The 105,652-nt window shown below is 46.4% G+C and carries 106 protein-coding genes and 3 pseudogenes; 39 read left to right on the forward strand and 70 right to left on the reverse strand.

Annotated elements, in window-relative coordinates; translation table 11 throughout:
- Positions 1 to 259: 259 nt before the first annotated feature.
- Entirely contained in the window at positions 260 to 1,144 is an 885-nt protein-coding gene (locus KY305_RS16465) for a nucleotidyltransferase-like protein (RefSeq protein ID WP_223063463.1), read from the reverse strand.
- A gap of 202 nt (positions 1,145 to 1,346) precedes the next feature.
- Between KY305_RS16465 and KY305_RS16470 the strand changes: the two genes are divergently transcribed.
- The gene (locus tag KY305_RS16470; RefSeq protein ID WP_061520375.1) at positions 1,347 to 1,700 is read left to right on the forward strand and encodes a YgzB family protein; all 354 of its coding nucleotides are present in this window, start codon (positions 1,347 to 1,349) and stop codon (positions 1,698 to 1,700) included.
- 34 nt (positions 1,701 to 1,734) lie between these two features.
- On the opposite strand, the gene perR is transcribed toward KY305_RS16470, so the two are convergent.
- Positions 1,735 to 2,172 (reverse strand): peroxide-responsive transcriptional repressor PerR, encoded by a 438-nt coding sequence (perR, locus tag KY305_RS16475; RefSeq protein ID WP_013351502.1) that lies wholly within the window; start codon positions 2,170 to 2,172, stop codon positions 1,735 to 1,737.
- Positions 2,173 to 2,297: 125 nt separating this feature from the next.
- Positions 2,298 to 2,771 carry a thioredoxin-dependent thiol peroxidase gene (gene bcp / locus KY305_RS16480; protein WP_223063464.1) on the reverse strand — a complete coding sequence of 158 codons (474 nt, stop codon included), beginning with the start codon at positions 2,769 to 2,771 and terminating at the stop codon, positions 2,298 to 2,300.
- Positions 2,772 to 2,938: 167 nt separating this feature from the next.
- On the opposite strand from bcp, the gene KY305_RS16485 reads away from it, so the two are divergent.
- Both KY305_RS16485 and KY305_RS16490 read left to right on the forward strand, forming a co-directional pair.
- Positions 2,939 to 4,228, forward strand: a complete 1,290-nt coding sequence (locus KY305_RS16485) for a glutamate-1-semialdehyde 2,1-aminomutase (protein WP_223063465.1) — start codon at positions 2,939 to 2,941, stop codon at positions 4,226 to 4,228.
- A 209-nt stretch (positions 4,229 to 4,437) separates the two neighbouring features.
- A complete protein-coding gene (locus KY305_RS16490; protein ID WP_223063466.1) occupies positions 4,438 to 5,502 on the forward strand; it encodes an aromatic acid exporter family protein in 1,065 nt (354 codons plus the stop codon).
- Between the two features lie 75 nt (positions 5,503 to 5,577).
- Here the strand turns inward: KY305_RS16490 and KY305_RS16495 are convergent, their stop codons facing one another.
- The 5 genes and pseudogenes from KY305_RS16495 to fabL form a co-directional block, all read right to left on the reverse strand.
- Complete coding sequence (locus KY305_RS16495; protein ID WP_223063467.1) at positions 5,578 to 7,320, reverse strand: ABC transporter ATP-binding protein; 1,743 nt, start codon at positions 7,318 to 7,320, stop codon at positions 5,578 to 5,580.
- An 81-nt stretch (positions 7,321 to 7,401) separates the two neighbouring features.
- Positions 7,402 to 7,932, reverse strand: coding sequence for a nucleoside tri-diphosphate phosphatase (ntdP, locus tag KY305_RS16500; RefSeq protein WP_214800355.1), 531 nt, complete (start codon positions 7,930 to 7,932; stop codon positions 7,402 to 7,404).
- A 136-nt stretch (positions 7,933 to 8,068) separates the two neighbouring features.
- The gene (locus KY305_RS16505; RefSeq protein WP_223063468.1) at positions 8,069 to 8,335 is read right to left on the reverse strand and encodes a YgaB family protein; all 267 of its coding nucleotides are present in this window, start codon (positions 8,333 to 8,335) and stop codon (positions 8,069 to 8,071) included.
- A gap of 160 nt (positions 8,336 to 8,495) precedes the next feature.
- Positions 8,496 to 8,648 (reverse strand): annotated as a pseudogene (locus KY305_RS16510) (gamma-type small acid-soluble spore protein); the annotation flags it as partial.
- Between the two features lie 84 nt (positions 8,649 to 8,732).
- Positions 8,733 to 9,485 carry an enoyl-[acyl-carrier-protein] reductase FabL gene (fabL, locus tag KY305_RS16515; protein ID WP_223063469.1) on the reverse strand — a complete coding sequence of 251 codons (753 nt, stop codon included), beginning with the start codon at positions 9,483 to 9,485 and terminating at the stop codon, positions 8,733 to 8,735.
- Between the two features lie 83 nt (positions 9,486 to 9,568).
- Here fabL and KY305_RS16520 point away from each other — a divergent pair, with 83 nt between their 5' ends.
- Entirely contained in the window at positions 9,569 to 9,793 is a 225-nt protein-coding gene (locus tag KY305_RS16520) for a hypothetical protein (RefSeq protein WP_214800359.1), read from the forward strand.
- Here KY305_RS16520 and mutY read toward each other — a convergent pair.
- The gene (gene mutY, locus KY305_RS16525) at positions 9,784 to 10,878 is read right to left on the reverse strand and encodes an A/G-specific adenine glycosylase (RefSeq protein WP_223063470.1); all 1,095 of its coding nucleotides are present in this window, start codon (positions 10,876 to 10,878) and stop codon (positions 9,784 to 9,786) included. The two genes, KY305_RS16520 and mutY, sit on opposite strands and share 10 nt — an antisense overlap.
- A 226-nt stretch (positions 10,879 to 11,104) precedes the next feature.
- On the opposite strand from mutY, the gene KY305_RS16530 reads away from it, so the two are divergent.
- Complete coding sequence (locus KY305_RS16530; RefSeq protein ID WP_223063471.1) at positions 11,105 to 12,088, forward strand: metal-dependent hydrolase; 984 nt, start codon at positions 11,105 to 11,107, stop codon at positions 12,086 to 12,088.
- Here KY305_RS16530 and KY305_RS16535 read toward each other — a convergent pair.
- The 6 genes from KY305_RS16535 to KY305_RS16560 all read right to left on the reverse strand — a co-directional run bounded on the left by KY305_RS16535 (position 12,085) and on the right by KY305_RS16560 (position 18,101).
- Positions 12,085 to 14,670: a YfhO family protein gene (locus KY305_RS16535; RefSeq protein ID WP_223063472.1), complete on the reverse strand. Its 2,586-nt coding sequence runs from the start codon at positions 14,668 to 14,670 to the stop codon at positions 12,085 to 12,087. The two genes, KY305_RS16530 and KY305_RS16535, sit on opposite strands and share 4 nt — an antisense overlap.
- A 36-nt stretch (positions 14,671 to 14,706) precedes the next feature.
- On the reverse strand, positions 14,707 to 15,687 hold the full coding sequence (locus KY305_RS16540; protein ID WP_061527269.1) for a glycosyltransferase family 2 protein: 981 nt from the start codon (positions 15,685 to 15,687) through the stop codon (positions 14,707 to 14,709).
- Positions 15,688 to 15,902: 215 nt separating this feature from the next.
- The gene (locus tag KY305_RS16545; protein WP_223063473.1) at positions 15,903 to 16,763 is read right to left on the reverse strand and encodes an alpha/beta fold hydrolase; all 861 of its coding nucleotides are present in this window, start codon (positions 16,761 to 16,763) and stop codon (positions 15,903 to 15,905) included.
- Positions 16,756 to 17,091, reverse strand: coding sequence for an SdpI family protein (locus KY305_RS16550; protein ID WP_223063474.1), 336 nt, complete (start codon positions 17,089 to 17,091; stop codon positions 16,756 to 16,758). The genes KY305_RS16545 and KY305_RS16550 overlap by 8 nt, the downstream gene beginning before the upstream one ends.
- Before the next feature lie 76 nt (positions 17,092 to 17,167).
- On the reverse strand, positions 17,168 to 17,701 hold the full coding sequence (locus tag KY305_RS16555) for an SH3 domain-containing protein (protein ID WP_223063475.1): 534 nt from the start codon (positions 17,699 to 17,701) through the stop codon (positions 17,168 to 17,170).
- A 130-nt stretch (positions 17,702 to 17,831) separates the two neighbouring features.
- Positions 17,832 to 18,101 (reverse strand): YfhJ family protein, encoded by a 270-nt coding sequence (locus tag KY305_RS16560; protein WP_223063476.1) that lies wholly within the window; start codon positions 18,099 to 18,101, stop codon positions 17,832 to 17,834.
- A gap of 123 nt (positions 18,102 to 18,224) precedes the next feature.
- Here KY305_RS16560 and KY305_RS16565 point away from each other — a divergent pair, with 123 nt between their 5' ends.
- The 3 genes from KY305_RS16565 to KY305_RS16575 all read left to right on the forward strand — a co-directional run bounded on the left by KY305_RS16565 (position 18,225) and on the right by KY305_RS16575 (position 19,796).
- The gene (locus KY305_RS16565; RefSeq protein ID WP_061520358.1) at positions 18,225 to 18,377 is read left to right on the forward strand and encodes a small, acid-soluble spore protein K; all 153 of its coding nucleotides are present in this window, start codon (positions 18,225 to 18,227) and stop codon (positions 18,375 to 18,377) included.
- A 146-nt stretch (positions 18,378 to 18,523) separates the two neighbouring features.
- On the forward strand, positions 18,524 to 19,435 hold the full coding sequence (locus KY305_RS16570; protein WP_223063477.1) for a trypsin-like serine peptidase: 912 nt from the start codon (positions 18,524 to 18,526) through the stop codon (positions 19,433 to 19,435).
- Positions 19,398 to 19,796: a DUF2606 family protein gene (locus tag KY305_RS16575; RefSeq protein ID WP_223063478.1), complete on the forward strand. Its 399-nt coding sequence runs from the start codon at positions 19,398 to 19,400 to the stop codon at positions 19,794 to 19,796. The genes KY305_RS16570 and KY305_RS16575 overlap by 38 nt, the downstream gene beginning before the upstream one ends.
- A 45-nt stretch (positions 19,797 to 19,841) precedes the next feature.
- Here KY305_RS16575 and KY305_RS16580 read toward each other — a convergent pair whose 3' ends face one another.
- From KY305_RS16580 to recX, 3 genes are all read right to left on the reverse strand, one after another.
- Positions 19,842 to 21,035 carry an MFS transporter gene (locus KY305_RS16580; RefSeq protein WP_223063545.1) on the reverse strand — a complete coding sequence of 398 codons (1,194 nt, stop codon included), beginning with the start codon at positions 21,033 to 21,035 and terminating at the stop codon, positions 19,842 to 19,844.
- A gap of 140 nt (positions 21,036 to 21,175) precedes the next feature.
- Positions 21,176 to 21,490: a YfhH family protein gene (locus KY305_RS16585; protein ID WP_223063479.1), complete on the reverse strand. Its 315-nt coding sequence runs from the start codon at positions 21,488 to 21,490 to the stop codon at positions 21,176 to 21,178.
- Between the two features lie 6 nt (positions 21,491 to 21,496).
- Complete coding sequence (gene recX / locus KY305_RS16590) at positions 21,497 to 22,288, reverse strand: recombination regulator RecX (RefSeq protein WP_223063480.1); 792 nt, start codon at positions 22,286 to 22,288, stop codon at positions 21,497 to 21,499.
- Positions 22,289 to 22,378: 90 nt separating this feature from the next.
- Between recX and KY305_RS16595 the strand changes: the two genes are divergently transcribed.
- The 3 genes from KY305_RS16595 (at position 22,379) to KY305_RS16605 (ending at position 23,704) form a co-directional block, all read left to right on the forward strand.
- On the forward strand, positions 22,379 to 23,278 hold the full coding sequence (locus KY305_RS16595; protein ID WP_223063481.1) for a TIGR01777 family oxidoreductase: 900 nt from the start codon (positions 22,379 to 22,381) through the stop codon (positions 23,276 to 23,278).
- Between the two features lie 55 nt (positions 23,279 to 23,333).
- Positions 23,334 to 23,444, forward strand: coding sequence for a YfhE family protein (locus tag KY305_RS16600; protein WP_003155504.1), 111 nt, complete (start codon positions 23,334 to 23,336; stop codon positions 23,442 to 23,444).
- Positions 23,445 to 23,512: 68 nt separating this feature from the next.
- Positions 23,513 to 23,704: a YfhD family protein gene (locus KY305_RS16605; RefSeq protein WP_003155508.1), complete on the forward strand. Its 192-nt coding sequence runs from the start codon at positions 23,513 to 23,515 to the stop codon at positions 23,702 to 23,704.
- A 37-nt stretch (positions 23,705 to 23,741) separates the two neighbouring features.
- Here KY305_RS16605 and KY305_RS16610 read toward each other — a convergent pair whose 3' ends face one another.
- The 3 genes from KY305_RS16610 to mprF all read right to left on the reverse strand — a co-directional run bounded on the left by KY305_RS16610 (position 23,742) and on the right by mprF (position 27,956).
- Complete coding sequence (locus KY305_RS16610; protein WP_223063482.1) at positions 23,742 to 24,326, reverse strand: nitroreductase family protein; 585 nt, start codon at positions 24,324 to 24,326, stop codon at positions 23,742 to 23,744.
- Positions 24,327 to 24,402: 76 nt separating this feature from the next.
- Positions 24,403 to 25,287 (reverse strand): PhzF family phenazine biosynthesis isomerase, encoded by an 885-nt coding sequence (locus tag KY305_RS16615; protein ID WP_223063483.1) that lies wholly within the window; start codon positions 25,285 to 25,287, stop codon positions 24,403 to 24,405.
- A 95-nt stretch (positions 25,288 to 25,382) separates the two neighbouring features.
- Positions 25,383 to 27,956 carry a bifunctional lysylphosphatidylglycerol flippase/synthetase MprF gene (gene mprF / locus KY305_RS16620; RefSeq protein WP_223063484.1) on the reverse strand — a complete coding sequence of 858 codons (2,574 nt, stop codon included), beginning with the start codon at positions 27,954 to 27,956 and terminating at the stop codon, positions 25,383 to 25,385.
- A 169-nt stretch (positions 27,957 to 28,125) separates the two neighbouring features.
- Between mprF and KY305_RS16625 the strand changes: the two genes are divergently transcribed.
- The gene (locus KY305_RS16625) at positions 28,126 to 28,608 is read left to right on the forward strand and encodes a MarR family transcriptional regulator (protein WP_214800376.1); all 483 of its coding nucleotides are present in this window, start codon (positions 28,126 to 28,128) and stop codon (positions 28,606 to 28,608) included.
- A 103-nt stretch (positions 28,609 to 28,711) separates the two neighbouring features.
- Positions 28,712 to 30,304, forward strand: coding sequence for an MFS transporter (locus KY305_RS16630; RefSeq protein WP_223063485.1), 1,593 nt, complete (start codon positions 28,712 to 28,714; stop codon positions 30,302 to 30,304).
- Here KY305_RS16630 and bstA read toward each other — a convergent pair.
- From bstA to KY305_RS16650, 4 genes are all read right to left on the reverse strand, one after another.
- Positions 30,270 to 30,806: a bacillithiol transferase BstA gene (gene bstA, locus KY305_RS16635; RefSeq protein WP_223063486.1), complete on the reverse strand. Its 537-nt coding sequence runs from the start codon at positions 30,804 to 30,806 to the stop codon at positions 30,270 to 30,272. The two genes, KY305_RS16630 and bstA, sit on opposite strands and share 35 nt — an antisense overlap.
- A 34-nt stretch (positions 30,807 to 30,840) precedes the next feature.
- Positions 30,841 to 31,113: a ribonuclease inhibitor Barstar gene (locus KY305_RS16640; protein WP_223063487.1), complete on the reverse strand. Its 273-nt coding sequence runs from the start codon at positions 31,111 to 31,113 to the stop codon at positions 30,841 to 30,843.
- A gap of 125 nt (positions 31,114 to 31,238) precedes the next feature.
- A complete protein-coding gene (locus KY305_RS16645) occupies positions 31,239 to 32,330 on the reverse strand; it encodes an acyltransferase family protein (RefSeq protein WP_223063488.1) in 1,092 nt (363 codons plus the stop codon).
- The gene (locus tag KY305_RS16650) at positions 32,321 to 32,923 is read right to left on the reverse strand and encodes an NAD(P)H-dependent oxidoreductase (protein ID WP_223063489.1); all 603 of its coding nucleotides are present in this window, start codon (positions 32,921 to 32,923) and stop codon (positions 32,321 to 32,323) included. Before KY305_RS16650 ends, KY305_RS16645 begins: the two co-directional genes overlap by 10 nt.
- Positions 32,924 to 33,112: 189 nt before the next feature.
- Here KY305_RS16650 and KY305_RS16655 point away from each other — a divergent pair, with 189 nt between their 5' ends.
- The gene (locus tag KY305_RS16655) at positions 33,113 to 33,664 is read left to right on the forward strand and encodes a PadR family transcriptional regulator (protein WP_223063490.1); all 552 of its coding nucleotides are present in this window, start codon (positions 33,113 to 33,115) and stop codon (positions 33,662 to 33,664) included.
- 37 nt (positions 33,665 to 33,701) lie between these two features.
- Here KY305_RS16655 and cyoE read toward each other — a convergent pair whose 3' ends face one another.
- The 12 genes from cyoE to KY305_RS16710 all read right to left on the reverse strand — a co-directional run bounded on the left by cyoE (position 33,702) and on the right by KY305_RS16710 (position 48,239).
- Complete coding sequence (cyoE, locus tag KY305_RS16660) at positions 33,702 to 34,649, reverse strand: heme o synthase (protein ID WP_223063491.1); 948 nt, start codon at positions 34,647 to 34,649, stop codon at positions 33,702 to 33,704.
- A gap of 109 nt (positions 34,650 to 34,758) precedes the next feature.
- Positions 34,759 to 35,112, reverse strand: a complete 354-nt coding sequence (locus KY305_RS20270; protein ID WP_316252456.1) for a helix-turn-helix domain-containing protein — start codon at positions 35,110 to 35,112, stop codon at positions 34,759 to 34,761.
- A gap of 100 nt (positions 35,113 to 35,212) precedes the next feature.
- Positions 35,213 to 35,371, reverse strand: coding sequence for a hypothetical protein (locus KY305_RS20135; protein ID WP_262417835.1), 159 nt, complete (start codon positions 35,369 to 35,371; stop codon positions 35,213 to 35,215).
- A 119-nt stretch (positions 35,372 to 35,490) separates the two neighbouring features.
- Positions 35,491 to 36,348 carry a catechol 2,3-dioxygenase gene (catE, locus tag KY305_RS16670; protein WP_223063492.1) on the reverse strand — a complete coding sequence of 286 codons (858 nt, stop codon included), beginning with the start codon at positions 36,346 to 36,348 and terminating at the stop codon, positions 35,491 to 35,493.
- A 16-nt stretch (positions 36,349 to 36,364) separates the two neighbouring features.
- Positions 36,365 to 36,769: a DoxX family oxidoreductase CatD gene (gene catD / locus KY305_RS16675; protein ID WP_223063493.1), complete on the reverse strand. Its 405-nt coding sequence runs from the start codon at positions 36,767 to 36,769 to the stop codon at positions 36,365 to 36,367.
- A 166-nt stretch (positions 36,770 to 36,935) separates the two neighbouring features.
- Entirely contained in the window at positions 36,936 to 38,753 is a 1,818-nt protein-coding gene (locus KY305_RS16680) for an ABC transporter ATP-binding protein (RefSeq protein ID WP_223063494.1), read from the reverse strand.
- Complete coding sequence (locus KY305_RS16685) at positions 38,734 to 40,467, reverse strand: ABC transporter ATP-binding protein (protein ID WP_223063495.1); 1,734 nt, start codon at positions 40,465 to 40,467, stop codon at positions 38,734 to 38,736. Before KY305_RS16685 ends, KY305_RS16680 begins: the two co-directional genes overlap by 20 nt.
- Positions 40,468 to 40,758: 291 nt before the next feature.
- Positions 40,759 to 43,083 carry a peptidase G2 autoproteolytic cleavage domain-containing protein gene (locus KY305_RS16690; RefSeq protein WP_223063496.1) on the reverse strand — a complete coding sequence of 775 codons (2,325 nt, stop codon included), beginning with the start codon at positions 43,081 to 43,083 and terminating at the stop codon, positions 40,759 to 40,761.
- A 204-nt stretch (positions 43,084 to 43,287) separates the two neighbouring features.
- A complete protein-coding gene (locus tag KY305_RS16695; protein ID WP_223063497.1) occupies positions 43,288 to 44,874 on the reverse strand; it encodes an alpha-glucoside-specific PTS transporter subunit IIBC in 1,587 nt (528 codons plus the stop codon).
- Between the two features lie 14 nt (positions 44,875 to 44,888).
- Positions 44,889 to 45,650 carry a MurR/RpiR family transcriptional regulator gene (locus KY305_RS16700; RefSeq protein WP_223063498.1) on the reverse strand — a complete coding sequence of 254 codons (762 nt, stop codon included), beginning with the start codon at positions 45,648 to 45,650 and terminating at the stop codon, positions 44,889 to 44,891.
- A gap of 69 nt (positions 45,651 to 45,719) precedes the next feature.
- Positions 45,720 to 47,069 (reverse strand): maltose-6'-phosphate glucosidase, encoded by a 1,350-nt coding sequence (gene glvA, locus KY305_RS16705; protein WP_223063499.1) that lies wholly within the window; start codon positions 47,067 to 47,069, stop codon positions 45,720 to 45,722.
- 174 nt (positions 47,070 to 47,243) lie between these two features.
- Positions 47,244 to 48,239, reverse strand: coding sequence for a zinc-dependent alcohol dehydrogenase family protein (locus tag KY305_RS16710; protein WP_262417836.1), 996 nt, complete (start codon positions 48,237 to 48,239; stop codon positions 47,244 to 47,246).
- Positions 48,240 to 48,362: 123 nt separating this feature from the next.
- On the opposite strand from KY305_RS16710, the gene KY305_RS16715 reads away from it, so the two are divergent.
- Positions 48,363 to 48,689 carry a YnfA family protein gene (locus KY305_RS16715; RefSeq protein ID WP_223063500.1) on the forward strand — a complete coding sequence of 109 codons (327 nt, stop codon included), beginning with the start codon at positions 48,363 to 48,365 and terminating at the stop codon, positions 48,687 to 48,689.
- A gap of 28 nt (positions 48,690 to 48,717) precedes the next feature.
- On the opposite strand, the gene KY305_RS16720 is transcribed toward KY305_RS16715, so the two are convergent.
- The 10 genes from KY305_RS16720 to KY305_RS16765 all read right to left on the reverse strand — a co-directional run bounded on the left by KY305_RS16720 (position 48,718) and on the right by KY305_RS16765 (position 60,642).
- The gene (locus KY305_RS16720; protein ID WP_061520338.1) at positions 48,718 to 48,900 is read right to left on the reverse strand and encodes an H-type small acid-soluble spore protein; all 183 of its coding nucleotides are present in this window, start codon (positions 48,898 to 48,900) and stop codon (positions 48,718 to 48,720) included.
- A gap of 66 nt (positions 48,901 to 48,966) precedes the next feature.
- Positions 48,967 to 50,772 (reverse strand): sigma-54-dependent Fis family transcriptional regulator, encoded by a 1,806-nt coding sequence (locus tag KY305_RS16725; protein ID WP_223063501.1) that lies wholly within the window; start codon positions 50,770 to 50,772, stop codon positions 48,967 to 48,969.
- Positions 50,773 to 50,877: 105 nt separating this feature from the next.
- Positions 50,878 to 52,257: a dihydrolipoyl dehydrogenase gene (lpdA, locus tag KY305_RS16730; protein WP_223063502.1), complete on the reverse strand. Its 1,380-nt coding sequence runs from the start codon at positions 52,255 to 52,257 to the stop codon at positions 50,878 to 50,880.
- Positions 52,258 to 52,272: 15 nt separating this feature from the next.
- Positions 52,273 to 53,466 (reverse strand): dihydrolipoamide acetyltransferase family protein, encoded by a 1,194-nt coding sequence (locus KY305_RS16735; protein WP_223063503.1) that lies wholly within the window; start codon positions 53,464 to 53,466, stop codon positions 52,273 to 52,275.
- Between the two features lie 15 nt (positions 53,467 to 53,481).
- Positions 53,482 to 54,510: an acetoin:2,6-dichlorophenolindophenol oxidoreductase subunit beta gene (acoB, locus tag KY305_RS16740; RefSeq protein WP_223063504.1), complete on the reverse strand. Its 1,029-nt coding sequence runs from the start codon at positions 54,508 to 54,510 to the stop codon at positions 53,482 to 53,484.
- A gap of 1 nt (position 54,511) precedes the next feature.
- A complete protein-coding gene (gene acoA / locus KY305_RS16745; protein ID WP_223063505.1) occupies positions 54,512 to 55,513 on the reverse strand; it encodes an acetoin:2,6-dichlorophenolindophenol oxidoreductase subunit alpha in 1,002 nt (333 codons plus the stop codon).
- Positions 55,514 to 56,286: 773 nt separating this feature from the next.
- The gene (locus KY305_RS16750; RefSeq protein WP_223063506.1) at positions 56,287 to 56,739 is read right to left on the reverse strand and encodes a DUF6884 domain-containing protein; all 453 of its coding nucleotides are present in this window, start codon (positions 56,737 to 56,739) and stop codon (positions 56,287 to 56,289) included.
- A gap of 135 nt (positions 56,740 to 56,874) precedes the next feature.
- Positions 56,875 to 57,858 carry a tRNA dihydrouridine synthase gene (locus KY305_RS16755; RefSeq protein WP_223063547.1) on the reverse strand — a complete coding sequence of 328 codons (984 nt, stop codon included), beginning with the start codon at positions 57,856 to 57,858 and terminating at the stop codon, positions 56,875 to 56,877.
- A gap of 400 nt (positions 57,859 to 58,258) precedes the next feature.
- Complete coding sequence (rlmD, locus tag KY305_RS16760; protein ID WP_223063507.1) at positions 58,259 to 59,659, reverse strand: 23S rRNA (uracil(1939)-C(5))-methyltransferase RlmD; 1,401 nt, start codon at positions 59,657 to 59,659, stop codon at positions 58,259 to 58,261.
- A 107-nt stretch (positions 59,660 to 59,766) separates the two neighbouring features.
- Entirely contained in the window at positions 59,767 to 60,642 is an 876-nt protein-coding gene (locus KY305_RS16765; protein ID WP_223063508.1) for a DNA-3-methyladenine glycosylase family protein, read from the reverse strand.
- 105 nt (positions 60,643 to 60,747) lie between these two features.
- Between KY305_RS16765 and corA the strand changes: the two genes are divergently transcribed.
- From corA to KY305_RS16780, 3 genes are all read left to right on the forward strand, one after another.
- Positions 60,748 to 61,707, forward strand: coding sequence for a magnesium/cobalt transporter CorA (gene corA, locus KY305_RS16770; protein WP_223063509.1), 960 nt, complete (start codon positions 60,748 to 60,750; stop codon positions 61,705 to 61,707).
- A 61-nt stretch (positions 61,708 to 61,768) separates the two neighbouring features.
- A complete protein-coding gene (locus KY305_RS16775; protein ID WP_223063510.1) occupies positions 61,769 to 62,410 on the forward strand; it encodes a hypothetical protein in 642 nt (213 codons plus the stop codon).
- A 53-nt stretch (positions 62,411 to 62,463) separates the two neighbouring features.
- Positions 62,464 to 63,342 carry an NAD(P)-dependent oxidoreductase gene (locus tag KY305_RS16780; protein WP_316252457.1) on the forward strand — a complete coding sequence of 293 codons (879 nt, stop codon included), beginning with the start codon at positions 62,464 to 62,466 and terminating at the stop codon, positions 63,340 to 63,342.
- A 35-nt stretch (positions 63,343 to 63,377) separates the two neighbouring features.
- Here KY305_RS16780 and pdaA read toward each other — a convergent pair whose 3' ends face one another.
- Entirely contained in the window at positions 63,378 to 64,169 is a 792-nt protein-coding gene (pdaA, locus tag KY305_RS16785; protein ID WP_214812868.1) for a delta-lactam-biosynthetic de-N-acetylase, read from the reverse strand.
- 100 nt (positions 64,170 to 64,269) lie between these two features.
- The gene (locus KY305_RS16790) at positions 64,270 to 64,455 is read right to left on the reverse strand and encodes an SE1561 family protein (protein ID WP_003155558.1); all 186 of its coding nucleotides are present in this window, start codon (positions 64,453 to 64,455) and stop codon (positions 64,270 to 64,272) included.
- A 145-nt stretch (positions 64,456 to 64,600) separates the two neighbouring features.
- Between KY305_RS16790 and yfkAB the strand changes: the two genes are divergently transcribed.
- Both yfkAB and KY305_RS16800 read left to right on the forward strand, forming a co-directional pair.
- Positions 64,601 to 65,722 carry a radical SAM/CxCxxxxC motif protein YfkAB gene (gene yfkAB / locus KY305_RS16795; RefSeq protein ID WP_223063512.1) on the forward strand — a complete coding sequence of 374 codons (1,122 nt, stop codon included), beginning with the start codon at positions 64,601 to 64,603 and terminating at the stop codon, positions 65,720 to 65,722.
- Positions 65,723 to 65,728: 6 nt separating this feature from the next.
- Positions 65,729 to 66,562, forward strand: a complete 834-nt coding sequence (locus KY305_RS16800) for a mechanosensitive ion channel family protein (protein WP_223063513.1) — start codon at positions 65,729 to 65,731, stop codon at positions 66,560 to 66,562.
- 27 nt (positions 66,563 to 66,589) lie between these two features.
- Here KY305_RS16800 and KY305_RS16805 read toward each other — a convergent pair whose 3' ends face one another.
- Together KY305_RS16805 and cax are read right to left on the reverse strand one after the other, a co-directional pair.
- Positions 66,590 to 67,384 carry a YfkD famly protein gene (locus KY305_RS16805; RefSeq protein WP_223063514.1) on the reverse strand — a complete coding sequence of 265 codons (795 nt, stop codon included), beginning with the start codon at positions 67,382 to 67,384 and terminating at the stop codon, positions 66,590 to 66,592.
- A 70-nt stretch (positions 67,385 to 67,454) separates the two neighbouring features.
- The gene (gene cax, locus KY305_RS16810; protein WP_223063515.1) at positions 67,455 to 68,510 is read right to left on the reverse strand and encodes a calcium/proton exchanger; all 1,056 of its coding nucleotides are present in this window, start codon (positions 68,508 to 68,510) and stop codon (positions 67,455 to 67,457) included.
- A gap of 160 nt (positions 68,511 to 68,670) precedes the next feature.
- Between cax and KY305_RS16815 the strand changes: the two genes are divergently transcribed.
- Positions 68,671 to 69,849, forward strand: a complete 1,179-nt coding sequence (locus KY305_RS16815; protein ID WP_223063516.1) for an MFS transporter — start codon at positions 68,671 to 68,673, stop codon at positions 69,847 to 69,849.
- 185 nt (positions 69,850 to 70,034) lie between these two features.
- On the opposite strand, the gene KY305_RS16820 is transcribed toward KY305_RS16815, so the two are convergent.
- The 3 genes from KY305_RS16820 to KY305_RS16830 are packed head-to-tail and all read right to left on the reverse strand — an operon-like array spanning position 70,035 to position 71,703.
- Positions 70,035 to 70,874, reverse strand: a complete 840-nt coding sequence (locus KY305_RS16820; RefSeq protein ID WP_223063517.1) for a YihY family inner membrane protein — start codon at positions 70,872 to 70,874, stop codon at positions 70,035 to 70,037.
- A gap of 11 nt (positions 70,875 to 70,885) precedes the next feature.
- Complete coding sequence (locus tag KY305_RS16825) at positions 70,886 to 71,215, reverse strand: hypothetical protein (protein WP_223063518.1); 330 nt, start codon at positions 71,213 to 71,215, stop codon at positions 70,886 to 70,888.
- A gap of 14 nt (positions 71,216 to 71,229) precedes the next feature.
- A complete protein-coding gene (locus KY305_RS16830) occupies positions 71,230 to 71,703 on the reverse strand; it encodes a low molecular weight protein-tyrosine-phosphatase (RefSeq protein ID WP_223063519.1) in 474 nt (157 codons plus the stop codon).
- 155 nt (positions 71,704 to 71,858) lie between these two features.
- Here KY305_RS16830 and KY305_RS16835 point away from each other — a divergent pair, with 155 nt between their 5' ends.
- The 5 genes and pseudogenes from KY305_RS16835 (at position 71,859) to KY305_RS16855 (ending at position 76,260) form a co-directional block, all read left to right on the forward strand.
- Positions 71,859 to 72,074 carry a DUF1128 domain-containing protein gene (locus KY305_RS16835; RefSeq protein WP_214800413.1) on the forward strand — a complete coding sequence of 72 codons (216 nt, stop codon included), beginning with the start codon at positions 71,859 to 71,861 and terminating at the stop codon, positions 72,072 to 72,074.
- Positions 72,075 to 72,294: 220 nt separating this feature from the next.
- Positions 72,295 to 73,383 (forward strand): annotated as a pseudogene (locus KY305_RS16840) (MFS transporter); the annotation flags it as partial.
- A gap of 27 nt (positions 73,384 to 73,410) precedes the next feature.
- Positions 73,411 to 74,172 carry a type I 3-dehydroquinate dehydratase gene (gene aroD / locus KY305_RS16845; protein ID WP_223063520.1) on the forward strand — a complete coding sequence of 254 codons (762 nt, stop codon included), beginning with the start codon at positions 73,411 to 73,413 and terminating at the stop codon, positions 74,170 to 74,172.
- Positions 74,173 to 74,213: 41 nt separating this feature from the next.
- Positions 74,214 to 75,098, forward strand: coding sequence for a shikimate dehydrogenase (locus tag KY305_RS16850; protein ID WP_223063521.1), 885 nt, complete (start codon positions 74,214 to 74,216; stop codon positions 75,096 to 75,098).
- A 133-nt stretch (positions 75,099 to 75,231) separates the two neighbouring features.
- Entirely contained in the window at positions 75,232 to 76,260 is a 1,029-nt protein-coding gene (locus tag KY305_RS16855; RefSeq protein WP_223063522.1) for a LacI family DNA-binding transcriptional regulator, read from the forward strand.
- Between the two features lie 19 nt (positions 76,261 to 76,279).
- Here the strand turns inward: KY305_RS16855 and KY305_RS16860 are convergent, their stop codons facing one another.
- Complete coding sequence (locus tag KY305_RS16860; RefSeq protein ID WP_214800417.1) at positions 76,280 to 76,795, reverse strand: type 1 glutamine amidotransferase domain-containing protein; 516 nt, start codon at positions 76,793 to 76,795, stop codon at positions 76,280 to 76,282.
- Between the two features lie 224 nt (positions 76,796 to 77,019).
- Here KY305_RS16860 and KY305_RS16865 point away from each other — a divergent pair, with 224 nt between their 5' ends.
- The 3 genes from KY305_RS16865 to KY305_RS16875 all read left to right on the forward strand — a co-directional run bounded on the left by KY305_RS16865 (position 77,020) and on the right by KY305_RS16875 (position 83,618).
- Complete coding sequence (locus tag KY305_RS16865; RefSeq protein WP_223063523.1) at positions 77,020 to 81,297, forward strand: multifunctional 2',3'-cyclic-nucleotide 2'-phosphodiesterase/3'-nucleotidase/5'-nucleotidase; 4,278 nt, start codon at positions 77,020 to 77,022, stop codon at positions 81,295 to 81,297.
- Positions 81,298 to 81,768: 471 nt separating this feature from the next.
- Entirely contained in the window at positions 81,769 to 82,845 is a 1,077-nt protein-coding gene (locus tag KY305_RS16870; protein WP_223063548.1) for a YibE/F family protein, read from the forward strand.
- On the forward strand, positions 82,842 to 83,618 hold the full coding sequence (locus tag KY305_RS16875; RefSeq protein ID WP_223063524.1) for a YibE/F family protein: 777 nt from the start codon (positions 82,842 to 82,844) through the stop codon (positions 83,616 to 83,618). The genes KY305_RS16870 and KY305_RS16875 overlap by 4 nt, the downstream gene beginning before the upstream one ends.
- Positions 83,619 to 83,673: 55 nt before the next feature.
- Here KY305_RS16875 and KY305_RS16880 read toward each other — a convergent pair whose 3' ends face one another.
- From KY305_RS16880 to treP, 4 genes are all read right to left on the reverse strand, one after another.
- The gene (locus KY305_RS16880; RefSeq protein ID WP_223063525.1) at positions 83,674 to 84,339 is read right to left on the reverse strand and encodes an NAD(P)H-dependent oxidoreductase; all 666 of its coding nucleotides are present in this window, start codon (positions 84,337 to 84,339) and stop codon (positions 83,674 to 83,676) included.
- 134 nt (positions 84,340 to 84,473) lie between these two features.
- A complete protein-coding gene (treR, locus tag KY305_RS16885) occupies positions 84,474 to 85,190 on the reverse strand; it encodes a trehalose operon repressor (protein WP_223063526.1) in 717 nt (238 codons plus the stop codon).
- Between the two features lie 23 nt (positions 85,191 to 85,213).
- Entirely contained in the window at positions 85,214 to 86,899 is a 1,686-nt protein-coding gene (gene treC / locus KY305_RS16890) for an alpha,alpha-phosphotrehalase (RefSeq protein WP_223063527.1), read from the reverse strand.
- A 77-nt stretch (positions 86,900 to 86,976) separates the two neighbouring features.
- Entirely contained in the window at positions 86,977 to 88,392 is a 1,416-nt protein-coding gene (gene treP, locus KY305_RS16895; protein ID WP_223063528.1) for a PTS system trehalose-specific EIIBC component, read from the reverse strand.
- 276 nt (positions 88,393 to 88,668) lie between these two features.
- Between treP and KY305_RS16900 the strand changes: the two genes are divergently transcribed.
- From KY305_RS16900 to KY305_RS16910, 3 genes are read left to right on the forward strand one after another with little or no spacing between them, the layout of a single operon-like run.
- Positions 88,669 to 88,929 carry a spore germination protein gene (locus KY305_RS16900; RefSeq protein ID WP_214800423.1) on the forward strand — a complete coding sequence of 87 codons (261 nt, stop codon included), beginning with the start codon at positions 88,669 to 88,671 and terminating at the stop codon, positions 88,927 to 88,929.
- Between the two features lie 13 nt (positions 88,930 to 88,942).
- Positions 88,943 to 89,185, forward strand: coding sequence for a spore germination protein (locus KY305_RS16905; RefSeq protein ID WP_214800424.1), 243 nt, complete (start codon positions 88,943 to 88,945; stop codon positions 89,183 to 89,185).
- A 14-nt stretch (positions 89,186 to 89,199) separates the two neighbouring features.
- Positions 89,200 to 89,631 (forward strand): Hsp20/alpha crystallin family protein, encoded by a 432-nt coding sequence (locus KY305_RS16910; protein ID WP_223063529.1) that lies wholly within the window; start codon positions 89,200 to 89,202, stop codon positions 89,629 to 89,631.
- 10 nt (positions 89,632 to 89,641) lie between these two features.
- Here KY305_RS16910 and KY305_RS16915 read toward each other — a convergent pair whose 3' ends face one another.
- The gene (locus tag KY305_RS16915) at positions 89,642 to 90,019 is read right to left on the reverse strand and encodes a DnaJ family domain-containing protein (RefSeq protein WP_223063530.1); all 378 of its coding nucleotides are present in this window, start codon (positions 90,017 to 90,019) and stop codon (positions 89,642 to 89,644) included.
- 247 nt (positions 90,020 to 90,266) lie between these two features.
- Here KY305_RS16915 and ltaS point away from each other — a divergent pair, with 247 nt between their 5' ends.
- Complete coding sequence (gene ltaS / locus KY305_RS16920; protein WP_223063531.1) at positions 90,267 to 92,204, forward strand: lipoteichoic acid synthase; 1,938 nt, start codon at positions 90,267 to 90,269, stop codon at positions 92,202 to 92,204.
- A 38-nt stretch (positions 92,205 to 92,242) separates the two neighbouring features.
- Here ltaS and KY305_RS16925 read toward each other — a convergent pair whose 3' ends face one another.
- Complete coding sequence (locus KY305_RS16925; protein ID WP_223063532.1) at positions 92,243 to 92,689, reverse strand: YfmQ family protein; 447 nt, start codon at positions 92,687 to 92,689, stop codon at positions 92,243 to 92,245.
- A 131-nt stretch (positions 92,690 to 92,820) separates the two neighbouring features.
- Positions 92,821 to 94,197 carry an N-acetylglucosamine-specific PTS transporter subunit IIBC gene (nagE, locus tag KY305_RS16930; protein WP_223063533.1) on the reverse strand — a complete coding sequence of 459 codons (1,377 nt, stop codon included), beginning with the start codon at positions 94,195 to 94,197 and terminating at the stop codon, positions 92,821 to 92,823.
- A 164-nt stretch (positions 94,198 to 94,361) separates the two neighbouring features.
- Between nagE and map the strand changes: the two genes are divergently transcribed.
- The 4 genes from map (at position 94,362) to KY305_RS16950 (ending at position 96,025) form a co-directional block, all read left to right on the forward strand.
- The gene (gene map, locus KY305_RS16935) at positions 94,362 to 95,111 is read left to right on the forward strand and encodes a type I methionyl aminopeptidase (RefSeq protein WP_223063534.1); all 750 of its coding nucleotides are present in this window, start codon (positions 94,362 to 94,364) and stop codon (positions 95,109 to 95,111) included.
- Positions 95,112 to 95,167: 56 nt separating this feature from the next.
- Positions 95,168 to 95,479, forward strand: coding sequence for a DUF3243 domain-containing protein (locus KY305_RS16940; protein ID WP_214800431.1), 312 nt, complete (start codon positions 95,168 to 95,170; stop codon positions 95,477 to 95,479).
- An 82-nt stretch (positions 95,480 to 95,561) separates the two neighbouring features.
- Complete coding sequence (locus tag KY305_RS16945; protein WP_214800432.1) at positions 95,562 to 95,717, forward strand: hypothetical protein; 156 nt, start codon at positions 95,562 to 95,564, stop codon at positions 95,715 to 95,717.
- Between the two features lie 179 nt (positions 95,718 to 95,896).
- Complete coding sequence (locus KY305_RS16950) at positions 95,897 to 96,025, forward strand: YflJ family protein (RefSeq protein ID WP_223063535.1); 129 nt, start codon at positions 95,897 to 95,899, stop codon at positions 96,023 to 96,025.
- A 48-nt stretch (positions 96,026 to 96,073) separates the two neighbouring features.
- On the opposite strand, the gene KY305_RS16955 is transcribed toward KY305_RS16950, so the two are convergent.
- Positions 96,074 to 96,736 (reverse strand): MOSC domain-containing protein, encoded by a 663-nt coding sequence (locus tag KY305_RS16955; protein ID WP_223063536.1) that lies wholly within the window; start codon positions 96,734 to 96,736, stop codon positions 96,074 to 96,076.
- A gap of 66 nt (positions 96,737 to 96,802) precedes the next feature.
- Here KY305_RS16955 and KY305_RS16960 point away from each other — a divergent pair, with 66 nt between their 5' ends.
- The gene (locus KY305_RS16960; RefSeq protein WP_223063537.1) at positions 96,803 to 97,075 is read left to right on the forward strand and encodes an acylphosphatase; all 273 of its coding nucleotides are present in this window, start codon (positions 96,803 to 96,805) and stop codon (positions 97,073 to 97,075) included.
- Here KY305_RS16960 and nosA read toward each other — a convergent pair.
- The 6 genes from nosA to KY305_RS16990 all read right to left on the reverse strand — a co-directional run bounded on the left by nosA (position 97,069) and on the right by KY305_RS16990 (position 103,881).
- A complete protein-coding gene (gene nosA, locus KY305_RS16965) occupies positions 97,069 to 98,160 on the reverse strand; it encodes a nitric oxide synthase (protein WP_223063538.1) in 1,092 nt (363 codons plus the stop codon). The two genes, KY305_RS16960 and nosA, sit on opposite strands and share 7 nt — an antisense overlap.
- A 124-nt stretch (positions 98,161 to 98,284) precedes the next feature.
- On the reverse strand, positions 98,285 to 99,079 hold the full coding sequence (locus KY305_RS16970) for an MBL fold metallo-hydrolase (protein ID WP_223063539.1): 795 nt from the start codon (positions 99,077 to 99,079) through the stop codon (positions 98,285 to 98,287).
- Between the two features lie 51 nt (positions 99,080 to 99,130).
- Positions 99,131 to 100,429, reverse strand: a complete 1,299-nt coding sequence (citM, locus tag KY305_RS16975) for an Mg(2+)/citrate complex secondary transporter CitM (RefSeq protein ID WP_223063540.1) — start codon at positions 100,427 to 100,429, stop codon at positions 99,131 to 99,133.
- A 195-nt stretch (positions 100,430 to 100,624) separates the two neighbouring features.
- Positions 100,625 to 101,587, reverse strand: a complete 963-nt coding sequence (locus KY305_RS16980) for a tripartite tricarboxylate transporter substrate binding protein (protein WP_223063541.1) — start codon at positions 101,585 to 101,587, stop codon at positions 100,625 to 100,627.
- Between the two features lie 12 nt (positions 101,588 to 101,599).
- Positions 101,600 to 102,280 (reverse strand): response regulator, encoded by a 681-nt coding sequence (locus tag KY305_RS16985; RefSeq protein ID WP_223063542.1) that lies wholly within the window; start codon positions 102,278 to 102,280, stop codon positions 101,600 to 101,602.
- The gene (locus KY305_RS16990; protein WP_223063543.1) at positions 102,277 to 103,881 is read right to left on the reverse strand and encodes a sensor histidine kinase; all 1,605 of its coding nucleotides are present in this window, start codon (positions 103,879 to 103,881) and stop codon (positions 102,277 to 102,279) included. Before KY305_RS16990 ends, KY305_RS16985 begins: the two co-directional genes overlap by 4 nt.
- Before the next feature lie 334 nt (positions 103,882 to 104,215).
- Here KY305_RS16990 and KY305_RS16995 point away from each other — a divergent pair.
- Positions 104,216 to 104,778: pseudogene (locus KY305_RS16995) on the forward strand (response regulator); the annotation flags it as partial.
- A gap of 66 nt (positions 104,779 to 104,844) precedes the next feature.
- Here the strand turns inward: KY305_RS16995 and KY305_RS17000 are convergent.
- The coding region (locus KY305_RS17000) for an exosporium glycoprotein BclB-related protein (RefSeq protein WP_223063544.1) at positions 104,845 to 105,652 on the reverse strand (808 nt) is incomplete at its 5' end.

A 105,652-nucleotide genomic window follows, 5' to 3' on the forward strand; every position in this document is an offset into this window, starting at 1 on the left:
GTCCTGAGCCAGGATCAAACTCTCCGATAAAGTAGTTTGACTGACTACGCACATCACTGTGCGATTTATTTAAAACTTTGAATTAACAGGTATGTTTTGTCTTGTTTAGTTTTCAAAGATCATTTTCACCTCGTCTTGAGGCGACTTTCTCAGTATAACATTTTGACAACCTAGTGTCAAACGTTTTTTTCATTTTATTTCTCCGCCGCCGTGTGCTTTTTGTTAAAGCGCATCAGCGACGTTTAATAATATAACATGGTTATGATTCAGCGTCAACATCTTTTTTAAAAGAATATCCACGATGATAAACCTCTTGCCCTTTGGTCTCTATTTGACAAACTTCAATCAAGCCCTTTTCTGTCAGGTAATCGAGCATGACACCGAGGTCTTGGGTGAAAGGAAGAAGATCGGGATGCTGAAGCAGTTCTCCAAACTGCCACATTTCTTTTTCTTTCATTACTTGATAGAGATGGGCCGAACCGATCTCTGCTTTCGAATGAATCAGAAAATCATTTGCCAAGAATAATAATTCGAGTCTTTTCTCCAAACTTTCACGGCTCTCTACAAGTTCAGAATATAACTTGTATACTTGCGGCTCGATATGACGGACCTGATTCCACACTGTGGTTTCAGGATAAAAACCTCTGTCAATCACTTCTATGCGGGCCAAATGGTGCAGCGCGTGAACAACCGCATAGTATGCATCAAGAAAGTGATTGGCTTCAAAGAAAGCTTTTCCTTCCACATATCTTCTGATCAGCTTGCCGTATTCCATTCCGATTTTTAATTTGCGTTCGGCAAATGGAAATGTATTAAGCCGGTCAATCAGCTCCGCAATATATTCGTTACGGTCAAACAGCACCTTTCCGTTTATGATCCAATCTATGATTCTTCTATTCGTGCCGAGCAAAATCCATTCCTGCAGCAAGGCTTCCGTTACAATATGTAAAGAGGCTGTTTTGTGTTCCAATTCATAATGTTTTATAAAAAGCGGCTCTTCAGCCTGTTTGACAATGACGAGCATGACCGCATCAAAGTTATCTGTGATGGATGATGCTTTGCTCCTTCTCTCAATCATAAGGACGGCCAGCGTATCGGGATGACTTGCTCTTTCTTGGTAAATTGGACGGAGAAGATTGTCCATTACGATTCCTCCAATGCGATTGTTTCACTAGCTTTTGTTTCTACATTTCTATGATAAAACATGAAAGTCCTTTTTCTAAATACATTGCACTATTATAAACAATTTTCCTTCCGGCTTCCATATATATTCTTCCCTTTTCTTATGAAAACATGAAGAATATGCCATTCACTTTATGCTATAGTTAAAGCAGAGGGGGATGGACATGGCGAAATACTCCAGCAAAATTAATAAAATCAGAACGTTTGCGTTAAGTTTGGTTTTCGTTGGGTTTATCATTATGTACATCGGATTGTTCTTTAAGCAGTCTGTTTTACTTGCCAGCTTGTTTATGATTCTTGGCCTGTTATCCATCGGCCTCAGCACCGCCGTTTATTTTTGGATCGGCATGCTGTCGACGAAAGCGGTACGGGTGATATGCCCCGCTTGTGAAAAAGAAACAAAAATTCTGGGCAGGGTCGATATGTGTATGCATTGCAGAGAGCCTCTCACATTGGATAAAGGATTGGAAGGCAAAGCATTTGATGAGGCATATAACAGAAAAAACAGCGTGAAATAAACAAAGCTGACCGTATCAAAGCGGTCAGCTTCGTTTAATGGTTTTCTTTTTTGGAACACTCTTGGCAGACACCGTAAATCTCCAATCGGTGGTGGCTTACCTTAAAGCCTGTTACGTGGGCCGCAAGCTGTTCCACTTCGTCAAGCCCCGGATAATGAAAGTCCACGATTTTTCCGCAATTTTCACAAATGGCGTGATAATGGTCTGAGGTGACAAAGTCAAATCTGCTGGACGCATCACCGTACGTCAGCTCCTTTACAAGTCCCGCTTCCCGGAATACACGCAAATTGTTATAAACTGTCGCAACACTCATATTAGGGAATTTCCCTTCCAAAGCTTTATATATATCGTCCGCTGTCGGATGAGCCATAGAATCCACGAGATATTCCAGAATCGCATGACGTTGAGGAGTAATTCGGACTCCCGTATCCTTCAACGTGTCTAAGGCTTCTTTTAATTCATGTGCAGCCATCCGTCATGCACCTCTCTTCTAAAAAAGATTCTTACTTTATAATGTTTATAATTAGTGTACATCTTTTACCGGTTCCCTGTCAAATGTAATCTGAAGGAAAGCCCGGGATTTCAAACGTTTGTCCATTATTTTGCCGCAATTTGCTCCAATTCGCGAAGAGCCTCTGCGACATGGTCTTTTACTTTTACCTTTCTCCATTCCTTCACAAGACGGCCTTCTTTATCTAATAAGAAAGAGGACCGTTCAATTCCCATGTATTCTTTCCCGAAATTCTTCTTCAGTTTCCACACGTCGAAAGCTTCCGCCAGTTTGTGCTCATCATCTACAAGAAGCTGAAAAGGAAGATCATGCTTCTCTTTGAATTTTTCATGCTTGTCCCGGCTGTCAGGACTTACCCCGATAATAACTGCGTCAAGCCCCGCGAAGCTTTCGTGCTGATCGCGGAAATCGCACGCTTCAGTCGTGCATCCCGGCGTCATGTCTTTCGGGTAAAAATATAGAACAACGTACTTTCCTTTAAAATCAGTCAATGAGACCTCTTCTCCGCTGTCGTTTTGCAATTTCATATCCGGTGCCGTTTGTCCGATTTCAATAGCCATTTCTTGTACCTCCGGGTTTTTTATTAAGCGTATCCAATTCACGGCAAGATTACAACCGTTATCCCCTCGGATTTAGATTGGCCTTTTTTACGGATTTGAACCGTTGTGCTTGTATTGAAGCATGCTACAATAGGAAATGACGTAAGGAGATATTAGGAGGGTCATTTTTGTATACAAAATCAGCTGAACTTCATAACGAAGCGTTAAAACATATCGTCGGAGGGGTGAACAGCCCGTCCAGATCTTATAAAGCAGTAGGCGGCGGTTCACCCGTTGCGATGGAGAAGGCAAAAGGCGCTTATTTTTGGGATGTCGACGGAAATCAGTATATTGATTATTTGGCGGCATACGGTCCTATCATTACAGGCCACGCGCACCCGCATATTACGGAAGCGATCAAGAAAGCCGCTGAAAACGGCGTCCTGTATGGCACACCGACAAAACACGAGGTAACATTCGCCAAAATGCTGAAGGAAGCCATCCCTTCACTCGACAAAGTAAGATTCGTGAACTCAGGAACAGAAGCGGTGATGACAACGATCCGGGTTGCGCGCGCTTATACCGGGCGGACGAAAATCATCAAATTCGCTGGCTGCTATCACGGCCATTCTGATTTGGTGCTGGTGGCTGCGGGTTCAGGTCCGTCTACTCTCGGAACGCCGGATTCCGCCGGTGTACCGAAAAGCATTGCCAATGAGGTCATTACCGTTCCTTTCAATGACATTGAAAGCTATCAGGCAGCATTGGATAAATGGGGTTCAGAAATTGCGGCTGTGCTCGTCGAACCGATTGTCGGCAATTTCGGCATCGTTGAACCTAAAGAGGGCTTTTTAGAAAAAGTGAATGAGTTAACCCATGAAGCGGGCGCGCTTGTCATTTATGATGAAGTCATCACGGCGTTTCGTTTTATGTATGGGGGCGCGCAGGATCTCTTGCAGGTTAAGCCTGATTTAACAGCCCTCGGAAAAATTATCGGAGGCGGATTGCCGATCGGTGCTTACGGCGGCAAAAAAGAAATTATGGAGCAGGTTGCTCCGCTCGGCCCGGCATATCAGGCCGGAACGATGGCCGGAAACCCCGCATCCATTTTGTCAGGGATTGCCTGTCTTGAAGTGCTGAAGGAAAAAGGCGTATATGAGCAGCTTGACAAGCTTGGCGCCAAGCTTGAAAAAGGCATTCTCGCGCACGCCGCGGCACACGGCATTACAATCACCGTCAACCGTTTAAAAGGCGCGCTTACGGTTTACTTTACCGATGAAAAGGTAGTCAATTACGAGCAGGCGGAAAATACGGATGGAGAAGCATTTGCAAAGTTCTTCAAGCTCATGCTGGAGCGCGGCATCAATCTTGCACCATCGAAGTATGAAGCCTGGTTTATTACAACCGCACACACTGAAGAAGATATCGACGCCACTTTAAAAGCGGTCGAAGATGCATTCAGACATATGAAAAAATAACTGTTGAAACAAGCGGGAGCCCGGGGCTTCCGCTTTTTCTTTTTGTCCGATTTGTGAGATAATGGTTTTTTCAAAAAAAGGCCTTGAATAATTGGTATGATCCCTGTATATTACTTTATTGTTTAGCAAATTAACTGACAGGGAAATGTAAGTGTCAGCCGTTCGTTCGGCACATAATTTATTAGAGAAAGGAATGCACGCACAAACCAATGAAACTTGGTGCCCGCATTTTTAAAACAGGGATTGCGATTACGCTTGCTCTCTATTTAGCATCATGGATCGGATTGCCTTCGCCGATCTTTGCAGGGATTGCAGCCATATTTGCCATACAGCCCTCTATTTACAGGTCTTTTCTTATCATTATTGATCAAGTACAGGCAAATATCATCGGCGCTATCATCGCTACGGTGTTCGGGCTGATTTTCGGCCCCAGCCCGATTATGATCGGATTGACCGCGGTGATTGTCATTACGATTATGTTAAAACTGAAAATCGAACATACCATTTCGATCGCACTCGTTACAGTCATCGCGATCTTGGAAACACCCGGAAACAGCTTTCTGACCTTCGCTTTAATACGAACAAGCACCGTTATTTTAGGGGTGCTCTCTTCCTTTATCGTGAATCTTGTGTTTCTTCCGCCGAAATACGAAACGAAGCTCACTCATCATACCGTAGAAAATACGGATGAGATCATGAAGTGGATCAGGCTGACCATGCGGCAGTCGACAGAGCATTCGATTTTGAAAGAGGATATCGAAAAGCTGAAGGAAAAAATGATGAAGCTTGATCAGACGTACCTTCTTTACAAAGAAGAAAGAAGCTACTTTAAGAAAACGACCTATGTGAAGTCACGAAAGCTTGTTTTATTCAGGCAGGCGATTATTACGGCGAATCGGGCGCTTGATATGCTGAAAAAACTGCATCGCTACGAGAACGAAATTTATCATATGCCTGAGGAATTTCAGACGACGCTTACAGAGGAAATCGATTATCTGCTTCACTGGCACGAACGGATTTTGATGCGGACGGTCGGCAAGATCAAACCGCATGATGATTCAGAAGAAGAAGGCATACGATATAAACAGCTGCTGACGAAATCTTTCTTAAAAAACCAGCAGAACTGTGAGGATGAACTGCTCGATTACAATATGCTCAGCATTATGGCGGCTGCGGCGGAATACCGCGAACAGCTGGAGCATTTGGATACATTGATCACAAGTTTTCAAACGTACCATCCGAAAGACAGTGAATTAGAAACAGAAGATGAGTAACCCGGTGTCAGAAAAACCGGGTTTTTTTGTATAAAAAAATCTTATACCGCCGAGCGGCGATATAAGATTTGGGGGTCAATTTAAGTTTTGAATGGTAAATAAGTGTCTGTATTGGCTGTCCTGCCCCATCAATTCCCCGTGTGTGCCGGTTTCAATGATGGCGCCGTTTTCCATGACCACAATTTTATCTGCATGTGTAATGGTGGACAGCCTGTGGGCAACGATAAATGTCGTCCGGTTTTTCGCAAGCTTGTCCATCGCTTCCTGAATGTAGTGTTCACTTTCAAGGTCGAGCGCCGATGTAGCTTCATCAAGAATCAACAGCGGCGGATTTTTCAAGAATACCCGTGCGATGGAGATGCGCTGTTTCTGTCCGCCTGACAATTTAACGCCCCGTTCGCCGACCCGCGTCTCATAGCCTTCCGGAAACCCCATGATAAATTCGTGGGCATTTGCCGCTTTCGCCGCCGCTATCACTTCATCCATAGATGCTTCCGGCTGGCCGATCGCTATATTTTCCCGAATGGTTTCGCTGAATAGGAATGTGTCTTGAAGCACCATCCCCACTTGATTGCGGAGGCTTCTCGCTTCATAGTCGCGAATATCAATGCCGTCAATCAGCAAGCTGCCGCTTGATACGTCGTAAAACCGCGGAATGAGGCTGACGAGCGTCGATTTCCCGCCGCCGCTCATGCCGACGAGCGCTACTGTTTCTCCTTTTTTCACTTGCAAGGATACGTCCCGCAATATGTTTTCATTTCCTTTTTCATAGCTGAACGAAACGTGCTGAAATTCGACTTCGCCCTTGATTCCGTCCGCTTTTACCGCATCGGGTTTATCGGTCAGCTCATACGGTTCATCGATAAATTCAAACACGCGGTCCATGGAAGCGATCGACTGGGTCAAGGTAGTTGAAGAGTTAATCAATCTTCTGACCGGATTGTACATTCTGTCGATATACCCGACGAAGGCAACCATTGTTCCGACTGTCAGCGGCCCGTTGATGACAAAATAGCCGGCAAAGGCGATGACAATAAGGGGCGCCAAATCCGTAATGGTATTCACAACCGCAAACGTTTTTGCGTTCCAATTCGTATGACGGATCGCTTTGTTCAGAAAATGCCCGTTCTTTTCATCAAAGTTTGCTTGCTCATAATCTTCGATCGCAAAGCTTCGTATGACCGGCATCCCCTGAACCCGCTCGTGCAGGTGGCCCTGAACTTGAGCAAGAGCCTGTGACCGCTCTCTTGTGAGCTTTCGCAAACGGCCGTAAAAATACTTAACTGAAATGCCGTATAAAGGGAATAAAATAACGGATATCAGCGTCAGCTTTATATCGAGAGTCAGCATGATGCAGATGACAATCAAAACGGTCATCATATCGAGCCAGATGTTCATCAGCCCCGTAATGACAAAATCTTTAGTCTGCTCGACATCGTTTATCACCCGGGAAATGATTTCGCCCGTTCTTGTATTGGCATAAAACCGCAGGCTCAGCTTTTGAATATGGTCAAACAATGCCGCTCTGATGTCATAGAGCACCCGGCTGCCCGTCCATTGCGCAAAATATTGCCGATAATACTCTACCGGAGGACGCAGGACTAAAAACAGCACGAGCATAATTCCCATAATGGTGAACAAGGACGATGTTTTAGCGCTTGCCGTGCCGCCGCCTTGAATAATGTCATCGACCACATACTTTAACAGCAGCGGAAGCGCAAGCGGGATGGAGAATTTTATGATTCCGATCAATACTGTGATAACGATTTGTTTTTTATAAGGTTTTACAAATTGCATATAGCGTCTGATTACGCCCACACTTTATCCCCCTCTCTCTTTAAGGCGTGTGAGCCCATGTGAAAAACCTGTTGACCCGCCAACAGGTTTTTTTCGTATTCTTTATTTTGTATAGCGCAGATACCGTTCATACCACATATCAACAAATTCCGGAGCAAACGGCCCTTTCCGCTGATGAATCCAATGAAGCAGCGTATTTAAATATTCTTTCAAAATGCTGTCGATTTCCTTAGGATAATTCATTGTTTTGCGGTGATCATCATACTCATCTTCGTCAAGAATGTTGTACGTCATATCCGGAAACACTTTGACATCCAGATCGTAATCAATATATTTAATGGCCTCTTCGTCGCAGGCGAACGGTGAGCTGATGTTGCAATAATAGTGAACCCCGTCATCTCTCAGCATCCCGATGACGTTAAACCACTGCCTCGCATGAAAGTAGCAAATCGCAGGCTCTCTCGTCACCCATGTCCGGCCGTCAGATTCCGTTACCATTGTCCGGTCGTTTGCTCCGATAATGCACATTTCCGTACTTTTTAAAATCGTCGTTTCGTTCCAAATTCGATGAAGCAGCCCGTTATGCTTATAGCTGTGAATTTGAATGGTTTCTCCTTCCTTGGGATATCCCATATTTCTCCCCTACTTTCTGTAAAGCCCTGCAGTCATTTGCAGCCGCAATTGCTTTCCGACAAGTCTTTTCACTATTATACCGTTACGAATAAAAAAATGAAAATAAAAGAACCATCCCGCTTCCGGAATGGCACATTCATCTTTGCACAAAGGAAGACGTCTTTTCTGTGCTGCGATAGGATTGGATGACCTGCTCTGTCTGCCTCTGGAACAACTCCTGTATGCCAGCCAGATCTTTTCGCTTGGTTGCGATTTCGTCCTGAACATTGTCCAGTTTTGCATCTCTTTCCAAACTGATGAGTTCCGCTTCGACTTGCCTGCAGCGGTCAAGTTCTGACTGCAGCTCGAGAAGCTGATCCATGATCTTCATCTGTTCACTTACAAGCTTTTCAAACTCTGACATCGGGTTCCTCCTTGAGCTTTTGAGTTGATACTACATACCATTTCGATTTTCAGGAAGAAATCCCTTTGACTCATTCTGTAGAGGATTCACAAGTTTTGTCGTTTTCATAAAAGAAAAAAGCACTTCCACCCGAAGATGAAGTGCTTTTCTGTTTCAGTGATTAGCTGTTTTGTTGTTTGTTTTGTTCAGCTGATTGGTTTTGCTTTTTAACCTGCTGTACATCAGTTTCACTGCCGAATTCAGTGCCGAATTGACCCTGACTGGAAGCTGATTGTTGGTTTTGTTTTTTCACTTGCTGAACGTCTGTTTTGCTGTTGTTTAAGTTTGCCATTGTTATCACCTCCACGCCCATTAGAATGCGCAGGAGGCAATCCGGCTATTCATCTTTTTTTAAAAATTACACGAGCAGGGAACGGCCGCCGTCAATAATGATGGTCTGTCCGCGGATCATGTCCGCTTTTGAGGAAACTAAAAATTCAACTGTATCGATCATATCTTTAATTTCGACCATTCTGCCGGCAGGTGTATTTTGGCGGGCATCTTCTAACAGTTCGTCTCTGTTCGGGAAATGCTTCAGCGCATCTGTGTCAATCGCTCCGCCGGAAACGGCATTCACAATGATATTTCTCGGAGAAAGCTCTACCGCCAAATAGCGGGTTAATGATTCTAACGCCGCTTTTGAAACCCCCACTGTTGTGTAGTTTTCAAGATAGCGGATGCTGCCTAACGAGCTGATGCTGACGATGTGGCCGCCTCCGGTTTTTTCCATCAGCTTTGCCGCTTCTTGCGCGCAGAAAAGCAATGCTTTTGCGTTAATATTCATCGTCCAGTCCCAATGTGTTTCTTCAAGCTCCATAACAGGTCTCAGCACGCCTGAAGCCGCGTTATTGATGAACACGTCGAGTCTGCCGAAGGCTTCGTCGATCTGGCGGAACATGTCTTTAATTTTTGCCGGCTGTCCGACGTTTGCTTTAATCACCAGCGTTTTCACGCCGAGCTTTTCGATTTCTTCGGCAGTTTCTAATGCCGCTTTTTTGCTCCGGGCATAATTGATGACGATGTTGTATCCTTTTTCCGCCAGTCTGAGCGCGGCGGCTTTTCCGACTCCGCGGCTGCTTCCCGTGATAAGTGCGCATTTATTTTGTTCCATTTTTTCCTCAGCTCCTTGCTGCGTATAGTTCTTTGCATTCAACAAACAATAAAAGCAATAACTGTCGAAAGGGGTCTTCTTTTATGTATGTCGGACGTGATATAGGCGAATTGGCCATGATGTCAAAAAAAGATTGGAAGGACTCGGAACTTGCTTATTTCCATCAGGCCTTCCAGCAAATTATGCCGTATTTAAACGAGGAAGGCCAGTCCAAATATCGGGAACTGGTTCAGGAAATCGAAGCGCGCGGCGGGCTGAAACGGAATGAAGCAGATTACGCCCACGGCACGCGCGTCACCTATGATTGAACGCTGTCCGCCATTTTCCAAATCTTTTGATGGGAAACGGGGAACGCGTATTCCTCGAGTTCTTCTTTTGTGACTTGTTTTAATTCTGTTGGATCCGACACTTGTTTTACTTTACCGAAAAAGACAGAAATATTCCATACAAGATGAGTGAAAACATGTTCAACGATGCCTTCCAGTTCGCCGATTTCTGCTTTTACGCCCATCTCTTTTTCCAGAAAGGCTGCAAGCTGCTCCCTTTCCGTTTTGATTCCTTTTTGGGTTTCTGTGTTCGGGAATTCCCACAGGTTGGCGAGCAGTCCTTTTGACGGCCGTTTATGGATAAAGATCTTACCTTGTTCGTCTGTCAGGACAACGGCTGCCATCGTTTTGATTCCCGGCTTTTTCTTTTTGCTTTTGACTGGCAGCTCCCGCTCTGTCCCTTCTGAAAATGCCGAGCAATGATGCTGCACGGGACACAAAAGGCAGGACGGCGATTTCGGTGTGCAAATGATGGCTCCAAGCTCCATCAGGCCCTGATTAAATTCAGATGGTTTTTCATGTGAAATAAATGCCTTCACAGCCTGCTCAAAAATCGTTCTTGTTTTAGGTTTGGCGATATCGTCCCAAATGGAAAGGATTCTTGACATGACACGCATCACATTGCCGTCTACGGCGGGGAGTGGCTTATTGTATGCGATGCTGAGCACGGCTCCTTTTGTATAAGGGCCGACTCCCTTCAGACCGCCAAATTCCTTTTCTTCAGCGGGAACGACTCCCCCGTATTGCTCGTTGACTTCTTTTACAGCGGTTTGCAGATTTCTGACACGGGAATAATAGCCCAGTCCCTCCCACGCTTTGAGCACTTTTTCTTCATCGGCTTCGGCGAGAGCCCGAACGGTCGGAAATTGCTCAACAAACCGCTGAAAATAAGGAATGACCGTTTCTACGCGCGTTTGCTGCAGCATGACCTCTGACACCCATACCCGATACGGATCCTGGTTTTCTCTCCACGGCAGAATTCTCTGTTCTCTTTCGAACCATGCAATTAAGTCCTCACGAAATTTGTCTATGTCTTTTTGTTTCATTTTTTCTTCAAGTGCGTTCATATCTTCTCCTCAGATGTTCGCGTCCCGCTTTTCTTAAAACTGTTTTTTGGTGTACACTAAGGGCACATCACGATAATATGTTACATTAAATAGAGATAAAGAAAAAGCGGAAACATATGAAAACGGCTGATACACACGCTATGATTGGGCAAACAGAAAATGGGGAATATCTTATAATGCGAAATATGCAGGCTCACTGATTTTTCCACCTGCAAGGAGGTCACCAATGGATACTGGCACTCACGTTGTCATGGGCATCGCGCTTGGCGGACTCGCTACTCTTGATCCTGCCGTCGGCATGCATACCCCCATGTCTCAGGCAGTCATGATCGCCGCGCTTGCGGGCTCTCAGGCACCTGATATTGATACTGTGTTAAAGCTGAAAAATAATGCCGTTTATATACGAAATCACCGAGGCTTCACGCACTCTATTCCCGCTGTTTTGGTTTGGTCGCTTCTGATTCCGGGCATTTTGTTCTTATTTTACCCGGAGGCAAACTTATTGCATTTGTGGCTGTGGACGCTCCTGGCTGTCGTATTGCATGTGTTTGTCGATATTTTCAACGCTTACGGAACGCAGGCCATCCGTCCTTTTTCGAAAAAATGGGTGGCGCTCGGTTTAATTAATACCTTTGATCCGTTTATTTTTATCAGCCATTTGGCTGCGATTGCCGTGTGGTATATAGGCGGATACCCGGGCATTACGTTTTTGATTCTGTATATCATTCTTGCCGGATATTACGTCATCAGGCTTTTGATGCAGCTGCGGATTAAACGAAGGCTGCGCGAGATGATTGAAGAAGATATTGAAACCATCATTATTTCGCCGACGATGAAGTTCAGGCAGTGGCGGATTGCGGTGACGACGGCGCACGCCTTTTATGTCGGCAGAAGCCTTGATGGCCATGTAGTGATTTTAGATACATTCAACCGTGTCCCCGTTCCGGAAACGGATGTGATGAAAGCCGCGAAGCAGGATGAAAACATCGCAGCCTTTCTTTCTTTTTCTCCTGTGTACAGGTGGGAGATTGATACCTTTAAAGATCATTATGAGGTGCGTTTCATCGATTTGCGCTACCGCAGCAAAGGCCACTATCCTTTTGTCGCCATCGTGCATCTCAGCCATGATTTAGAACTTCTCTCCTCTTACACGGGCTGGATCTTCAGCGAGGAAAAACTCCAGAAAAAATTAAAGCTCGGCTCTGTTTAAGAGCCGGGCTTTTTTTGCCGTCTCGCATATATGACAGCAAGAACGAGGCTGATGACAGAAACGGCTGATGACGGTTTGAAATAAGGCGGATAATAGGTTAGTTCAATGTCGTTTTTCCCTTTTTGCGCCTTAAATCCGATAAAGGCATAATCCGCTTTTTCAACCTGCCCTTGTTTGCCGTTAATCGTTAGCTCCCACCCTTTTTCATACGGAACGGGAAGCATGATATACGGCGCGCCTGCCGTATTTTGATACGAAATATGCAGTTTATTTCCGCGCCAGCTGATGTCAGCCTGTTTTTCTTTTCCCGCTTTTTTGTAAGCGCTTTTGAGCGTCTGGTAATTTTCTTCGTACAGCGCCAGGCTGTCAAGCTGATACGTTCCTTTCGGCAGCCGGATATTAATTGTTTTTGTTTTCGGCACTCTGATGGTGAGGTCGTTGACACCTGTTTTGTAAATGGATTTATTTGATTTTCTCGTTGTGGTGTAGTCGTTCACCTTTAATGTGAAGCCTTGGTCTTTCGCCTTGTTTTTCAAATAAAAGCTGACATAGTAATCTCCGGCGGATTTTGATGGCGCGTGCGGGGTGATGTTCAGACCGCCGCCTTCCCCGTTTACCGTCAGTATGCCGTTATGATAATCCGCATCCTCGGCTGTCACGCTTGAATTGTGAATCAAATTCTTTACCGCAGGGGCTTGATTCATTTTTTCTCCTCCAGATTCGGTTATGATTCCGTCAAGCATCGCCTGTTCTCGTGCAAGCGGAGGCGCTTTCTCCAGATCACGCTCCTTATACACATGATCGGCTGTCCGGACAAACGGAAGCGTATATTGATTTTGATAAACCGCGTAGCGGGGGGACTCCATAACTTTTGTAAAGCCGTACGGGACGTTGGCTTCGTTTGTTTTTTCCGTCATATAATATTTCCCGTAAAGCAGGCTGTATAAATTCGACCTGTTCCCTAATGTCGCATAGCGGCTGACGCTTTCTCTGCCCATGTCAATTTGGAGGTCATTCCAATAAAAAGACAGCAGATTGCGGTTTAAAATGCTGGAGTATACACTGAACCCGTTGAATCCGTATATGATCGGCGTGTTATTGAAAACGCCGTTCATCCAATCCACGCGCGCGTAAGGGTCAGGGTCTTTTTTTTGCAGGCGCTGAATGAGTCCCGATTGCTCACTGCCTTTATAGTCAGCACCTGTCAGAAATGCGTTTGACACCGTATACAGCTTTCCGCCTTCTGACAAAGCGTACTTTTCATATGTATTTGCCGTAAGCACAGCCGTCAGGATAACGATGGCGTAAACGGCCGGCATCGCCCGTTTCAGCGCAGTCTTTGCGGCTAAAAGCGCCGCAATGGTCAGCGCCAGAAGCAGAATAATAGATAAATTGGCCGGCTCGGTAATATCCAGGCTGTGACGCCTCACATTATTCCAATAAAGCAGAATGACAAACACGGCCGAAACCAGTATATCCTTTAATCTTACCTCAGAAAGCTTGGAAAGCCCGGCCGCAGCCGCTCCAGCGACCGTAAAGCACAGGACGTATTCAAACCTGTTTTGCGGAGCTGAAAATCCATTAAAGACGCTTGCTGCAAACGGACTGAAATGAAACAGAATATAAAGCAGGCTGATCCCTGCAAACAGACGGAACAAACGATACTTGTATAAAGAGAATGTAAATAAGAAAAGCAAAAAAATGGCCGGCAGTATGATAATCCGGCTTGAGAATAAAATATTATCGGAAAAATCGACCCAATCGATATGCTGTGCATACTTAGGGCGCAGATTATTCAGATAACCGTACACGACAGGAATAAAGGACACCGCGCTTATGCCGAAGCCGAGCAAGCCGGACAAAATAAATATTCTGCATTGGGCAAGCTTGCCCGTCTCCGCTTCCTCAAGGCGGATCATCCATCTGAATAAAATGTAGATGCCGATAAAAATCAGGTTAATATACGCAAAGTAAAAATTGTTGATTAAGGTCAGCGCGCAGGCAAATATAAACCACGCGGGCTTTCGCTCCCTGATAATTTTTTCTGCACCGTAAACGAGCATCGGAAGCCACAGCATGCTGTCTGTGAAAAAGTCCCAATAAACTTCGTGCCGGAAGAAGATAATCGAAACGCCGTACAAAACGGCGCCGATAAACGCAGGCACCTGCTTTTTGACGAGATAACGGAAGACACATGCCGCTGTGAAGATAATAAAACTGAGCTTGGCTATGCTGATAAAGACGGATGCCTGAGCCCAAAACAGCACGTCAGCCTGCCCCGTCAAATGAATAAGCTGTAACATGCGGACAACGGCAGAGATAAAAAGAAAAAGAAAAGAAGTAGAAAAATAATAGCCGAGCTGGCTGTACACTCCCCCGCCCAGTCCGAACGAATAGCTGTAAAACAGCCGGCCATGCATGTATTGTTCAAACAGCAGTTTTTTGAACACGGCCATTTGGGCAATTCCGTCTCCCGAGCCCGTCATGTAGCGCCCGTCCGTCCACTCTTTTAAAAAGAAAACATGGGCAAGCACCGCGATGAGCACACTGGCCGCAAACATGATCATATTCGCTTTTTTCATAAAACCTCTCCAGCCTTGGCACAGAGCGGAGCTGCATCAATGGTTCCACTTGCGCTTTTTTGTATAATTCGTTTCATTTTGATCTCCGTATGTGATATTCGCTTCTTTAATTAAATAGTGCGGGCGTTTTTTTGTTTCATAATAAATCCGTCCGATATATTCCCCGATAATGCCAAGGCTCAAAAGCTGGATGCCTCCCAAAAACAGCACAGCGGAAATAATCGTAAAATACCCCGGAACAGACACACCATTTGTAAGAATGTGAATAAAGGTGGCCACAATGTACACAATCGACAACAGCAAAATCAGAATGCCGGTAAAAAAACAGATTCTCAGCGGTTTGTTATTAAAGGAGACGACGCCGTCCATTCCGTAGTTGAACAGATTGCTGAACGACCATTTGGACGTGCCGTTTTGCCTCTCAACATTTTCATAAAAAACGATTTTCTGATCAAATCCGATCCAGCAAAACAGCCCTTTCGAAAAACGGTTCCCTTCACTCAGCTTCAGGAGGGCGTCTACGGCCTGCCGGCTCAGGAGGCGGAAATCTCCGACCCCGTCACGCAAATCAACCTCAACCGCTTTGTTGATAAATTTATAATAAAGTGAGGAAAGCACAGAACGGACGGGGCTGTCCCCTTTTCGATTGCGCTGGGCGATAACTTGGTCGTATCCTTCTTCATAGCCTTGAATGAAGTCTTTCAGCAGATACGTCGGATGCTGCAGATCCGCATCCATCACGATAACCGCTTCGCCCTGCACATGTTCGAAGCCTGCCAAAATAGCAGCTTCTTTCCCGAAGTTGCGGGAAAAGGATATGTATTTGACTCGATGGTTTCTTGCGGCCAGTTCTTTTATTTGCTGAAGTGTGTCATCCGCGCTACCGTCGTTGATGTAGAAAATTTCATAGTCATAATGAATCGTTTGAAACTCTTTCTTTAATGATTCATGAATGAGTTTGACATTGTTTCCTTCATTGTAAGACGGAATAATAATTGAGATTAACCCTTGTTTCATGAAGGCACCTTCTTTGTATTATTCTTTTTAATATGGCCTTAAAGGAATTGTCCGCAAAACTTCAGTAAGGCTATTCCTTTTTTTAAAGTCGTTTAAACCTTTATTTTGTTACAGGGCATGATAAATTTTTCACTTCATGGTTATATATTTTTATTTTGTCATCTTTTCCTGTATATATGAGAAAAAAAAGAAAAAGTCTGTACGGCATACAGACTCTATCCTTGCAGGTATTCATGAATCAGGCGGTTGACGATGTCAGATTTTTCATGATTTACCCAATGAGAGGCATCATCGATAAAAATTAATTCGCCGTTTGGAATCTGTCTTTTTGTTTCTTTGGCGAGTTTTTTGCTTAAGGCGCGGTCATTCACGCCCCAGATTAACCGGTACGGGATGGGCATTGCAATCGGCACGGCCGGGCCAAGGCCGCCGATTCTGATCGCTCTGTACCAGTTAAGCATGGCCGTGAGCGCGCCTTTTCTGGCCCATGCTTCTTTGTAGTGATGAACATCCTCACAAGAAAAGAGCGACGGGCGCTCGGATAAGCCGATGGCGTGATCCAATACGCGGTAATTGTCTTCTGATAATCTTCGTTCGGGTTTTTCAGAAAGCTGGAAGAAAGCTATGTAGGAGCTTTTTTTCCATTGCGGCGGATAGAAAGGAGTGACCTTCCTCATGACCGCCGGATGCGGAATATTGACTGTAATCAGTTTTTCAACGTATTGCGGTCGGGTGGATGCCAAATGCCAAGCGACGGCTCCTCCCCAATCATGTCCGATGACAATGGCTTTTTCATTAGTAAAATGCGTGATCAGACCGATGATGTCATCTCTTAACGTATCAATCACATAGTGTCCGATGCCCGCCGGCTTGTCACTGAGATTGTAGCCGCGCTGGTCGGGCACAACCACATGATATCCGGCATCCGCAAGCGGTTTGATTTGGTTCTTCCAGCCGTACCAAAATTCCGGAAACCCGTGCAAAAGCACAGCCAAAGGGCCGTCTTTCGGGCCGGAAGAAGCAACGTGAAGCGTAATGCCGTTCGTTTCTATAAATTGAAAAGTGATGTCATTCATTCCGCTCTCCTCCCATGTTTTTCAGTCTTCTTTCTGTCATTGCCATGGTCAGTGCACAAGCTGCGGCCAAATAAGTGATCTGAAGGATCAGACTGAAGGGCTGATTGATTGAAATGAATCTATCACTTGCAACCCCCGCCGCGGCCGCAAAAAGACCGAATATGATCATCAGGCTCGCGCTGAAGTGATTCCCTTCTTTCCATTGTCTTCCGTTGGACATGGAGCGCCTCGTCCGATAGCCGTACACGCTGTTTAACGACTTCGGGGGAAAGCATTTGACCAAGATGCCCGCGGCCGCCATCAGAATGCCTCCGATAAAACCGACCATATGACCACTCTCCTTTTTAAGTCTTACGTAAGGAAAGGGAAAATGTTTCAGAAAAAAAGCAGGCAGATGCGCCTGCCTACTTACTTATTTGGCTTACATCCGCTGTTTTTACGTAGCCTGCTTTTCCTCCGTATGTTACGTACGCCCATTTCCGGTCAAATCCGCCGTCCTTACTGAACCCCCAGCCGAGCAGCGTCACCGTTTTACCGGCTTTAATCGAATCCGTTTTTCCGTTTTCGAGAGTCGGTGAATAAAAAGCGGTTTGTTTCGAAGTCACTGCCTTCGCCGGCTGCTTCATCAGAAAATGAGTTGAGATATAGGCTTCCTGTCCTTTGTATTCAATCTTTGCCCAGTCTGCGCCTTTAAACTGTTTAATCTTTACGGCATCCTCTGAACGGAGCGTTCCTAAAATCTTCCCCTGTGTATTTGGTTCTGTGCGGACGTTGAGTTCTCCTGCTTTGATGATATATGTATCTGCCGCGCTGTCTATTTTTGTTTGCTGACTCTCTGCTGCATTTGCTGCCGGATCAAAAAAGACGGTGCCCGCCGCTAAGAATAAGCAAAGTCCGGCGGCTGGAATAAATGCGGTTAACCCTTTTTTTATGTTCATTTCGGTTCCTCCCCGCTATTTAACAAGTTATTAAACGTTTCCACATTCAGCGAATGATCAAACATGATTTTCCCAATTCTTTTGCAAAAAATAAAAAAAGCCCGCCGGATGTATCCGGCGGACCGATATATTAATGCAGGAGCCCCCTGCTTTGGTCCAAATAATGAGAAACGTCTTCCCGCATGCTTTGGAACATGTGAAGCTTGCTGCCGTAAGATTCAATCCATTCCTTGACGACGCGTTCCGTCATTTGCTCTCCTTGATAAGGGCGTCCCGCTTTTGCATAAGTCGCTTCGAAATCTCCCCATAAAAGCTCAACCCAAGTCCGCGCTTGTAAATAGCTGATCATTTCATTTTTCTCAAGCAGCAAATTCGTCAGTTTATCGATATATGTATTCATGTCTCTGTCTCCTTTCCTTGGGAAAACCTGCTGCTTTTACACAGCATGTCATAGGCATATACTAACTTTACGTCTTCAGTTCAGAAGGCGCAACCTTTTGATATTGGCCGAGGGGGAAAACAAATGGTCCGGAACAAAGCAAAAGGATTTCCTAATCAAAACAATAATAAGTTTGAAGGCGAACCGCGGGCAAAGGATGACTTCGCTTCGAAGCGCGCGGACGGATCGACGAATACGCATCCGCAAGAGCGGATGAGGGCATCCGGCAGACGATAAGAAAGACAGTGAAGAGACTGGGATTGTATCCCGGTCTCTTTTTGTGATAAAAAAACACTCTTCAAGTCATAATGCCGCCTCAATTCCATAATATGTTAAATGTTAAGCCGAAAGTTGGTAGACAAATAAAGGGGGCGTTTTATAAAATGAAGGTAGTTTTTAAACCATTATTGAGCTTTTCCGTTATACTTCTGTCGGTCTTATTATTTACAGCTGCAGCTGAAGCTAAAGGCAATCCGCAAACATCTGTATCCAGCAGCGGCGAGGAGTTTGAAGTTAACCATAACGGACCGTCAAAAACACAGCAGATTTCTCCAGCGTTTGAAGGAACCGGCCGGACAAAAGGACAGCTTACAGAAAACAGCCAAGTAAGCCTGAAATCATTGAAGCCTTCCAGTATTATAGGAACCGACGAGCGAATCAGAATTTCTCCTACGACATCATTTCCTTACAGCGCCACCGTTCAGCTGACAGTCAAATACAGCGGCAGCTCCAGCACCTTCGGATGTACCGGATTCTTCGTCAATCCCAATACAATTGTGACGGCCGGACACTGCGTCTATGATCAGGATAACGGCTGGGCCTCAACGATCACAGCAGCTCCGGGGCGCAACGGGTCGTCATATCCTTACGGCTCATATTCCGGCACGATGTTTTACAGTGTCAAAGGGTGGACAGAAAGCGGAGATACCAACTATGATTACGGCGCGATTAAAGTAAACGGCTCACCGGGAAACAATACCGGCTGGTACGGATACCGGACGACCAACAGCTCCAGTCCCGCAGGGCTTTCCTCATCTGTAACGGGATACCCTTGCGACAAAGTGTCCGGATCGATGTGGTCAGACAGCAAGCCGATTCGTTCTGCTGAGACCTATAAGCTCACCTATACAACAGATACGTTCGGCTGCCAGAGCGGGTCGCCCGTTTATCACAATTACAGCGATACAGGCCAGACTGCAATCGCCATTCATACGAACGGCGGGTCGTCATACAATCAGGGAACAAGGGTGACAAATAATGTATTCGACAACATTAAATATTGGTCAAATCAATAAAAAGGTAATCCTCTTCATCTTTGTGCTGGTTTTATTCGGTTGCAGCAAGGATGATGATTCCGCCTCTGATCAAAAGGCGCTGCCTGTCACTTTCCACTTGGAGGACGCGGACGGTTCACCGGCAGATGGAGTAACGGTCACCGTTGTGAAAGCGCCGAAGTCAGACCAAGAGCCGAATATAGAGCGCGGAGAGATATTAGGCAAAACCGATCAAAACGGCGATATTCAGTGGAAAAGCGGCAGGAAAGGAACATATGCCGTCGCTTTTCAAACAGATGAGATGTCAGAAACCCGTAACGTTACCTTATCAGACCACCATAAAAACACTGTGATTAACTGCAAACTGAAAACATACAAATAAGGCTGAAAAAAAGCTTGCCGGACAGACATCACCGGCAAGCTTTTTTCACCCTTTATGAACTTGGTATTCATATACGTCTTTTTTCTCTGACAAGTGGGCAAAGGTTGAGAGCACGAGGCCGAGCGCCGTCATCAGCGCGCCGCCTGCAAACAGCCATGAGTAAGATCCTGTTCCGCTCAGAATCAATCCCCCGATCCACGCGCCGAGAGCGTTGGCAAGGTTGAATGCGGAAACGCTCACCGCCGCGGCAATGGTTGTGCCGCTTTCAGATGAAGAAATGACCTTTGTCTGTAAAAGCGGCGGCGTGCCGAATGCGCATGCGCCGAATAAAAATGTCGCTGACACGGCTGCGGCAGGAAAGACGGCGACATACGGGAAGATCGCCAATACGCCGATTAAGCCGATCATGACGCCGATCATCGTGCGTGTAAGCAGCTGGAGCGGCACTTTTCCCGCGAAGAAATTACCTGCCACGCCGCCCAGGCCGTAAGCAAAGAGAGCGCCCGTGATGCCGACTGTGCCGAATCCGGCTGAGTTTCTGAGAATCGGTTCAATGAACGTGTAAGCAATAAACACGCCGGAATACCCCAAAATGGTGATGGCAAAGGAATAGATCACTTGCTTATGCTTAAAAACACTCCATTCATTCATCAGCACCGGAATCACTTTCGGTTTTCGATTCGGAACGGTTATCATCAGGCCGATAAATCCGATGATACCCAGAACAGTAATAATGGAAAAGACTGCTCTCCAGTTAAGCGCATCCCCTAAGTAGGAGCCGAACGGAACGCCGAGCATCAGCGCTACGGTTAAACCGCCGTTCATGGAAGCCGCTGCGGCCGCGCGTTTTTCAGGCGGCACCATCTCGCTTGCAAATACCATGGCAATCGCAAAAAATGCCCCGTGGATTGAAGCGGATAAAACTCTGGAAATCGCTAACACAGCAAAGTTAGGCGCGAAAACACTCATCAGATTTGCAAGGACGAAGATGCCCATCAATCCGAGGAGCACCGGTTTTCTAGGCAGTTTGACTGCAAAAATCGTTACGATCGGGCCTGTCAGGCAGACGCTTGCCGCATAGGCTGTGACAAGCATGCCCGCTGAAGATACATGTATATGAAAGTCATCGGCAATCGACGTCAGAATACCCATGACAGCATATTCCGTATACCCGATGGAAAAGGTGCAAATCATTAACACAAAGATGATTAATTTAACAGATGGCTGCTTCTTTTTAATATTCAACGCAAATCGCCTCCTTTTTGATAAAAAACAACGAATTCCATCTTAAAAGATATTTAAAGTGAATTCAATTATTTTTTTACTAAAAACTGAAACGAATGTGCTGAATAGAAAAAGAGGCCGAGCGGCCCCTTATGTTATCTTTTTTCTTGTAAAACGGAAATCGGCAGCGCCTCTTCTTGTTCCGGCGAAGAAGTTCTGTATCCCCAAGCAAAAACACCGTTTAGATATTCGATATGGAATGCGTCATCCGAGCCGTCTATATGATAAACCGTGCCGGGAATGAAATCTTCCGGGTTCAGCATGTAGGCTTTTGCCATCGTGATTTTCCGTTCAAGCACCGCCAGCTCGTTTACAATGCCCATCTGTTCTGCTTTTCTTGCTTGTTCAGTCAGTCCTGCGATTTCTGTTTGTAATTCATGAGGCGTCATATGGCTGTATCGTTTTTCCATGTAGGCTTACTCCTCTTCCTGCAAAAATTGTTCAATGTTATCAAGCGAAAATCCTTTTCTGAATAAGTATTGCTTTACCTTCATTCTGCTTTCATAAGAACCGTCGTAGCGGTATTTACGAATCGCTTTTTCGGCATGCGCCTTCAAGGCTTCCATTTCGGCTTCGTCGTCATTTTCGTATTCGGTCTGCTCCAGAGCTGCATTGATGACGTCGAAGGTAAAGCCCTTTCGCTGCAGCTGCATTTGCGCCCGCTGTTTTATCTCTTTCGTTGACAGCTTTTTATCTTTTTTCAGTACTTTCCCAATATGTTTGAGCGCTTCTTGAATCTGTTCATCGACTGTGAATGCGCTGAGCGTCTCCTTAATGGTATCGTCGTCTATCCCCTTCGTTTTCAGCTCGCGAAACAGAACGTCAGGCCCTTTGCCGTTTGTTTTTTTGTGGGTGCTCGCATAAGCCGCAGCGAACTCTTTGTCATTTAAATAGCTGTAATCGTACAGCTTGCGGATGACTTCGGTAATCACCGTGTCCGGTGTTTCTTTTTTCTTTAAATGGTCTCTCACTTCTTTTTCTGAGCGCATCCTGTACGATAAAAATTCAACGGCGCGGTTAAAGGCTTTTTTTATATCATCTCCGTGCTGAATTTCAAGGATGTCTAGCTCGTCCACTTCTTTTCCTTTTTTCAGATCAAAGCGGACGAGCACATCCGCGTCAACGCTGAATGCATATTTCTCATCAAGAAAGATGTTAAAGCGTTCGGTATTTTTCTTTTGCGTCGATATTTTCGTAATAAACGGCATCCCGGTCTCCTTTCCCGCCAAGTGCTCAGGCGTTTTTCTTTTAATGAAATGAGGTAAAGTATATCTATACATGTGTAAGGAGAGATGGATATGAATATCGCGATGACAGGCGGCACCGGTTTTCTCGGCCGGCATCTGACAGATGTGTTTATCCGGCAGGGACATCATGTCTTTATTTTATCAAGAAAACAGAAAGAAACCGAACAAAAAAATGTGACATATGTTCAATGGCTGGCTGATGGTGCCGCACCTGAGCGTGAGCTTCCCCCTATTGATATATGGGTGAACCTTGCCGGAAAATCCATCTTTGACCGTTGGACGGACAATACGAAAGAACAAATTATCTCGAGCCGCGTTGAAGCGACAAGGGAAGTCAGACGGCTCATTCAGCACCGGCCGGAAAAACCGCAGGCGCTGATTCAGGCGAGCGCGGTCGGCATCTACGGCACGAGCAGGGACAAAACGTTCACTGAGCAATCTTCAACGTCTAATGAAGACTTTCTCAGCCATACGGCTCATATGTGGGAGCGGGAAGGCCAGAAAATAGAGACGCTCGGCATCAGGACGGTGTATGCCAGATTCGGCGTGATGCTCGGTGAAAAAGGAGCTCTTCCGCTGATGGTTCTTCCTTATAAGCTTTTTGCAGGAGGCACGATCGGCTCAGGACGCCAATGGCTCTCATGGATTCATGTGAAGGATGCGGCCCAACTCATCTCCTATGCGGCGGAGCATGACGAGATCTCCGGACCGATGAATGTTACATCACCCAATCCCGTTGAAATGAAACAGTTCGGGCAAATGATTGCAAGCATCTTGCACCGCCCTCACTGGATTCCCGTTCCTGAATTCTTTTTGACTAAAGCATTGGGTGACATGAGCCTGCTGATCGTAAAAGGACAGCGTGCGCTTCCTGAACAGGCGGTGACGGCCGGTTTTCGATTTACGTATGCAGAGCTTGATTTCGCCTTAAAGAAGCTCTTATCTGCATAAAAACGGTAATAAAAGCCAATCCTAAGGGTATTCTGTTTGAAGGAGGTCTTCTTTTATGGAAAAGAAGCGCGAAAAACATCAGCAGGGAGCCAACCTGAAAAAAATGCAGGAAGTTCTTTATTCCGGTGAATTCAAAAAGGCGGAAAGAGCAGCCAAGCGGAAGTAAGCTGCATAAACATCCGGATATGACAAATACTATATTTGTTTGATATCACTTTTTAGGGGGCATTTGATATGGGCAGAAATCATACTCACAAAAACCGTGATAAAAACAAACAAAAGCTTCCGCAAGTTCCTGACGCTCTGAAACGCGAGACTGACGGCACGTATGAGGAATATTCAAGCGAGCTTGCTGATTCCGCCGACCGCGAAGCGCAGGCGCGAATGAAAGCCGCTGACAACAGAGCCAAAAGCAAAACACGCTAATGATAAAATCCCCGCCTCTACAAGAGCGGGGATTTTTTTACATCTCTGTGAACAGACGGCTTGCAGGTGTCCGTTCTTTTGCCTTAGGCTGTTCGTCGGGATAGCCGGTTTGGATGACGGCGGCAAAGCGTTCATTGTCCGCAAGGCCGAAGTCTTGATGGACTTGTTTGTCATAAAGGATTCTGCCGCTTTTCCATACCATTCCGATGCCGTTTTCGTGGGCGAGCAGCTGAAGGTTTTGAATCATGCCGCTTACTGCCGCGAAATCATCGTTTCTTGTAAATTCGTTTTCATCTTCCTTTAAAACGACCAGCAAAAATCCCGGAACGGCGGCGATCGTTTTTCTCATGTTCTGTTCTTTTTCCTCGTTGAAATCATCCTTTATCTTTCTGAAAAATGAGACGTAGCTGTTTGCGAGCTTCACTTTCCCCGCTTCACTTGCCACATAGATAAAACGCCACGGTTCAGTCAGTCTGTGGTTTGGCGCGTAGACTGCGGTTTCCAGCATATCTAATATGACATCAGAAGATACGGTTTCCGGTTTAAATGACCGGATGGATCTTCTGTTTCTGATGGTGTTTTTAAGACTTGAGTTTTGATGCAGTTGTTCGGTTTTCGGCATGCCGATTCACCTTCCTATTCAATTGAAAATGATTATCATTTATAATATAACGGAAAGCACGGCTTTTTGTAAACCTTTACGGCAGCTGAAGATCGATTGATTCGGCATAAACCGCCGTTCCTGTCATCTTAATTTTGATCTTTCCGTTTTCTTCGCCTATATTAATTTCCACTTTTCCGTCTTTACCAATTTCTTGGCCCTGTTCGATCGTCAGCGTCCCGGCATCCGAACCCCCGTATTTTCTCATATATGCCCCCATGACACCCGATGCCGTTCCCGTAACCGGGTCTTCCGTCGTACCGGAAAAAGGGGAAGAAAAATGGCGCCCATGCAGATCACTCTCCGGATGAACCGTTTCAATTGAAAACGGATGAACGCTTGCTTTCGGAAGGTCTTGCAGAATATCCGGAAATTGCTTGTTGTCCGGCACCATGTTTTGTGAGGCTTCAAGTGTTTTTAACGGAACGATCAGCGTCCAAATACCCGTTGAACCATAGACAATCGGAAGCTGATCATGAAAGTCCGCTGCCGTGATACCGAGTGAAGCCGCCAGTTTTTCTTTGTCCCCTGTAAACGGAAGAAATTGCGGGGAAGCCTGTTCGAGCGTGATATACACCCGCCCGTCACGTTCAGAAGCTTCCACGGGAAGAATGCCCGCTTTCGTTTCGATAGTGTACCTTTGATTTGCCTGAAGCCTTCCCTTTTCAATTAATGCATAGAGAGAAGCTACGGTAGCATGGCCGCATAAATTCATTTCGTGCCCGGGCGTAAAGTAGCGGATTTTCACATCGGCTGCCGCACTTTTGCAGAGAAACGAGGTTTCATTGTATCCGGCCTTATGGGCGATCCGCTGCATGTCCTCTTCTGAATAACCGTCTCCGTCTAAGACAACTCCCGCCGGATTTCCCATCTTAGGAACATCGGTAAACGCTTCATATTGTAATACGGTTGCTTGCTTCATACATCAGCCTTCCTTTCTCCTGATCGTCACTTTATTCAGTATAACAAAATAAAATTAGAATTTTTAGTTAATTAAAAACCAAAAAAGACGCCTTGTTAACGGCGTCTTTTTGCTTTATTGTTTCCGATGAGACGGGTGACGAGGATCATTGTGACGGACAGTGATCTGTTTTTGCGGTACGCCAAATACTTTCCGCGCCACTCCGGTTTATATTTTTCTTTAAATGCCCTCAGCCCGCTGAAACTGTACATGTACCGGACATTGTTAAATATCACCGCTGCAATTCTTTCTGACCAGAAGGACGTAAAGGCCGTTCCTACGTTTGATAAGGGCGCCATGCCCATATTGAAGGTGGTATAGCCTCTTTCCTGCGCCCAAAGGAACAGACGGATAAAAAGCGCGTCCATGATGCCGCCAGGGGCGTGTTTCCGATAGCGCATAAGGTCGACTGATATCTCGCCTTCCTGATACATCGGCATAAGATTGGCAAATGCGATGATCTCCCCTTCAGCATCTTTCATATATGCAATCGGGGCCTGTTCCAAATAGTCCCGGTCAAAAAAGCCGAGTGAGAAGCCCTTCTCTTTTTTCCGCCCGAGCCATTCATCTGAAATGTCTTTCAGCTTGGCGATAAACTCGGAGGAAAACGGAGGATCATCCACATGGAACGTATAGCCTTCTCGATCATATTTGTTGTTAATTGCCCTCAGCCCCGCCTTTTTCTTTCCTGACAGGGTGAAGGCATCCATATCGACAAGGGCCTCTTCTCCAAGCTTGAAGAAGTTATAGCCGAAATCGTGGTACAGCCCCATATCTTCCCGCTCGATCTGATAAAACATGACAGTCAGGCCTTGCTTATGGGCCTCGTTCAAAAATTCTTCGATGACAAGCGGAAAAGATTCTTTTTGTCCTGACGGATCACCGAGTACCACAAGCCTTCTGGAAATTTGCCCGAACTGTAAAAGCGCTTTGCCGTCGCTTGAGAAATAAAACCGCTTATCTCCTAAGAAACCAAGATGGCTGAGCGCATTTCCGCCTTCCTCCGCCAGAAATGACTTCAGCCGCTCGGGATCGGCTTCTTCGCCGATCGGCTTCGATCTTTTATGATAAACCATCGTAAATATGAAGAAAAACAGCGGCACGATGACAATGGCCGTAATGGTCGCATATGTAATGTGCGAATTGTTATGGACGAAGTAATCATGGCGCAGCAGCCGGTTCATTCTATCCCAGATAAAACTCGCGATGATGTTGTAGTTAAACAGCGCGACGATAAACAGAGCGGCCGCAAATACCATCTGGCCGAGCGTATAGGATGCCTGCTCCCTGATAAACTGCTTTTTCAGCAGTACAAGCAAGACGATGACGACCGGCAAAATAAAGATGGCGCTGATATTCATTCCTTTTAAGAAACTGAAAACAAATCCGCCGACAAGCGCAGTAACCGCCATTGAATAAGAGCGTTTCGTCCGTTTGTACAATTCAATCGGCAGGATCAAAAGGATCAATGCCGCGCTTAAGGACAAGCCGTTAAATGCAAGCAAAGCCGGACGCGGAATGTGGGGAATGACTGTCTCCCTGTCGATCGGCAATGCGACAGAAGCAAGCACCACAAGCCCTGATACGAATACGATCAGCGATAACGAGCCGTAAAGCATTCTGATTAAAATCGCGCGCTGAAACACTAACAGCACGTTTGTCGTTTCAACAGCCGGAGCCATGCGCGGATTCGTTTCAAGCCGCTTCAGCGTATTTTCCGTCAAGTCACCGGCCGCGAAGAACAGCCCGAACACAAACGGAATAAACGAATACACGATACGATAAATGACGATGGATGTCACCACCGCCTCCTGCGGGTAGCCCATGTTTTGCATGCCGAGCAGAAACAGCAAATCAAACGAGCCCAATCCCCCCGGCACAAGGCTGATGATTCCACCGATGGCGGCGATAGCAAATACACCGAACACATGGCGGACATCAGCCTGGATACCCATAACAAGCAGCGAGTAATACATCACGACAGCGGCCGCAAGCCATTCGGCAAACGAAGCGCCGATGTAAGAAAAAACCGGATGCTTCGGCTTTGCTTCAGCATCTTCTCCCGCCGCTTTTTTATTGTTGATAATTGCGGCAATCAAGGCGGCCGGCACAATAAGCGCCACTCCGGCTACGACGATCCACATCCACGGCTTTTCTCCGGTAATTTCTTCTACCGGCAGCACTCTTGCGAGGGTCAGGATGCTGAAGACGGACAGGCCGAGGAGCGCTGATGATGTGAGCCAGGCGATGCCTGCAACCAAACCTTTTACATCCTTCGTGTGCTCCTTATAAAGCATTGTCCGTAATCCGACACCCGCCAGACCGCCGAACCCAAGCACATTGTTAAAGGAATTGGCGATAAAGGAAACCCTGAACACTTTCCAGTTCGGTATGTCGAGGCGCAGCGTTCGTTTCAGCACAAAATCATAAAAGGACATCGCACTGACCGCAAGCAGGCCGAGCACAACGAGAATAAACAGATCATACCGCTCGATGCCGTTAATGATGTAAAGCGTTCGCTTAAAGGAAAGGTCCGTCAATTCCTTCTTTGATTGATAAATGACTAAAAGCAGAACTGCAATAGGAAATAATACTTTTAATATCGATAAGGCATTTTTTTTAGTCAGCAATGTTCTCTCCAATCATCATAAAATAGCTCTTTTATTATAATTCCCCCAATAATCTCCAACATATTATACACTACCACCTCCTATTCAAACAAAACTCGTCTGTAACTTTCTTTCTCAGCTTAAAATCAGTAATATGATAAGAAGGAGCAAGTGATGAGGAAGTGAGACGATGGAATATAATCTGCATGACACAACGGTTTTAGGCGGCGATATCTTTTCACCTGAGGAACGGGATATTTGGGTGCTTTATATGAAAGTGATGACATCCGCCGGGCTCGGCGATGTTTCGGAATGGATGAAGCTTGATATGAGCATGCCGCAGATGAAGGTGCTGATGCTTTTGAACAATCACGGGACGCTGAAGGTAAGTGAAATCGCAGAAAAAATGGGTGCTTCTCTTTCAAATACGACCGGGCTGCTTGACCGTTTGGAAAAGTCCGGGTTTATCAAACGCGCCCCGTCAGAGAAGGACCGCCGTTCAGTCGTCATTCAATTAACGGAAAATGCGAAAAATATTTTTCGCAGCCTTTATCAAAAAGGACATTTGAAATTAAAGCGTTCACTGGAAACACTGACTGCTGAAGAGAAACAAACGGTTAATCAGGGGCTTGCCATTTTGGCAAAAGCGCTTGAATCCTCCCAGCCAAAATAAATTCCAAGGTCTGCCGATGCCGGCGGGCTTTTTTTGTTTGACATTTAATTCATTCAGAATGAATAATATATTCAAAGTGAATTAAATAGAAAGGATGATCAATATGCCAGAGGCTTTATCAGGACAACAGAGCCAGAAATGGGCCATCAGCCTGTTTACAATCGGCGTGTTTATGGCGGCGCTGGATAATGGAATTATTTCCGCAGCGCTTACGACAATTAACAGCTCTTTTGACGTCTCCCCGTCATGGGGATCGTGGGGAGTCACCCTTTATACATTAGGGCTTAGCGTCAGCGTGCCCATTGTCGGCAAGCTGTCGGATCGTTACGGGCGGAAAAAACTTTTTATGATTGAAGTCGGGCTGTTCGGCCTCGGCTCTTTGCTTGTCGCACTCAGCCAGAGCTTTCCGATGTTTTTAGCGGCAAGGCTGATTCAAGCGCTTGGCGGGGGCGGGATTTTCATTATCGGCAGTTCACATATTCTCGCGGTGCTGCCGAAAGAAAAACAGGGAAAAGCGCTCGGGCTTTTAGGGGCGATGAATGGAATGGCGGCTGTGCTCGGTCCTAATATCGGCAGTTTTTTACTTGATTGGAGCGGGTCGTGGCATTGGCTGTTTTTGATTAATTTACCGATTGCCGCTGCATTGGTTGTGTTCGGCGGATTGTTTATTGCTGAAACGAAAGAGCCTGAAACAAAAAGGCTTGATTTTATCGGCGCGATGATGCTGTCTCTTGCCATTTTGTCCTGTATGATCGGCATTACGAATCTTGACGGGGCTGCTCTTTTGGAAAGCTTGGAGAATGTGAAGGTATTCGGATTTATCGCGGCAGGTGCGCTTCTCTTTTTTGTTATGCTGCGGTACGAAAAGCGAGTCGAAAGCCGGGGAGGTGATCCGATTCTCGCTTACTCGCTTCTTCAGAACAAAGTGTTTCAATGGACGCTTGTGATCGGATTTTTGTCGGGAGGACTGCTCGCTGCGGTCATTTTTATTCCGTCATATGCAGAGCAATATCTGCACGTTTCTGCGGAAAAAGCCGGTTATTGGATGACGCCGCTCGCATTGGCGTCAGGCATCGGCGCATGGCTGGGCGGGGCTCTGACCGATAAAAAAGGCCCGGTTTTTTCAGCCGTTTTATCAGGCTTGATCGCAAGCGCCGGATTCAGTTTATTTCCTTTGTGGGTAACGGAAAAATGGGAGTTTGTCATCGCAAGTGTCATTGCGGGAATAGGATTCGGGTTTTTACTCGGGGCGCCGCTGAATGTACTTGTATCTGAGACTGCCGGCGCGGCTAAAGGAACGGCGCTGGGTACGCTGTCACTGGTCAGGCAGGTCGGCTTGACGCTCGCTCCGACCCTATATGCCGGCTTCATTACAGCCGGCTTTGATCGGATCGGAGATGACATCAGAAACCGTTTAGACAAAAGCGGCTTTCCGGCAGATCAAGCGCACATGCCCGATATTGGAGGCGGGCTTTCATCCATACAGGAACAGGTCAGCCGAATCCCCCTCCCTGCCGTCAAAAAAGCGGTTGCTGATGCCGTTGAAGCAAGCGTCGCAAGCGGCTATCATCATCTCTATGCCGCGGCCGCCGTCATTTCGTTTTGCACAATTGTGTCAGCCTGTATTCTGGCGTTTTTTCGCAAATCGGCTTTATCTAAAACTAACGCCAGTCCATCCGCCGGGAAAGCTCCGTAATATGAGCGATGTGATGCTCAGAATGCCAGACATATAAACCGAGCGCATGCTCAAGTGTTGTCGTCTCCTTCGCTGCTGGATGGAAAAATGTGCGTTTAAATTGGGCATCGGTCATGGAACGCAGCAGATCGGCCCATCTTTTGTGTAAAATCGTCAACAGCTCGATGGAAGCTCCGCAAGCTGCCGTTTTGGAATCATGGAGATCAGCCCAGCCTTTTTCATCGTACGGGCGGATCGCCGGCTCTTCTTCGGTTAAGCTCAATTTAAAACGGATATAACCGTTCATGTGGCTGTCCGCCATATGATGAACCACTTGGCGGACAGTCCATCCCCCTTCACGATACGGTGTATCAAGCTGGCTGTCTGACATTGCGCTGACCGCTTGTTCAAGTTTTGCAGGCGCGTGCTCCAAAGCATAAATCCGCTCCTGTCTCTGTTCAGCCGAAATGGATTCGGCAGGCTTGTATTCTCCTATCGGAAACTTCAGATTCTCTGTTTGCATATTGTTTTCTCCTTCTATAAGCGTTGATAGAGTATTAAGAAAGCGAGATGGTAATGTCACAGCCTTCCGCTTTAGCGTCACGAAAAACCTGCAGCACCGCTTCGGCCCCGGCCCCTGTACTCCGTTTGCTTTGTTCGAATTGCCTCCATTCCAACACGAGCGGGTACTCAACCCATCCGGTCAGACAATCCCATAAGGCGTCAAGGTTCTCACCATAGTAGTCAGGAAGGCTGAGTTCTTGTTTTAACGCCTGGTGAAGGTCGCTCATACTTCTGATCTGTTCACCGTGAATGACTGCTTTGTTCATAGCTGTCTCCTTTCTCTTTTTCTCACCTATCAGTTTACCATCTTTTTCTGGAAGAATGACGGACATGTATGGGGTACCATCCTATCTGTATAAGTGAGAACGGCGGGTCGTCCCGCCGTCCTTTTTCAGCCTGTGTGACCTTGATGCGCCTCCGTATTTTTCCGGGTCTGTTTCGGCTGATAAATTTTTCCGACAAACAGATACCCGTATGTAAACTTGTTCAATGCCCATGACACTAAAATGGGGCCTCCCGTGCAGATCGCAAAAAGCAGGAGGACGGCCGCCGGTAAGGAAATGGATTGAAGATAACCCTCCAGCAGGTAGCCGAGGATTAAAAAGTAAGTGTGAAGCAGATAGATAGAAAAAGAATAGTTGCTGATGAACATCACAATCGCTGGCACTTTTTTCAGTCTTGAAAAGAGGCGGAAGCACAGAAAGATGATACTGACCGCATAAATCATAATGTCCGGCCGTTTTGAGGAAATGGTTCCTTCTGTGTTGCCATATGAAACTGCAACGATTAATATGGCCGAGAGAACCGCACTAAGGTAAACGGCATAGCGGTATTGAGTGATCAGCGCCAAGAAGCGTTTATATTCCTTGCCGCAGTAAAACGCCAGACAAAAGTAGAAAAGCCAGCCCGGAAACGGCACCCAGAAGAACGGAAATATTGAATCCAGCCCGGAGGAAGACGGAGGATTGATGATTGAGAAATAGGTCAGATACACTGCATTGATTATAAAAGAAACCGACAGAACCCATGCAGGAGACGTCTTTTTCAGCCAGCCGTGCAGCAGCATGTGAAGAATATAAAACTGAAAAATCACAAGTATGAAGTAACCGATAAATTGGCCGAGAAATACGTTTTCTAAGAATTTTCCGACAATAGGGATAAAACCGTTATCATCCTCCGCCAATCCTTTCATCATGATGGCATCAAGCGCGGCGATAAACAGAAACGGCACAAAAATGACCTTTCCCCTTTGCTTTAAAAACCCCGCCGGCACGCCTTCCGGATAAGAGCGGGCAAGCAGAAATTCCGAGATAAAGATAAACGCGGGCGTGCTGAACATCAAAAGCGTCCGGAACGAATCTGCGGTGTGAGCGATTTCTGAAACGGCTTCCGCTTGAATCATCAGCACCATTGTAACGACATGGAGCAGGACGACACTTAAACAAGACAGACAGCGAATGACGAAGATTTCTTTTATTTGCATGCTGCGGCTCCTTTTTCACAAGCGCGGCGGACTTTGGCGTATGCTTGGCGCAGCCATTTTTCCCGAAGCTCGGGTGTGCTGTCTTTTACGACTGAGAAGAGGTTGCGCTCCGCTTTTTGAATGCCGCAAAATTGCAAAATGCCTTTTTTTAACGTAATCCAGTCCGCGTTTTTCCGGAACCACTTTAAGTACCAGTTCGGTGAATCCGCCGTATAAAAGATCTGGGCTGTCTGTGCGGGGAGCAATCCTTTTACACGGCCGTTTTCAAATGTGTAGGCTTCTCCGGCGACAAGCACCCTGTCAAAAAAGCCTTTTAAAATCGCCGGCACGCCTCCCCACCACAGCGGGTAAATCAGGATGAGATGGTCCGCCTCTTTCATCAGCTTCCGGTATTCCTTTGTTTCAGCGTCCCGGCTCATGTCAGACCGCCTTTTCTCTCCGCCGTACCGCAGGACGGGATCAAATTGATCGGCATATAAATCAATGACCGTATACTTTTGGCCGCTGTCCTTTAATGCCATTGCGACGTATTTCAGAATAGCGGCATTGAAACTGTTCTGATCCGGATTTGCATAAACAATCACCGTGTTCATAAGCCCCTCCCAGTATTTTTATAATTTTACAATGATTATATCATTATGACATATAAAAGAGGTAAGCACACGGTCTTGAAGATCCCCTGTATCTTAACCTGCTGCTCACTACCGCTTTTCCTGAGTCTTCTGCGTTTCCGAACTTCCTATGGTATACTAACTGTCAAATGAGTTGGCTTGGAGGACATCATGAGAATTTTAAAATACGCGATTTTAGGGCTTTTGCGAAAAGGCGAATTGAGCGGATATGATATAACGAGTTATTTTAAAGAAGAGCTGGGCCAGTTTTGGAGCGCGAAGCACAGCCAGATTTACCCTGAATTAAAAAAGCTGACGGATGAAGGATTTATTACGTTTCGGACGGCGATTCAAGGGACGAAGATGGAGAAAAAAATGTACACGCTGACCGAAAGCGGAGAGCGTGAACTTGCTGCCTGGATGACGAAAAAGGAGCCGATTCCGGAAACGGTCAAGGATGAATTTATGCTGAAGGCTTATTTCATATCGGCTTTAACGAAAGAAGAAGCGGATGATTTATTCGCGGACCAGCTGCAAAAGCGAAAGCTGAAACTGGCTGATCTGGAAAACAGTTATGATGAGCTGATGGCATCCTCTAAGGAGGCCGAGTCATTTACTTCACCAGATTTCGGCCATTATCTCGTACTGACGAAAGCACTTGAACGCGAACGGAATTATATAATCTGGCTTGAGCACATTTTGGCTCTCATCAAAGAAGCATAAACGAAACAGGCGGCTCTTTAAAAATGAGCCGCTTTTTTTACGGAATGAAAAATGCCGTGACCAACGAATCAGCCATCATGATGATAAACAATAAACTGAAATAGACGATCGAATAGATAAACATCCCCTTCGCCCATTGAATATCATCGGCTGATGTAAAGCCGCGGATCCCCTTATACACCCAGATGGCCCCGAGTATCAAAGCAGAAACAGCGTAAAACGGGCTGACATGCATATAAAAAGGCACCAGGAGCGTAACGGCGGCCAGAATCAGAATATAGCGCATCATTTTTATTTTTGTCATGTGATTGCCTTTTATCACCGGCAAAAGCGGTATGCCGGCGGCCCGGTATTCTTCCTTCCGTCTGATCCCGATCGCCCAAAAATGCGGCGGCTGCCACAAAAACATGATGGCATACAAGATCACCGCCGGCATGTCGATATCCCCCGTCAGCGCGCAATACCCGATCAAGGGCGGTGCTGCACCGGGGAAGCTGCCGATGAATGTGCTCCATACCGAGTGTCTCTTAAACCAAAGTGTATAGACGACTGCGTATAACAAAAAAGCGCTCAGCCCGAGAATGGCGGTCAGTATGTTGAGTGAAGCGAGCATGCTTAATCCGGCGGCGCCCAGACAGGTTCCGAATGTAATGATCGCCGCCGGCGGAATTTTTCCGGTAACAGATGCGCGATTTCGTGTGCGCGCCATTTTGGCATCCATGTTTCGGTCAAAGCAGTTGTTAAAGACGGTGCTTGACGCCATGACAAACGCCGTCCCGATCATCGCAATGGCCATGGTAGCGACAATATTGTGCCCTTCGCCTGTTTTTTCTGAATGTAACCACGCCATCCAAAATCCGCTAAATGCGGCGAGTGAATTCGATATGATAATTCCCGGCTTGGCAAGAATGATAAAGTCTTTGACGGTCACCCTGGCCGGTTTGTTATTCATGCGCTGCTCTGTCCCGACTGCATTTGAATTCATATTTTTGGGTTCTCCCTTTTTTTCGCCCATCATAGCAGGAAGAATCAGGAATAACAATTCTTTTTGCGCCCTTTTCACACAATTGTAAATATTAATGCTGCTCTTTTTGCTAGACTTTGACGTTTGCCTTTTTATATAAAGAGCGAAACTGTCCGGGAGAGCTGCCCATTTTCGCCTTGAATACTCTCATAAAATAGTGGATCGTCAAACCGACCTCTTCTGCAATTTGTTTAATGGATAAGTCGGTTGATTTAAGCAGGGAAGCCGCTTGTTTCACCCGTTCATGCCGGACAAATTCGGAATAACTGACGCCTGTTTCTGATACAAACAGCCTGGACAGATGGGTCCCGAGATATGAAAGTGGCTTGAGACGCCGGCCAGCAGCAGCGGCGGCAAAAATTGTCTTTAATATGAAGTTTGACTTGCGTGAGCAGAGCAGAAGATGTTTCGATCGACTCTTGATGCGGCAGGGGAGCCGCGGTTTGCAGCAGTGTCAAAATAAGCGAGCAGGCCATATTTGTTAGAATTTCTTTACAAATACCTGACCGGGGCGGGCCGCTTAATCAAAGGCGACATAAAAAAGGCTTAAGCCCGTTTCGCTTTTGATTTGGTGAATAACGCCGGGGCGGGTGACAAATATCGTATTTTCTTGAAAGGGGATACGTTTTTTTCTCCTTCTGGTTCAACGCGATTTTACCTGAAATAAGCTGGTTCCACTTCAATGATAATCCTCCTTAGGGCATGCATTTTCATCTCAGATTATCCCCTTTCCGGTTCCTTTTTAAGAAAATTTCCAGAAAAACAAAACACCTTGCGCATGTAAGCAGCAAGGTGTTTTCGTTTATAGTGTAAAGGCGATATGCGCCCCGGAAACCGGATCTTTGACGAATATGCCTTCTTGTTTTTCTTCAACCGGATATCCGGCATCAGTCAAAGCAAGCGTCACCCGTGACAGCTCCTTTTGATTCGGCAGCACGATGGTGTAATAGTCCAGTCCGCTGGCGTTCGCCGGTTTCGGCGGTGCGTTTTTTCCGGCCCAAATATTCAGGCCGATATGATGGTGATAGCCTCCTGCCGAGATAAACAGGGCGGACATGCCTGCGTAATTGCCGACAATGTCAAAGCCGAGTACATCGGTGTAAAAGGCTTTGGCTTCCTGTAAATCAGTGACATGCAAATGAATATGGCCGATGACTGTTCCTTCCGGCAGCCTGCTTTTACGCTCAGCTCCGGCCTCTTCCAGCAGTCCTTCGACATCGACAGGCGCTGTCGTCATGACATAGTTGCCGTCAGAATCGCGCCGCCACGTGCTGCGGGGGCGATCGGCGTATATTTCAATGCCGTTTCCGTCCGGGTCAGACAGATAAAGGGCCTCACTCACGGCATGATCACCCTGACCGAGCGCAATGCCGTTTTCGATCAGCCGGGCCAGCGCAATGCCGAGTTCTTTCCTGTCAGGGAGAAGAATCGCAAAATGGTAAAGGCCGGTGACTGTTCGTTCAGGCAGGACGACGGCACTCGGGTTTTCTTCAAGCACCAGCAGCACTTGTTTTCCGTCAGCCGATAATTCTGCGGTATGCTCCGTTTGTGAGACGATCTGAAAGCCAATCACATTTTGGTAAAAGGCGAGCGATCGTTCCAGGCTTTTGATCGTCAGTTTGACATAACCGATTGCTGTATCTTTATGAATGCTGGTCATTTGAATGCCTTCTTTCTTATGCTGAGAAATTTTCTCCCTTTTTTGTTTTGAAAAGGAGCTGGTCAAGTGCAAGCAGACGGCTTCCTGAAAGGGCTAAGTGAATGGAAGCAACTAATAAAATGAAATCAAATTCTGATCCGCCCATAAATGGAGCCGAAAGCTTCGCCGTGAAGATGGCTCCGATTAACGTAATGGCAAACAGAGCGCCGATGACGCGTGTCGCCAAACCGAAAAAGATCAGAACGCCGCCGGCTAGTTCAATCGTTGCGATTACGTAAACCAGAAAGGCAGGAAGTCCGATGCTTTGGAAAAATTGCATAGTCCCTTCTAATCCTTGAAATTTTGATAAGCCGTGAACAAAAAAGATAATACCTGTAACAACCCTTAAAAGTAATGTACCTGCTTCGAATGATTTATTCATAAAATCCTCCTTGAAAATTATTATCACTTACTTTATGTAAGCTAGTATATATACATAACTTGTTTACGTCAAGTAATTTTGTTACATTTTCCGAAAATAACTTAAAAGTACTATAGATTGGCGCAAAAAAAGGCCTCCGCACATTGCCAGGGGCCTTTTTCCCTATTTACGATTGATGAAACTGGCTTTCGTATAACTCATTGTAAAAGCCTTTTTGCTGCAGAAGTTCGGCATGGCTTCCTTTTTCAGCCATTTCTCCGTCCTTTAACACAAGAATCTGATCGGCTCTTTGAATCGTGTTCAGCCTGTGGGCGATGATGACGCTTGTTCTGCCCTCCATTAAACGGCCGAGCGCTTCTTGTATTTTCACTACTGTCACTGTATCAATGTTGCTTGTCGCTTCATCCAATATCAAGAGAACCGGGTCTGCCAAAACGGCCCTCGCAATAGAAATGAGCTGCTTTTGTCCTTGGCTGATGCCGGCTCCGTTTTGGGTAAGAACCGTATCATAGCCTTTCGGCAGCCGTTCAATGAAGCTGTGGGCATTGGCTGCTTTTGCGGCTTCCTCTACCTCTTGGTCAGAGGCGTCCAGACGTCCGTAGCGGATATTCTCCCTGATTGTGCCCTGGAACAGAAATGAATCTTGAAGAACAAACCCCATGTTTTTTCGCAGGCTGGATCTTGTCATCTTTTTTATATCCGTGCCGTCAATGAGAATTTTTCCTTCGTTCGGTTCATAAAAGCGGGCGAGAAGATTGGTAACAGTCGTTTTTCCCGCGCCTGTCGGACCGACAAACGCGATGGATTGTCCCGCTGGCACTGTAAAGCTGAGGTGTTTCAGCGTCTGACTCCCTTCCTCATATCCGAAAGAGACGTGGCGGAATTCAATGGCGCCTGTTTGAATCGGCTGATACAAGGCGTTCTTTTCATCCTCCCGTTCTTCTTTTTCATCGAGCACATCGAAGACACGTTCAGCTCCTGCAATGGCAGACAACATCGTATTAAATTGGTTGGCGAGATCGTTCAAAGGGCGGGTAAACTGTCTTGAATACTCTGCGAACACCACGATTGAGCCAATCGTAATCCAGCCCTTTAACGCAAACCAACCGCCGATGGCCGCAATAATCGTAAAACTTAGGTTGTTCAACGTATTCATCACCTTCGGGATAAAGCCGGAAATTGTCTGCGCCCAAAAGCCAGATGCCTTCAGGCTGTCGTTTTTTTCTAAAAACTCAGCGGTCACCTGTTCTTCCCGTGAATACGCTTTGATGACCTTTGCGCCTGAAATAGATTCTTCAATATAGCCATTTAGCTCGCCAAGGTTTTTTTGCTGCTCTTTAAAAAGCTTTCCCGTACGGTTGGTGATCCATTTGATGCTGACCGCCATAATCGGTACGATAATCAGCGTAATGAGCGTCAGCAGCGGGTTCATGTACAGCATCACTGAGATTGTTCCTGCAAAGGTGATGACGCTTGATAAAATTTGGATGACCGACGTGTTTAAGGTTGAACTGACATTTTCAATATCATTCGTCACCCGGCTCATCAGCTCGCCGTGCCGCTGTTTATCGAAGAACGGAATCGGCAGCTCGTGCAAGTGGGTGAACAGCTCACTCCGCATTCTGAATACAGTGCTTTGGGAAATATTAATCATCCAATAGTTTTGAAACCATAAAGACAGGGACTGGATGACGTAGATCCCTAACAAGCCAAGCAATACCGGAAAAAGCCCGCTTGCCGTCCGGCCGACAATAAAATGATCGATGGCGCGGCCGATCACAATAGGTCCAAGCAGGCCAAACACGGCACTGACCACAACCATGATCATGACAAGTGTGAGCATGCCTTTTTTCTCGGCCAAGTAAGACCACATTCTGCCTAGCGTCCCTTTGGCATCCTTTGCTTTCGTTCTTTTTTTGGAGCGGTCTTTTTGATCAATAGGTATTTTCTTATATTGGAAAGGACTACGAATGTCTTTCAGCATGACCAGCCCCCTCCTTTCCGAATTGAGACTCGTAAATAAGCTGATACAAATGAGACTGTGACAGCAGCTCGTGATGCGTGCCTTTTTCGATCAGTTCGCCGTCTTCAAGAAGCAATATGACATCAGCTTTCATGGCCGTGCTGACTTTTTGGGTGATGATCAGTGTTGTGCACTCATAAGCGCTGATCGCTTCAAGCAGTTTTCCTTCTGTTTGCAGGTCAAGGGCGCTTGTACTGTCATCCAATAAAAGAATGGCAGGCTTTCTGATAAAAGCTCTGGCGATGGAAATTCTTTGTTTCTGACCGCCTGACAAATTGACGCCCTTTTGCCCAAGCACCGTATCATAGCCTTTCGGGAGCTTCATAATCGTGTCATGAATTTGCGCGCTTTTGGCCGCTTCCATTACTTCATCTAGTGAAGCATTTTCTTTGCCCCAGGCGATATTTTCCCTGATCGTTCCCGAGAAGAGCAGCACTTCCTGCGGAACGTAGCCGATCTGCCTCCGAAGCCCTTCAGCCGGAAATTCGCCAATCGGCTTCCGGTCAATCAAAACCCTGCCTGAATCCGGTTTGTATAGCCGCGGAATTAACTGAAAGAGCGTTGATTTTCCAGAGCCTGTCGCTCCTAATAGCGCAATCGTTTCCTTTGGTTTTGCTGTAAAGGTTATGTGCTGAAGCGCTTCTCTTTCCATATCGGGATAGCGGAATGACACATCTTCAAAATCAATACGGCCGTTCAGCGGCGCATCCGTTTTGCCGTGCTCCCGTTCGCCATCTTCTGTCTCAAGCACCTCTCCGATCCTTTCCCCGGAAGCTTTCGCTCGTGAAAAAATCATAATCAAGAACGGAAAAACGGACAAAGCGCCTGTAATGCGTGTGGCGTAGTTAATAATCGCGACAACATCACCGACCTGTGCACCGTTTTTTGTTACGCTATTGGCGCCAAGCCACAAAATAAACAGAATGCATATATTCATTAACAGCATCAAAACAGGCATCGTTGCTTCAACAAGGCGAAAGGCCGAGACCGTTTTTTGCATCAGTATGGTATTTGATTTCAGAAACCGTTTGATCTCGTGGCTCCCGCGAAGCAGCGCCTTGATCAGTTTAATAGCCGCCAGGTTTTCCTGCATGATGGTGTTCACTTGGTCAAGCCGTCTCTGCACAGAGCGGAACAGCGAGCCCCCTTTTTTTAATACCCAAAGTAAAAAAAGAATCAAAATCGGAATCGTCACAAGCAGAAAAAAACCGAGCTTTACATTGACAACCACTGATAAAATAACACCGCCGACAATCATTAAAGGCGCCCGAAGCATAAACCTGAGACTCATGAAAATCATATTTTGAACCTGTGTCACGTCATTGGTCAGCCTCGTAATAAATGATGAGGAGGAAAACTGCGCAAAAGCAGAAAAAGAGAAGGACTGGATTTTTTGAAATATCCCTTTTCTCGTATCGTAAGCATAGCTTTGGCTGACATGAGCCGCATAGAAGGAATTCAGCATTCCCGCCGCAAATGACACCAGAGTAAGCCCGACCATTACAGCTCCCCATACCCAGACTGTCTTAAGGTCTTGTTTCAAAATCCCCTCATCTATAATTTTTGCGATAAGAAGAGGCTGCACAAGCTCTACCGCAAGCTCAGTCAGCATAAGGACAAGAGCTATCCCCGCTATCAAATAGTATGGTTTTAAGTATGATAAAGCCTTTGACATCTGAAAGCCTCCCAAACCTGTTTATCAATATGTATATTTATTTTATTTGTTTGTCTTAAATGAATAAAGGATTAACCCTTGAACCCGCACTTTTATTATGTACTTTGTGTAAAAAAAACGGAAATCATTGAGGATAAAAATTGAAGGATTGAAGCGTGTGAATATATGGAGGCTGACTTATCTTTTCTTTTTACCAGCGCCTGAACCGGAGCCTTTTATTTTAAAATGAACTAGCGGAGCCTTTAAAAGACGTCCGCTATTCAGATGATCATTCATGCCGTGTCATTTCACTTAACGAATAAAAACGAAAGCGACCCCAAATCCTTTATCAGCATCAAACTCTTTGATCACTTTCATGACCTGCCAGTGCTGGTTTGGGGAATCGGATTTTGTTGCAATCCCGTTATGGGCGTGAATAAAATCTCCTGCTTTCACAGTCTCATCGCATCTGACATATACCTGGCCGATAAGCCCGACAATGTTCCACTCGTCTCTCTCTTCTCTTGAAGCATAGTCTTCTTCATGCCGAAAGTCCGGATTTTCTTTTGGAGCCATGACCATATGGCCGTTTGCATCTTTCTGTTCTTCATAGACATAGCCGCCAAACTCATTCTTTACGTATCGTCCCGACCAGTGAAAACTCGACTCACCAAGAATCACTCCAGCAGTCTCGGAAATTACCCCAAGCATAAGATCACCTTTTTCAGCCGGTCTGATCTTATCACCTTCAAGTGTGACAAGTGTTCCTGTCGGAATCTTCTCCCCGCTCAGGCTCTCAAAATACTCGGCGTAGTCAGAGAATGTCGAGGAACCTGTTACGCCTCCCGCAGCCTTAATTGTTCCTTCTTTTGCGTGAAGCTCAATTTTTCTGCTTGCCGATGACGGAGTGCTGCCGCTAGCCCAGCCCCATACAGTTGAGTTCGCATTTGGGTTAATCGTATTATATGAACCGATTACTCCAGACTGAGAACCTCCTGTAGCCTGCCCCCGGACAGAACCGACGACAAAGCCATTAGTTCCTGTTACGTGGGAATCTTTAGATGCCATAACAGAAGATCCTTTATGTTTAAACAACTCATACGGTGTTTTTTTACCGCCTACATTAAATGTTGTTTCATATCCTTGAAAATCAATATTTGATATATTCAGATCCGGACCCGAAGAATAGAGCCCGACCGTTCCGCTGCCGGCTCCCAATCTATGCCCGTATACATTGCTCACTGTGCAATTATCAACGCCTCCGCCAAAAGCAAGTCCCGTCGTACCGCCGTCAACTAGAAAAACGCCATCAATCATGCACTTTCCAACCGCATTTTCTCCGCCAAGAACATAAAGATCATGAGCGGCAGAGCGGAACCCGCGGATCGTAATATTCTTCAGATTGACATACCGCCCTTTGTAATAAATCATAATGATCGTGTCATTGCTGTAATCGTATGAACGATCTTCACAAATAGCTTGGAAATTCACTATATTAACTGAATCATAGCCCGAAACAACCAAAGCACTCGCTCCGACGCCTTTATATATAGAATTTTGTTTAGGATTTGTTGCCTGACAATTTACTAATTGAACATCATGGGCAGTTTTTGATGTCGGCTCAGCCGATAAATGATGGCCAATATGTCTAATGCAAAAACCGATTGCATTTTCGTAAGCACGGCAATTAGCCAGTTGAACCCGTTTAGCCGCCGGTGCATAGTCATGCGCCTTAATTTCAAAACCGCGGGCACCGCCAATTGCAACACAGCTATCTACAAATACATCTTGAGAACCGTCATCGATTTCAAAGCAATTTGAATTTGACGTGCCATTTCCATTTCCCATCGGGTGATAGGAAACACAATGGCTAAAAGTAGTATGGTATCCAAAATGACAAGTAAAGTTATCATCGCCGGACCCTGTTGCTTCACAATGTGAAAATGTTACAAAATTACAGCCGTTGGGCTGATAATAAGTTGGGTCATCTTTTTCTCCATGTCTGTTATAGTTCGGACTCGTAGAATCAAAGCCGTGCAGGCCGGCGTTCTTCGCAAACACATGCTCGACAAAAGAATAGTCAACATTCGCAAAAAGCAAACAGCTTGAAGTGGGACCTTTCGGAATCTTCCAGCCGGCAGGGCGCGTATCCTTGTTCCAGTCCAGCGTGAGATGGCCGACGTAAATATTTTCATTACCGTTCGTGTAATCACTGTTGGTCAGAACAGAATGGCCGACCGGTGTTTCGTCTAATAATTTAATGACCGTTCTTTTCTTGCCTGCTCCGATAAGCATTGTATTTGACGGAACAAACAATCCCGATGTTCTGAATACACCCGCGGGAACTGTTACGACATAACCTCCGTCGGCCATAGCATCATGAAATGCTTGCGTATCATCTGTTACTCCGTCACCTTTAGCCCCAAAATCCATCACGTTTCGCTCTGTCACATGTTCAAACCTATTTTCATACATTTTAAGTCTTTCGTTTAAGTTTTCATAAGTTGACGTGCCATCGCTAAGGGCAGCACCGATTTTGCTGTCAATCGCTTCAAAGTTTTGAGCAATGCTTTCAACTTCAACCCCCTCAGTTTTATCGGGTTTGTAAAGTCCTAAGAAAGTAGTATAGTTTGTCATTGTCTTGCCTCCTATTTTTTAATTGCTATTTAAAACACCGAGCACCATAGAAGTGATTCGCTCCTACATCATCCCCTCACTTTCACTCCTGCATGTACAGGTGGCAAAGGTATGACAAATACATACCTTTTTTTCAAAACATAAAAAGAGCGCTGGATAAACAAGCGCTCTTTCCACTCTGCACTTAGACTTCTGCAGCAGTATTTAACCGTTCAATATTCTCTCCACACGCTCCCGGACCTGCGGAACACTCAGCCCGACAATGACTTGAAGCGCTTTGCCGTTTCTTACGACGCCGTGGGCGCCCAGCTCCCTGAAGGCGCTGTCGTTCTTGACCTTTGAATCGTCTGCGACGCTGACACGGAGGCGGGTGGCGCAATTGGTGACCTCCATAATGTTGTCCTTTCCGCCCAGCGCTTCAATATACAAAGCCGCCGTATCCTGTTCTTGTTCATCTGCCGCGGCTGTTTCATTTGAGGCCTGCTTTCGTTCTTTGTACTCTTTTTTAGAATACAGCTTCGTTTCCTGCCCTTCTTCTTTTTCCCTGCCCGGTGTGGCGATATTAAATTTGAGGATGAGAAATCGGAAGACGAAAAAGTAGATGGCGGTAAAGGATAATCCGATTATAATCTGGTACACATACGTCAAGCCATGGCTGCTTGCCAGCGGTATCCAGTTTAGCGTCACCGCTTCGATCAGGCCCCCGCCCATATTTCCGACGACACCGGCCATAAACATGACGGTTGCCATGCAAGCGGCGAGCAAAGCATGCACTGCGAATAAAAAAGGTGAAATAAACAGGAATGTAAATTCAATCGGCTCTGTAATGCCGGCGACAATCGATGTCAGCGTGACCGGAATCAACAGGCCGGCGACAATTTTTTTCTTCTCCTTTGAGGCGGTGGCGTAAAAGGCGAGCGCGATGCCCGGGATTCCGAAAATCTTTGAGTTGCCGTGAAGCGCGAAACCGCCTTGCGGGAATAATTCTTTCAGCGGTTTGGCAGATTGAGAGTATTCGCCGAGATGCTGCGCCCAATAGGTGACAATGCCGCCTTCAGCCACAGCCGGCCCGTAAACAAACGGGGCATAAATAAAATGATGAAGCCCTGTCGGAATTAAGATCCTCTCTAATAACGTGTAGATCCATACACCAAGCGCCCCTGACGCAACGAGAAAGCCTTGCAGAGATGCGATTCCTGACTGAACCATCGGCCAAACGTATGCCACCGCGAGTGAAATCGGTATCATAATGAAAAAAGAAATGATGACAATGTACGAAGACCCTTGGAAAATCCCCAGAAAATCCGGCAGTTTCTTATCAAAAAAGCGATTGTGCAAATAGACGACAATGGAAGAAATAAAAATCGCTCCGATAATGTTCGTATCAAGTGTTTTAATGCCGGCAATCATCGTCAGCCCGCTCGTTCCGCCGACCTCCTGATTCATATCGACATGAAAAGCCCCGCCCCATACCGTCAGAATCGCGTTGATAAAGTAATTGAATGTCAGATAAACTGTAAGCGCTTCCAAACAAGCCCTCGCCTGTGCTTTTTTTGCTAAAGCCACAGGTATGCCGATCGCAAACAGCAGCGGCATTTGATTAAAGACGGTCCAGCCGCCCTGTTCAATGACGTACCAGCATTGATACCAAAGCCCGTCAGGATCAGCCAGCGGCCCCATCAGTGTTTTATTTTTAAAGAGCGTACTCAGACCGACAATAATACCGGAGAATGCAAATAACAAAACAGGCACAAACATCGCGCTGCCGAAGCGCTGGACTTTTTGCATCATATCGTAACCTCCCGTTATTCATCAAAATTTTCAAGCTCTTTGTAATCAACATATGCGCGGAACAGCGCTTCGCCCACAAGAAAAAAAGGAACGAACGCTACAATTTCCGTTTTATCGCTTAACATCACCGGCTTGCTTGTCGCATAAAGATTATGCGGTGTCGTTTGGGCCAGTACGTTATTTTTCAGGTTGGTGATTGAAATAAACGGAACCCCCTTTGCGGACAGGGCCCTTGCCTGCGGTATCAGTTCAGGCGTTTCGCCGGATAAGGAAATAATAATGAATAAGTCATCCACATTAAAATCATCACTCATAAGTTCAAATTCTGTTTTATCCTGGATTAAAATCAGATACTTCCGCCTGGATACAAACATCCTTTGCAGCTCGCGGGCACATACCCTTTGCGCCGTGCCCGATCCGTAAACGAAAATCCGCTTTGCATCATCTATCAGCCGGCACATTTCTGTCATGTCTTTTGACTTCACGTATTTCACATTAGCTTCAATATCGTCCAGCAGCTTTTCAAAGCTCATACTCTCACCCTCTTCAGGCTGATCCTCCCATTTCAGAAATACGCGGAATTCACTGTAACCGCTGAAGCCGAGTTTTTGGGCAAGCCGCAATATAGAAGAGCGCGAGACATTGCAGGCTTTCGCCATATCATTGATGCCAAGGCGGTAGCACGTATGCTTATGATTCAATATATATTTTAAAATATAAAAATCGTTATCATTTAGTTTGCTGTAATACTGATTGATGAGTTCCTCCAGCCGCATCCCAAAATCCCCCCCATTTTCTTTCTATTATATAGAATAACAGATGGAGAAAACGGGGGAAGATTGACTTTAGGAAATATGAGACGGACTCACATCAAGCTCAGGCCAGTATTCCTTATTGGCCTCCAATAAATCTTCAAGAATCAGCCTTGCCACACGGGCATTCGGCACTGTTTTTGACAAGATCAGCGCCTGCCACAGCTTTTGAAATGACCGTTCTTCCCAAGCTTCAACCGTCAGTTTTTCAACAGATACCTGCTGCTCCATCAGCCCTTTTTGGAACTGCGGAATGTTTCCGACCGTAAGCGGCTCAGGTCCGTTCGAGCCTACGAGACAAGGCACCTCAACCATGGCGGATGGGTCAAAGTTTGAAATCGCGCCGTTGTTTTCAACGATTAACAGCATTCTCTCCCCGGTGTTATAAGCGATCGCACGTGCGAGGTCGACAATATAGGAGGCGTGATCGTCAATTTTAATTTGGCTGTTTTCTGACGATTGCTCCTGTGTAATCATGTCACATTGGCTGAAAATAAAGGCTTCACGCCCTTCCATAACTTCATTTGCCCGTGTATGGTCCGGGTTTGATTTTTTCACCATGTCGTCCGGGAACAAATAATATTGCAAGTACGTGTTCGGCAGTGTATCCGGGTCGGCTTCCTGCACATCACGCGCTTTGCCGAATGTGTCATTCCAGCTTGCTTCAGTCTGTTCAGTTTCCGTCTTCGGAATATAGCCGTATTCGCGGACGTGCTCTTTCAGCTTCGGCATTAAGTCATTGCCCTTTTGATCAGTGATGGATGTCCACCAGCCAAAGTGGTTCAAGCCGTAATATCGGACGTTCATTTCTTTTCTTGAGGACAATCCGAGGATTTGCGCCATCCGGTCTTCAATTCCGACAGGCATGTCGCAGATGTTCAATATTTTCGAATCCGGTCTGAGGCGCCGCGTGGCCTCGGCCACAATCGCCGCAGGGTTGGAGTAATTCAGCATCCATGCATCAGGCGAGTAGGTTTCCATATAATCAAGAATCTCTATAACGCCGCCGATTGAGCGCATGCCGTATGCGATTCCGCCCGGTCCGCATGTCTCCTGCCCGACCACGCCGTACTTCAGCGGAATTTGTTCATCAAGCGCGCGCATTGCATATTTTCCGACTCGGATGTGCGCCATGACAAAGTCAACATCTGTAAAGGCCGTTTCAGGATCAGTTGTCGCCAAAAATTCAATCTCCGGCGCCTTTTCTTTGATAAAGACCTCACAGGCACCCGCAATCCGCTCCTGCCTTTCTTTGTCATTGTCATAAAGCTTCAGCTTTCTGATCGGAAACTCCTTCAGATGATTCAAAAGCATTAATACAATTCCCGGTGTAAATGTACTGCCGCCGCCTGCAATGACGATTGAGAAAGATTTGTTTGTCATATGAAGACCTCCCTTGATAACGTTTACATTTTATTTATATCATGTGAAGAACCTCTTTGTATCGGAATTTGGAGAGTTAGATCATTTGATCAGTTTTAGTTATTTTTCTCAAAGAGCGGGAAAGTTCCCGGGGCGCTCAAATCAAAAAGGCTGCTATGGTCAGCAGCCTTTTTTTCAACTGGATGAGCTGAAATCAAGCAAGATTTTTCCCTTCGTCAGCTCATTGCAGCGTAATGCCTCTTTAAAATGTTCAAAGCGAAATACGGCGGCCGGCGCATTCATGGTCAGGTCTCCCCTGGCAAACAAATCCATTACTTCTGAAAAGCGGCGGCGATATGCTTCGGCGGTGTGATGTTCATTCCAAAGCCGTAAAGCAAACAGCTTTGGAGACAAGCGATACGTTTCGTGCAGTTTCTTCCAATCTGTCGGAATTCCTGAAAGCAAGCCATAGCTGACAAGCATGCCGGTTGGTTTTAATGCGGAAGCCAATATTTCGCTTTCTGCACCGCCCACAGCGTCAATCGCATAATCAGCGCACTTGCCGCTGCAAGCATCAGCGATCATTTCTCTTACATGTCCTTTGGAAGCATTAATAACCTTCCATGCCCCAAACGCCTGAAGCTGTCTTGCGCCGCCGTCATTTCGGGCAATGGCGATTAACCGAAAGCCGAGCACCTTCGAAAGCTGGGCAAAGATCAGGGCAATGGAAGTGCCTCCGCCGTTCATCACCAACAGATCATTCGGTTGTATGTCCAGCATTTCTTTACAAATCAGCCATGCCGTCAGCGGATTAATATACAGACGGCTTGCATCATGATCGCTGATGGCAGATGGCACCTCAATGGCATACTTGGCTTTTGCGATTGCATATTGCTGCCAAGTGCCTTCACCTCTCACAGGCACAACCCGCTTGCCGATCAAATCTTGTGACACATCTGCGCCTGTATCGATAACAGTGCCGACTCCTTCATAACCGGCCGTCGCGGGGAGTTTGATCCGGTGTGAGTATGCGCCGCTGATCGGAATCAAATCAGACGGATTGATTGGGCTTGCAAGCATTTTAACGAGCACTTCATCAGCTTGAAGCGGCGCCTTGTCTTTTTGGCAAAGCTCCAATTGTTCCAATGGGTCTCCAAACGCTTTATATAGTAAAGCAGTATTCTTCAACATTCATCCCTTCCTTATCTGCCATTTTTTTAAGAATGCTCGTTTTTTAAGAGTAAGTCAATCTTTACAATGTGCTCTCGGAATTCTTATGATAAAGGAAAAGGTTACGGAAGCGGGAATGCTGTCATGCTGTTTACGATTGTTTTGTTTATCGCTGCGGGGATTGCTGAAATCGGCGGCGGATATTTGATTTGGCTGTGGCTGAGGGAGATGAAGCCGATTGGATACGGGATTGCGGGAGCGCTCATTCTGATCGCCTACGGCGTGATTCCGACATTTCAGTCATTTCCTTCGTTTGGCCGTGTGTATGCCGCATATGGAGGAGTATTTATTGTGCTTGCCGTTCTTTGGGGATGGCTCGTTGACCGGAAAACGCCTGATGTGTACGACTGGGCCGGAGCGCTGATTTGTCTTCTCGGCGTCGGCATCATGCTGTTTGCACCGAGGGGATAAAAGGCCCGCTGTTCTCAGCAGGCCTTTTTCAAAAATGCTCTTGTAAATCTGAAAGAAGCACCTCTTGCTCAAACTGAGGGTTGCCGATAGGGAAAATCCGTGCTGTTTCCTTGTCTTCGTTGACATGCTGAATGTAAATAGGGACTCCTTCGTAGGTCACATACGCCATTGCAGCGGATTCGGCAATGTCTTTTGCGCGTTGAGTATTCATGTCTCAAACCTCCTTTGCGTCTCACACATAAAGTGTCCGGCCGGCAAAGGAAGTATGCTTTTTTTCTTAAAATTGCCCGGCAGACAGCTTGAATCTTTTCAGGCGTTTGTAAAACGTGCTGCGCGGGATACCCGCCATTTTAGCGGCCAGCGTGACATTTCCCTTTGCGGATTCGAGGGCGTTTATGATGATGTTTTTTTGTATTTGCTCCCGAATGGCTGACGGCGGCGCTTCGCCCGGACCAGAGGACTGCTGTGATGGCGCAAGCCCCGATGCTTCAAGCAGTGATGAGAGGGGGCGGCTTGATAACCGGCCGTCCGGGAACATGACGGAAAGACGTTCAAATACATTAAATAATTCCCTGATATTCCCGGGCCATTCCCGGCTCTTTAATATATCTAAAAACTCCTGCGGAAGCTCGCCCGCCCAGTTGTTGGTTTGCTTGAATTCGTAAAAGAGGCCGGGAATATCTTCTGTGCGTTCTCTTAATGGCGGGAGGTGAATCGGGCAGACGTGCAGCCGATAAAATAAATCTTCTCTCAGTTTTTTGCTCTTAACAAGCTGTTTCAGATCGGCATGGGTGGCGGTGATAATTCTGATGTCAACGGGAATCTCTTTTGTCCCGCCGATCGGGGTGATTTTCCGTTCCTGCAGCACCCTTAAAAGGGCAACCTGCATGGCGTGCGTGATTTCTCCGATTTCATCGAGAAAAAGCGTGCCTTTATCTGCTTTCAGTAAAGCGCCTTTATGGCCTTTCCGTTTTGCTCCGGTGAACGCGCCTTCCGAGTAGCCGAACAGTTCGCTTTCAATCAATTTTTCAGGTATCGCTCCGCAATTGACGGCAACAAACGGGCCGTTTTTTCTGGGACTGTTGTCATGGATCGCCCTGGCGGCGACTTCCTTCCCCGTCCCGGTTTCTCCGGTCAGGCAAACCGTTGCGTCCGTTTGGGCGACAAGCTCCAGCTGCTTCAGCATGCTTCGGGATGAACGGCTTTTTCCCGCCGCTCCTTTGAAAATAAAGGGCTTTTTTTCATTCTTGGATAAATAAAAACATGTGCAGCCGTTCTCTTCTTGTACGGCCTGTTTGATGTGAAAGCCTCGTTCCTCAAGCTCAGACAGCTGCTCTCCGATAAAGCGATGGACCGGCCGGCTTGCCCCGATAATTCTGCCGCGCTCATTACAAAGCACAATAGGGTCGCGGGACTGGGCGAGTCCGGCAAATTGATTGATCATCTCAAGCTCCTTCATTTTGGTCTTGAGGGCGAGTTCCCGTTCCGCCGTATAAGCGATGGAAGAGGCGATTCCCAGCATAAAAGGCTGAGCGCGGGCGGCGGGACAGGAAATGTCAATAACGCCGGCAAGCCTTCCGTCTTCATAACGGATCGGCGCGGCGGAACAGCTCCATTGGTGGGAAGCGAGCGAATAGTGTTCAGAGCCGTGAATAACGACCGGCTCCTTTGTATAAAGGGCCGTGCCGATTGCGTTCGTGCCGACTGCGGTTTCTGTCCAGCGGGCGCCTTTTAAGAAATTAATGCGTTTCGCTTCATTGATTGTACGGAGATGGCCGTCGACTGAGTGGACAACGCCGTCGGCATCAATTAACAGAACCATCATTTCCATTTCCTGCATCGCCATTTTTATCTTTTCCGCATAAGGCATTGAGGCCGCTAAGAATAACGCGTGCTTTTCGGCCTGCCTTTCAAGATTTTCTGCCGGCAGCACGTTAGGCCCCTTTTCAAGATAAGGATTAACGTCCGCTTTTTTGCAGCGGTGCCACGAAGCCGCGACCCGCTTTTGAATGCGGGCTTCGTCAAGGACGCCCTCGCTCACAAATCGCTTCCAGGTTTGCAAATCATTCCGGATGACATTCATTTTATTCGCTCCCCCCTGTTCAATCATATCTTTTCATTTATTGTAGGGGAAAAATAAAGCGCTTTCAATAAAAATAAACCTTCTGAATCTCAGAAGGTTTATTCGCTATACTGAATGCACCGCAAGCCCGGTTACGTTTAAGAGCGCTTCTTGAAGAGTTTCCGAAAGGGTCGGATGTGCGGCGATAAAGTGTTCTGACATATCAGCCGTCATTTCGCCGTTCATCAGCATCGCCGCCTGCCCGATCAATTCAGTGACGTCAGGACCGATCATTGAAACACCGACAATTTCTCCGAATTCCGGTTCGGCAATGATTTTCATTTTGCCGCCATGCTGATTTTTAATTAAGGCCTTTCCGTTAGCGGAAAACGAACATTCTCCAATGTGCACGTCTCCGTATCGTTCTCTGGCCTGTTTTTCTGTCAGCCCGATGGCGGCCATTTCCGGCGAAGTGTAAATACAGCGGGGCACGGCCCGCGCATTCACTGCGGCATCGCGGCCGGAAGCATGTAAAGCGGCAGCCATTCCTTCATGTATGGCGGCGTGCGCGAGCTGAATTCCGCCCGCCGCATCACCGCAAGCGTAAATATGCGGAAGATTTGTCTGCATGTGCTCATTTACTTCAATTCCGCGCGGGGAAAAGCGGACGCCGGCCTGTTCCAGATGCAGCCCTTGTAAGCGCGGTTTTCTGCCGATCGCGATAAGAATGTGATCGGCACTTGCCTCGATTTCTTTCCCGTCTTTCGTCCATACCGCGGTTTTGCTTGCCTGATCCACCCGCTGCAATGCGGCTCCCGTCTGAATATCAACTCCGCTTTCTCTTAATGTTTCCTCAAAAATTGCGGCGATTTCCCCGTCTTCGGCCGGAAGCAGCTGATCGGCCATTTCAATGACCGTCACTTTTGTTTTGAGCCTGCTGAATAAAGAAGCAAACTCACAGCCGATCACCCCCCCTCCGACAATGAGAAGCGAGGAAGGGATTTGTTTAAGAGAGAGCGCACCTTGGCTGTCAATCACCCAGCCGCCGTCAAAAGGGGCACACGGCAGTGACATCGGTTCTGAGCCTGAGGCAATCAGGACTTTGTCGGCTTCAATGATTTCTTTTGCGCCTCCGGCGTCTTCTACCAATAATGTTTTGTCAGAGAGAAAGGAAGCCGTTCCGCTGACGACTTTGATTTGATTTGCCTTCATTAAATATTGAATGCCCTGTACGAGCTGATTGACGATTTGCCGCTTGCGCCCCTGCATGCGGGCCCAATTGATGGTGATGTTCTGCGGGATTTCAATGCCGAATGTATTCGCGTGTTTGATTTTATCAAGGATATTTGCGCTTTCCAGCAGCGACTTGGTCGGGATGCAGCCCTCGTTGAGACACGTGCCCCCAAGCGGGCCTTTGTCTATGAGAACGACTTGCATCCCTCTCCTTGCAGCTGTCACGGCAGCTGCATACCCGGCCGGACCGCCGCCGATAATGGCTAGTGTCAATGTCTTCACCTCTCTTTATAAAATCAATCCTGCCGGCTCTTCAAGAAGCTCTTTCACCGTTTTCAAAAAAGCCGCAGCGGGTGCTCCGTCACATGCTCTATGATCGAAAGTAAGGCTCAGCGGCAGAATGGTGCTTTTTACAAGCTCTTCCCCGCGGTACACGGGTGCTTCATAACTCGCCCCGACTCCGAGAATGCCGGTTTCCGGCGGGTTTAAAATCGGGGTGAAATGTTCGATGCCGTAAGCGCCGAGATTCGTGATGGAGAAAGTTGAGCCTTGCAGGTCATCGCCTGAAGCATTGCCTTCCCGCGCCCTGCGTGTGTTTTTCGAGATATGGTCTGCAAGGTCAAGGAAAGAAAGCTTTTCCGCATCGCGGATGACCGGCACGACGAGTCCGTTTTCAAGAGAAACTGCCATTCCGAGATGAACATAGGGATAGGTGATGATCCGCTCCTCGTGATAGGAGCTGTTCAGCTCAGGATGCTGCCGTAACGCCAGCACCGCGGCCCGGGCTGCGAAATGCGTGACAGTCAGCTTGACGCCGGTGCGCTTTTTCGCTGTTTCGGCGAGCTGCTGCTGCAATTTGATCAGCTCTGTAACATCCGCTTTCATCGTCATTGTCAGCTGAGCGCTGCTTTGCAGGCTTTTGTGCATCCGCTCTGCAATCACCTTTCTCATCGCGGTGACCGGTTTCCCCTCAGGTGATACTGGCTGTGCCGGTGTTTGCGGCTTTGATTCAGTCTTTATCGCCTTTATGACGTCTTCTTTGACGATTCTGCCTCCCGGTCCCGTTCCTTTCAGCGTGTCAAGTCGTAATCCGGCCTTCTCCGCCATTTTCCGCGCAACAGGAGACACTTTGACTCGGCTTGCGGGCTTTTGTTTAACGGTGAAATCGTGACTCTTTTCAGATGCCTTTTTCGGCTCTTCACGACTTTCCGGCCGGCCTTCTCCTTTCTCCTGCACCTCTTCCCCGTTTTCCCCGATATAACAGATGGCGGTGCCCGGCGGAACTCCTTCCCCCTCTTTTACTTTAATGTGAAGAAGCGTGCCGCTTTCCGGCGCTTCAATCTCCATCTCGATTTTTTCAGAATTGATGCTGGCGATGCTCTCTCCTTTCTCGACCGCATCGCCTACTTTTTTGTTCCAGACGGATACTTCCCCTTGCTTCATTGCCATTCCCAGCTTTGGCATCACTACTTTTACAGCCATTCATTTGTCCCTCCTTTAATTCATTGCCGGCTCGCCAAGCAATTCAAGCGTGACGCTGACAATTTGATCTGGTGTCGGCAAATATTGATCTTCAAGCACTGGTGAAAACGGCACCGGTGTATGCGGCGCTGTAATCCGTTTAATCGGCGCATCAAGCAAATCAAAGCCCTTGTCGGCGACAATCGCAGCAATATCCGTGGCAATGCTGCAGCGCGGATTGGCTTCATCAATAATGATCAGCCTGTTTGTTTTTTCTAACGATGTGAAAATCGCTTCCTCATCCAAAGGAGACAGACTCCGGGGATCAAGCACCTCGGCCTCGATGCCCTTCTCAGAAAGCTGTGCAGCCGCTTCAAGCGCGGTATTGACCTGCTTGCCGATCGCAAACAGCGTGATGTCGCCGCCTTCACGTTTGATATCCGCTTTTCCGAGCGGGATTGTATAATAATCTTCCGGCACCTCTCCCTTCATGTTGTAGGACGTTTTGTCTTCAAAAAAGAACACCGGATCATTGTCTTCTATTGCCGCCAGCAGCAAACCTTTGGCGTCATATGGATTGGAGGGAACAACCGTCTTCAGACCCGGGATGCTGGTGAACAGGCCATACAGCGTCTGCGAATGCTGGGCAGCTGCCCGGAACCCTGCTCCGTATGTGGTGCGGACGGTAATCGGCACTTGCGCTTTTCCGCCGAACATATAGCGGAATTTCGCCCCTTGGTTGATCACCTGGTCAAAGCACGTGCCGATAAAATCGTTAAACATCAGCTCCGCAATCGGTCTCAGCCCGGTTGATGCCGCTGCCATAGCCGCACCCATGTAGCCCGCCTCAGAAATCGGTGTGTCCAGCACTCGGCTGCGACCAAATTCCTGTACGAGCCCCTTTGTGACCCCTAAAACGCCGCCCCATGCTTCATCATCCTGCAAATGATCGACAGCCGCTCCCCCTGCGACATCCTCACCGATCAAAAGCACATTTTCGTCTCTTCTCATCGCAAGCTTCATTGCTTCATTGATCGCGTCTGACATGCTTATGACTCTCGCCATCTCACATTCCCCCTTTTTCATATGAGACGTAGACGTCTGTCAATAATTCTGACTCTTTCGGATATGGACTCTCTTCACTGAACGAGACGGCTTTTTCAATCGATTCGCTGACACGCTGTTCTATATCTGACAGTTTATTTGCATCTATTTCTTTTAAAAGATAGTTTTTAAAGCCTTGGATGGCATCCTTTTCTTCAAGATGCTCAGTCCTTTCATCCTTTGTTTTATAGGTTTGGGCATCCCCTTCGAAATGGCCGTAGTTTCTGTAAGTCATACATTCAATCAAAGATGGGCCGCCGCCGTTTCTTGCTCTTTCTATCGCTTCCTCGGCTGCCTGATAAACCGCTAAAATATCTTTTCCGTCAACTGTGACCCCCGGCATGTTATAGGCAGCCGCCCGGTCGGCGATTGAATCACAGGCTGATGCGTACTCAAATGTCGTGGCTTCGCCGTAGCCGTTGTTTTCAGCAACAAATACGACAGGAAGGTTCCACACTTTTGCTAAGTTCAGCCCTTCATGGAAGGTGCCTTGGTTATTTGCGCCATCCCCGAAAAAGCAAACGCTTACATTTTTAGTCTGTTTATATTTAGCGGTGAGCGCTGATCCGCATGCGAGCGTGAATCCGCCCCCCACGATTCCATTTGCCCCCAACATACCTTTATTGAGGTCGGCAATGTGCATAGAGCCACCCTTGCCTTTACACAGTCCGGTCGCTTTCCCGAAAATTTCCGCCATCATGCCGTCCAGATCACAGCCTTTGGCGATACAATGGCCATGTCCCCTGTGCGTGCTTGTAATGCTGTCGCCATCATGTAAATGAGCGCACACCCCTACTGCAACCGCTTCCTCACCGGCATACAAATGGACGAATCCAGGAAGCACTCCCTGCGCGAACAGTTCATGCACTTTGTCTTCAAAGCCCCTGATTTCCAGCATCTTTTGGTATATCCACAGCGCTTTCTCCTCAGTTAATGACAAACCTTCTCGTTTTAACAATTCCATTTTGTGCGCCTCCTTCTATTTAGGGTTCACATTTATAAATGCAAGAAGTGTGCCAGCCTTTTGAGCCCGTAAAATCGAGGTTATGATTTTTACACTGGAGACAGTTTGAGACAGGTGTCTCATTTTGTCTCGATTTGATCCATTTGTCTCGTTTTATGACATAAAAAAAGACCGGGCATCACCCTGTCTTTGACAATGATCGACGTATTTATTTCCTCGGAAATCTTTTAACTGCTTCATTTTTCTGCATCGCTTGTCTGAATAGCTGTTTTCGGAAGAAAATCAATTGAATATTTGACATAAAAGAAACCGCCGTCCCCGTCCTTCTGGTGTATATCCCTTTTCGTTAAGCGCTTTTCTAACCGATTCCGCCGCTTTTGCGGCATCTGTTTTTGATAATCCGCTGGCGTCTAACTGAAGCGTCATGCTCAGAGGCGCTTTTTGACACTCAAAACAAGCATCAGCTTTTATAACTTGCAGAACCGCTTATTTCAGATTTGCTTCTATTTCCTTCGATGCTTCTTCAATTCATCGCAGGTGACCTTACGTCACATTGAGTAGCGAGAAATACATCTTCCGAGGTTTTAGCGTTATATACCCATTCGTGATCTTGATTTCTTTTTTGGATAGGTGTGCTTCACAAGCGGCATTTTTCATAAATGGATCACCGAACCATATGTGGCAGATATATAGTCCTCATTCGAATACCACAATGGCAAGCAAGCCAACCACAAGTTTTTTCATGTTCACACTCTTTTTCCTGATATGCTGTACTACAGTTCTTGCTTTTCTTCAACTGCCCGGTTCAGCGCTTGAAGCATGTAGCCAATGCCTTTGTACGATGATAGAGGCCAGCTGAGATGCTGATGTTCTCCGATCACGGCGTTTAGGACGCTTCGGTATTTTTTTCCGCCAAGCATGACAAGCTCTCTGGTATTAGAAAAGCCCTTTTCGTAAAATTGGCGGCACAGTTCCTCCGCTGTCATGATCTCCGGATGGCCTGTACCAAAAGTAACATCGTAATTTTCGGGAACGATATCATCAGGACGAAGGAATCCGTGCTTCGCCGACAAAATTACCCACTCATCGAAAAATGCTTTCGCATACCGCTCGCACGCTTGATGAAACGGGCTGAGATAAGCGTCCTTCGCCTTTATCGGCCCTTTATCTGGATGGAGGTCCCATATTTTTTTCTTGCCGCAGGGGATGATGCATAGTCGTTTCATTTTTCTCTCCCCTTATGTAGTTTCTCATATCAATGTACCATTATTTGCTTGTTCCTGCATGACTTAACGATAAAGCTTCACACAAAAAGACCCGGAATTCATACCGAAATCCAGGCCGGATGAGAATTGTTTATGTCACTGCTGCTCTATCCCATCAAGATACTTTCTCTCAAAGTCATCGAGCAATGCACGCACTTCATCTGTTGACTTTGTGTTCATGCATTGATTTCTTAATTCACTTGCTCCCCGGAATCCGCGGAGATAAATCTTGAAAAAGCGGGGAAGAGGTTTGTATGGACGGGCTTCTAATTTTGAATATTTATCATGAAGATCCAGATGCAGCCTTAAGAGATCAAGCAATTCCTTACTGCTGTGCTCTTTCGGCTCCTTTTCAAAGGCGAATGGATTTGTAAAAATACCTCGTCCAATCATAATTCCATCAACACCATATTGTTCGGCAAGTTTTAAGCCGGTTTCCCGGTCAGGGATATCCCCATTGATCGTCAAAAGGGTATCTGGTGCTATCTCGTCACGAAGTTTCTTGATTTCCGGAATCAGTTCCCAATGCGCATCTACTTTACTCATTTCCGCTCTCGTACGCAGATGAATGGAGAGGTTAGCAATATCCTGCTTCAATACGTGTGTCAGCCAGCCGCGCCATTCGTCTATATCCGTGTAGCCAAGTCTGGTCTTCACACTTACCGGCAGTCCTCCTGCTTTCGCTGCTTGTATTAATTCGGCTGCAACTTCAGGACGGCAAATCAGGCCGCTTCCCTTTCCGTTCCCCGCCACATTAGGGACAGGACAGCCCATATTGATATCCAGACCCTTAAACCCTAATTCCGCCATCCCAATACTCATTTGGCGAAAGTTTTCAGGCTTATCTCCCCATATGTGGGCAACCATCGGCTGTTCATCCTCCGTGAAAGTCAAACGGCCGCGCACACTATCCTTCCCATCCGGGTGACAATAGCTTTCCGAGTTTGTAAACTCCGTAAAGAACACATCGGGTCTGCCTGCTTCACTCACAACATGGCGAAAAACGACATCCGTCACATCTTCCATTGGTGCCAATACAAAAAATGGCCGTGGTAATTCACGCCAGAAATTATCTGTCATAACAAACTCAAATCCTTTCATGATGGGATACAGCCAAACCTTTATCCCAAAATCAAAAACTGACCATGCTTCTTTTACACTTATAGCATGTGTTAGCACTTCTTATCAAACGATAGTAAATTTTGAACATTTCAATCTTTACTAAATAACACACATAAATTGTATCAGTTGAAACAAATCATTCACGGTATTCTTATTGGAAAAAAACCGAGAAATTATTTGATACAAAAGCGAAAAATAAAGAGCTTACTTTTTACGCCAATTTTCATCTTTTAAAATAAAGATCTCTGAAAAGAAATTCTAGAAAAGACAGTCATGGCGAGGGCTGCGCATGAAAAAGACCCGGAAAGCGGCAATGTTCATTCTGCCGAAATCCAGATCTGATGAGGAATCGTTTATATTAATTAGACGATTTCAATACAAGCTTCGCCACAGCTTCCACATGAGCCGTCTGCGGAAACATATCCACAGGCTGAATATATTCGACGCGATAGTCCTTCGACAGCGCCTGCAAGTCTTTCGCAAGTGTGGAAGGATTGCAGGATACGTAGACGAAGCGTCTCGGTTTTACTTTTTTGATGGTATCTAAAAATGTTCTGTCACAGCCGGTTCTCGGCGGGTCAACAATGACCACGTCAGGGCGGAAGCCTTCTTTCGTCCATCTCGGGAGCCAGTGTTCGGCGGTTCCTGTGACATATGTCGCGTTTTTGATGCCGTGTTTTTTGGCGTTCTTCTTCGCATCGTCAATTGATTCTTTAATGACGTCCATGCCGCGGATCTCTTTTGCGCCGCTTGAGACCCACATACCGATTGTGCCAACGCCGCAATACGCGTCAACAACTTTTTCTTTTCCGGTCAGCTGAGCCGCTTTTTTCACTTCGTCATACAGCTTGACCGTCTGTTCAGGGTTGAGCTGGAAGAAAGCGCGTGCGCTCAGTTCGAATGACACGTCGCCAAGCACCTCTTGAATGGCATGGCTTCCGGCAAGCGCTTTTGTTTTGTCTCCGAAGATGACGGATGTCCGCTCGCCGTTGACGTTTTGAATAATGGATTTCACTTCAGGCAGACGCTTTTGGATAGCTTGTACGATTTCGTCTTTATTCGGCAGTGTCTCTTTCGCAGTGACAAGCACGACTTGCACCTCACCTGTTTCGAAACCGACTCTCGTCACGATTGTGCGTACATCGCCTTTTCGCGTCCGTTCGTTATAAACAGAAACATTATGCTTCTCTAAAATGCGGCGGACGATGCCAGTTGTTTTGTTTGTTGCCGGATGCTGCACAATGCATTCTTTGATCGGGACGATTTTATGTGAATCCAGCCCGTATAATCCGGCGATGATGCTGCCGTTTTGGGAACGGCCTACTTGAAATTGGCTTTTGTTCCGGTAATTCCACGGGTTGTCCATGCCGATTGTTTCTTTAATGTCCATCTTACTGACGTCAAATCTCGTATGGCGTTCCAAAGATTGAATGACGATATCGCGTTTTTCCCGAAGCTGCTGGGCGTAGGCAAGATGCTGAAGCTGGCAGCCGCCGCATTGATCATATACCGGACATGGCGGTGTGACGCGATGCTCCGATGGTTTGCGGATTTTTTTGATGCGTCCTTCTGAAAACTTCGGCTGGACGTTTGTCGCTTCGACAACCACCTCTTCACCCGGCAGCGCGCCGGGCACGAAGACCACTTTTTTCTTGAAATAGCCGACGCCCTCTCCATTGATGCCGAGGCGTTTGATCGTCAGCGGAAATGTCTGTCCGGCTTTCAGCTCGACGGGCGTCTTTTTATGTTGTTGGTTCACGTTATTTCTCTCCGTTTCTATATGAAGCTTTCCGTATTTGGAAAGTGATCGACTAAAACATCACATCTTTCTAGTATAACACGCAGCCGGCACTTCCATCATGTTTTTCAGGAAGATGATGATTCAATGCTCCTCCACAAATACAAGGACGCATAGCTTAAATACGGCTCCCATTGCCTGCTCACCTCAAGCATCATTTCTTTTGACGGCTTTTCAGCGAGGCCGAATCGGCGTTTGACCGCTTTTTGCAGGCCGATGTCTGCTAAAGGAAACAGATTAGGACGGCCAAGGCCGAACATGAGCACGTTTTGCACAGTCCACGGTCCGATGCCTCTGATTGTGATCAGTTTTTTCATGATGTCTTCATCCGATAAAAAGGAGAGTTCCGATAAATTGAGTGTTCCGTCTGCGATCATCCGTGAGGTGTCAATGGCATATTCCGCTTTTCTCATGCTGAACTGGAGCTCCCGCAAGTCCTGATAATCAAGCGCCGCTATGGTTTCCGGCTGCGGATAGCACCAGACGCCGTCTTTTTGTTCGCCAAAGGCATGAACGAACCGTTCCGTTAAAGTGAAGGCAAAAGACAGATTGAGCTGCTGGTGAATGATGCATTTCATAAGGCAGTTGTACACACTGTACTCAAGCACGAGAGGCATTCCCGCATGCTCTTCAAAAAGCGCTGACAGATTGGTTTTGGAGAAATGGTCATGCACGGCTTGAAGCGATTTCCCCCATTGAAAAATCTCCTTTATCCGTTCCATCATCTCCTGCTGATTTGTTTCGCCGCTGACGAGAAAGACTGGTTCTGACGCGGTTCCTTCGGCTCGTACGGTTACGATGCATAATTCCCCGGCACCGCTTCTGACCGGCACCTTTACTGATCTCTCCGTGAGATCCACGGCGTTCAGCGGATCGAGTGCCAGCCTTTTCAGCACACGGTCAAAATGATACGGAGGCGTAACGGAGACGGTTTCTTTCCACATGGAATCACCCCTTTTTGTCCCAGTATATCATGAAGCGGCAAAGAGGCCATTCGTATACTTTTCTTCATAACGCCGCATGATATAATGACAGGCGGAGGGTTGTTTATGATACACATTACCGCAATCACAACACACAATCAGATATTAGAAAATATCCCCTTATCACGCATAGAACAACCGGACATCGCATGGTACTGGATTGATTTTTTCGGTGCGGAGGTGCACGAAACCGCATTGTTACGAGATTATTTTCATTTCCATCCTCTCGCGATTGAGGATTGTTTTCAGCATATGCAGAGGCCGAAAATCGATCATTATGACGGCTATCGCTTTTACGTACTCCATGCCCTGAACCCGGATACGCTGGAAACGGAAGAGGTCGACATCTTTCAATCGGATCGTTACGTCGTCAGTTTTCATTTACATGAATCGCTCGGCATCTCAAAGGTCAAAGAGCGGCTCCTCGCTTCCCCGGAGATTGTCAAAAAAGGGCCCGGACACATTACATATATGATTATGGATCAGCTTGTCGATGAATATTTTCCCGTGCTGTATAAAATTGAAGACCGGCTGAATGAAATTGAGGACAGCCGGACCCATAAGTCATACGGCACATTAATGAATGAAGTGTTTGATTTGCGGACTGATCTCTTGCACCTCAGACGGACCATAATCCCGATGCGCGATTTGATGTACCGGGTTTTGAGTCTTGACCATGTGAAAGAAAGCCGCGAAACAAAGGCATATTTCAGCGATATTTATGATCATCTTTTGAAACTGGCGGAGCTGATTGAATCAAACCGTGATATGACGTCTGATTTGCGGGACAGCTATGTGACGCTGAACTCAAACCGGATGAATTCCATTATGATGACGCTGACCATCGTCTCCACCATTTTTATCCCGCTGACATTTATTGCAGGTGTATACGGCATGAACTTTGACAACATGCCGGAGCTTCATTGGAAATACGGGTATTTTATCGTGCTGGGCGTTATGGCCGCCCTTGTGGCCGCGATGCTGTTTTGGTTTGCCCGTAAAGGCTGGTTTAAAATTTTCAAGTAAGAACGGCTGAGGCTGTTCTTTTTTTTGATGACACATGATATGGTGGTAAAAAACGGAAGGGGTGTTCTCCATTACATTCTTTTCTCAAAAAACCGTTTCACTCTTTCTCCTTCTTAGCGGTCTCTTTTCCTCCGTCACATTATACAACGGTTACACGATATCTGATTACATCTTTCAGTCCCTCGGTTTTTCCGCCTGGTCAAAAACGGGGACACATCTTTCCGTCATTCCCGGAATCACGCTTTATTTCGGGGCATTGATATGGTGTTCCATTCTGTTCAGACGGACTCTTCCCGCCGCAGCGTTTTCTCTTTTTCTCCTCAGTATGGGGGCTGCTTCCTGTGTTCAGCCTGTAAGCGAAAAAATTGCTTTTATTGTAATGCAGGGCGCCCCAGAAAAACAAGCGGTCGAGTACATTAAACCCGACAGTGAATGCAGCCATTACGTGGCAGGAAGGACCGCTCGCATGTCGTGCACCATTCATGTCAATCATTATGGAAAAGAAGAACAAACCATTTCGGTTGTTCCTGCTTTATCAGAAGACATAAAGGGAGTAACATTCTATCCAAAAACATTTACCGTACAGCCCCGTTCGAAAGCAATTATTCATACACGGTTTACAGGTGTTAATAAAGGCAGGATTCAATCAGGTTCGGGTTACAGTTCCGGGCCGGAGGTAATCGTAAAGGCAGCATATCGGTAATCACAGAGTAAGCATTTTCCAAGTCTTTTCTTTATAATGATGGAAAAGGGACCATAAGGAGGAACAAGCGCATGAACATAGGAATGGTGGGACTCGGCAATATGGGACGCCCCATTGCTGAAAATGTGATGAAAGCAGGATATAAACTGACTGTGTATAACCGGACGAAAGAAAAAGCGGCAGAGCTGTTGGAAAAAGGGGCCGATTACGCAGAAACACCCAGAAAGGCAGCTGAACGTGCGGACATTGTGCTCTCTATGCTGGCGGATGACGATGCCGTGACAGACGTTACCTTCGGAGCTGACGGCATTATCGCCGGATTATCTGAAAACGGCATTCATATTTCGATGAGCACCATCAGCGCGGCGCTGTCAGAACAGCTTTCCGCCGCACATTCGAGCAGAGGGCAGTCCTTTATTGCCGCTCCCGTCCTCGGCCGTCCCGATGCCGCGGCGAACGCCGATCTCCGCATCATCACAGCTGGGCCGGCGGAAGCGAAGAAAACGGCCGAACCCCTTCTCAAAAGCTTGGGACAGCAAATATTTGATGCAGGAGAAGAATCAAAAACGGCAAATGCCGCCAAAATCAGCACCAACTTTTTACTCGTCTCTATGCTTGAAGCATTATCTGAATCGTTCTTATTGGCGGAACAATACGGCTTAGAACAAAAGAAATTTTTAGAGATTGCCAACTCCCTGTTCCGCTCTCCCGTGTACGAAAATTACGGAACGATCATGGCCGAACAGACATTTGAGCCGGCGGGCTTTAAGATGAAGCTTGGACTGAAAGATACAAACTTGGCGCTGGCAGCGGCTGAAAAAGTGTCTCTTCATCTTCCTCTTGCGGAATTGGCAAAGTCCCATTTTGAACACGGGATAGAGAACGGGCTCGGTGAATTGGATTGGGCCGCTTTAATTAAATGCGTAAAATGACAAAAACCTCTCCCTTTTAACGGAGAGGTTTTTTATTACAGCCGCGGCAGCTTCATTTCTTTCTCAAACATCAGGTCATCAATGCTTTTAAACGTGTATCCTTCTTTCTTTAAGTCCGTTATCGCATCATCAAGCGCCTCTGAATTGTCCTTTGAGACGGTGTGAAGGAGGTAGATCGCGCCGGGGTGCGCCTGCTTCATCATATGATCATAGGCGTATTTTTTCCCTTTTTGCTGGTCGACCTTCCAATCGACAAACGCGACGGACCAAAATACGGTTTGGTATCCGAGCCTTTTTGTTTCTTTCAGCACATATTCGCTGAATACGCCGCGCGGCGGGCGCAGATATAGGTTATCCCGCTTTCCTGTGATGTTATAAACCGCCTCGCTCACTGAATCAAGTTCATCTTGAATTTGATCCCCCGTTTTTGTCGTCAGATCAGGGTGATGAAAAGAATGATTGCCTATGATATGGCCTTCCTTAGACATCCGTTTAATCAGACCTGGCTGCTCTTTCACAAAATGGCCCGTGACAAAAAAGGTTCCCGTGACGTGATGCTTTTTCAAAACATCAAGCACTTTCGGGGTATACCCATTTTCGTATCCATTATCAAATGTTAAATAAATGGTCTTTTCTTTCGTGTTGCCCAAGTAAAAGGCATCATATTTTTTGACCAGACTGTCCAGCTGTTTGCCGGCATCCGGCGGCTGATGATTAACGCTGCGTTTAAATCCCCAACTAATCGGTTCATTCGGCACGGCCTCTGCGCTTTTTATTCCGCCTGCAAGCAAAACGGCCATGCAGCATACTGAACAAAACCATTTCATGACCAGCACTCCTTCTGCATTTTTCCTTATTTTGCAGAAGCCCTTCTCCTTTTATACAGCCGCTTTATGGAAAGAAAAAAACCCCGGCGCCTGCCGAGGTTTATTCCCAATCCTTTTTAAAGCGTTCGTATTTCGCTTCGAGGTCATCAAGCATCCCGATGAGCCGGTCTATATCTTCAACATCAGTTGATTCAGGGTCTAATGAATCAATGACATTCATAAACATATCGAGTCTGTTCTTTAAATAATCAAGCTGCTGATCCTTGCTGTTTACTGCATTCCCCATGTTTCCACTCCATTCATTTTTTATTATGGTAGCGCATTTTTTGCTGTTTTTCAATCGCTTCGCTACTTGCGATCTTGGTGGATCAGGTCTAAAATTAACAGTTGGCAGACGTTAGTATGCCCATTTATAAAGGAGTTAGATAGTCATGACACAAAACACGAAACTGCGTCCGATTACGCCGGAGTACGATCCGTGGGAAGCGTACATGGATGTGGACCAGTATGGAGATATGAAACTCACGAATGTCGAATTTACGACGACGACCTTATGCAATATGAGATGCGAGCACTGTGCCGTCGGCTACACGCTGCAGCCTAAAGATCCGAATGCGCTGCCGATTGATCTGTTATTAAAACGGCTTGAGGAAATTCCTCTGTTACGCTCAATCAGCATTACGGGCGGCGAGCCGATGCTTTCATTAAAATCGGTAAAAGAATATGTTGTCCCGCTTTTAAAATACGCGCACGAACGGGGTGTGCGCACTCAAATAAACTCAAACCTGACGCTTGATATTGAGCGCTACGAATGGATTATCCCTTATTTGGACGTCCTGCATATTTCTCACAACTGGGGAACCGTGGAGGATTTTGCCGAGATCGGCTTCGCGATGATGGACAAGAAACCGACCTTCGAACAGCGCGCGCGCTATTTTGACAAGATGATTGAAAACAGCCGCGCGCTTGTCGAGGCCGGTGTCATGGTATCGGCAGAAACGATGCTGAACAAACGTACGCTGCCTCATATCGGGCATATTCACCGTCAAATTACGGAAGAGATGAAATGCCAGCGCCATGAAGTTCACCCGATGTATCCGAGTGATTTTGCCAGCGCTCTTGAATCACTCAGCCTGAAAGAAATGAGACAGGCCATTCATCATTTGCTGGACATTCGGGATGAAAAGACATGGATGCTGTTCGGCACGCTGCCGTTTTACGCCTGCAGCCCGGATGAAGAGGACCAGCAGCTCCTCAGCCGCCTGCGCGCAGCTAAAAACGTAACGGTCAGAAACGACCCGGACGGCCGTTCACGCCTGAATGTCAACATTTTTGACGGAAATATCATCGTCACGGATTTCGGCGATACACCGCCGCTCGGCAACATTAAAACAGACAGCCTTCCTGAAGCTTACGACAAATGGAGAGAAACGAAGCTGAGCAAAGAGCTGAACTGCCACTGCGCTCATGTCCGGTGCCTCGGCCCAAACGTTCTCGTCAAAAACAGCTATTATCAGGATACGGATTTTTCATTACGGCAAGCCAGGAGATAAAAGAATATGGAAACAACGGTTATGGACATTTTGAAAAGTAAAGTGGTTGAAGTAATGATCGTCGCTTTGCTGCTGTATGCCGGCGTGTTTATCATCAACCGCTTTGTGCAGTTGTTTTTTAAACGCACTGATTTCTTAGAGGAGCGGAAAGGGAAAACAATCGAAAGCCTCGTCCGTTCCATCACACAGTATACGGCGACGATAGGGTTTATCTTTTACGTCATTTCTTTATTTGTTCATGATTTCGGCAGGATTTTAGCCGGGGCGGGCGTTGCCGGTATCGTGATCGGTTTCGGCGCCCAGTCCTTAATAAAAGACATTCTGGCCGGCGTATTTTTAATATACGAACGCCAGCTCCACAAAGGCGATTATGTGACAATCAACAATCTATTCAACGGCACAGTCGAAGAAATCGGCCTCCGCTCGCTGCAAATCCGCGAATGGAGCGGCAAGCTTCTCACGATTTCAAACGGTGAGGTCAGGCAGCTTCAAAACTATAACATTGATTTCATGCGGATTACCGAATCGGTGGTCATCAGCTTTAAGGAGGACCCCGAGCGGGTATACGCCGTTTTAGAAAAAGCCTGCGACATGCTCAACGATGAACTGCGTGATTCGCTCAAGCGGGATGAATTTCTGAATGCGGCGGAACCGTTTCAAGTACACGGGATTATGAGCTTAAATAAGGTGACGAGAGGCATTGAATTTACCGTAAAAGGCATGGTGCAGGACAAAGATTATTTCTCAGCGAGCCTGACGGTCAGACGGGTCCTCGCCCGTGAGCTGTACAAAAACAATGTGCAATTGCTTGAAGAAACATATCGCATGGAAAAAAGCTGATTCCGAAGCAGGAATCAGCTTTTTTATTTATCTTGGCTGCGCGGTAATCTGAAAACCGAATGTCACGTGATCCTGGACCGGAATCCACGCGCCGATGCCTTGTGAGGTTACATTTTTCACGACAAGCTTCCGTTTGCTTCCTTTCAGCACCAAATAAACTTCTCCGTACGTCACTTTCCCTTTTTCATTAACCGCAGGGGCATAAGCGTGTAAATAGCCGAGCCGCTGCGGTGAGATTTTATAAATTTGATCGCGTTTCGTCCCGGCGCCGATGACTGTTTCAAATGCGAGCGGCAGGTTCGTTTTTTTCATCGCCTTTTGCATCATCATGCTTTTGACATCTTCTGCGTTCGGCACCTTCGCTGTCAGGCCGCCTTTAATTTTGTATTTCTGCTCTTGCGTATATGTGATTTCCGCCGCCTGCTGTCCGCCACGGTTATCGGCTCTGTTCGTATTGATTTTTTTATATTCCCAGTTGGCCACGGTTTCGTTCGATTGATATCCGAGCGGCCATTTCCCGAGAAATATTGTCGCACGATAACCGACGGCAAGCGGTGAGCCGGATAGTGAGGATTCGTTCAGCATCTTAATCAGATGCGGGTTTTCGATGTTGATTTCTGATGTATCTAACAATTCCTTAGCCAGTTTACTCGGCTGAAGCGTCGGCTGGTCCTGGGAAGCATTCGGATAGGTATTTTCTTTTGAAATGCTTACGACAGAGTTCGGAACCTTAAACGGTTTTTTCGCGTCAGCAGATGGTACACCGAAAAAACTAAAGGATAACAGCAGAATAAGTGTGGCATGAATTAGCTTTTTCATCATATCACTCTTTCTATAGCATTTTCCCTTAGTCTTTTCCTCTCTCAATGTTGTTATCCGCACTTTTTACAGGTTAAAGCAGGAAAAATCCGATCGCCATAATGATGTAAGCGGCAAGGAGCGTGGCGCCTTCAAACCAGTTTGAATCGCCGTCGTTTGAAATCATGGTCATCAATAGGACTGATGATATCATCGCGACAAGCTCCGGAAGCGTAAAGACGAGCGGCATGCTCACCGGGAAGAACACAGAACAAATCACAAGAACCGGCGCTACAAACATCGCGATCTGCAGCGTCGAACCAACCGCAATTTCTACGGCGACATCCATTTTATCTTTGTAGGCCATAATAATGGCCGATGCGTGTTCTGCGGCATTCCCGACGATTGCCACGATAATGACCCCGATAAACAGCTCGCTCCAGCCGAACTGTTCGGCAACCGCATGAAACGTATGGACAAGATTTTCAGATATGTAGGCGACAATGACGGTGGCTGAAAATAAGACGGCTGTCGCCCTTTTTCCCGACCACTCAGGCTTTTCTTCTTCTTCCTTGGCTGCGGGCTGGTTCGGCTGGTAAACGCCGCGGTGCGTGACAAGCTTGAAGTAAAGGGCCGCAACATACAGGAGAATCATAATCATACTGATGCCGACGCTTAAATTAAGCTTGCTTTTTTCTCCCATGTCCATCGAAAACACTTCAGGAATGACAAAAGCCACAACAATCGCAAAAATTAACAGGCCGGAATTGTGCCGGGCATCATGAATATTGAACTCCTGCCGCTTATATTTCAGGCCGCCGATAAAAAATGACAGACCGGCGACGAGAAGAAGGTTGCCGAGCACCGAACCGGTCAATGAAGCGAGAACGATGCCCGTCAGCCCTTCCTTTAGGGCAAACAGCGAAATAATCAGCTCAACCGCATTGCCGAACGTGGCATTCAGCAGACCGCCGATCCGCGGGCCCGCTATAATGGCCAGCGATTCAGTCGCCCGTCCCATATAACTGGCAAGCGCAATAATCGTTACACAATAAATAATAAACAAAATAGCTGACGGCCAATGCATCAGGCTGCCGATAACCGAAAGCGGCACACCTGCCGCGGCCGTAAAGAAAAAAATCCGATTCATGTTTTCACGGGCTCCTTTTTTCGAATGATTATTTTTATATCCTTCTCAAAAACATCCACGATTACACTACCCGTGAAAAGCCAAATTGGCATTTTCAGGTTGCCGCCCGGCGTAAATCGGTGTACGATCAAGAAAGATACTGGTGAAGGAGAAATATGCGATGTCTCGACTGCATTTCTTTATTCTGATCCTGCTTGTTTCGATCTCAGGGTTTTCCCAAGGGATGCTTTTGCCGGTGATCTCCGTTATTTTTGAAACGAATGGAGAATCTGCCTCCATGAACGGATTCCACGCCACCGCCCTATACATCGGTGTCCTATTGGCGTCGCCGTTCATGGAGGCGCCGCTTAGAAAGCTTGGGTTCAAACCGCTGATTGTAACAGGCGGATTTCTTGTCATCATAAGCTTATTCAGTTTCATATGGCTTCAATCCATATGGATTTGGTTTTTTCTGCGCCTTCTCGTCGGAATCGGGGATCATATGCTTCACTTTTCGACGCAGACGTGGGTGACCTCAAGATCAACGGCGCAAAACAGAGGCAGAAATATTTCGCTTTACGGGCTGTCATTCGGTCTTGGATTTGCTTTCGGACCGTTTATGGTTCCTCTCGTGAAAGCAAGCCCGTCGCTGCCGTTTATCGTTTCAGGCTGTATCAGCCTCGCTGCCTGGCTGTTTGTGTTTTTTTTACATAATGAATTCCCCGCCGCCAGTCCTGACGAAACATCCGGCGACAACAGCGCAAGACGTTTTTACCGGGCCGTGCTTTTGGGCTGGGTCGCTTTTCTGCCGGCATTCGGCTACGGTTTTTTAGAAACGGCATTAAACGGGAGCTTTCCCGTTTACGCCTTGCGCTTGGGCATTTCCATTGATGCCGTCGCGCTGATACTCCCTGCGTTTGCGCTCGGAAGCATTTTGTTCCAATTTCCGCTTGGCATCTTAAGTGATAAATATGGGAGAAGGCACGTCCTGATTGTCATTTTGATAGCTGGCGCCTTATGCTTTTTCACAGCCGGATTGTATCCGACTCCTTCTGTTATCGGCGGCTGCTTTTTCATGGCCGGGATGGCGGTCGGCTCCATGTTTTCCCTCGGCATCAGCTATATGAGCGATCTTCTTCCGTCCCACTTGCTTCCGGCGGGCAATCTGCTCTGCGGCATTTCTTTCAGTCTCGGAAGCATGATCGGTCCTGTGGCCGGGGGCTGGTACATGCAGCGGTTTGAAAGCGCTAATTTGTTTTATTTTATTACGGTGATCCTGATCGGTATTTGGCTTGCGCTCATCTTCGGAAAAACGAAGCAGACATCGGCAGCCGGTTCTTATTCCTCTTCTTCTTCATAAAAAAATCCGCCTGATAAATTCAGGCGGATTTTTTCTAGTGATATCCGTTTTGTCCGTTAGCGCTTCCGCTTGTTTTATTCTTCGAACTGTTTTTTGAGTTTTGTTTATTGTGGCTTCCGCCTTTTTTCGTATGCTTGGTCATGAACGATCCCCTCCGTTTTTTAGGTTTGAACGTCTTCGTTCACTTATAGTTTGCGCTCGCGATAGGGATTTTCATCAGGAAGCTTTTTACGTTTATGTAAAAGCGCATTGATTTCTCCGCCTAATATCAGTAAGGTTCCGGTTAAATAAAACCAGATCATAAGAACGATAATTCCCCCGATGCTCCCGTATGTCGCGCTGTAGTTGGCAAAGGTGCCCACGTAAAATGAAAACAGCATGCTGACGATAATCCAGCCGGCGGCGGCAAAAACAGCGCCGGGAAGCACAAAACGGAAAGACAGCCTTTTATTCGGAGCGAAAATGTAAAGCGCAGTAAACACAATCAGAAGAATAAGCGGACTGATCACCCAGCGGACAACAGACCAAACATTTAAAAACAGATCGGGGGCGCCGATAAAATCAGCGGCTAACAGACCGATTTCCCTGCCGAATACAGGCAGCAAAAGCGCGATTAAAATCGTGATCACCATCGCAATGGTTAAAAAAATTGAGGTTAGACGAATGATAATAAATGAGCGGTTTTCCTCGACTTCATATGCATGATTAAATGCCCTTACGATGGCGTTCATCCCATTTGAGGCCGACCAGAGCACGGCGATAATTCCGAATGACAAAAGCCCGCCGCTGCGGTTGTTTAATGTTTGCTCCGTAATGGATTTCACCATCGACATCGCGCTGTCGGGCGCATATTGATCAACTGCGCCGAGCACGTCTTCTGTTGATATGGGAAGATAGGCCGTGAGCGTCAGCATAAAAATCATTAACGGAAACAAAGACAGAAGAAAAAAATACGCCAGTTCCGCAGATTTACTTTGTCCTTCGTGCAGAGTAAACCTTGCGAACAGCTCCTTTATAAAGCTCATGACATCCCACCTCAATTAATGGTCTTTTTTGAAAAATGCTCCTTCGTTTCTTTCAATAGTTCAATGACTTTCGGTGTCGTTTGTTTCAGCTCGGTGATCTGCCTGTTCAGAAAATCCAAATCATTCGACAGTGTATTGGCGATTTTTTTCGCTTCAACGATCTTTGCGGCCGCGTCCTCTCTCAATAAGGCCGAGTCACTTCGGTAAAGCTTCACCCGTTCTTTGCATACCTGCATGCTGCGGGCGCATGCTTCTCTTGTCGGCTTATGTAAAAGGGATAATGCTCCGCCGGCAGCAGCGCCGATCAGCATCGCTTTAGCCATCATACGTCTTTGTTTCATCTGTCCGATCCCCCTTATAATTGATGATCTTTTTTAATGGATTCAAGCAAATGGCTGCAGCCGGACTCGACCAAAGCGTACACTTCGCTGAAATTCCCGGTGTAGTACGGATCAGGGACATCCGCAAGGTCCGCATCCGGTACGTAATCAAGCAGCCGGGCGATACGCGGGGCCGCTTTTTTATAACCGGCCATGCTGCGCAGATTCCCGATATTTTCAGCATCCATCGCAATCACATAATCAAAATCTGTCAAGTCAGACTCGCGCACCTGCCTTGCTGTGATGCCGCTTGTGCTGATCCCCTTTTGCTTGAGAATATCCCGTGTTCCTTCATGCGGCGGATTTCCCGTATGCCAAGCGCCGATTCCTGCTGAATCAATTTTAATCTGCCCTTCAAGCCCGTTTTTCTTCACCATATCAGAAAATACCGCCTCTGCCATAGGCGATCGGCAAATATTCCCTAAACAGACAAACAACACATGTATCATATCGATAACCTCCCTATTCTTTCCCCATATTTTGAGGATCAGAAACCTTACCATCATCTTAGCAACTTTTTCACCCTTTCGGAAATAAGCTTTTATTCTAAATGAATTCTGTTAGAATAAAGGATACGAATACGGTCATGAAAGGATGCATGAATTTGCCGAGCCAACAAACAGAAACATTAAACCAAATGATTGAAGATATTTCGCAAAAACTCAACATGCTCAATGTCGGCGTCATCAAAGCGGAAGACTTCAGCGATGAAAAAATCGAGGATCTGACATACCTTCATCAAATGGTCATGAAAAAAGAGTCATTCAGCCCTAGTGAAATGCAGGCCATTGCTCAAGAGCTCGCCTCTCTTCGGAAATAGTATTTTCATACAGACTTGCCGTCAGCGGCGGGTCTTTTTTTATGCTGTCCGCTTAAAAAAGTAAAAAAATAATGTTCATGCGTTTGACATAAAAAAAAAGAAGGCGTATGATAACCCTGAAGTTAGTAGAACGATATACCAAACTGGGCGCATTCTTTTCCTTCTGCTTAAATAGTACATTTAGTTAAAATTTTATTTTTCATTTAGTAGAACGATATACCTATCAAAACAGCTCCATACCTCAGCAGCCGGCGTCAGCTACTTGGTATCTGCCATCGGAATCGGAAAGCTGATTTCGCTCCTGTTCGCAGGAAAGCTCTCGGATACATTCGGAAGACGTCCGTTTATCGTGTCAGGAGCGTTTATTTATCTTATTTTTCTTATCGGTATTCCGCTCTCAGCCGACTATACGGCTGCCTTTATCTTTGCAATTTGCGCGGGGGTCGCTAACTCCTTCTTAAATTCTGGAACATACCCGGCTCTTATTGAAGGGTTTCCGAAAAACGCAAGCTCAGCAACTGTGTTAATTAAGGCATTTGTATCCATCGGCGCAACCGTGCTTCCGTTCTTTATCGGGTTTATTGCCGACAGACATTTATTTTACGGATGGACGTTTTTCGTGCCGGGCATTATTTTCTTCTTAAACGGATTTTTCTTGTTGAAGGTTCCGTTTCCGAATCATAAACAGAAAGAAGCTGACGAAGCTGTCCCATCAGAAAATCAATTCAAGACACAGCCTTCTATTTGGCGCGAAGGTCTTGCCATTATCATTTTAGGTTTTTCATCCACCGCGCTGTTTATGCTTGTTCAAGTATGGCTTCCTAAGTTCGGGCAATCTGTTTTAGGCATGCCTGAAGTACAAGCTGTGAAATTATTAAGTTATTACAGCATCGGCTCACTTGTTTCTGTTATTTTGCTGGCCGTGTTATTAAACAGAGTCATTAAACCGATGACGGTGATGGTCTTGTATCCGGCGATTGCAGCCGTTGCGCTGCTTGCTCTCATTTCTATTCATCAGCCGGCCGTATCCGTCATCAGCTCATTTGTCATCGGCCTTTCGACTGCGGGCATTCTGCAATTGGCGATGACGGTCATGGCCATTTTATTCCCTAAAAATAAAGGAACCATCACATCTTTTGTTAATATAGCATCAAGCTTATCTTTTATTGTCATTCCGCTTGTAACAGGAGCGATTTCAAAAGCGGCGGGTCTGACGCCTGTATTCCTGCTTGATATCGGGATCGCCATCGTCAGCGTCCTTCTCGCTTTGTTTATCGGCATCCGCTTTAAACAAGTGATGAAAGCCTAACTATTTTTTTAAGGGAGAGGATTTATCATGAATTCCATTACAATCAAAAACAAGGTCATCGGTGAAGGACTTCCGAAAATCATTGTGCCTTTGATGGCATCAGAAGAGAAAGAACTTCTTCAAGAAATGGAAGACGTCAATACACTTCACCCTGACATTATTGAATGGCGGGTTGATGTGTACGAGCATGTTGACAGCTTAGACGCCGTTAAGGACATGATTCAGAAAGTGAGAAAAGCGGCGGGTGACACACCTCTGCTCTTCACTTTCAGAAGCCATAAAGAAGGCGGAAAGAAAGTCATTGAAGACAGCTTTTACGTTGAATTGGTGAAAACAGCGATAGAAACAAAGCAGATTGACCTCGTTGACGTTGAATTGTTCACGGGTGAAGCCGAAGTAAAATCGATTGTGGCAACAGCGGAAGCGAACGGCGTGTACGTCGTCATGTCGAATCATGATTTTCATAAAACACCGGAAAAAGAAGAAATCATCTCCCGCCTGCGCAAAATGCAGGAATACGGCGCGCACATTCCTAAAATTGCGGTAATGCCGCAATCAACGGAGGATGTCTTCGTATTATTGGACGCCACACATACGATGAAAACCAAATACGCAGACCGGCCGATCATCACGATGTCTATGGCTGGAACAGGCCTGATCAGCCGACTTGCCGGCGAAGTCTTCGGCTCCGCATGCACATTCGGCGCAGGCAAAGAAGCATCTGCGCCCGGACAGATTCCTGTTGATGAACTGCGCAGTGTATTAACGATTTTAAACAAAAACATGTAATCAGAACCTGAAAACTGAATTGACTAACGGAGGATTACATCATGAAGAAAGACTTAGGACGCATTAACGGAAAAACACAACTCATCGGATTGTTTGCCACACCGATCGGACACTCATTATCTCCGACGATGCACAACCTGGCATTTAAAAAATTAGGGCTGAACTACGCCTACCTCGCTTTTGAAGTCGGGAATGAACAGCTTCAAGATGTGGTAACAGGCATGCGTGCATTAAACGTAAGAGGCTTTAACGTATCAATGCCGAACAAAATGAAAATCCTTCCTTACCTTGATGAACTCGCCGATTCAGCGAAATTCACCGGGGCGGTTAATACCGTTGTCAATGAAAACGGCACATTGATCGGCCATTCAACAGACGGAATGGGATACGTCCGCAACTTAAAAGAGCACGGCATTGATATTACAGGCAAAAAAATGACGCTTGTCGGCTCCGGCGGCGCGGCTACTCCGATTGCGATCCAATCCGCATTGGAAGGCCTCGGCGAAATTTCGATCTTCGCCCGCAATGACGCCTTTTTCGAAAAAGCGAAAGAAAATATCCGCATGATTAACGAGGATATGAAAGATTCTCTTTGTAAAGCGAATATTTTCCCGCTCGAAGATAAAGAAGCGCTGCGTGCCGAAATCGCATCAAGCGATATTTTCGCAAACGGAACGGGCGTCGGCATGAAGCCGCTGGAAGGCTTGAGCGTCATTGAAGATACTTCGATGCTCCGCCCGGATCTGATTGTGACAGACGTTGTGTACAACCCCGTGAAGTCTAAATTGCTCGAACAAGCTGAAGAAGCCGGCTGCCAAACCATTAACGGCCTCGGCATGATGCTTTGGCAGGGCGCCATGGCGTTTGAATATTGGACAGGCCGGGAAATGCCGGTTCAATACATTAAAGAGCAAATGTTTGAATAAGAAATCGTCCAAAAGCGCTGAGAGACACTTCGTCTCCCGGCGTTTTTTCATTTTCGCCCTCTCCCCTTTCTTCTCAGGCAAGAAAACGATTATAATGGTTGTAAGAATCCATACCAAGTGAGGAATACGACGTATGAAACAACAAAAAAAACGGGTGACACTGCAGCAAGTGGCTGAGCATGCGGGCGTGTCAACATCCACCGCCTCTCTGATCGTCCGCAATAATCCGAGAATTTCAGAAGCGACCCGCGAAAGAGTGCTCCAATCTATGCGGGATCTGGGTTATGTATATGATCGGGTCGCCGCGAATTTACGATCACAGACGTCGACGACTGTAGGACTGATCATTACTGACATTTCCAATACATTTTTCTCAGAATTTCTGATCGGTGTTCAAAATACGTTAGAAGACGTCGGATTAACAGTGCTTTTAGGAACGACGTTCGATTCTGTCGCCAAGCAGGATCAGCTGATTTCAACCATGCTGGAACACCGGGTCGGCGGATTGATTTTGTGCCCTGTTTCAGGAGCAGCCGAGGAAACGCTTTCACGCCTTGAGCAGCTTGATATTCCGGTTGTGCTCGCCGTCAGGGAAATTGCCGATGCCGACTGTGATTTTGTCGGAGCTGATTATGAAGAAGGAACCTATAAAGCCGTTCATCACTTCATAGAAAAAGGCCATAAGGACATTGCGTTTCTAGGCGGAGTGAAAAACTCCTCTACATGGACGAAACGAATGCAAGGCTTTGAAAAAGCGCTTCATGAAGCAAATCTTGAGGTAAGGAATGAATTTGTAATTGACAGCGCTCCGACCCGCGAGGAAGGATATGAAGCCGTGATGAAGCTGCTCCGTCAGCCGGCTCGCCCCTCCGCGATTTTCTGCTTCAGTGATTTGGTTGCGTTCGGCGTGATGCAAGGGGTAAGACAGGCCGGTCTCATTCCGGGAGAGGATATTGATATTGTCGGATTTGATAACGTGCCGGAAGCTGAGATTTCCTATCCCCCTCTCACCACCGTTTCATCATTTCCGCGGCAGTCAGGCAAGGAAGCCGCTCAATTGCTGCATCACAAGCTCACCGATCCCCAGCACAAAAAACAGCGCATCATCCTGCCGCCTGAGCTGGTCGTCAGGGAATCCTCATCAAAAAAGCGGAACGCCTAAGGGGCGTCCCGCTTTTCTTTTAAGCAAGCAATTTTAAAGATTCGCGATTAAACGCGGGAATGTCATCTGGCGTACGGCTTGTGACCAGCTGATTTTGGCAGACAACGACTTCTTCATCCACCACATTCGCACCGGCGTTTTCCATATCAATCCGAATGGACGTGAACCCTGTCGCTTTCCGCCCGTCCAATGTTTTCGCGTTGATTAGGAGCTGAGGGCCGTGGCAAATGGCGAATACCGGTTTTTTATCATCCATAAATGTTTTAGCAAATTGAACGAAGCGGTCATCCGCGCGAAGCATATCAGGCGAGAATCCGCCTGGGATCAGCAGTGCATCGAAGTCTTTCGGATTGACATCATCGATGGACGCGTCCACTTTCACTTCCGCTTCCCCTTGCTTGCCCTTTACTGTTTTTCCTTTTTCCTGTTCAATGACCGTTAATTCATGACCTGCATCTTGAAAAGCTTTCGCAGGCTCAGTATACTCGACATCCTCAAAATAGTCTGTTAACACAACTGCAATTTTTTTACCCATGGTTATACTACCTCCTGCTTGATGAAGTCTACATAAAACAATGTACCCCAGCCACACTAAAGTAAAACATACAAGGCACGGCCCTCACCATCCCTTTTTACGTAGGTCATTATCCTCATTTTTCATCTTTTTACGAGAATCATTATGAAATCTATATAAAGTTTCACAAAATATTCTTACAATGGAACTGCATAACAAAAAATTTGTTGAAAGGTGGAGAACAGGTGAGAATACAGAAAAGACGATGCAGCGTCAATATGACACTCCGTATTCTGCTGCCCCTAGTTATGATACTTAGTCTAATCCTCCCCACATCACCCATTAAAGCAGAAGAAAACAAATCCTCCCGTGTGAACCTCAGTATTTTAGCGACAACTGATGTTCATGCCAACATGATGGATTACGATTACTACAGCGACAAAGCAACAACTGAATTCGGGCTTGCCAGAACAGCTCAGCTGATTTCAAAACACAGGCAGGAAAACCCGAACACACTGCTTGTCGATAACGGAGATTTGATCCAGGGAAATCCTCTTGGAGAATACGCCGTAAAATATGAGAAAAACGATATTATCTCAGGCGCGAAGACCCATCCGATTATTGAAGTGATGAACCAATTGCACTATGACGCAGGAACACTCGGCAATCATGAATTTAATTACGGGCTCGACTTTTTAGACGGCACAATCAAAGGCGCTGACTATCCGATCGTCAACGCCAATATTAAAACCATGAGCGGCAAGAACCGCTTTACGCCGTACGTGATTCAAGACAAAACGGTGACGGATGAAAACGGAGAAAAGCAGCAGGTTAAAGTGGGCTATATCGGCTTTGTCCCGCCTCAGATTATGACGTGGGATAAAAAAAATCTCGAGGGCAGCATTCAGGTGCAGGACATTGTCGAATCCGCCAAAGAAACCATTCCGAAAATGAAGGCTGAAGGCGCCGATGTCATCATCGCCCTTGCGCACAGCGGAATTGAAAAAAAGGCGCAATCTGCCGGAGCGGAAAATGCCGTTTTTGATCTGGCTACAAAAGTAAACGGAATAGATGCGATTGTATCCGGCCACCAGCACGGGCTTTTCCCTGATGCGGAATACAAAGGCGTCGATAAATTCAACGTGGATAAAGGAACGATTAACGGCATCCCTGTTGTCATGTCAAGCAGCTGGGGCAAATATGCGGGCGTCATCGACCTCCAGCTCGAAAAAACAGACGGCGCGTGGCACGTGTCTGATTCGAAAGGCAGTATCGAGCCGATCGCCGGCAATGTGACTTCAGAAAACGAAACCGTCGTCAATACGGTTAAAAAAGCGCATGAAGGCACACTGAAATACATCAGAGAACCCGTCGGCCAAACAAAAGCCGATATCAACAGCTTCTTCGCCCAAGTCAAAGACGATCCGTCCATTCAAATCGTGACGGACGCGCAAAAATGGTATGCCGAAAACAAGATGAAGGATACGCAATATAAAAATCTGCCCATCCTCTCGGCAGGCGCTCCGTTTAAGGCCGGCGGCCGAAACGGCTCCAGCTACTACACCAATATTGCAGCCGGCGATCTTGCCATTAAAAATATCGGTGATCTATACCTGTATGACAATACGGTTCAGATCGTCAAACTGAAAGGAAGCGAAGTCAAAGACTGGCTTGAAATGTCCGCCGGGCAATTCAATCAGATTGACGCCGCAAAAGGCGGCAGCCAAGCGCTTCTGAATGACGGTTACCGCTCTTATAATTTTGATGTCATTGACGGCGTCACCTATCAGGTCGATATCACCAAACCGGCCAAGTACAATGAAAACGGGACGGTAATCCATCCTGACTCAAGCAGAATCGTCAACCTTTCTTATAAAGGAAAACCCGTCAGCGCGAATCAGGAATTTCTGATCGTCACAAACAATTATCGCGCTTCAGGAGGCGGCGGCTTCCCTCACTTGAGCAATGATAAAATCGTTTACTCATCAGCCGATGAAAACAGACAAGTATTAATGGATTATATTATCCAGCAGAAAACGATTAATCCGAAGGCCGATAATAATTGGTCCATCCTGCCGGTCAAAGGGACAAACCTGACATTTGAATCCTCCCTGTCTGCGAAACCTTTTGCCGACCGGGCAGACGACGTCGCTTATATCGGCGAATCAAAAAATGCGGGCTACGGACAATACAAGCTGCAATTTAAAGATGAGGAGCCCGGCACAGATCCGCCGAAAGATGAGACGTGGAAGCTCACCGTCATGCATACAAATGACACGCACGCCCACCTGGATAACGCGGCGAGACGGATGACGAAAATCAAGGAGATCAGAAGCGAAACCGACCGCAGCATTTTGCTCGATGCGGGAGATGTATTCTCCGGTGATCTCTATTTTACAAAATGGCAAGGGCTGGCCGATTTGAAGATGATGAATAAAATGGGCTATGACGCAATGACCTTCGGAAACCATGAGTTCGATAAAGGCCCGACTGCTCTCGCCAGCTTCCTCAGCGGCAACGGCAGCGCCGTTGATCCGGCCGGCACATATAATTTTCAAGCGCCGGATTTCCCGATCGTCAGCGCAAACGTTGATGTCTCCAAAGAGGCAAAGCTGAGTCCGTTTATTAAAAAGCCGGACACCTTTACAGCGGGGAAAAAGAAAAAAGCAGGCATCCATCCGTACATTTTGCTTGATGTCAACGGCGAAAAAGTCGCCGTGTTCGGCTTAACGACAGAAGATGCATCCACCACATCAAGCCCCGGGAAGAGCATCGTGTTTAATGACGCCTTTGAATCAGCGCAAAAAACGGTAAAAGAAATTCAAGATAAAGAACATGTAAATAAAATTATCGCCTTGACCCATATCGGCCATCAGCGCGATCTCGATCTGGCCAAAAAAGTAAAGGGCATTGACTTAATCGTCGGCGGCCATACGCACACCTTGGTTGACAAAATGGAGGTTGTGAAAAATGAAGAGCCGACCATTGTGGCCCAAGCGAAGGAATATGGCGAATATTTAGGGCGGGTTGATGTCGCCTTCGATCAAAACGGCGTCGTACAGCCGGGACAATCCTCCCTTCAAGCGCTGCCGATTGACGAACAGACAAAAGAAGAGCCGAACATGAAACAAGAGCTCGATACGTTTAAAAACGAGCTCGTATCGGTCAAAAATGAAAAAGTCGGCTATACAAAAGTAGCGCTGGACGGCCAGCGCGAGCATGTCCGCTCAAAAGAAACAAACCTCGGCAATTTCATCGCTGACGGCATGCTGCAAAAAGCGAAGGAAGCCGCGGGCGCTCAATTCGCCATCACAAACGGAGGCGGTATCCGAGCAGGGATTGACAAAGGAGACATCACGCTCGGAGAGGTTTTGAATGTGATGCCGTTCGGCAATACGCTTTACGTTTCGGATTTAACCGGAAAACAAATCAAAAAAGCGCTGGAGCAAGGATTAAGCGGCATTGAAGCTGAAGGCGGCGCCTTCCCTCAGGTTTCCGGATTGACATACACGTTCACGCTGAATCATAAGCCGGGAAACCGCGTTCTTAACGTTGCAGCCGTGCAAGATGACGGCAGCACACAGCGTATTTCCGATGACAAAACCTACAGGGTCGCCACCAATAACTTTGTCGGTGCGGGCGGAGACGGCTATTCCGTTTTTAACGAGGCTTCTCATCAAGAAGATCTGGGCTTTGTCGACTATGAAATTTTCACGGAGCAGCTTGAAAAATTGGGGAAACAGGTCGAACCGAAAGTAGACGGCCGCATCCAGGAAGTCTATCTCCCGACGAAACAAAAAGACGGAACGTGGACGCTTGAAAATGATGACGCGTTTTCCGTCTATGCGAAAAACGCCAACACACCGATTGTCTATTATGATAAAACTGACGGTGCAAAAAAACCGATTGACCTGAAAGTAACCAAAAAGCAGATCGGCCTGTTAAAGGACAGAGAATCCGATCCTTCTCTCACGATATTTCATGACAAGTTCAGCATGAAAATGCCGATGGCCAATGTGAGCGCGGCCGACACCCGGTTCGGCGTGACGCCAAAAGGAAAAATGAACGCTTCTCTGTCAAATGTGTACGATTTTAATATGAAGCAAAACAACAAAGAAGTGAAGACATTCAAAGCGCCGGTCAAGCTCACCCTGCGCATTGACAATACGAAAAAAGCAAACCATCCGGGCATTTATCATGTAGACCGAAAAAAGAAAATCTATACAAAAACGGACAACGGCTCGGTCTCACATGATATCGCCACGGGCTATACCAATCACTTCAGCGAATACACGGTGTTAAATGCGAACGCAAAGAGCACTCCGCCGACAAGCGGAGATAACGGCTCAGGAAAGCAGCCTTCTTCCGGCACCAAACCCGGCGGACATTTGCCGGGCGGCTTATTGCCTGACACCGCTACAGTCATGTATTCCATCCTCCTTGCCGGATTAATCATCAGCGCACTCGGTACAGCGCTGTATCTGTATCAGAGAAGAAGAGGTAAAAAGGCAAGCCAGGCATAAAAAAAGAGCTGCTCTGCAAGCTGAGCTCTCCTAATGTAATATTAGGAGAGCTTTAATATTGTGCAGACATCAAAATCTGTTTTGCAAATAAATTCGAGCGATTTATTTTGAAGCCATATCTTCTGCGTTTGTAAATCCGAAACCCCTTATATTTTCCTCGTATTGTTATTACGTATGCCACGAAGACATTATAGAGATAAAACAATTCAGTTCTTTTGGAACAGATTCGACAACAGTATAGCTGAATGATAAAATATGAGGCATTCCGCGATACAGACTCACCTTAAAAATTGGTAAAGATAAAAGCAGGACTAAAGCCAATTACATCTGTACGTGTATCATATCAAGTTTATTCTATACTTCACAGCGGGTCTCATCTGCGAGGGTACTGCCCTATATGGAGGGTTGTTTTTGATTAAAAGAGGAATATTAAACAAATTAACTTACAAACAAATTTTGTTTTATATCATAATGGCGCTTTGCTTTGTCACCTCTGTTGTTTTCGTTAATCAAAATGATTCATTTTACGAACGTCCAATCGCCCAAGTCACCAAAACGAAGCTGGCAGATCAAACTGAGATGCAGGATATGCATAAAAATAAAGATAGGCTTTTCACACAGCATATAATAGCTCGGATTAAAAATGGCGAGAAAAAAGGTCAGCTCATCCATTTGACTAATCAGTATTCATCATCTGGAGCTAATGATCAAGAATATCATGTCGGAAATGAATTGTTTGTTTCAATTGATAAGAAGACAAAAGAAAATAAAGATTTAACTGGAAGCATAATAGACAAAAAACGTGATAAACAGCTTTTGGCAGTCGTCTGGATTTTTATTTTCACTTTACTTATTGTTGGAAAAAAACAAGGTTTATTTTCTATTATCAGCTTGGGGTTTAATGCCGTTTTGCTATCATATGCATTAGATTTATACCGGCATAATCCAAACATAGGTTTAACCTTCATATGTTGTATAAGCATTATTATATTTACTGCCATATCTTTGTTACTTGTTAATGGTTTTAACGAAAAAACATATGCAGCTATAGCTGCGACCCTGTTAGGAACGTTTATTTCGCTATTCATTGCTTATGCAGTTATGGTGTTAACTTCAGATAAAGGTCTTCGATTTGAAGAGATGCAATATCTGACTCGTCCTTATCAAACTGTGTTTATGGCAGGAGTATGTATTGGTTCGTTAGGAGCAGTAATGGATGTGGCCATTACAATGTCTTCATCTATCTTTGGGTTATATGAAGAAAATAACGCTATATCAATAAAAGCACTTAAGAGTTCAGGGATGGAAATTGGAAAAGATATTATGGGCGCCATGACAAACATTCTATTTTTCGCCTATATAAGCGGCGCCATCCCAATGATGGTATTGTATTTCAAGAATGATTCGCCAATCGGCTTTACCCTATCTATGAACATTTCATTGGAGTTAGCCAGGGCGTTAGCCGGAGGTATCGGAATTGTGTTAACCATTCCGTTGGGTCTGTATACTTCTATTTTCTTTGTTAAACGAAAGAAGGCAAGATCATGAATGTATTAGTATCTCTTGCAGCCATTTTATTTGTATTGATGATCTTAATCGGAGGAAAAAAAGGAGCGAGGTCTTTTATTGCTTTATTTTTAAACTTTGCTGTGCTTTTCCTCACCATCATTCTAATGACAGACCCGCATATAGATCCGATTATCTTAACATTGATTTCATCGACTGTAATTAGCTGTGTTACGCTTTTTTATATTAATGAAGTGAACATCAAAACCATTACAGCATTTATTTCTACATTGATCACAATTATTATTTTACTCTTTTTTATTCTCGCCGTAACAAAAAAGACGATGATTCAAGGATTTGGTGAAGAGGAATTAGGGGATCTTGGCATATTCACTCTTTTTGTCGGAGTTAATTTTGTTAAAATTACTGCCGCGATGATTATTATGAGCACAATAGGATCAATTACTGATGTGGCGATTTCTATTACATCTCCCATGCGCGAAATATTAATTCATAAACCATTCATGAGCAGGAAAGATTTATTCAAATTTGGATTAAGTATCGGAAGAGATATTTTAGGAACAAATACAAATACATTATTCTTCGCTTTTTTTGGAAACTATTTAGCACTGCTTTTATGGTTTAAAGACTTATCGTATTCTTTTGGGAAATTAGTGAACTCAAAAGTGTTTAGTGCTGAAATGGTCACTATACTTTGTGCCGGAATCGGGATAGGTCTGATCATTCCCATTACATCTTGGATTAGCGCCTATTTTTTAGAGAAAACAACTAAGAACAATAAGACAATTAAATAGCTGCCGGGATGTTCTCGGCAGCCTTCAGCCGCTCATATCGAGCGGCTTTTTTCTTTTACACCCACTTCACTACATCTTCAACGGCAGATCTTGTTTTCGGACGCGGTTCTCTGACCCGGTAACCGAATGCAGCCATGACGGAGATGTCGAAGCTTCCGTTTTCCAAGAGGCCTTCTTCCTCCAAGATACGGTGAATTTCTTTGTAGTTGAAACCCTCAACCGGGCAGGAGTCGATGCCGATTTGCGCAGCGGCCGTCATCATATTGCCGAGAGCAATATACGTTTGTTTTGATGCCCAGTCAAACATCGCTCTGTCGGATGCAAGCAGATTGAAATCATCTTTCTGGAATTCTTCAGTTTTGCTTAAATAGCCTTCATACATATCATCCGGCATTTTTTTGACTTGTTTCAAATGATTTTTGACATAGCCGGAGTCAAAGCGAATATCCTTAGCCGTCCGGGCAAGCAGCACAACAAAGTGGCTGGCGGTCGGAAGCTGCTTTTGCGCGCCCCATGTAAATTCACGAAGTTTTTCACGAAGCTCGGGATTCTGGACAACGACAAATTTCCAAGGCTCCAGTCCGAGTGAACTCGGAGACAATCTTCCCGTTTCTAAAATGAATTCAAAATCGCTTTCTGAAATTTTTTTCTCCGGGTCAAATTCCTTTGTCGCGTGTCTGAACTGATACGCGTCAAGGATTTGCTGTTTTTTTTCTGACATACGGTATCTCTCCTTTAACTGATGTTATGTTCTATTGTAGCCATTATTTTTGAAAGTACCAGTACGCACATTTTTGTTGGATAGTATCCATTTTGATACTTCATAAAAAAACGGGCTGCCGGAGCAGTCCGTTTTTATTTTTCTCTTCTCGCAAAATCGACAAACCGAAATTTATCGAGCCTGTGCCGGCTTTCTGTATATTGAAAGAGGCTGGTGTCTTCCAAAAAGACCCGGTTTTTCACAACCGCCATGTGGCTGTATCCGCCAAGGTCCAAATACTTGCGGTCTTCCTCCGTTGCCGGCTCGACGACAATTTCCTTTTGCGCGTAGCTGATGGAAAGACCAAGCTCCCCTTCAAGATATTCGTAAATCGAATCTTCACAAATAGCCTTCGTTAAGAGCGGCACATGCTTTTTGACAAAGTAATCCTTGTCCAAGATGATATGTTCCCCGTCAATGCGCCTCGATCTGACGACTTCCCACACCTCTTCATTCATCTCCTGCTGAAGCTCTTTCGCGGCAGAAACCGCAGGCAGTATCAGCCCGAGACGGTGAACCGCTGTTTTCGTGTCTTTTCCGAGCGTCTCCGCCAGCTCCTTAAAACTGATAAGACCGGAGACGGGAAACTGCATTTTTTCTCTGTTTAAAATGACAGAGCCTTTTCCTTTGATTTTCTGGATGTAGCCGTTTTGCGCCAGCATATTGAGCGCTTTGCGGACGGTTTCTCTTGATGTGCCGTATTGATCGCACAATTCATTTTCAGACGGAAGAATGTCTTCAGCCTTCCGCTGTTCGCTTTCGATTTGCTGCACAATGTCTTTATAGATTGTGATATATTTATTCACTTTCATTTATGACCACCCAGATTAGTTTATCACGGTTTGGTGAGATGATAAACGATCGACTCATACGGGCGGAGCGTCAATTGCTTCAGGCTGCCTTCTCTCGGTTCGTCATTTGTCAAAAGCACGGTATACCGCCAGCCGTCCCGGTCTTCAAACGGAAGCGTAAAATCCGCTTCTTTCCCATAGAAATTATTGACCGCCAGCAGCTTTTCATTAGTTCCGTGTCTGACATACGCCAGGATCGCCGGATCGTCCTCAGCCAGCAGTTCAAACGTTCCTTCGGTTACGATGTCATAATCCTTTCTGATCCTGATGAGCTTTTGATAATGATAGAAAATCGAATCCGGGTCTTTTAAAGCCGCTTCAGCATTGACTTCCCGATAATCGTCTGAAATAGGTATCCACGGCGTTCCGGTCGTGAAACCGCCGTAAGGCTCACTGTTCCATTGAACGGGCGTTCTTGAATTGTCTCTTGATTTTTGTTTTAAAATGGCGATGATGTCTTCCTCCGGCCTTCCCTCTTCCTTCATCTGCCTGTAGATATTCAGTGATTCGACGTCACGGTATGAGCTGATGTCATCGAACTTCGGATTGCCCATGCCGAATTCCTCGCCTTGATAAATGTAAGGTGTGCCCTGCATCATATGAATGGCCGTTGCCAGCATTTTCGCAGATTTTTTCCGGTAGATGCCGTCGTCGCCGTATCTGGAAACGACCCGGGGCTGATCGTGGTTGCACCAGAATAACGCATTCCAGCCCCCGCCCTTATGCATCTCCGTCTGCCAAAACGCCAAAATCTGTTTCAGCTTCAGAAAGTCAAACGGAGCGAGCGCCCATTTTTCGCCGTTCGGATAATCCACCTTTAGGTGATGAAAGTTAAAGGTCATATCAAGCTCTTCATTTGCCGGATTTGTGTAGCGGACACAGTGTTCAGCCGTTGTCGAGGACATTTCGCCGACTGTCATGCTGTCATATTTGGAAAACACCGCTTGATTCATCTCATGCAGAAATTCATGCACACGCGGGCCGTCGGTATAGCAGGGACGCCCGTCACGGCCGTTCTTTGCGTCAGGAAACGATTGATCCTTGGAAATAAGGTTGATGACATCAAGCCGGAAACCGTCGATCCCCTTTTGAAACCAAAAATGCATCATCTCATAAATCCGCTTTCTCATCTCTTCATTTTCCCAGTTCAAGTCAGCCTGAGACACGTCAAACAGATGCAAATAATGCTGACCGGACGCTGGATCGAGTTTCCATGCAGAGCCGCCGAATTTTGATTCCCAATTGTTCGGCGCCGCGCCGTCACCCTTCGCATCTTTCCAAATGTAAAAATCGCGATACGGGCTGTCAGGTGAGGCTATGGCTTCTTTAAACCATTGATGCTCAACAGATGTATGGTTCACAACAAGATCCATGACGACCTTTATTCCCCTTTGATGCGCCTCATCCAGCAGGCGTTCAAAGTCCTCCATTGTTCCGTATTCTTTATAAATGCTGTAATAATCGCGGATGTCATAGCCATTGTCGTGCTGAGGAGAATCGTAAATCGGCGTAAGCCAAATGACATCAATCAGGAGTTCTTTTAAATAATCGAGTTTTTCTATAATGCCGTTCAGATCGCCGACACCGTTTCCGGTCGTATCATTAAAGCTCTTCGGATAAATTTGATACACTGCCGCCTTTTTCCACCATGGTGTTTTTTCTGTTTTCATTTTTATCACCGCCTGTAAAAGTTTGAGTTGAAGGGGAAAAGGGACGGCCTGAAAAGAAGGCTCGCCCTGAGATTCCTCTATTTTTTTTGCTTCAGCCGCGCATACCCGTATGTTCCTGCAAACGGGAGAATCAGCACGATCAGCATTCCGATCGCAAATGCCCCCCAGTACTGGCTCATAATGGAGAAAATGCCCGGCACGCCGCCGACACCGACTGAGCTTGCCAGAACCCCTTTTACGGAAATGTACATCCCTGCGATTCCCGAGCTGATCATGGCGATCACAAACGGAAATTTGTAGCGCAGATTCACACCGAAAATCGCCGGCTCCGTAATGCCCAAATAAGCGGAAATTCCGGCCGTCAGCGACAGGCCTCTTTGTTTTTTATCTTTGAGAATCAGCATCATTGCCAGCGCAGCCGAGCCTTGCGCAATATTAGAGAGCGCAAGCATCGGCCATAAAAATGTGCCGCCGAGCTTTGAACCGATCAATTGAAGATCAACAGCAAGGAACGTGTGATGCATGCCTGTGATAACGAGTGCAGAATACAAGCCCCCGTACAATAAGCCGCCAAGGGCTGAGAATTTTCCGAAAACCGCAATCAGCCCTGATGTCAATGCGTTTCCGATTGCAAATGTAATCGGGCCGATGATGACAAAAGAAAGAAATCCGATCACCAGAAGTGTCACCGGAGCGACGACTAACAGCTGAATGCCTTCTGGCGTCCGCTTTGTCAAAAAGAGCTCCAGCTTGGCAAGCAAATATGATGCAAGCAAAATCGGAAGCACCTGTCCTTGGTAACCGACCTTCTGAACCTCTAAGCCGAATAGATTCCAAACCGGAATCTCGCCGCTTTGCTCGGCGGCCCCGTATCCCCATGCGTTCAGCAAATCAGGATGCACAAGCATAACCCCGAGCACAATACCTAAGAGCGGACTTCCTCCGAACCGCTTCACCGCCGACCAGCCGATTAACGCCGGCAGGAAAGTAAAGGCCGTTCCCGCAATCAGGTTAATCATATTAGCGAGATCCGCCCACTGCGGATAAACTTGAACGATGGATTTCGAGCTGAAGAAAATGCCTTCCGCCGTTAATATGTTGTTAAGCCCCATCAAAAGCCCCGCCGTCACAATGGCAGGCAAAATCGGGATAAAAATATCCGCAAGCGTTTTCACTGCACGCTGCAAAGGATTCATTTTATGCTCAGAGGCCTGCTTCACTTCCTCCTTCGTCGCTTCGCCGATCCCTGTTTCCTTCACCAATTCTGCATATACCTTATTCACGGTCCCTTGCCCGATCACGACTTGAAACTGCCCGTTCACAGCAAACGAGCCCTTTACAACGTCTATCTCATCAAGCACTTTTTGATCCACTTTGCCTTCATCTATTAACGCAAACCGCAATCGCGTAACACAATGAGTTGCCGCAGCAATATTGTCGATTCCTCCGACGGCATCGACAATCTGCCGTGCAGATCGGTTAAGCTCACCCATGCCAACCCCTCCGTAACCGTTTTCATTTTGTCTTCTAAACTTGTATATACATGTTTATGACTCTATTGTAATGATGTATATACATGTCGTCAATCTATTTTTTATAGCGCTTTCATCACAAATATACTCCAAAAGGCCTTAAGGGATTAAAAAAAGGCCCCTCTGGCGCCGGGACCTTGTTCGCTTATGTTCTGAAATGCCTGTCCGCAGATCATTCACAACGGAAGCACAAGAAGCATACAGTACTGTACAACTAAGATAAAGAGGTGTGAAGAGATGCCATCCACTGTTATCAACTTGTACTATTTGAAGATTAACAGTATTTCAGGCAACGGATCTATTACGATCGGGGAAGCGGCATACAACAGTCCCACCACCAATAACAAATCACAAGGGCTTAACTCTTCATTCGGTGATACGTCACCTATAGAATCAATGATGGAGAACTTCTTAAATGATCCTGATGTAAACGACCAGACTGCAATCGGAACCGCAGATACCGCAAATATTACTCCGGTGCCGCCCATTATAGATTAAAGGAGTTTTTCATATGCCTTACCAAATTAACGTCGTCAATATAAAGGTAAACGGGGCTACGCAAAACGGGAACGTTGATATCGGCCAGACGGTGCAAAACAGCCACACCGCAAACAGTAAGTTTGTCGGTGCAAACTTTTCCTTAGGAGATTTTTCACCTCCGGCCGGATTTTTAAATTCGGGCCATCTTGATCCTGATGTCAGCGATCAAGACCAGATTGCCAATCCGTCCATGCCGATTGCAAATCAAATTTAGGGGAGTCTGCCGTTATGGATCTTGAAAAAATGAGAAAATGGCTTGAGATTACCAATGAGCACAAGCCAAGCGAATTTTGGACCAATGTCCTGAAACAAAAATCTCCCGAGGATTTTTTTGCCTCACAACAAGACACCCTGATTTACGATGTCTATCAGGATGAACAATACAATTTTATTATTATTGAGATGCCCGGTGTATATGAAGAAGAATTAACGATGAGGCTGATATCAAAAACACAGCTGAACATTAAAGGAACGGTCACGCCTCTTTTCCCCGCAAATATGGAGCTGCGGCGGAAAAGGCAATACGGAGAATTTGATGAAACGATTCAGCTTCCTGAACCCGCTGAGCCGCAGCTTCTGCAAGCGCAGTGCCTAAACGGCTTATTGCATATTTCTTATCCGAGGCTCGTGGAGCACATCCCTTTTCATAAGAAAATGTGAACGAAAGCGATTACGTGCGTCCGAACCGCTGATATACGTTCTCCTTATAATGAGAGGATGCGGGTGTTGAGAACATATCTTTTTTCTCAATCAGCCGATCGAGCCTGACTTGTTTTTCCGTCCGTTTCTTCTCGAGTTGCTCAAGTTCCGTTTCATTACGGCACTTCGCAATCAAATGGTCTAACGTCATCAGCTCTTTTTTCAGCGCCCCTTCATCCTCAGCCATTCCGGCATTTTTTAAAAGGCGGTAGCCCATTCTGAGCGATTCCGGAAGATGTGCGGCATCGTCTTTCGGCAGGGGCTTTCCCATTCCTTTGATGCTCTGAAATTCTCCGTCCTTTATGGCACGCTTTATTTTATCCTCCGCAACAATATGGGCAATATCCATATATGGTCACCTCTTTTTCCGATAATGAAATATGATATCATACACACGCTTCAATCCCCAATTTATTCCTTTTCTGCATTTCCCGAGACAGCATTCTCCAGACAAACCGCTTATGCGACAGCGTTTTTCGCCTCTTTTCCGATGTGTCTTTTCCACCTTTTCTATTTGCTGGTTTCATGGTATATTGATTACGTTCGTTTTTTCTATCGTTCCGTTTAAACCGTGATCGGAAAAAAGGAGTGTAACAATGAAAACATTTATAAAAGAAAGAGGACTTGCCTTCTTCTTGATAGCGGTCGTGTTATTGTGGGTGAAGACATATGCTGCTTATATTTTAAACTTTAACTTAGGCATAGACAACACGATCCAGAAAATATTGCTTTTTGTGAATCCGTTAAGCTCCAGCTTGTTCTTTCTTGGATTTGGGCTTCTATTCAAGAAAAAATTACAGCAGACAGCCATTATTGCGATTCATTTTTTAATGTCATTTTTGCTGTACGCAAATATCGTGTACTATAGATTCTTTAATGATTTTATTACGATTCCGGTTCTCATGCAGGCGAAAACAAACGGCGGCCAGCTGGGAGACAGTGCTTTCTCATTAATGAGATGGACTGACGTCTTCTACTTCCTTGATACCGTCATTTTGATTATTTTAGCCATTAAGATGAAAAAACCGGCTGAGAAAACGGCTAAAAAATCATTCCGAATCGTTTTGGCTTCCGCGGTGCTCGTGTTCTTAATCAACCTGGCCGTTGCGGAATCCGACCGTCCCGAGCTGCTGACGCGCTCATTTGACCGAAATTATTTGGTTAAATATTTGGGAACGTACAACTTTACGATTTATGACGCTGTACAGAATGTGAAATCAAACAGCCAGCGCGCGCTTGCCGATTCAAGCGATGTGACGGATGTGGAAAACTATATGAAGGCTAATTATGACGTGCCGAACAACGTATATTTCGGAAAAGCCGAAGGGAAAAACGTCATTTACGTCTCATTAGAGTCTTTGCAATCCTTTATCATTGATTACAAAATTAACGGCAAAGAAGTCACACCGTTTTTAAACAAACTGGCGCATGATCAAAACACATTCTACTTTGATAACTTTTTCCACCAAACGGGACAAGGTAAAACATCCGATGCGGAATTTATGATGGAGAACTCTCTGTACCCGCTTGCGCAAGGTTCAGTTTTCGTAAACAAAGCACAAAACACGCTTCAGTCGGTTCCCGCTATACTGAAGGGCAAAAATTACACATCTGCCGCTTTCCACGGAAATACGCAGACCTTCTGGAACCGAAATGAAATGTACAAAGCGGAAGGCATCGACAAGTTTTTCGACTCTGCTTATTATGACATGAGCGAAGAGAACACGAAAAACTACGGTATGAAAGACAAACCGTATTTCAAAGAATCCATGCCGCTTCTGAAAAGCCTGCCGCAGCCGTTCTATACGAAGTTCATTACGCTGTCCAACCACTTCCCATTCGGAATGGATAAAGAAGACACGGACTTCCCGGCAGGAGACTTTGGCGATTCTGTCGTCAACAACTACTTCCAGTCAGCAAACTATCTGGATGAGTCGATCGAGCAATTCTTTAAAGACCTGAAAAAAGACGGCCTGTACGATAAATCCATTATCGTCATGTACGGAGACCACTACGGCATCTCTGAAAACCACGATAAAGCGATGGCGAAAGTACTCGGCAAAGATGAAATTACGGATTACGACAATGCCCAGCTTCAGCGGGTTCCGCTCTTTATTCACGCTCCGGGCGTCAAAGGCGGACAGATTCATAAGTATTCCGGTGATGTCGATGTCGCACCGACCGTTCTTCATTTGCTCGGCGTCGATACGAAGGATTATCTCATGTCAGGTTCTGATATCTTATCGAAAGAACACCGGGAAGTCATCCCGTTCCGTAACGGCGACTTCATTTCACCTAACTATACGAAAGTATCCGGCAAGTATTATGATACAAAAACCGGCAGACTCTTGAAGGATTCAGAAGTTGACAAAAAAGAAGACTCTCTCGTCAAGACTGAACTCGAAATGTCTGATAAAATCATCAACGGTGACCTGCTTCGTTTCTATCAGCCTAAAGGATTCAAGAAGGTAGATCCGACACAATACGATTACACGAAACGTGATGATTCTTCATCAGAGGATCAAAATCAATAAACAAAAGCCAGATCATGAAATGATCTGGCTTTTGTATGTTATAGGCTCCCAGTTACGGCCATAGAGCGCTGTTGAAGGCTGTCGGATAAAAGTGAATACGCGACTACTTTCTTCTTTTGCTGTTTGACGACATCCACGTGATCTTCGTAGCTGTACACAAATAGCGTAACGTCTTTTTTGCCCTTTTTCGTCTCAATGACAAGCGGAGCGGCTCCGTTTTCCGGATGTAAATAAAGCTGTTCATCCCCCGGGTATATATAATGCCGCTCTAAAAAAACGGCTTCGTTCAAATCATGAATAATCTGGCTTTTGTCTTCACCTTCCAAGGTTTTTCCGCCGCAGGATACGGTGGCAGACACGTCACTGAGTTTCGAATGAATTTCAAATTTGCGGAGAATCCACTCCACAGCACCGGTCGGAAGGCACGTCAGCACTATCTTAATAAGACTTATGACAATAATAGAAACTACTGCAATCCATGTCACCTTTCATCATCTCCATTATATTTCTACATGAATCGTAACATAGGACGGTCAGTTGTTATTTGTACATTATGTGAAACTTGATATGGTTTCCAAATAAAAAGCCGGATCAAATGAATGATCCGGCTTTTCTATTACGGCTGATCGGCACGCCGGACAGCCTCTCTCAATTCCTCCGCGGCAAATTCCACGTTCGGCCCGATAATGACCTGTGCCGTTTTGCTTCCCGTTTTGATGACCCCTTTTGCCCCGGCTTTTTTAAGAACACCTTCATCAATGAGGGACGTATCCTTCACTGTCAGTCTGAGACGTGTCGCACAGTGGTCGATGGTTTCGAGGTTTTGTCTTCCGCCGAGCCCCTTGAGCATTACATTCTCCTGAACGGCACCGGCCGTATCCTCGCCGAGCACCTCTTCTTCATCTTCATCATCTTCCCGCCCCGGCGTTTTCAAGTTTAACGTTTTGATCAGCACGTAGAAGACGACAAAATATAATACCGCATAACAAAGTCCGACGACGAGCAATAGCAGCGGTTTTTCCGCAATGCCGTAGCTGAGCAGATAATCAATCGCCCCCGCTGAAAATGAAAAACCGGACCGTATGCCGAGAACATTTACGATAAATAAGGAAAAACCGGTTAATAAAGCATGTACTCCGTATAAGAGCGGTGATAAAAACATAAACGCGAATTCAATCGGTTCTGTAATTCCGGTAATAAAGGCGGTCAGCGCGAGACCGATCATCATTCCCGCCGTCGCCTTGCGTTTACTCGGCTTAGCCGTTGCAATCATCGCGAGACATGCAGCCGGAAGCCCAAACATCATAATCGGGAAGAACCCCGTCATATATGTGCCGGCTGTCGGATCTTTGGCAAAAAAGCGGGCCAAGTCTCCCGTCTTTCCGTGAAACTCGCCAAACTGAAACCAAAAAATATTGTTGAGCACATGATGAAGCCCGAATGGAATTAAAAGTCTGTTAAAAAATCCGAAAATTCCCGCTCCGATTCCGCCAAGCCCGATCATCCACTCTCCAAATGACGTAATGACCGACTGAATCGGCGGCCAGACAAACCCTAAAAGCCCTGCCAAAATGATGGTGATAACGGCCGTTACGATCGGAACGAGCCTGCGGCCGCTGAAAAACCCGAGATATTCAGGCAGCTTCGTATCTTTAAAACGGTTATACGTGTACCCCGCGATTAATCCCGCGATAATTCCCCCGAATACGGCCATGTTATTTGTATTGTTAATTGATTTAACAGCCGCATCCAGCATAGTATAGGAGATTGCTCCTGATAAAGCGGCAGCTCCGTTGCTGTCCTTGGAAATGCCGATGGCGATACCGATCGCGAAAATTAAAGGCAAATGATCAAATACCGCTGTCCCCGCCGCGTAAATAAACGGAATATTTAATAAGTCCTCCCTGCCAATGGCCAAAATGATGCCCACTGCGGGCAGAACAGCAATCGGAAGCATAAAAGATTTCCCGAGTTTTTGCAAAAATTGAAGCATAACTCCCATCCCCCTTCTTTTTTCTCAAATATACCATATAAGATAACTAGTTATCTATACCAATTTTCCTTATCTTTTTGTGACAAGTCTTGTTGGTTTTCTATTTATAAAGCAGTTGTGGTAAGCTTGAATCAGATGATTAAAAATAGAAAGCGGGAATGACAATGATTGTAACAAACGATCAAGAATTAGAAGGCTTAAAAAAAATCGGCAGAATCGTGGCGCTGGCGCGTGAAGAAATGAAGAAAAAAGCGGAGCCCGGCATGAGCACAAAGGACCTTGACCTGATTGGAAAGGCGGTGCTTGACGGGCACGGCGCCGCTTCCGCTCCGGAAAAGGAATACGACTTTCCCGGCGTGACGTGCATCAGCGTAAATGATGAAGTGGCGCACGGCATTCCGAGCGCCTCCAAAATATTAAAAGCGGGAGATCTCATTAATATTGATATTTCAGCAGAGTTCGGCGGTTTTTACTCTGATACGGGTATTTCGTTTGTACTCGGCGAGGGCGACGAACGTCTGCAAAAGCTCTGCAATTGTGCAGCGTCTGCATTTGAAAAAGGGCTTGAACAGGCAAAGGCCGGCAAGCGGCAAAACCAAATCGGCAGAGCCGTCTATCATGAGGCGCGCTCAAACGGCTTTACCGTCATCAAAACGCTGACGGGCCACGGCATAGGCAGAAGCCTTCATGAAACGCCGAACCACATTATGAATTACTATGATCCGTTTGATAACGCGCTGTTCAAAAATGGCACGGTCATCGCGCTTGAGCCGTTCATCTCGACAAAAGCCGAAACGGTTGTTGAAGCGGGAGACGGCTGGACCTATAAAACGCCGGATAAAAGCCTTGTCGCCCAAGTGGAGCATACAATCGTGATTACAAAAGACAAACCGATCATTTTAACAGCGCTATAATGTTTGATCCCCCTCCGAAACAGGTATACAACAACTAACCCGAAGGAGGGAGACGCATGAAAAAAGACAAAGAAAAAATTCAAATTGAAAACGAGATACACGCCATGCACGGCGTGACGAAACAGCAGATATTAGAGGATTTTGAGGAATTTAAGGCATACTTGCACCAGAAAATTTCTGTCGGCAAAAAAATAGGCTTAGATGACAGTAAAATTACCAAAAGCGCCGCCATCCTCGGGGACTATCTCGCAAAGCACGAGGAGCCCCATAATGCGGAAGAAAAGTTATTACAGGAGCTGTGGCGGATTGCGGATGAAAACGAAAAACAGCATTTGGCGCAGCTTTTAGTCAAACTTGCCGGGCACTGATGACAGTGTCCGGCTTTTTATGCTCCTTTACAAAAGATGTGCTACACTGGACATATGTCTGTGAAAGGAGCCATTTCTCAACATGTGGTTTATTATCTTCGGATTGATTTTCTTTATCGAAAGCATCATTCTGACCGTTTACGGGGTTAAGAAAAAGAAAGGGCTGCTGATTTATTTCGGCATCGTTTTCGGCATTATGACTCTCGGTACGGTGCTGTTAAAATTAACCGGTCATTAAGCATGAAAAGACAGTCCTTCACATATATATGTAAGAAAGCTTACCGTCTCTGAATCGAAAGTCTCAGTTTTTGCCTCATCCCTTTTCAGCGTCTTTTTATAGATGTTACAATGCCAAAAGTTTGGCAAAAACTGAAGAAACTCTCCTGAACGGGAGAGCGGGGAAAGGAGTTTTCTGACATGCATTATGGCAGTAAAGGCTGGTATGTAGCAGAATTAAAGAAAAAAGGGATTACTGAGTATGAAGGAAGAAAGCTTCAAAGCTTTAAAACCTATTTTCTTGCCAATCTGCTGAAAACGAAAAAATAATCATAACGTGTGTAAGCCGTGCTTTTTTAACAGCACGGCTTTTTTCATTTATATTTCGAGCAGCCTGGCCCTTTTTTTCAGAAAGGATGCCCTCCAGCTTTCTGACAGCGCCTCTTCCCTTAATATCTCTTCAATTGCAGACAGATTATGTTTATCACGGTAGTTCACTTCGTTCGCATACCAAACGGAAATGCCTTCTTTCCCTCTGGACAGCCGTTTCAGCTCAGGACGGGGATCGACGCGCCCTTCTTGAAGCACCCTGAAATAAAAGCCGGTAAAGCCCGTCTTCTGGACTTGGAGCACCATGTCCTTTACTTCATATTTCAGCGCGAGCTTGACACAGGGCTGGCGCGGCTGGCTCACTTGGACAACCGCTTCGCCCAGCTGAAATACATCGCCGATCCACACATCTTGCTCCGGCAGCCCTTTTACCGTTACATTCTCGCCAAATGCGGCAGCCGGAAGTTTTCTTCCCAAGGCGTTTTCCCAATAGGGGTAATGCTCGGCCGGATACACACAAACCGCTTTATCAGGACCGCCGTGATGCTTCAGATCGGCTTGTCCGTCTCCTTCGAAATGCGTTTTCCGCAGCATCACGGGCGAGTCCGCCGGACGCTTGACGATGCCGGATTCAACTTGCTTGCCGGCGAATTCATGAAGCTCGGGTTTTCCGAGATTGATAGATAATACAGAATAAGAAACAGGCTGCATCTCATTCACATCCTTTGCGAAAATAAAAAGCTTTCTTTATCATAGTTAGAAAAAGGTGGTTTTTCCATGCTTCAATATCGTATGATCGCAGACGGCCGGGTTCAGGGTGTAGGTTTTCGGTATTTCGTACAGATGGAAGCTGACAAACAAAAGTTAGCCGGCTGGGTCAAAAACCTCGATGACGGACGTGTCGAAATATTGGCTGAAGGCCCTGAAGAATCTTTAAAAACCTTTGTCAGGGCCGTCAGAAAAGGGAGCCCCTTCTCAAATGTCACAAACGTAACAGTCACAGAATCACGCAAACTTGAAGGGTACCGCACCTTTACAATCAGTTACTGATAAGGTTTATCCTGATAAAAATAATTCGGTTTCACAATCGTATTGTCATACGATTTGTGGAAGATGTGGGTGGAGGCCGGCGAGATCGGCGGAATCAGCCAAGTCCAGTCCCCCGTCAGTTTTCTGCCTGCGTCTTGCTCCTGTTCTTCAAAACGCTTAAATTGATTCGCCGCCGTATGATGATCCACAATACTGACACCGTGCTTCTTATAAGAATAGAGCACCGCCTTATTCAGCTCCACAAGAACCTGATCCTTCCACAGATCGGTGTTTAAATCAGATGAAATGCCTATGACTGAAGCGATTTTTTTCAGCATATCGTATCGTTTTTCATCAGCGAGATTCCGCGCGCCGATTTCGGTTCCCATGTACCACCCGTTAAAAGGCGCAGCGTTGTAAACCAATCCGCCGATTTCCAGCTTCATATCAGCGATGATCGGCACGCCGTACCACTTTAAATTTAAATTAGCGATGGCTTCGATTTCCGGATGTGTGATCGGCACTTCTTTCACCAGTGACTCGGGCAGCTCATACCAAACAGGCTGCTCGTCCCCTTTCATCCGGAAAAGCAGCGGTAAAATGTCAAAATCAGTCCGCTTTCCGCGCCAGCCGAGCTTTTCACAAACAGCAGTCAGCGCGGCTGAAGCAGGGTCGCCGATTCTTCCCTCTTCCGTCTCGTACCCCGCATAGCGGATCAGCTGATGATTCCAAATTTCAACCTGTTTTTCGCCATGACGTTCAGGGGGGAAAATAGTGATCGTCGGTTTTATTTTTCCGTCATTTGTCGCTATTTCAATGTGTTCGAATAAGGCGTCACGCACCTCTTCTTTCGTCTTCACGCCGCGTTTGTCAATGACATTCAGCGATTGCCAGAACAAACGTCCGATACAGCGGTTGCTGTTCCTCCACGCCATTTTTGCCCCGTGTGCAAGCTCTTCCGGCGTATGGACATAACTTCCCGTCCGTTCTATTTCATCTTTAATTGCGTTAAGACGCGCATTGATCTGCGACTCTATTCCAAGCTCCCGATAGCAAACGTCTATAAACGCCTTTGCCTCATTCCAGAGTAATTCCGTATGTCTCAAAAAAACTCTCTCCTTCAATTCACATCTGCTTTTCATTGTATCGTTTTTAGGAGTGAACACAATGGTTTTTTTGTATCATACTGGAAAGACAGCAGAAAAAACACCTATGATAAACGCAGGTGTTTTACAAAACGGAGTGAAGTTTTTTTGCTAATATAAGCAAATCCTCACGGTAGTTTTTTCCCGTCATCGGTATCCCGTGCCCCGTGAGGAGTGCTTCCGGTTCAAGCTCCGCCAGCTTCTGAACGGACGCGGCGGCCGTCTTTGTATCAATCGTAAAGTAAGCGGGCGGCCCGTGAAGCTCCTGTTTTTGAATGACAACGTCTGCAAGCGATTCCTGTTCGACAGTGATCACGGCATCGCCGGCAAGGAGGACACGGTCTTTCTCTCGAAATAAAGAAATATGGCCGGGCGTGTGGCCGGGGGTATACACCCATTTCCACTCTTTCAGAAACGGGACGGAGCCGTCCGGCGGCAGCGTTTGAACGTTGGGGATCTGAATCGCATGACGCGGAAAAAGCGGCGACAGCTTCGCGACAAGTCCTTTTTTAGCATCCGGCTTTGCAGGCGGATAATCCGCTTTCCCCGTGACGTACGGCCGCTCCTTCTCATGAATGTAAACCGGCACATCCCAAAGCTTCAGTAACTCTTCAATAGCTCCCACATGGTCAAAATGGCCGTGTGTCAGAATGATGGCTTTCAGCTGATAATCGGCGCCGAACAGCCGTTTTGCTTCTTTTGTTATCATATCCTCAGATTGCGGCATTCCCGTGTCAACTAAGATCACTTCATTTGGAGCAGCGGGATTTTCAATAAAATAGACATTCACAATTTGCACGGTCAGCCCGTGAACGCCTTCTGCAGCTTGAAAACCGGCACCGCTTCTGACCGAAAAGAGCGGCATAAACGGATCACTCATCATGGCACCTCCTATGATGCCTTTAGTGTGTGACGATCCGCTTGTTTTATGTTAAGAAATCGTGATCGAACCGATGATAAGCGCACACGCCGTCATCACAATTACAGCGAGAACCGCCCATTTCATCGCAAATTTCTGGTGCTCGTCAATGGATACTCCGACAAGCCCGCATAATAAATGCGTAGACGGCACGAGCGGACTGAGCATATGAATCGGCTGGCCGATGATAGAAGCCCTTGCAATCTCCACCTTGTCTACACCGTATGCCACGGCGGTTTCTGACAAAATGGGAAGCACGCCGTAAAAATACGCGTCATTCGGCATCAAAAAGGTGAAAATGCCGCTCGTTAAGGCCACAATCGCCGGAATAAACCCGCCCATTTGCTCCGGAATGAGCGATACGAGTGAAATGGCCATTTCATCAACCATCTTCGTGCCCGTTAAAATTCCGGTAAACACACCTGCCGCAAAAATCATGGAACCGATCGCCAGCACATTGCTGGAATGGGCTGATATGCGATCCCTTTGATCAGTAAGCTTCGGATAATTCACAATCAGCGCGACACAAAATGCAATCAAAAAGAGCACCGTCAAATTCACTTTTCCGGAAACTAAAAACCCGACTAAAGAAAGCGTTAACAATAAGTTGAACCACCATAATTTCGGCCGCTTCCATTCATCCTCCGCTGCCGCTGCGGTTTCATTTGTATGAGACGGCAGCTTCAGTTCAATGACGCCAAGGCGTTTCCGCTCAGCTCTTCCAAGCACATATGCAACCGCGATCATGCAAATCATGCCGCTGGCAATGACCGGAAGCATCGGCCCTGTCAGTTCAGCCGGGTCCACCCCAAGCGCACTCGCCGCGCGCGGCGTCGCTCCGCCCCATGGAATCGTATTCATGATCCCCATGCCGACGCCGGCGATTCCCGCTAAAATGATCGGACGGATTCCGAGCATTACATAAAGAGGCAGCATTGCGCTTGTGGTGATCATATACGTCGTTGAGCCGTCGCCGTCGAGCGCGACAAGCATTGTCAGCACGGCGGTCCCGACGACAATTTTTAACGGATCGCCTTTAACAAGCTTTAAAGTACGGGCAACCATCGGATCAAATAAACCGGTGTCAATCATAATACCGAAATACAGAATCGCAAACATAATCATGACCGCAATCGGCGCGACCTGTTCAATACCTGAGATCATCATCTCGCCGACCCGATGAAATGAAAATCCGGCGATTAGTGCAAAGATGATCGGTGTCAATACAAGCGCTGTTAAAACCGAGAGCCGTTTTGTCATGATCAGGACCATAAAGACAAACATCATAAGAAAGCCTAAGATTGCTAACACATTATGTCCCCCTTATTATGAATACGCTTACATTTTAAAGGCCCGATTCCCCTCTATCCTGCCTTTTTGTCATCTTATGAAATTTAGATATTGAAGTAAATATTTTGGATTTTAAAGATTTTTAATTTTTTATAACCTTTTTGTTCTTTTTGTCCATTCACAAATCAAAAAAGCATTCCGCTTGCTGCAGAATGCTCAGTTTTCACTGCTCATCATTTCTTTATAAAACTCCGTTTGCTCTTCTAAAAAACGTTTTGCACCGCTGCTGTTTTTATAAAAGCTTTCCCAATCCTGCCTTTTCATCATTCGCTTCCACTCTTCCGATGAGACAACTTTTTTCAAAGCCTGATCCCAATAGGCAATTTCACCTTCTGTCATCCCTTTCGGCCCCATGATGCCTCGCCAGTGCGCGAAGACAAACGGCACCCCCTGCTCTTTCCAAGTCGGAATATTGCTAAAGCCTGAGAGCCTTTTGTCAGATGTGACGGCCGCTAACGTGATATCGCCTTTTTTATAGGAGTCTCTCGCTTCTGAGATCGTCATTGATGCGGCATCTATGTCGTGCCTGATGAGCGCTTTAATGACATCCTTACTGCTTCCGTATTGAAAAAAGCGGATATCAAACGCAGAAATGCCCGCCATTTCTGCGGCTCTGGCAAAGGAAAGCTGATCATCATTTCCAAGCCCCGGCGCAAAGCCGATTCTTACGGCGCCGGGATGTTTCTTCATTTCATCCAGCAGCTGTTTTCCGCTTTTGATCTTTGAATCTTTCGGAAGAGCGACAGTCTGCCATTCCTTTGCAATAATCGCTAATGGGGTAAAATCGGCGGCCTTCAGCCGGCTTTGTCCCAGAATTTCATTGCTCAGAAGCAGGCTTGAGTTCATACTGACGATATTCGTTTTTCGTTCGTTTACATATTTCCAGCCGCTGTCGCCGCCTCCGCCCGGTTTGTAGACGATCTTTACCGGCCGTCCTAAAATATCTTCGTGCTTGATTACCGATTGCACGGCTTTTGCCGTTGCGTCCCATCCCCCTTGGGGAGCAGCCGGAACGACAATCTCAATCGGCCCGCCGGCTAAATGGATGCTCGCAGTTTTTCGTCCGTCAAAAGAGACCAGTACCGTTACCATGATGAGAAGCAATCCCAACCGCTTCATTTCTCCCATCCCTTACTCATTTGCTAAATAATACTTCCGTTCCGGTCTGCCGATAATGCCGTACTCCAATTCAGCGAGCGCTTCTTCTTTGGAAACGAGGAACTCGGCGTAACGCCGCGCCGTTGTCCGGGACGCCCCCATTTTTTCGCCCAGCTCTTCGGCCGTCATCCCCTTTTGAGCCGTGCGGAGCGCTTCTTTTATTTTCTGAAGTGTGATCGAATTAATCCCTGTCGGCAGATCATGGAGCTGTTTTTGTTCTTTCGCGTCACTTCCAAAATACATATCAACAACGGATTGGCTCAGCTCCGGTTGTGAGAGCAGCCATTCTCTTTTCTCACGATATTGCAGAAGCACTTGTGTAAATTTATGAGCTGAGACCGGTTTAATCAAATAATGAGAAATGCCCGATCTAAGCGCTTCTTGCAGCAGCCGGGTTTCGGTCGCCGCGGTAATCACGATAATATCAACGGAAGGAAACCGGCGGCGGATCAGCGGAAGCAAGACGGTGCCAAGCTCGTCAGGCATATAAATGTCCAAAAGCAGCAGATCCGGCTTTTGTTTCTCAAGTAACGCCATAGTGTCTTTTGCGTTTACGGCTTTGCCGATGACATTGAATCCATCGAGATGCTCGATAAATTTTTCATGGATTTGCGCTATTCGAAAGTCGTCCTCCGCAATCGCGATGTTAATCACATGGATTCCCCCTTGTGCCTTTCTTTCGGTATAAATACTGTAAATACTGCGCCGCCGCTTTTTTGATTGGAAATTTCGATCCACCCTTGTAATTCATTGACGGCTTCCTTCAGGTTGGCTAAACCGTAACCTCTCTTCGTTCCCTTTGAAGAGTACCCTTTTTGAAAAATGGTTTGTATTTTATCCGGCGGCACGCCGTCACCTGAGTCCGATACTTCTATGACGATATCCCTGCCGATATCGGTAATGAAAAAGGAGACCTTTCTCACCTTTTTTTCAGCTACGGCTTCGAATGCGTTATCGATTACATTTCCGATGATGGTAATCATCTGGGAAGAGCCTACATGCTTTGGCAGCGATTCCAAAAAACTGTTTTCATCAATGGACAGCTGCACTTTTTTCTCAGAGGCCTTTCCCATTTTTCCTAATAATATGGCTTGGACCCGCTGTGAATGAATGTTTTGAAACAGGATTTCATGCTGCTCATTTTGAATGGCGTACTCTTCTTTGATCAGCTCAATGGCTTCATCGTATTCTCCAAGCTCCAGCAGACCGAGTATGGCATATAGCTTATTGGAAAATTCATGCGTTTGCGCACGCAGATCCTCTGAGTATTTTTTCATCTCAGTCAGCTTGCCGATCAGTTTCTTCAGCTCTGTTTTTTCACGGAAGCTTATAACCGCCCCATAATCTTGCCCGGCCTGGCTCATTTTTTTGATGTTCAATATCAATACTTTATCACCGCCGCGAACCTCCTGATTCGGCGCCGCTTCTCCTCCTGCCAAAACCGGCATCAGCTTTGCGTCAGGCATGATGTCTTCTATATGCCGGCCGACCAGCGGCATGGGAAGCTTCAGCATGTCGGCGGCGGATAAATTCATCATCGTTACCGCACCGTCTTTGTTCACGGCGATAATCCCTTCTTTTATGGCAAGAAGCATCGCATTGCGCTCTCTGTAGAGCGATGCTATTTCATGCGGTTCAAGGCCGAGTGTATCTTTGCGGATACTTTTTGCGAGCGCAGCCGCACCTCCGATTCCGATGAGGAGCACCAAACATGCAAAATAGCTTAAATTCCATAGATGCTCCTTGATTCCTTTTTCAATCTCATCTTGTAAGAATTCGACCGTTACCGTGCCGACGACTTCGTTATGATCCTGTTCTTCCAAAATAACCGGCGCGCTTCCCCTCACGGCCTTCATCCCGTCTGATACGGGTGATCCGCCGAACATGACGGTTTTATTTTGCAGCTTTTGATTCCCGTCAGGAATGCTGCTGCGGGCGGAATGAAATGTGACGTTTCCCTTTTGATCAGTAATATAGACGGCATGCGCGCCTGCCTGCTCTTTCATTTGCTCTATTACGTCTAAATTCTGAAAAGCATGTTTATCCGCAAGCTGAAAGGCCTCTTTTACAGGCGGCATGTATGAAATGGTTTTGGCCGTTTGTACCGCCAGCTGTTCAGCCTGCTTTTGGCCTTCGTTTAATTGCTGAAAAGCAAAAATGACAGTAAGAGTACCGATAACAAGTATTAATAAAGCCGCGATTAAACCGGCTATTTTCATTTGCAGAGAGACATAAAACCGTTTCTCTTCTATCACAGCACCAGCCGTCCTTTCTTCCTAAAATCATACCATTTTTTAAATCATTTATTTCTCATTCTTGAGAATTTTCGTGATCTTTTTCTCTTGTGATTTCTTTCGAAAGATGCAGATAGGTATAATTTTCCTCCAAGGAGATAAGAAGGCTGAATCTTTTATAACCGCTGCTCAAATTGATTCTTTACCGGAAGCAAAGGGCGGACTTCCTAGTTCGCAACCCGGACAGAAAATGCCGGATATTTCTTTGAGCACGCCTTATTATTCTGAAAACATTGATGCTCCAAAGATTCTGATTGTCGATGATAATATAGAGAGTTTAAAAATTTTAACTGATATGCTTGAAGGTGTTCCTTATAACGTAGTTGCAGCAAAAACTGGCAAAAAGGCACTTCAAGCTGTCTCTTCCTCGAAGCTTGATTTGGTGATATTAGACTTGATGATGCCCGATATGACGGGTTTTGAAGTCTGTACAAACATCCGTGAAAGATTCAGCATGGTCGATCTGCCGGTTCTGATCGTTACGGCAGCCATTAGCCATGACAAATACAAGGCTTTTCATGCCGGGGCAAATGACATTTTACAAAAGTCTTATCATTACTCTGAATTTAACGCGCGTATTAAAAATATACAGCTCACCAAGCCACAAATTTGGAAATGGCATTTCTTCAGTCGCAAATCAAGCCTCCCTTTCTTTACAATGTATTAAATACGATAATCGCTCTCAGCCATTTGGATATTGAAAAAGCACGGGAAATCCTTTTTGATATCGACCAGGACATTGACTTCAGCCTTCCGCCTTTAATGATTCAGCCATTGGTGGAAAACGCCGTTCATCACGGTATCAGCAAGAAAAGAGACGGCGGATGGATTAAGCTGACAGCAAAAAAAACAAAAAAGCTTGCAGAAAGTAAGCATATCTTCTCTGCAAGCTTAGATGATCCAAACCAGTCCGGCCGCCCTCACTTAAGTAATCGTAACCCCTGCACTTGCATAACCGGCTACTGTGTTAATAAGGGAAAGACCTGTTGCAGTGGCGGAAAACACCATTAACAACCGGGTTTGCGCTGTTATCGGTATATTTAATCCTGTCGTGATTCCATTGCTGATATTGCCTATAGATAATATGCCGGTAAGAGAAGGCGCCAGGGTGACGATTGCCCCTGGGATAGGTGTGAACGTATTGTTCGGAACAGTTGAACTATATAATTGTGCCGTTATAGTGACTGTCGAACCGACTAGTGATAAAGCGGCGGTGGTACTGAAATATCCGGCGATTGAGGTAATCGTTCCGCTTCGCGGAGCTGAAAAAGCAAAGTTAAGAAGCGTTCCTCCAGCCCCGGTAAGATCGATAGCGCCTCCCCCTCCGACAGCAACCCCCGTTACAGAGTTGCCGAATCCGACAAGACTGACAGTCCCGATTAACCCGCCGGCAATGGTTGTCACGGCAGTAGGAAGGCCTGATGCATAAGGGATGATTGCCCCCGATCCGGTGGCTCCTGTTACTCCTGTTGCTCCGGTTGCTCCGGTTGCACCGCTATCTCCTGTTATTCCAGTCGCTCCGGTTACTCCCGTTGCCCCTGTTGCTCCGGTATCTCCTGTCGCTCCGGTTACTCCTGTTACTCCTGTCGCTCCCGTTGCACCGGTATCTCCTGTTACTCCGGTTGCTCCTGTCACCCCAGTTGCTCCCGTTACTCCGGTATCTCCCGTGGCTCCGGTTGCTCCTGTCACCCCAGTTGCTCCCGTTACTCCGGTATCTCCCGTGGCTCCGGTT

Origin of the sequence: Bacillus sp. YC2 (genome assembly GCF_019891195.1) — a bacterium.
GTDB lineage: Bacteria > Bacillota > Bacilli > Bacillales > Bacillaceae > Bacillus.

Bases quoted from the DNA above. Each gene is read 5' to 3' on its own strand.
- KY305_RS16595 (WP_223063481.1), top strand. From the start codon at position 22,379: ATGAATATCGCGATGACAGGCGGCACCGGTTTTCTCGGCCGGCATCTG.
- KY305_RS16945 (WP_214800432.1), top strand. From the start codon at position 95,562: ATGTGGTTTATTATCTTCGGATTGATTTTCTTTATCGAAAGCATCATT.
- cax (WP_223063515.1), bottom strand. From the start codon at position 68,510: ATGAATCGGATTTTTTTCTTTACGGCCGCGGCAGGTGTGCCGCTTTCG.
- KY305_RS16805 (WP_223063514.1), bottom strand. From the start codon at position 67,384: ATGATGAAAAAGCTAATTCATGCCACACTTATTCTGCTGTTATCCTTT.
- KY305_RS16850 (WP_223063521.1), top strand. From the start codon at position 74,214: ATGAAGAAAGACTTAGGACGCATTAACGGAAAAACACAACTCATCGGA.
- KY305_RS16715 (WP_223063500.1), top strand. From the start codon at position 48,363: ATGCTGTTTACGATTGTTTTGTTTATCGCTGCGGGGATTGCTGAAATC.
- KY305_RS16490 (WP_223063466.1), top strand. From the start codon at position 4,438: ATGAAACTTGGTGCCCGCATTTTTAAAACAGGGATTGCGATTACGCTT.
- map (WP_223063534.1), top strand. From the start codon at position 94,362: ATGATTGTAACAAACGATCAAGAATTAGAAGGCTTAAAAAAAATCGGC.
- ltaS (WP_223063531.1), top strand. From the start codon at position 90,267: ATGAAAACATTTATAAAAGAAAGAGGACTTGCCTTCTTCTTGATAGCG.
- perR (WP_013351502.1), bottom strand. From the start codon at position 2,172: ATGGCTGCACATGAATTAAAAGAAGCCTTAGACACGTTGAAGGATACG.
- KY305_RS16825 (WP_223063518.1), bottom strand. From the start codon at position 71,215: ATGAAACAAAGACGTATGATGGCTAAAGCGATGCTGATCGGCGCTGCT.
- KY305_RS16915 (WP_223063530.1), bottom strand. From the start codon at position 90,019: ATGGATATTGCCCATATTGTTGCGGAGGATAAAATAAAGCGTGCCATA.
- bcp (WP_223063464.1), bottom strand. From the start codon at position 2,771: ATGGCTATTGAAATCGGACAAACGGCACCGGATATGAAATTGCAAAAC.
- KY305_RS16735 (WP_223063503.1), bottom strand. From the start codon at position 53,466: ATGGCTGTAAAAGTAGTGATGCCAAAGCTGGGAATGGCAATGAAGCAA.
- KY305_RS16585 (WP_223063479.1), bottom strand. From the start codon at position 21,490: ATGGAAAAACGATACAGCCATATGACGCCTCATGAATTACAAACAGAA.
- KY305_RS16615 (WP_223063483.1), bottom strand. From the start codon at position 25,287: ATGAAGCAAGCAACCGTATTACAATATGAAGCGTTTACCGATGTTCCT.
- KY305_RS16520 (WP_214800359.1), top strand. From the start codon at position 9,569: ATGTATGTCGGACGTGATATAGGCGAATTGGCCATGATGTCAAAAAAA.
- KY305_RS16650 (WP_223063489.1), bottom strand. From the start codon at position 32,923: ATGAACACGGTGATTGTTTATGCAAATCCGGATCAGAACAGTTTCAAT.
- KY305_RS16465 (WP_223063463.1), bottom strand. From the start codon at position 1,144: ATGGACAATCTTCTCCGTCCAATTTACCAAGAAAGAGCAAGTCATCCC.
- KY305_RS16970 (WP_223063539.1), bottom strand. From the start codon at position 99,079: ATGAGTGATCCGTTTATGCCGCTCTTTTCGGTCAGAAGCGGTGCCGGT.
- KY305_RS16645 (WP_223063488.1), bottom strand. From the start codon at position 32,330: ATGCAAATAAAAGAAATCTTCGTCATTCGCTGTCTGTCTTGTTTAAGT.
- KY305_RS16630 (WP_223063485.1), top strand. From the start codon at position 28,712: ATGCCAGAGGCTTTATCAGGACAACAGAGCCAGAAATGGGCCATCAGC.
- KY305_RS16955 (WP_223063536.1), bottom strand. From the start codon at position 96,736: ATGCAGCCTGTTTCTTATTCTGTATTATCTATCAATCTCGGAAAACCC.
- fabL (WP_223063469.1), bottom strand. From the start codon at position 9,485: ATGGAACAAAATAAATGCGCACTTATCACGGGAAGCAGCCGCGGAGTC.
- KY305_RS16605 (WP_003155508.1), top strand. From the start codon at position 23,513: ATGGGCAGAAATCATACTCACAAAAACCGTGATAAAAACAAACAAAAG.
- glvA (WP_223063499.1), bottom strand. From the start codon at position 47,069: ATGACAAACAAATCTTTCTCAATCGTCATTGCAGGCGGCGGCAGTACA.
- KY305_RS16980 (WP_223063541.1), bottom strand. From the start codon at position 101,587: ATGAAGCGGTTGGGATTGCTTCTCATCATGGTAACGGTACTGGTCTCT.
- KY305_RS16950 (WP_223063535.1), top strand. From the start codon at position 95,897: ATGCATTATGGCAGTAAAGGCTGGTATGTAGCAGAATTAAAGAAAAAA.
- bstA (WP_223063486.1), bottom strand. From the start codon at position 30,806: ATGCAAACAGAGAATCTGAAGTTTCCGATAGGAGAATACAAGCCTGCC.
- treR (WP_223063526.1), bottom strand. From the start codon at position 85,190: ATGAAAGTGAATAAATATATCACAATCTATAAAGACATTGTGCAGCAA.
- KY305_RS16710 (WP_262417836.1), bottom strand. From the start codon at position 48,239: ATGTTGAAGAATACTGCTTTACTATATAAAGCGTTTGGAGACCCATTG.
- KY305_RS16830 (WP_223063519.1), bottom strand. From the start codon at position 71,703: ATGATACATGTGTTGTTTGTCTGTTTAGGGAATATTTGCCGATCGCCT.
- corA (WP_223063509.1), top strand. From the start codon at position 60,748: ATGATACACATTACCGCAATCACAACACACAATCAGATATTAGAAAAT.
- KY305_RS16470 (WP_061520375.1), top strand. From the start codon at position 1,347: ATGGCGAAATACTCCAGCAAAATTAATAAAATCAGAACGTTTGCGTTA.
- KY305_RS16535 (WP_223063472.1), bottom strand. From the start codon at position 14,670: ATGAAAAAAGCGAATATGATCATGTTTGCGGCCAGTGTGCTCATCGCG.
- pdaA (WP_214812868.1), bottom strand. From the start codon at position 64,169: ATGAAATGGTTTTGTTCAGTATGCTGCATGGCCGTTTTGCTTGCAGGC.
- KY305_RS16655 (WP_223063490.1), top strand. From the start codon at position 33,113: ATGAGAATTTTAAAATACGCGATTTTAGGGCTTTTGCGAAAAGGCGAA.
- KY305_RS16755 (WP_223063547.1), bottom strand. From the start codon at position 57,858: ATGACAGATAATTTCTGGCGTGAATTACCACGGCCATTTTTTGTATTG.
- recX (WP_223063480.1), bottom strand. From the start codon at position 22,288: ATGCCGTTTATTACGAAAATATCGACGCAAAAGAAAAATACCGAACGC.
- cyoE (WP_223063491.1), bottom strand. From the start codon at position 34,649: ATGAATTCAAATGCAGTCGGGACAGAGCAGCGCATGAATAACAAACCG.
- KY305_RS16575 (WP_223063478.1), top strand. From the start codon at position 19,398: ATGTATTCGACAACATTAAATATTGGTCAAATCAATAAAAAGGTAATC.
- KY305_RS16565 (WP_061520358.1), top strand. From the start codon at position 18,225: ATGGTCCGGAACAAAGCAAAAGGATTTCCTAATCAAAACAATAATAAG.
- catE (WP_223063492.1), bottom strand. From the start codon at position 36,348: ATGACCAGCATTCATAAAGATACAGCAATCGGTTATGTCAAACTGACG.
- KY305_RS16725 (WP_223063501.1), bottom strand. From the start codon at position 50,772: ATGAATGTCATCCGGAATGATTTGCAAACCTGGAAGCGATTTGTGAGC.
- KY305_RS16905 (WP_214800424.1), top strand. From the start codon at position 88,943: ATGCCTTACCAAATTAACGTCGTCAATATAAAGGTAAACGGGGCTACG.
- ntdP (WP_214800355.1), bottom strand. From the start codon at position 7,932: ATGGGATATCCCAAGGAAGGAGAAACCATTCAAATTCACAGCTATAAG.
- aroD (WP_223063520.1), top strand. From the start codon at position 73,411: ATGAATTCCATTACAATCAAAAACAAGGTCATCGGTGAAGGACTTCCG.
- KY305_RS16600 (WP_003155504.1), top strand. From the start codon at position 23,334: ATGGAAAAGAAGCGCGAAAAACATCAGCAGGGAGCCAACCTGAAAAAA.
- KY305_RS16545 (WP_223063473.1), bottom strand. From the start codon at position 16,763: ATGAATGACATCACTTTTCAATTTATAGAAACGAACGGCATTACGCTT.
- acoB (WP_223063504.1), bottom strand. From the start codon at position 54,510: ATGGCGAGAGTCATAAGCATGTCAGACGCGATCAATGAAGCAATGAAG.
- KY305_RS16700 (WP_223063498.1), bottom strand. From the start codon at position 45,650: ATGCGGCTGGAGGAACTCATCAATCAGTATTACAGCAAACTAAATGAT.
- KY305_RS16860 (WP_214800417.1), bottom strand. From the start codon at position 76,795: ATGGGTAAAAAAATTGCAGTTGTGTTAACAGACTATTTTGAGGATGTC.
- KY305_RS16505 (WP_223063468.1), bottom strand. From the start codon at position 8,335: ATGTCAGAGTTTGAAAAGCTTGTAAGTGAACAGATGAAGATCATGGAT.
- KY305_RS16880 (WP_223063525.1), bottom strand. From the start codon at position 84,339: ATGTCAGAAAAAAAACAGCAAATCCTTGACGCGTATCAGTTCAGACAC.
- KY305_RS16960 (WP_223063537.1), top strand. From the start codon at position 96,803: ATGCTTCAATATCGTATGATCGCAGACGGCCGGGTTCAGGGTGTAGGT.
- treP (WP_223063528.1), bottom strand. From the start codon at position 88,392: ATGGGTGAGCTTAACCGATCTGCACGGCAGATTGTCGATGCCGTCGGA.
- KY305_RS16570 (WP_223063477.1), top strand. From the start codon at position 18,524: ATGAAGGTAGTTTTTAAACCATTATTGAGCTTTTCCGTTATACTTCTG.
- KY305_RS16555 (WP_223063475.1), bottom strand. From the start codon at position 17,701: ATGAACATAAAAAAAGGGTTAACCGCATTTATTCCAGCCGCCGGACTT.
- KY305_RS16910 (WP_223063529.1), top strand. From the start codon at position 89,200: ATGGATCTTGAAAAAATGAGAAAATGGCTTGAGATTACCAATGAGCAC.
- KY305_RS16625 (WP_214800376.1), top strand. From the start codon at position 28,126: ATGGAATATAATCTGCATGACACAACGGTTTTAGGCGGCGATATCTTT.
- KY305_RS16640 (WP_223063487.1), bottom strand. From the start codon at position 31,113: ATGAACAAAGCAGTCATTCACGGTGAACAGATCAGAAGTATGAGCGAC.
- catD (WP_223063493.1), bottom strand. From the start codon at position 36,769: ATGAATAAATCATTCGAAGCAGGTACATTACTTTTAAGGGTTGTTACA.
- KY305_RS16680 (WP_223063494.1), bottom strand. From the start codon at position 38,753: ATGCTGAAAGACATTCGTAGTCCTTTCCAATATAAGAAAATACCTATT.
- mutY (WP_223063470.1), bottom strand. From the start codon at position 10,878: ATGAACGCACTTGAAGAAAAAATGAAACAAAAAGACATAGACAAATTT.
- KY305_RS16560 (WP_223063476.1), bottom strand. From the start codon at position 18,101: ATGAATACATATATCGATAAACTGACGAATTTGCTGCTTGAGAAAAAT.
- KY305_RS16685 (WP_223063495.1), bottom strand. From the start codon at position 40,467: ATGTCAAAGGCTTTATCATACTTAAAACCATACTATTTGATAGCGGGG.
- KY305_RS16815 (WP_223063516.1), top strand. From the start codon at position 68,671: ATGTCTCGACTGCATTTCTTTATTCTGATCCTGCTTGTTTCGATCTCA.
- KY305_RS16530 (WP_223063471.1), top strand. From the start codon at position 11,105: ATGGATACTGGCACTCACGTTGTCATGGGCATCGCGCTTGGCGGACTC.
- acoA (WP_223063505.1), bottom strand. From the start codon at position 55,513: ATGGAATTGTTAAAACGAGAAGGTTTGTCATTAACTGAGGAGAAAGCG.
- KY305_RS16800 (WP_223063513.1), top strand. From the start codon at position 65,729: ATGGAAACAACGGTTATGGACATTTTGAAAAGTAAAGTGGTTGAAGTA.
- KY305_RS16900 (WP_214800423.1), top strand. From the start codon at position 88,669: ATGCCATCCACTGTTATCAACTTGTACTATTTGAAGATTAACAGTATT.
- KY305_RS16690 (WP_223063496.1), bottom strand. From the start codon at position 43,083: ATGACAAACTATACTACTTTCTTAGGACTTTACAAACCCGATAAAACT.
- yfkAB (WP_223063512.1), top strand. From the start codon at position 64,601: ATGACACAAAACACGAAACTGCGTCCGATTACGCCGGAGTACGATCCG.
- treC (WP_223063527.1), bottom strand. From the start codon at position 86,899: ATGAAAACAGAAAAAACACCATGGTGGAAAAAGGCGGCAGTGTATCAA.
- nagE (WP_223063533.1), bottom strand. From the start codon at position 94,197: ATGCTTCAATTTTTGCAAAAACTCGGGAAATCTTTTATGCTTCCGATT.
- KY305_RS16940 (WP_214800431.1), top strand. From the start codon at position 95,168: ATGAAAAAAGACAAAGAAAAAATTCAAATTGAAAACGAGATACACGCC.
- KY305_RS16750 (WP_223063506.1), bottom strand. From the start codon at position 56,739: ATGAAACGACTATGCATCATCCCCTGCGGCAAGAAAAAAATATGGGAC.
- KY305_RS16765 (WP_223063508.1), bottom strand. From the start codon at position 60,642: ATGTGGAAAGAAACCGTCTCCGTTACGCCTCCGTATCATTTTGACCGT.
- KY305_RS16820 (WP_223063517.1), bottom strand. From the start codon at position 70,874: ATGAGCTTTATAAAGGAGCTGTTCGCAAGGTTTACTCTGCACGAAGGA.
- KY305_RS16720 (WP_061520338.1), bottom strand. From the start codon at position 48,900: ATGAATACTCAACGCGCAAAAGACATTGCCGAATCCGCTGCAATGGCG.
- KY305_RS16870 (WP_223063548.1), top strand. From the start codon at position 81,769: ATGGCGCTTTGCTTTGTCACCTCTGTTGTTTTCGTTAATCAAAATGAT.
- KY305_RS16550 (WP_223063474.1), bottom strand. From the start codon at position 17,091: ATGGTCGGTTTTATCGGAGGCATTCTGATGGCGGCCGCGGGCATCTTG.
- KY305_RS16855 (WP_223063522.1), top strand. From the start codon at position 75,232: ATGAAACAACAAAAAAAACGGGTGACACTGCAGCAAGTGGCTGAGCAT.
- KY305_RS16610 (WP_223063482.1), bottom strand. From the start codon at position 24,326: ATGCCGAAAACCGAACAACTGCATCAAAACTCAAGTCTTAAAAACACC.
- KY305_RS16695 (WP_223063497.1), bottom strand. From the start codon at position 44,874: ATGATGCAAAAAGTCCAGCGCTTCGGCAGCGCGATGTTTGTGCCTGTT.
- KY305_RS16540 (WP_061527269.1), bottom strand. From the start codon at position 15,687: ATGAAACAAGGGTTAATCTCAATTATTATTCCGTCTTACAATGAAGGA.
- KY305_RS16790 (WP_003155558.1), bottom strand. From the start codon at position 64,455: ATGGGGAATGCAGTAAACAGCAAGGATCAGCAGCTTGATTATTTAAAG.
- KY305_RS16875 (WP_223063524.1), top strand. From the start codon at position 82,842: ATGAATGTATTAGTATCTCTTGCAGCCATTTTATTTGTATTGATGATC.